At 39.2% G+C, this 115343-nt stretch carries 98 protein-coding genes, 9 tRNA genes and 2 rRNA genes; 77 read left to right on the top strand and 32 right to left on the bottom strand.

Translation table 11 applies throughout. The features are described 5' to 3' along the window. The 4 genes from GWI97_RS06965 to GWI97_RS06980 all read left to right on the top strand — a co-directional run. Nucleotides 1–1676 (top strand): 23S ribosomal RNA (locus GWI97_RS06965); the annotation flags it as partial. 116 nt (nucleotides 1677–1792) lie between these two features. Beyond that, nucleotides 1793–1908 (top strand): 5S ribosomal RNA (gene rrf, locus GWI97_RS06970). Nucleotides 1909–1959: 51 nt separating this feature from the next. Continuing rightward, nucleotides 1960–2036, top strand: a tRNA-Asp gene (locus GWI97_RS06975). A 7-nt stretch (nucleotides 2037–2043) separates the two neighbouring features. After that, nucleotides 2044–2119 (top strand) — tRNA-Trp (locus tag GWI97_RS06980). Between the two features lie 251 nt (nucleotides 2120–2370). On the opposite strand, the gene hdfR is transcribed toward GWI97_RS06980, so the two are convergent. Beyond that, nucleotides 2371–3192 carry an HTH-type transcriptional regulator HdfR gene (gene hdfR, locus GWI97_RS06985; RefSeq protein WP_036939636.1) on the bottom strand — a complete coding sequence of 274 codons (822 nt, stop codon included), beginning with the start codon at nucleotides 3190–3192 and terminating at the stop codon, nucleotides 2371–2373. A gap of 115 nt (nucleotides 3193–3307) precedes the next feature. Between hdfR and GWI97_RS06990 the strand changes: the two genes are divergently transcribed. Continuing rightward, on the top strand, nucleotides 3308–3646 hold the full coding sequence (locus tag GWI97_RS06990; RefSeq protein ID WP_036939631.1) for a DUF413 domain-containing protein: 339 nt from the start codon (nucleotides 3308–3310) through the stop codon (nucleotides 3644–3646). A gap of 46 nt (nucleotides 3647–3692) precedes the next feature. On the opposite strand, the gene GWI97_RS06995 is transcribed toward GWI97_RS06990, so the two are convergent. Next, entirely contained in the window at nucleotides 3693–5225 is a 1533-nt protein-coding gene (locus GWI97_RS06995; RefSeq protein ID WP_087803783.1) for a YifB family Mg chelatase-like AAA ATPase, read from the bottom strand. Nucleotides 5226–5674: 449 nt separating this feature from the next. Here GWI97_RS06995 and ilvL point away from each other — a divergent pair, with 449 nt between their 5' ends. The 6 genes from ilvL to ilvA all read left to right on the top strand — a co-directional run bounded on the left by ilvL (nucleotide 5675) and on the right by ilvA (nucleotide 12265). Further along, a complete protein-coding gene (ilvL, locus tag GWI97_RS07000; protein WP_071788577.1) occupies nucleotides 5675–5776 on the top strand; it encodes an ilv operon leader peptide in 102 nt (33 codons plus the stop codon). Nucleotides 5777–5906: 130 nt separating this feature from the next. After that, nucleotides 5907–7556, top strand: coding sequence for an acetolactate synthase 2 catalytic subunit (ilvG, locus tag GWI97_RS07005; RefSeq protein ID WP_036939626.1), 1650 nt, complete (start codon nucleotides 5907–5909; stop codon nucleotides 7554–7556). Next, nucleotides 7553–7828 (top strand): acetolactate synthase 2 small subunit, encoded by a 276-nt coding sequence (ilvM, locus tag GWI97_RS07010; RefSeq protein ID WP_036939623.1) that lies wholly within the window; start codon nucleotides 7553–7555, stop codon nucleotides 7826–7828. Before ilvG ends, ilvM begins: the two co-directional genes overlap by 4 nt. A gap of 10 nt (nucleotides 7829–7838) precedes the next feature. Next, complete coding sequence (locus tag GWI97_RS07015; protein WP_036939620.1) at nucleotides 7839–8765, top strand: branched-chain amino acid transaminase; 927 nt, start codon at nucleotides 7839–7841, stop codon at nucleotides 8763–8765. 71 nt (nucleotides 8766–8836) lie between these two features. Beyond that, nucleotides 8837–10687 carry a dihydroxy-acid dehydratase gene (ilvD, locus tag GWI97_RS07020; RefSeq protein ID WP_036939617.1) on the top strand — a complete coding sequence of 617 codons (1851 nt, stop codon included), beginning with the start codon at nucleotides 8837–8839 and terminating at the stop codon, nucleotides 10685–10687. 3 nt (nucleotides 10688–10690) lie between these two features. Beyond that, the gene (gene ilvA, locus GWI97_RS07025) at nucleotides 10691–12265 is read left to right on the top strand and encodes a threonine ammonia-lyase, biosynthetic (RefSeq protein ID WP_036939615.1); all 1575 of its coding nucleotides are present in this window, start codon (nucleotides 10691–10693) and stop codon (nucleotides 12263–12265) included. Here ilvA and ilvY read toward each other — a convergent pair. Beyond that, nucleotides 12251–13138, bottom strand: a complete 888-nt coding sequence (gene ilvY, locus GWI97_RS07030; protein ID WP_036939612.1) for an HTH-type transcriptional activator IlvY — start codon at nucleotides 13136–13138, stop codon at nucleotides 12251–12253. The two genes, ilvA and ilvY, sit on opposite strands and share 15 nt — an antisense overlap. Nucleotides 13139–13312: 174 nt before the next feature. Between ilvY and ilvC the strand changes: the two genes are divergently transcribed. Both ilvC and rep read left to right on the top strand, forming a co-directional pair. Continuing rightward, on the top strand, nucleotides 13313–14788 hold the full coding sequence (gene ilvC, locus GWI97_RS07035) for a ketol-acid reductoisomerase (RefSeq protein WP_036939610.1): 1476 nt from the start codon (nucleotides 13313–13315) through the stop codon (nucleotides 14786–14788). 239 nt (nucleotides 14789–15027) lie between these two features. Next, nucleotides 15028–17052, top strand: a complete 2025-nt coding sequence (gene rep, locus GWI97_RS07040) for a DNA helicase Rep (RefSeq protein ID WP_087803782.1) — start codon at nucleotides 15028–15030, stop codon at nucleotides 17050–17052. Nucleotides 17053–17126: 74 nt separating this feature from the next. Here the strand turns inward: rep and gppA are convergent, their stop codons facing one another. Next, complete coding sequence (gene gppA, locus GWI97_RS07045; RefSeq protein ID WP_036939604.1) at nucleotides 17127–18635, bottom strand: guanosine-5'-triphosphate,3'-diphosphate diphosphatase; 1509 nt, start codon at nucleotides 18633–18635, stop codon at nucleotides 17127–17129. A gap of 3 nt (nucleotides 18636–18638) precedes the next feature. Then, the gene (rhlB, locus tag GWI97_RS07050; protein WP_036939602.1) at nucleotides 18639–19940 is read right to left on the bottom strand and encodes an ATP-dependent RNA helicase RhlB; all 1302 of its coding nucleotides are present in this window, start codon (nucleotides 19938–19940) and stop codon (nucleotides 18639–18641) included. A gap of 119 nt (nucleotides 19941–20059) precedes the next feature. On the opposite strand from rhlB, the gene trxA reads away from it, so the two are divergent. The 19 genes from trxA to GWI97_RS07145 all read left to right on the top strand — a co-directional run bounded on the left by trxA (nucleotide 20060) and on the right by GWI97_RS07145 (nucleotide 37431). Further along, entirely contained in the window at nucleotides 20060–20386 is a 327-nt protein-coding gene (gene trxA / locus GWI97_RS07055; protein ID WP_036939599.1) for a thioredoxin TrxA, read from the top strand. Nucleotides 20387–20953: 567 nt separating this feature from the next. Continuing rightward, the gene (rho, locus tag GWI97_RS07060) at nucleotides 20954–22213 is read left to right on the top strand and encodes a transcription termination factor Rho (protein ID WP_036939597.1); all 1260 of its coding nucleotides are present in this window, start codon (nucleotides 20954–20956) and stop codon (nucleotides 22211–22213) included. Nucleotides 22214–22624: 411 nt separating this feature from the next. Continuing rightward, entirely contained in the window at nucleotides 22625–23713 is a 1089-nt protein-coding gene (gene wecA, locus GWI97_RS07065; protein WP_036939595.1) for a UDP-N-acetylglucosamine--undecaprenyl-phosphate N-acetylglucosaminephosphotransferase, read from the top strand. A 24-nt stretch (nucleotides 23714–23737) separates the two neighbouring features. Next, nucleotides 23738–24796, top strand: coding sequence for an ECA polysaccharide chain length modulation protein (gene wzzE / locus GWI97_RS07070; protein WP_082239503.1), 1059 nt, complete (start codon nucleotides 23738–23740; stop codon nucleotides 24794–24796). A gap of 129 nt (nucleotides 24797–24925) precedes the next feature. Next, the gene (wecB, locus tag GWI97_RS07075) at nucleotides 24926–26056 is read left to right on the top strand and encodes a non-hydrolyzing UDP-N-acetylglucosamine 2-epimerase (RefSeq protein ID WP_036939590.1); all 1131 of its coding nucleotides are present in this window, start codon (nucleotides 24926–24928) and stop codon (nucleotides 26054–26056) included. Continuing rightward, nucleotides 26053–27315, top strand: coding sequence for a UDP-N-acetyl-D-mannosamine dehydrogenase (wecC, locus tag GWI97_RS07080; protein ID WP_036939588.1), 1263 nt, complete (start codon nucleotides 26053–26055; stop codon nucleotides 27313–27315). The genes wecB and wecC overlap by 4 nt, the downstream gene beginning before the upstream one ends. Continuing rightward, entirely contained in the window at nucleotides 27312–28379 is a 1068-nt protein-coding gene (rffG, locus tag GWI97_RS07085) for a dTDP-glucose 4,6-dehydratase (RefSeq protein ID WP_036939843.1), read from the top strand. The genes wecC and rffG overlap by 4 nt, the downstream gene beginning before the upstream one ends. A gap of 19 nt (nucleotides 28380–28398) precedes the next feature. After that, nucleotides 28399–29280 carry a glucose-1-phosphate thymidylyltransferase RfbA gene (gene rfbA, locus GWI97_RS07090; RefSeq protein ID WP_036939585.1) on the top strand — a complete coding sequence of 294 codons (882 nt, stop codon included), beginning with the start codon at nucleotides 28399–28401 and terminating at the stop codon, nucleotides 29278–29280. Then, nucleotides 29258–29971 (top strand): dTDP-4-amino-4,6-dideoxy-D-galactose acyltransferase, encoded by a 714-nt coding sequence (gene rffC, locus GWI97_RS07095; protein ID WP_036939583.1) that lies wholly within the window; start codon nucleotides 29258–29260, stop codon nucleotides 29969–29971. Before rfbA ends, rffC begins: the two co-directional genes overlap by 23 nt. 1 nt (nucleotide 29972) lies before the next feature. After that, nucleotides 29973–31103 carry a dTDP-4-amino-4,6-dideoxygalactose transaminase gene (rffA, locus tag GWI97_RS07100; protein WP_036939580.1) on the top strand — a complete coding sequence of 377 codons (1131 nt, stop codon included), beginning with the start codon at nucleotides 29973–29975 and terminating at the stop codon, nucleotides 31101–31103. A 2-nt stretch (nucleotides 31104–31105) separates the two neighbouring features. Then, nucleotides 31106–32362 (top strand): lipid III flippase WzxE, encoded by a 1257-nt coding sequence (gene wzxE / locus GWI97_RS07105; RefSeq protein WP_036939578.1) that lies wholly within the window; start codon nucleotides 31106–31108, stop codon nucleotides 32360–32362. Further along, nucleotides 32359–33444, top strand: coding sequence for a TDP-N-acetylfucosamine:lipid II N-acetylfucosaminyltransferase (locus GWI97_RS07110; protein ID WP_161751892.1), 1086 nt, complete (start codon nucleotides 32359–32361; stop codon nucleotides 33442–33444). Before wzxE ends, GWI97_RS07110 begins: the two co-directional genes overlap by 4 nt. After that, the gene (wzyE, locus tag GWI97_RS07115; protein WP_161750058.1) at nucleotides 33441–34805 is read left to right on the top strand and encodes an ECA oligosaccharide polymerase; all 1365 of its coding nucleotides are present in this window, start codon (nucleotides 33441–33443) and stop codon (nucleotides 34803–34805) included. The genes GWI97_RS07110 and wzyE overlap by 4 nt, the downstream gene beginning before the upstream one ends. Further along, the gene (wecG, locus tag GWI97_RS07120) at nucleotides 34805–35542 is read left to right on the top strand and encodes a lipopolysaccharide N-acetylmannosaminouronosyltransferase (RefSeq protein WP_123822488.1); all 738 of its coding nucleotides are present in this window, start codon (nucleotides 34805–34807) and stop codon (nucleotides 35540–35542) included. The genes wzyE and wecG overlap by 1 nt, the downstream gene beginning before the upstream one ends. A gap of 226 nt (nucleotides 35543–35768) precedes the next feature. After that, nucleotides 35769–35845, top strand: a tRNA-Arg gene (locus tag GWI97_RS07125). Between the two features lie 64 nt (nucleotides 35846–35909). Further along, nucleotides 35910–35985: transfer RNA gene (locus GWI97_RS07130), tRNA-His, on the top strand. A 22-nt stretch (nucleotides 35986–36007) separates the two neighbouring features. After that, nucleotides 36008–36094, top strand: a tRNA-Leu gene (locus GWI97_RS07135). Nucleotides 36095–36122: 28 nt separating this feature from the next. After that, a tRNA-Pro gene (locus GWI97_RS07140) sits at nucleotides 36123–36199 on the top strand. Between the two features lie 914 nt (nucleotides 36200–37113). Continuing rightward, on the top strand, nucleotides 37114–37431 hold the full coding sequence (locus tag GWI97_RS07145; protein WP_036939567.1) for a hypothetical protein: 318 nt from the start codon (nucleotides 37114–37116) through the stop codon (nucleotides 37429–37431). Nucleotides 37432–37499: 68 nt separating this feature from the next. Here the strand turns inward: GWI97_RS07145 and hemY are convergent, their stop codons facing one another. The 4 genes from hemY to hemC are packed head-to-tail and all read right to left on the bottom strand — an operon-like array spanning nucleotide 37500 to nucleotide 41662. Continuing rightward, entirely contained in the window at nucleotides 37500–38720 is a 1221-nt protein-coding gene (hemY, locus tag GWI97_RS07150; protein ID WP_036939563.1) for a protoheme IX biogenesis protein HemY, read from the bottom strand. 4 nt (nucleotides 38721–38724) lie between these two features. Beyond that, a complete protein-coding gene (hemX, locus tag GWI97_RS07155; protein ID WP_036939560.1) occupies nucleotides 38725–39966 on the bottom strand; it encodes a uroporphyrinogen-III C-methyltransferase in 1242 nt (413 codons plus the stop codon). Between the two features lie 20 nt (nucleotides 39967–39986). After that, nucleotides 39987–40724 (bottom strand): uroporphyrinogen-III synthase, encoded by a 738-nt coding sequence (gene hemD / locus GWI97_RS07160; protein ID WP_036939557.1) that lies wholly within the window; start codon nucleotides 40722–40724, stop codon nucleotides 39987–39989. Further along, nucleotides 40721–41662 (bottom strand): hydroxymethylbilane synthase, encoded by a 942-nt coding sequence (gene hemC, locus GWI97_RS07165; RefSeq protein WP_036939554.1) that lies wholly within the window; start codon nucleotides 41660–41662, stop codon nucleotides 40721–40723. Before hemC ends, hemD begins: the two co-directional genes overlap by 4 nt. A gap of 996 nt (nucleotides 41663–42658) precedes the next feature. Between hemC and GWI97_RS07170 the strand changes: the two genes are divergently transcribed. Next, a complete protein-coding gene (locus tag GWI97_RS07170) occupies nucleotides 42659–45253 on the top strand; it encodes a class I adenylate cyclase (RefSeq protein WP_036939552.1) in 2595 nt (864 codons plus the stop codon). A gap of 70 nt (nucleotides 45254–45323) precedes the next feature. Here the strand turns inward: GWI97_RS07170 and cyaY are convergent, their stop codons facing one another. After that, nucleotides 45324–45641, bottom strand: coding sequence for an iron donor protein CyaY (gene cyaY, locus GWI97_RS07175; RefSeq protein ID WP_036939547.1), 318 nt, complete (start codon nucleotides 45639–45641; stop codon nucleotides 45324–45326). Nucleotides 45642–45720: 79 nt separating this feature from the next. On the opposite strand from cyaY, the gene lptM reads away from it, so the two are divergent. The 7 genes from lptM (at nucleotide 45721) to GWI97_RS07210 (ending at nucleotide 51968) form a co-directional block, all read left to right on the top strand. After that, entirely contained in the window at nucleotides 45721–45888 is a 168-nt protein-coding gene (gene lptM / locus GWI97_RS07180; protein WP_036939545.1) for an LPS translocon maturation chaperone LptM, read from the top strand. A 41-nt stretch (nucleotides 45889–45929) separates the two neighbouring features. Next, nucleotides 45930–46754, top strand: coding sequence for a diaminopimelate epimerase (dapF, locus tag GWI97_RS07185; protein WP_036939542.1), 825 nt, complete (start codon nucleotides 45930–45932; stop codon nucleotides 46752–46754). A 25-nt stretch (nucleotides 46755–46779) separates the two neighbouring features. Next, the gene (locus GWI97_RS07190) at nucleotides 46780–47490 is read left to right on the top strand and encodes a DUF484 domain-containing protein (protein ID WP_036939539.1); all 711 of its coding nucleotides are present in this window, start codon (nucleotides 46780–46782) and stop codon (nucleotides 47488–47490) included. Then, on the top strand, nucleotides 47487–48410 hold the full coding sequence (xerC, locus tag GWI97_RS07195) for a tyrosine recombinase XerC (protein WP_036939537.1): 924 nt from the start codon (nucleotides 47487–47489) through the stop codon (nucleotides 48408–48410). The genes GWI97_RS07190 and xerC overlap by 4 nt, the downstream gene beginning before the upstream one ends. Further along, nucleotides 48410–49126, top strand: coding sequence for a 5-amino-6-(5-phospho-D-ribitylamino)uracil phosphatase YigB (yigB, locus tag GWI97_RS07200; protein WP_087803780.1), 717 nt, complete (start codon nucleotides 48410–48412; stop codon nucleotides 49124–49126). Before xerC ends, yigB begins: the two co-directional genes overlap by 1 nt. A gap of 144 nt (nucleotides 49127–49270) precedes the next feature. Beyond that, nucleotides 49271–51427, top strand: coding sequence for a DNA helicase II (gene uvrD / locus GWI97_RS07205; protein ID WP_036939531.1), 2157 nt, complete (start codon nucleotides 49271–49273; stop codon nucleotides 51425–51427). A gap of 145 nt (nucleotides 51428–51572) precedes the next feature. Further along, complete coding sequence (locus tag GWI97_RS07210) at nucleotides 51573–51968, top strand: hypothetical protein (protein ID WP_036939528.1); 396 nt, start codon at nucleotides 51573–51575, stop codon at nucleotides 51966–51968. A gap of 11 nt (nucleotides 51969–51979) precedes the next feature. Here the strand turns inward: GWI97_RS07210 and rarD are convergent, their stop codons facing one another. Both rarD and GWI97_RS07220 read right to left on the bottom strand, forming a co-directional pair. Next, nucleotides 51980–52873, bottom strand: coding sequence for an EamA family transporter RarD (gene rarD, locus GWI97_RS07215; protein ID WP_036939525.1), 894 nt, complete (start codon nucleotides 52871–52873; stop codon nucleotides 51980–51982). 145 nt (nucleotides 52874–53018) lie between these two features. Beyond that, the gene (locus GWI97_RS07220; RefSeq protein ID WP_036939522.1) at nucleotides 53019–53486 is read right to left on the bottom strand and encodes a thioesterase family protein; all 468 of its coding nucleotides are present in this window, start codon (nucleotides 53484–53486) and stop codon (nucleotides 53019–53021) included. Between the two features lie 233 nt (nucleotides 53487–53719). Here GWI97_RS07220 and pldA point away from each other — a divergent pair, with 233 nt between their 5' ends. The 4 genes from pldA (at nucleotide 53720) to yigL (ending at nucleotide 58375) form a co-directional block, all read left to right on the top strand. Further along, complete coding sequence (gene pldA / locus GWI97_RS07225) at nucleotides 53720–54595, top strand: phospholipase A (protein ID WP_036939519.1); 876 nt, start codon at nucleotides 53720–53722, stop codon at nucleotides 54593–54595. A 114-nt stretch (nucleotides 54596–54709) separates the two neighbouring features. Then, nucleotides 54710–56539: an ATP-dependent DNA helicase RecQ gene (gene recQ / locus GWI97_RS07230; protein WP_103005243.1), complete on the top strand. Its 1830-nt coding sequence runs from the start codon at nucleotides 54710–54712 to the stop codon at nucleotides 56537–56539. 18 nt (nucleotides 56540–56557) lie between these two features. Next, complete coding sequence (pldB, locus tag GWI97_RS07235; protein WP_036939515.1) at nucleotides 56558–57562, top strand: lysophospholipase L2; 1005 nt, start codon at nucleotides 56558–56560, stop codon at nucleotides 57560–57562. 12 nt (nucleotides 57563–57574) lie between these two features. After that, nucleotides 57575–58375 (top strand): sugar/pyridoxal phosphate phosphatase YigL, encoded by an 801-nt coding sequence (gene yigL, locus GWI97_RS07240; protein WP_161751893.1) that lies wholly within the window; start codon nucleotides 57575–57577, stop codon nucleotides 58373–58375. A gap of 71 nt (nucleotides 58376–58446) precedes the next feature. Here the strand turns inward: yigL and GWI97_RS07245 are convergent, their stop codons facing one another. The 8 genes from GWI97_RS07245 to rsgA form a co-directional block, all read right to left on the bottom strand. Then, a complete protein-coding gene (locus GWI97_RS07245) occupies nucleotides 58447–59469 on the bottom strand; it encodes a fimbrial protein (RefSeq protein WP_036939509.1) in 1023 nt (340 codons plus the stop codon). 9 nt (nucleotides 59470–59478) lie between these two features. Further along, a complete protein-coding gene (locus GWI97_RS07250; RefSeq protein ID WP_036939840.1) occupies nucleotides 59479–62004 on the bottom strand; it encodes a fimbria/pilus outer membrane usher protein in 2526 nt (841 codons plus the stop codon). 12 nt (nucleotides 62005–62016) lie between these two features. Then, nucleotides 62017–62676, bottom strand: coding sequence for a fimbrial biogenesis chaperone (locus tag GWI97_RS07255; RefSeq protein ID WP_036939506.1), 660 nt, complete (start codon nucleotides 62674–62676; stop codon nucleotides 62017–62019). A gap of 59 nt (nucleotides 62677–62735) precedes the next feature. Continuing rightward, nucleotides 62736–63257: a fimbrial protein gene (locus GWI97_RS07260; RefSeq protein WP_036939503.1), complete on the bottom strand. Its 522-nt coding sequence runs from the start codon at nucleotides 63255–63257 to the stop codon at nucleotides 62736–62738. A gap of 204 nt (nucleotides 63258–63461) precedes the next feature. Continuing rightward, entirely contained in the window at nucleotides 63462–64337 is an 876-nt protein-coding gene (locus tag GWI97_RS07265) for a LysR family transcriptional regulator (protein ID WP_036939500.1), read from the bottom strand. Nucleotides 64338–65658: 1321 nt separating this feature from the next. Then, the gene (gene mscM, locus GWI97_RS07270) at nucleotides 65659–68994 is read right to left on the bottom strand and encodes a miniconductance mechanosensitive channel MscM (protein ID WP_161751894.1); all 3336 of its coding nucleotides are present in this window, start codon (nucleotides 68992–68994) and stop codon (nucleotides 65659–65661) included. Between the two features lie 22 nt (nucleotides 68995–69016). After that, entirely contained in the window at nucleotides 69017–69913 is an 897-nt protein-coding gene (asd, locus tag GWI97_RS07275) for an archaetidylserine decarboxylase (protein ID WP_087803778.1), read from the bottom strand. Between the two features lie 88 nt (nucleotides 69914–70001). Beyond that, nucleotides 70002–71060, bottom strand: a complete 1059-nt coding sequence (gene rsgA, locus GWI97_RS07280; protein ID WP_036939495.1) for a small ribosomal subunit biogenesis GTPase RsgA — start codon at nucleotides 71058–71060, stop codon at nucleotides 70002–70004. 116 nt (nucleotides 71061–71176) lie between these two features. On the opposite strand from rsgA, the gene orn reads away from it, so the two are divergent. From orn to GWI97_RS07300, 4 genes are all read left to right on the top strand, one after another. Next, nucleotides 71177–71722, top strand: a complete 546-nt coding sequence (gene orn / locus GWI97_RS07285; protein WP_036939493.1) for an oligoribonuclease — start codon at nucleotides 71177–71179, stop codon at nucleotides 71720–71722. 166 nt (nucleotides 71723–71888) lie between these two features. Continuing rightward, nucleotides 71889–71964, top strand: a tRNA-Gly gene (locus GWI97_RS07290). 35 nt (nucleotides 71965–71999) lie between these two features. Further along, nucleotides 72000–72075: transfer RNA gene (locus GWI97_RS07295), tRNA-Gly, on the top strand. Nucleotides 72076–72110: 35 nt separating this feature from the next. Further along, nucleotides 72111–72186, top strand: a tRNA-Gly gene (locus GWI97_RS07300). A gap of 716 nt (nucleotides 72187–72902) precedes the next feature. Here the strand turns inward: GWI97_RS07300 and queG are convergent. Then, nucleotides 72903–74057, bottom strand: a complete 1155-nt coding sequence (queG, locus tag GWI97_RS07305; RefSeq protein WP_087803777.1) for a tRNA epoxyqueuosine(34) reductase QueG — start codon at nucleotides 74055–74057, stop codon at nucleotides 72903–72905. Nucleotides 74058–74281: 224 nt separating this feature from the next. Here queG and tsaE point away from each other — a divergent pair, with 224 nt between their 5' ends. The 16 genes from tsaE to rplI all read left to right on the top strand — a co-directional run bounded on the left by tsaE (nucleotide 74282) and on the right by rplI (nucleotide 90764). Then, on the top strand, nucleotides 74282–74749 hold the full coding sequence (gene tsaE, locus GWI97_RS07310) for a tRNA (adenosine(37)-N6)-threonylcarbamoyltransferase complex ATPase subunit type 1 TsaE (protein ID WP_036939835.1): 468 nt from the start codon (nucleotides 74282–74284) through the stop codon (nucleotides 74747–74749). Nucleotides 74750–74762: 13 nt separating this feature from the next. Beyond that, nucleotides 74763–76085 carry an N-acetylmuramoyl-L-alanine amidase gene (locus tag GWI97_RS07315; protein ID WP_036939488.1) on the top strand — a complete coding sequence of 441 codons (1323 nt, stop codon included), beginning with the start codon at nucleotides 74763–74765 and terminating at the stop codon, nucleotides 76083–76085. A gap of 23 nt (nucleotides 76086–76108) precedes the next feature. Beyond that, the gene (gene mutL, locus GWI97_RS07320) at nucleotides 76109–78121 is read left to right on the top strand and encodes a DNA mismatch repair endonuclease MutL (protein WP_036939486.1); all 2013 of its coding nucleotides are present in this window, start codon (nucleotides 76109–76111) and stop codon (nucleotides 78119–78121) included. Then, nucleotides 78090–79031 carry a tRNA (adenosine(37)-N6)-dimethylallyltransferase MiaA gene (miaA, locus tag GWI97_RS07325; RefSeq protein WP_161709948.1) on the top strand — a complete coding sequence of 314 codons (942 nt, stop codon included), beginning with the start codon at nucleotides 78090–78092 and terminating at the stop codon, nucleotides 79029–79031. Before mutL ends, miaA begins: the two co-directional genes overlap by 32 nt. Nucleotides 79032–79140: 109 nt before the next feature. Then, nucleotides 79141–79428, top strand: a complete 288-nt coding sequence (gene hfq / locus GWI97_RS07330; RefSeq protein ID WP_036939480.1) for an RNA chaperone Hfq — start codon at nucleotides 79141–79143, stop codon at nucleotides 79426–79428. A gap of 94 nt (nucleotides 79429–79522) precedes the next feature. Further along, complete coding sequence (gene hflX, locus GWI97_RS07335; RefSeq protein WP_036939477.1) at nucleotides 79523–80806, top strand: ribosome rescue GTPase HflX; 1284 nt, start codon at nucleotides 79523–79525, stop codon at nucleotides 80804–80806. Between the two features lie 92 nt (nucleotides 80807–80898). Further along, nucleotides 80899–82173, top strand: a complete 1275-nt coding sequence (gene hflK / locus GWI97_RS07340; RefSeq protein WP_052038568.1) for an FtsH protease activity modulator HflK — start codon at nucleotides 80899–80901, stop codon at nucleotides 82171–82173. A 2-nt stretch (nucleotides 82174–82175) separates the two neighbouring features. Continuing rightward, nucleotides 82176–83180 (top strand): protease modulator HflC, encoded by a 1005-nt coding sequence (hflC, locus tag GWI97_RS07345; RefSeq protein WP_036939475.1) that lies wholly within the window; start codon nucleotides 82176–82178, stop codon nucleotides 83178–83180. Nucleotides 83181–83634: 454 nt separating this feature from the next. Further along, a complete protein-coding gene (locus GWI97_RS07350; protein ID WP_036939472.1) occupies nucleotides 83635–84933 on the top strand; it encodes an adenylosuccinate synthase in 1299 nt (432 codons plus the stop codon). A gap of 428 nt (nucleotides 84934–85361) precedes the next feature. Continuing rightward, entirely contained in the window at nucleotides 85362–85790 is a 429-nt protein-coding gene (gene nsrR, locus GWI97_RS07355; RefSeq protein WP_036939470.1) for a nitric oxide-sensing transcriptional repressor NsrR, read from the top strand. 39 nt (nucleotides 85791–85829) lie between these two features. Next, a complete protein-coding gene (gene rnr, locus GWI97_RS07360; RefSeq protein WP_036939467.1) occupies nucleotides 85830–88319 on the top strand; it encodes a ribonuclease R in 2490 nt (829 codons plus the stop codon). A gap of 88 nt (nucleotides 88320–88407) precedes the next feature. Next, nucleotides 88408–89151 carry a 23S rRNA (guanosine(2251)-2'-O)-methyltransferase RlmB gene (gene rlmB, locus GWI97_RS07365; protein ID WP_036939464.1) on the top strand — a complete coding sequence of 248 codons (744 nt, stop codon included), beginning with the start codon at nucleotides 88408–88410 and terminating at the stop codon, nucleotides 89149–89151. 163 nt (nucleotides 89152–89314) lie between these two features. Continuing rightward, nucleotides 89315–89713 (top strand): 30S ribosomal protein S6, encoded by a 399-nt coding sequence (gene rpsF, locus GWI97_RS07370; protein ID WP_036939461.1) that lies wholly within the window; start codon nucleotides 89315–89317, stop codon nucleotides 89711–89713. An 8-nt stretch (nucleotides 89714–89721) separates the two neighbouring features. Then, the gene (gene priB / locus GWI97_RS07375; RefSeq protein ID WP_036939458.1) at nucleotides 89722–90042 is read left to right on the top strand and encodes a primosomal replication protein N; all 321 of its coding nucleotides are present in this window, start codon (nucleotides 89722–89724) and stop codon (nucleotides 90040–90042) included. 4 nt (nucleotides 90043–90046) lie between these two features. After that, nucleotides 90047–90274, top strand: coding sequence for a 30S ribosomal protein S18 (gene rpsR, locus GWI97_RS07380; protein WP_000135199.1), 228 nt, complete (start codon nucleotides 90047–90049; stop codon nucleotides 90272–90274). A 40-nt stretch (nucleotides 90275–90314) separates the two neighbouring features. Continuing rightward, nucleotides 90315–90764, top strand: coding sequence for a 50S ribosomal protein L9 (gene rplI / locus GWI97_RS07385; RefSeq protein WP_023583606.1), 450 nt, complete (start codon nucleotides 90315–90317; stop codon nucleotides 90762–90764). Nucleotides 90765–90851: 87 nt separating this feature from the next. Here the strand turns inward: rplI and GWI97_RS07390 are convergent, their stop codons facing one another. Together GWI97_RS07390 and GWI97_RS07395 are read right to left on the bottom strand one after the other, a co-directional pair. Then, on the bottom strand, nucleotides 90852–91520 hold the full coding sequence (locus GWI97_RS07390; RefSeq protein ID WP_087803776.1) for a LysM-like peptidoglycan-binding domain-containing protein: 669 nt from the start codon (nucleotides 91518–91520) through the stop codon (nucleotides 90852–90854). A gap of 53 nt (nucleotides 91521–91573) precedes the next feature. Next, the gene (locus tag GWI97_RS07395) at nucleotides 91574–93268 is read right to left on the bottom strand and encodes a hypothetical protein (RefSeq protein WP_052038567.1); all 1695 of its coding nucleotides are present in this window, start codon (nucleotides 93266–93268) and stop codon (nucleotides 91574–91576) included. Between the two features lie 237 nt (nucleotides 93269–93505). Here GWI97_RS07395 and GWI97_RS07400 point away from each other — a divergent pair, with 237 nt between their 5' ends. Genes GWI97_RS07400 through zinT form a run of 3 tightly spaced genes read left to right on the top strand, consistent with a single transcriptional unit; the run spans nucleotide 93506 to nucleotide 94545 of the window. Further along, nucleotides 93506–93754: a type B 50S ribosomal protein L31 gene (locus tag GWI97_RS07400; protein ID WP_161751895.1), complete on the top strand. Its 249-nt coding sequence runs from the start codon at nucleotides 93506–93508 to the stop codon at nucleotides 93752–93754. Between the two features lie 13 nt (nucleotides 93755–93767). Beyond that, nucleotides 93768–93893, top strand: coding sequence for a type B 50S ribosomal protein L36 (gene ykgO / locus GWI97_RS07405; RefSeq protein ID WP_006535739.1), 126 nt, complete (start codon nucleotides 93768–93770; stop codon nucleotides 93891–93893). Between the two features lie 4 nt (nucleotides 93894–93897). Then, the gene (zinT, locus tag GWI97_RS07410; RefSeq protein WP_036939427.1) at nucleotides 93898–94545 is read left to right on the top strand and encodes a metal-binding protein ZinT; all 648 of its coding nucleotides are present in this window, start codon (nucleotides 93898–93900) and stop codon (nucleotides 94543–94545) included. A gap of 199 nt (nucleotides 94546–94744) precedes the next feature. Here zinT and GWI97_RS07415 read toward each other — a convergent pair whose 3' ends face one another. The 4 genes from GWI97_RS07415 to GWI97_RS07425 form a co-directional block, all read right to left on the bottom strand. Then, a complete protein-coding gene (locus GWI97_RS07415; RefSeq protein ID WP_082239502.1) occupies nucleotides 94745–95146 on the bottom strand; it encodes a DUF1240 domain-containing protein in 402 nt (133 codons plus the stop codon). Continuing rightward, nucleotides 95139–95693 carry a hypothetical protein gene (locus GWI97_RS07420; RefSeq protein ID WP_052038566.1) on the bottom strand — a complete coding sequence of 185 codons (555 nt, stop codon included), beginning with the start codon at nucleotides 95691–95693 and terminating at the stop codon, nucleotides 95139–95141. The genes GWI97_RS07415 and GWI97_RS07420 overlap by 8 nt, the downstream gene beginning before the upstream one ends. After that, nucleotides 95680–95934 carry a hypothetical protein gene (locus GWI97_RS18365; protein ID WP_052038565.1) on the bottom strand — a complete coding sequence of 85 codons (255 nt, stop codon included), beginning with the start codon at nucleotides 95932–95934 and terminating at the stop codon, nucleotides 95680–95682. The genes GWI97_RS07420 and GWI97_RS18365 overlap by 14 nt, the downstream gene beginning before the upstream one ends. 341 nt (nucleotides 95935–96275) lie before the next feature. Then, entirely contained in the window at nucleotides 96276–97724 is a 1449-nt protein-coding gene (locus tag GWI97_RS07425; RefSeq protein ID WP_087803775.1) for an NAD-dependent succinate-semialdehyde dehydrogenase, read from the bottom strand. 273 nt (nucleotides 97725–97997) lie between these two features. Here GWI97_RS07425 and GWI97_RS07430 point away from each other — a divergent pair, with 273 nt between their 5' ends. Together GWI97_RS07430 and cysQ are read left to right on the top strand one after the other, a co-directional pair. After that, nucleotides 97998–98618 carry a peptidylprolyl isomerase gene (locus GWI97_RS07430; protein WP_036939421.1) on the top strand — a complete coding sequence of 207 codons (621 nt, stop codon included), beginning with the start codon at nucleotides 97998–98000 and terminating at the stop codon, nucleotides 98616–98618. A gap of 142 nt (nucleotides 98619–98760) precedes the next feature. Next, nucleotides 98761–99501 (top strand): 3'(2'),5'-bisphosphate nucleotidase CysQ, encoded by a 741-nt coding sequence (cysQ, locus tag GWI97_RS07435; RefSeq protein WP_036939418.1) that lies wholly within the window; start codon nucleotides 98761–98763, stop codon nucleotides 99499–99501. 53 nt (nucleotides 99502–99554) lie between these two features. On the opposite strand, the gene GWI97_RS07440 is transcribed toward cysQ, so the two are convergent. Next, nucleotides 99555–100115, bottom strand: coding sequence for a YtfJ family protein (locus tag GWI97_RS07440; RefSeq protein WP_036939415.1), 561 nt, complete (start codon nucleotides 100113–100115; stop codon nucleotides 99555–99557). Nucleotides 100116–100397: 282 nt separating this feature from the next. On the opposite strand from GWI97_RS07440, the gene GWI97_RS07445 reads away from it, so the two are divergent. Next, the gene (locus GWI97_RS07445) at nucleotides 100398–100604 is read left to right on the top strand and encodes a DUF1107 domain-containing protein (RefSeq protein WP_036939412.1); all 207 of its coding nucleotides are present in this window, start codon (nucleotides 100398–100400) and stop codon (nucleotides 100602–100604) included. Nucleotides 100605–100683: 79 nt separating this feature from the next. Here the strand turns inward: GWI97_RS07445 and GWI97_RS07450 are convergent, their stop codons facing one another. Together GWI97_RS07450 and msrA are read right to left on the bottom strand one after the other, a co-directional pair. Next, nucleotides 100684–102066 carry a hemolysin family protein gene (locus tag GWI97_RS07450; RefSeq protein ID WP_036939410.1) on the bottom strand — a complete coding sequence of 461 codons (1383 nt, stop codon included), beginning with the start codon at nucleotides 102064–102066 and terminating at the stop codon, nucleotides 100684–100686. Between the two features lie 150 nt (nucleotides 102067–102216). Further along, nucleotides 102217–102855, bottom strand: coding sequence for a peptide-methionine (S)-S-oxide reductase MsrA (gene msrA / locus GWI97_RS07455; protein WP_036939407.1), 639 nt, complete (start codon nucleotides 102853–102855; stop codon nucleotides 102217–102219). A 126-nt stretch (nucleotides 102856–102981) separates the two neighbouring features. Here msrA and tamA point away from each other — a divergent pair, with 126 nt between their 5' ends. The 6 genes from tamA to GWI97_RS07485 all read left to right on the top strand — a co-directional run bounded on the left by tamA (nucleotide 102982) and on the right by GWI97_RS07485 (nucleotide 111999). Beyond that, nucleotides 102982–104724 carry an autotransporter assembly complex protein TamA gene (tamA, locus tag GWI97_RS07460; protein WP_036939405.1) on the top strand — a complete coding sequence of 581 codons (1743 nt, stop codon included), beginning with the start codon at nucleotides 102982–102984 and terminating at the stop codon, nucleotides 104722–104724. Next, a complete protein-coding gene (gene tamB, locus GWI97_RS07465; RefSeq protein ID WP_161751896.1) occupies nucleotides 104721–108542 on the top strand; it encodes an autotransporter assembly complex protein TamB in 3822 nt (1273 codons plus the stop codon). Before tamA ends, tamB begins: the two co-directional genes overlap by 4 nt. Before the next feature lie 5 nt (nucleotides 108543–108547). Beyond that, on the top strand, nucleotides 108548–108895 hold the full coding sequence (locus tag GWI97_RS07470) for a gamma-glutamylcyclotransferase family protein (RefSeq protein WP_036939401.1): 348 nt from the start codon (nucleotides 108548–108550) through the stop codon (nucleotides 108893–108895). Nucleotides 108896–109209: 314 nt separating this feature from the next. Continuing rightward, on the top strand, nucleotides 109210–109473 hold the full coding sequence (locus GWI97_RS07475) for an XRE family transcriptional regulator (protein WP_087803772.1): 264 nt from the start codon (nucleotides 109210–109212) through the stop codon (nucleotides 109471–109473). Between the two features lie 49 nt (nucleotides 109474–109522). After that, nucleotides 109523–110815 (top strand): dTDP-4-dehydrorhamnose 3,5-epimerase family protein, encoded by a 1293-nt coding sequence (locus GWI97_RS07480; protein ID WP_115370512.1) that lies wholly within the window; start codon nucleotides 109523–109525, stop codon nucleotides 110813–110815. Nucleotides 110816–110823: 8 nt separating this feature from the next. Next, nucleotides 110824–111999, top strand: a complete 1176-nt coding sequence (locus GWI97_RS07485) for an MFS transporter (RefSeq protein WP_161751897.1) — start codon at nucleotides 110824–110826, stop codon at nucleotides 111997–111999. Between the two features lie 62 nt (nucleotides 112000–112061). Here the strand turns inward: GWI97_RS07485 and ppa are convergent, their stop codons facing one another. Then, nucleotides 112062–112589 carry an inorganic diphosphatase gene (gene ppa, locus GWI97_RS07490; RefSeq protein WP_036939391.1) on the bottom strand — a complete coding sequence of 176 codons (528 nt, stop codon included), beginning with the start codon at nucleotides 112587–112589 and terminating at the stop codon, nucleotides 112062–112064. 199 nt (nucleotides 112590–112788) lie between these two features. Then, a complete protein-coding gene (gene fbp, locus GWI97_RS07495; RefSeq protein WP_036939388.1) occupies nucleotides 112789–113796 on the bottom strand; it encodes a class 1 fructose-bisphosphatase in 1008 nt (335 codons plus the stop codon). A 165-nt stretch (nucleotides 113797–113961) separates the two neighbouring features. On the opposite strand from fbp, the gene mpl reads away from it, so the two are divergent. Further along, a complete protein-coding gene (mpl, locus tag GWI97_RS07500; RefSeq protein WP_036939386.1) occupies nucleotides 113962–115341 on the top strand; it encodes a UDP-N-acetylmuramate:L-alanyl-gamma-D-glutamyl-meso-diaminopimelate ligase in 1380 nt (459 codons plus the stop codon). Nucleotides 115342–115343: the final 2 nt, after the last annotated feature.

Genomic DNA, 115343 nt, shown 5'->3' on the forward strand with positions numbered 1-115343 from the left:
ATGCTGGAGGTATCAGAAGTGCGAATGCTGACATAAGTAACGATAATGCGGGTGAAAAACCCGCACGCCGGAAGACCAAGGGTTCCTGTCCAACGTTAATCGGGGCAGGGTGAGTCGACCCCTAAGGCGAGGCTGAAAAGCGTAGTCGATGGGAAACGGGTTAATATTCCCGTACTGGTGGTAACTGCGATGGGGGAACGGAGAAGGCTAGGTTGTCCGGGCGACGGTCGTCCCGGTTCAAGCATGTAGGCAGAGTGATTAGGCAAATCCGGTCACTTAATGCTGAGGTGTGATGACGAGCCACTAAGGTGGTGAAGCAATTGATGCCCTGCTTCCAGGAAAAGCCTCTAAGCTTCAGGTTACCAACAATCGTACCCCAAACCGACACAGGTGGTCAGGTAGAGAATACTCAGGCGCTTGAGAGAACTCGGGTGAAGGAACTAGGCAAAATGGTGCCGTAACTTCGGGAGAAGGCACGCTGGCGGTAAGTGAAGTCCCTTGCGGACGGAGCCGAAGCCAGTCGAAGATACCAGCTGGCTGCAACTGTTTATTAAAAACACAGCACTGTGCAAACACGAAAGTGGACGTATACGGTGTGACGCCTGCCCGGTGCTGGAAGGTTAATTGATGGGGTTATCCTTAGGGAGAAGCTCTTGATCGAAGCCCCAGTAAACGGCGGCCGTAACTATAACGGTCCTAAGGTAGCGAAATTCCTTGTCGGGTAAGTTCCGACCTGCACGAATGGCGTAATGATGGCCAGGCTGTCTCCACCCGAGACTCAGTGAAATTGAACTCGCTGTGAAGATGCAGTGTACCCGCGGCAAGACGGAAAGACCCCGTGAACCTTTACTATAGCTTGACACTGAACATTGAGCCTTGATGTGTAGGATAGGTGGGAGACTATGAAGTGTGGACGCCAGTCTGCATGGAGTCAACCTTGAAATACCACCCTTTAACGTTTGATGTTCTAACCTAGGCCCGTAATCCGGGTCGGGGACCGTGTCTGGTGGGTAGTTTGACTGGGGCGGTCTCCTCCTAAAGAGTAACGGAGGAGCACGAAGGTTGGCTAAGCATGGTCGGACATCATGCGGTTAGTGCAAAGGCATAAGCCAGCTTGACTGTGAGAGTGACGGCTCGAGCAGGTACGAAAGTAGGTCTTAGTGATCCGGTGGTTCTGAATGGAAGGGCCATCGCTCAACGGATAAAAGGTACTCCGGGGATAACAGGCTGATACCGCCCAAGAGTTCATATCGACGGCGGTGTTTGGCACCTCGATGTCGGCTCATCACATCCTGGGGCTGAAGTAGGTCCCAAGGGTATGGCTGTTCGCCATTTAAAGTGGTACGCGAGCTGGGTTTAGAACGTCGTGAGACAGTTCGGTCCCTATCTGCCGTGGGCGTTGGAAGATTGAGAGGGGTTGCTCCTAGTACGAGAGGACCGGAGTGAACGCACCACTGGTGTTCGGGTTGTCATGCCAATGGCATTGCCCGGTAGCTAAGTGCGGAAGAGATAACCGCTGAAAGCATCTAAGCGGGAAACTTGCCTCGAGATGAGTCTTCCCTGTCACCTTGAGTGACCTAAAGGAACGTTTAAGACTAAGACGTTGATAGGCTGGGTGTGTAAGCGTAGCGATACGTTGAGCTAACCAGTACTAATGAACCGTGAGGCTTAACCTGACAACACCGAAGGTGTTTTGTCTGAGAGACGAAGAGTAGATAAAGTAGGCTTGTTTAAGATTGATATTACTGGCGACTGACCGAAAGGAAAGAAGCGGGTAATAAAACCGAATTTGCTTGGTGGCCATAGCGCAGCGGTCCCACCTGATCCCATGCCGAACTCAGAAGTGAAACGTTGTAGCGCCGATGGTAGTGTGGGGTCTCCCCATGTGAGAGTAGGGAACTGCCAGGCATTAAATTAAAGCATTAGTGTTGTAAAACATTAAGTGCGAAAAGAATACGCGGAGCGGTAGTTCAGTTGGTTAGAATACCTGCCTGTCACGCAGGGGGTCGCGGGTTCGAGTCCCGTCCGTTCCGCCAACTATTTAGGGGCGTAGTTCAATTGGTAGAGCACCGGTCTCCAAAACCGGGTGTTGGGAGTTCGAGCCTCTCCGCCCCTGCCAGTTACCAATTAAGTAATAACAAAATTTATACTTCTTTGTAGCCCAGTTAATTAACTGGGCTTTTTGTTATCTATCATTCTCTAAATCTTCCTTCCTAAGCATTGATTATGCTCTAGCCTAACAAATCGACAACATACATTTTCCTATACCAATATATCAGTATGATACTATTGTTATTTATTCTCATTAATGAAAAAAATAATGCTTAAGTTCTAGCGTTATTTATTGATAACCATAAAGAAATCTAAACTTTATTCATGGTTGATAGGCTGTTTTAATAGCTGTTGTATTAATGCTTGTTGATCACTGGTATTTAACCAAACAGCAAATAAAGGTTTTTGAATAATATCTGTTGAGGCTGGCGTAAGATCAGAATAAAGATCACGCCAATGTGTGGGGAGAAAAGCGACAGCATGTGTTGTTTTCATTAATTGATAGGCAATTATTGCTGAATTAGTGGTTAAAATAGGATCAATTTTCGGTTCTGTTCCATTAGGAAGAAAAGACTGAAAATCAGCACTCCACTCTATTTTGATAAATTGTGCTATTTCTTCTATTTTATCTGATTTTATTTTCATCAACTGAAAAGTAATATCACCAATAATTTTGCTTTCTAATTCATCCATCTTAGGTGCTTCAGTTGTAAAAAGAAGATCAAGTTCTCTTGCATGAAGTTGTTTTACAAGAGATTGCCTTGTAGAGACTCTAGATTCGATTCTGAGCTCTTTTCTTTCTAGATAAGATTCCTGTAACCAAGATGTTAGATAGGCTTCCCAGAGTGATGCTGTGGCGCCAATTGATAGTTCAGAATGTTGAGAAGCATGGCTAATTTCTTTTTTAGCTAAAAGCCATGTATTCATTAACGATTCAGCATAAGGAATAAGCCTTTCACCGGCGACTGTGAGGCGGATATTATTGCGATGGCGGGTAAACAGATTTGTGCCTAATTGTGTTTCTAATTGCCGTATTCTAAAACTAACCGCAGATTGCGTTAAATAAAGAGATTCAGCGGCTCGGCCAAAGTGTCTAGTCTTACTGACTTCCAAAAAGGTTTTCAGTAATTCGGTATCCACATCTATCTCCAAAAAAATTTGTCGTTACGATTTAAATATTTTGTTTTACAGAACCGCATGACTATCTAATACTCCGCGCCATAAGTATGACGATAGAGAATTAGGAGTGTGTCAGATGGCAGAAAGTTTTATCACGACTAATCGTTTTTTTGACAATAAACATTATCCGCGTGGTTTTTCTCGTCATGGCGATTTCACTATCAAGGAATCCCAGATATTGGAACGTCATGGTCAAGCCTTTAATGAACTTGATCTAGGTAAACGAGAACCTACAACTGAAGCGGAAAAATTATTTGTTGCCATGTGTCGTGGCGAACGAGAAGCAGCAACGGTTGAAGAAAAAATTTGGAAGAAATACACCAGTCGTATAAGTCGTCCAAAACGTTTTCATACATTATCGGGTGGAAAGCCACAGCTCGATCCATCTGATGACTATACCGACTCTGATGATTAATATCATTAGTTTTAGTAAAAAGGAGCGTTTTTTCGCTCCTTTTTATTTATCCATCTAATTGCTTTTGTAAGTAGATCATTAATCTATCCATTGCGCGAAAACTTAATGCTTCAATTAAATGATTTCTCTGTATTTTCTCTTCACCAGCAAGATCTGCAATTGTTCTCGATACTCTTAAAATTTTATGCCATGCTCGTATAGATAATCCTAATTTATTGAGTGTATCTTCAAGAAAAGTTGCATCACTGGTAGTTAATGCGCAATAGCATTCAATTTCTTTTCCTGTTAGATAAGTATTCACTTTTCCGCATCGCGCAAATTGTTGTTCTCTTGCTTTTAAAACTCGTGCTCTAATTGTCATGCTGTTTTCTGTCGCAAATGAGGGATGAATAAGTGCGCCTTGAGGAAGAAGGGGCATCTCGACAGATAAATCAAACCTATCTAAAAAAGGTCCAGAAACCTTGCTTAAATAGCGCAGGATCTGTTTTATTGGTGCTCGATTGTGATTACCTTGATAGTGCCCTGTTGGGCTTGGATTTAATGCACCGACCAATAATACGTTGGCTGGGTAGCTTATTTTGGCTTTTGCTCGTGAAATAGTAATTTCTCTAGCATCTAGAGGTTCTCGTAGTGCATCGAGTACACGGCGTTCGAATTCAGGCAGTTCATCTAAAAATAAAATACCGTGATGTGCTAATGTAATTTCTCCTGGTTTAGGAAGAGCCCCTCCTCCTGTTAAAGCAACAGCAGAGGAAGTATGATGTGGGGCTCTAAATGGTCTTGTAGGCCACTTTTTTTCATCAAATGTTATTCCTCTTAAACTACTAATGATTAATACATCAAGTGCTTCTTTAGCAGTTAAAGGTGGAAGAAGCGTACTTATCCTTTGCGCTAACATTGTTTTCCCTGTTCCCGGTGGGCCAAGAAATAAAATGTTGTGATTTCCTGCTGCTGTAATTTCTGCAGCTCTTTTGGCATTGCTTTGACCAATTATATCGCTCATATCTTTATTATCTTGACTTTCAATTGCGTCATTAATAATAAATTCTTCCGTTTCAATTAATGGCGTATTATTTTCTAGATGATGACAAATTTCTAAAAGATGAGAGGCTAATAACACAGATCTATTTGGTAATAATGCAACTTCAGTCTGATGTTCTGTTGATACAATGCATATTCGACGATCTTTTGAAGCACTAAGAATTGAAGGAATAATGGCGTTTACTCGTTGTAATTTTCCAGAAAGTGCAAGCTCTCCTATAAACTCATAACGTTCTAATTTATCTGAAATTAACTGTTCTGATGCAATTAATATTGCAAGTGCAATAGGTAAATCATAACGTGCCCCTTCTTTGGGTAAATCAGCGGGCGAAAGATTAATTGTTATTCTTTTGGCAGGATAAATATACCCACTATTAATTAATGCACTTCTTACTCTGTCTTTTGCTTCTTTTACGACAGTTTCAGGTAATCCAACTAATGTTAATCCGGGTAATCCCTGACTAATATGAGCCTCAATAGTAATAAGCGGAGCTGATATTCCTAAAGAGGCACGGGTATATATTATTGCTAATGCCATTTTTTATTCTCCATTATTTTTTTCTTTTTAAATTATTTTTCTTTTTGTGTTAAATAGAGAGGTAAATAAATGTGAGATATCTCGAAAATAACATAAGATATTGAAATTCAATAAATAAATAATTTAATAGGCAATTAATTAAATTAATATGAATATAATAAAAAGTATAATTGGTTTTTAACTTAAAATAATAAAATGCAATAGTAGAAAAAATAAAATAACCTGTTCTTTATTAGTATTAATAACTTTAAAATAAATATTTTTCAGTATAATATTCCGATGAATGTTTGTGATATAAAAAACATATAAAATTCATTGAGTTATAATTATTTTAAAAATAAACGTTGTCAATTCTAAAATATCATGATAACTCTAAAAGGACAGAGTGAAAGAAAACACAACACAACATAAAAACATACATTTTAAATAAGAAAAGAAGTTATAAAACTATGAATACTATCGTCCTAGTGATTAGCCTAATTATTGTCAGCGTGGTGGTGATTATTAACCCACCGTGCGGGGCTGCACTAGGACGAAGAAAGGCTAACTAAACTAGCCGGATCTCTTAAAAACCCCCGCACCGAAAGGCGCGGGGGTTTTTTTTGAGCCTGAGTTTGAAAAAGAGATTAAATTGAAAATAAATTTAAATTAAACAAGAAGTTAAGATAGCAGGGTGAGAGGATGAATGGAGCACAGTGGTTAGTACAGGCATTACGAAAACAGCAAGTTGAAACCGTCTTTGGTTATCCTGGTGGTGCGATCATGCCTGTTTATGACGCACTCTATGATGGTGGGGTTGAACATATTTTATGTCGTCATGAACAAGGTGCTGCCATTGCTGCTATTGGTTTTGCCCGTTCTACTGGCACAACGGGTGTTTGTATTGCGACATCAGGCCCAGGCGCTACTAATGTTATCACTGGACTTGCTGATGCATTGTTAGATTCTGTGCCTGTTGTTGCCATCACGGGGCAAGTTGCCTCTGATTTAATTGGGACTGATGCATTTCAAGAGATTGACGTTTTAGGTCTTTCGTTGGCATGTACTAAACACAGTTTTTTAGTCTCATCGGTGGATGAGTTACCAAGAGTATTATCAGAGGCATTCTCTATAGCCTCTCAAGGTCGCCCAGGACCTGTTTTAATTGATATTCCTAAAGATGTTCAATTGGCTGATGCTTCCCATTTATCAAGCTATGAATTACCTGAAGAACAAGAATTTCCTTACCCAACACAAGAGCTAGCACAAGCTAAGCAGATGTTATCACAAGCACAAAAACCTATTTTGTATGTCGGTGGTGGTGTTGCCATGAGCAATGCCGTGGAAACGTTAAGAGAGTTTGTGAAGCAAACAGAAATGCCAGTTGTTTCCACATTAAAAGGATTGGGTTGTGCTGATGCGTTAGATGCTAACTATTTAGGCATGTTAGGTATGCATGGCACTAAAGCGGCAAATTATGCTGTTCAGCGTAGTGATTTATTAATTGCTGTTGGTGCGCGTTTTGATGATCGCGTCACGGGGCGATTAAATACTTTTGCACCTAATGCCAAGGTTATCCATATCGATATCGATCATGCAGAATTAAATAAATTGAAACAGGCGCATGTTGCGTTATTGGGAGATGCTAAGGCGTTGTTGCCTGTTTTGTCTCAGTCATTATCTATCGCATCTTGGCAACAAGAAGTACAAGAATTAAAAACAGAGCACGCTTGGCGTTATGATCATCCGGGCTCTGCAATTTATGCACCATTATTATTAAAACAATTATCAGATGCGAAACCTAAAAATACCGTTGTGACAACAGATGTTGGCCAGCATCAAATGTGGTCGGCGCAACATATGACATTTGATGTACCTGAAAATTTTATCACCTCGAGTGGTTTAGGTACCATGGGATTTGGTATCCCAGCTGCTGTTGGTGCTCAAATAGCTAGACCAGATGCTTGTGTTATCTGCGTTTCAGGTGACGGCTCTTTTATGATGAATGTGCAGGAACTGGGCACAATCAAACGTAAACAATTACCAATCAAATTGGTGTTATTAGATAACCAACGCCTTGGCATGGTTCGCCAATGGCAAGAGCTATTTTTTGAACAACGTTATAGCGAAACCATTTTAACAGACAATCCAGACTTTGTTGCCTTAGCCAAAGCTTTTGATATCCCGGGGCAACGCATTACAGAAAAAGCACAAGTTGCTGATGCAATAAAATGTTTATTAGAGAGCGATGGCCCTTATTTACTACAGGTATCTATCGATGACGCTGAAAATGTCTGGCCTTTAGTTCCGCCGGGCGCAAGTAATGATGAGATGATGGAGAAATCAAAATGAACCAACACAATATCACAATTGAAGCCCGTTTTTGTCCAGAGATCTTAGAACGTATCCTGAGAGTTATCCGCCATCGTGGTTTTCATATATGCTCAATGAACATGAGTATCACGGAAAGTAATAATATCAATTTAAGTCTGACAGTAAGTAGCCAGCGCCCATTAGAACTTCTGTGCAGTCAGTTAACAAAATTAGCTGATGTTGCAGGTATTCAAGTATCACATCAACAGAAAGAAAAAATAAGATTCATTAGTGCACTCAGTGCCATGTAAGGATAAAAGAATGACAAAGCAAGCTGATTATATTTGGTTTAACGGTGAAATGGTTCCATGGGCTGAGGCAAAAGTACATGTTATGTCTCACGCATTACATTATGGAACTTCTGTGTTTGAAGGTGTGCGTTGTTATGATTCTCATAAGGGTCCTGTGGTCTTTCGCCATCGTGAACATATGCAACGTTTACATGATTCAGCAAAAATTTATCGTATGCCTGTTGAGCAAAGTGTTGACGAATTAATGGAAGCATGTCGCGCAACTTTACGTAAAAACAAATTGGTCAGTGCTTATATTCGTCCATTAGTTTTCATTGGTGATGTTGGTATGGGGGTGAATCCACCAGCGGGTTATAAGACAGATGTGATTATTGCTGCATTCCCTTGGGGAGCCTACCTTGGTGAAGAAGCCTTAGATAAAGGCATCGATGCGATGGTTTCTTCTTGGCATCGTGCAGCTCCAAATACGATCCCAACTGCAGCAAAAGCCGGTGGTAACTATTTATCTTCATTATTAGTGGGTAGTGAAGCGCGTCGTCATGGCTATCAAGAAGGGATAGCGTTAGATGTTCATGGCTATTTATCTGAAGGTGCGGGTGAAAACTTATTTGAGGTAAAAGATGGGGTTATCTTTACGCCTCCATTTACGTCGTCAGCTCTGCCAGGGATCACTCGTGATGCCATTATTAAACTGGCAAAAGCTCTGGGTTATGAAGTCCGTGAGCAAGTACTTTCTCGGGAATCACTTTATCTTGCAGATGAAGTCTTTATGTCCGGTACAGCAGCAGAAATTACACCGGTACGTAGCGTTGATGGTATCCAAGTAGGTATCGGACGTTGTGGCCCTGTGACCAAAGCGATTCAAAAAGCGTTCTTTGGTCTATTTACGGGGGAAACAGAAGATAAATACGGCTGGTTAGATCCAATCAATTCATAAACATAATCAAATAAATTTGTTTAGCGGGTAGATGTTCCCTACTCGCTTTCTTTATCGCAGGAGTGTGAAAAATGCCTAAATACCGTTCAGCAACAACGACACATGGCCGTAATATGGCTGGAGCCCGTGCCTTATGGCGTGCAACGGGTATGACTGATGCTGATTTTGGTAAACCCATTATCGCAGTTGTGAACTCATTTACGCAATTTGTACCTGGTCATGTGCACCTGCGGGATTTAGGAAAACTGGTTGCTGAGCAAATTGAAGCCGCGGGTGGTGTTGCTAAAGAATTTAATACCATTGCAGTTGATGACGGTATCGCAATGGGGCACGGTGGTATGCTCTATTCTTTACCATCGCGTGAACTTATTGCTGATTCTGTTGAGTATATGGTTAATGCGCACTGTGCTGATGCAATGGTGTGTATCTCAAACTGTGACAAGATCACCCCAGGTATGTTAATGGCGTCTTTACGCTTAAATATCCCTGTTATTTTTGTTTCAGGTGGCCCTATGGAAGCGGGGAAAACGAAGCTTTCAGATCAACTGATCAAGCTGGATCTGGTGGATGCCATGATCCAAGGCGCAAATCCAAATGTGAGTGATGCTGATAGTGAGCAAATCGAACGATCGGCTTGCCCAACGTGCGGATCGTGTTCAGGTATGTTTACTGCAAACTCCATGAACTGTTTAACAGAAGCACTAGGATTATCTCAACCCGGAAATGGTTCATTATTAGCGACACACGCTGATCGTGAAACACTGTTTATCAATGCTGGTAAGCGTATTGTTGAATTAACTAAGCGCTATTATGAAAAAGATGATGAATCTGCATTACCGCGCAATATCGCTAAAAAAGAAGCCTTTGAAAATGCGATGATCTTAGATATTGCAATGGGAGGCTCGACAAATACGGTTCTGCATTTATTAGCAGCCGCACAAGAAGGTGAGGTTGATTTCACTATGGAAGATATCGACAGACTTTCTCGCCAAGTTCCTCATTTATGTAAAGTGGCACCAAGTACGCAAAAATATCATATGGAAGATGTTCACCGTGCGGGGGGAGTTATGGGGATTTTAGGTGAATTAGACCGAGCCGGATTACTCAATCGCAATGTGGGTAATATCTTAGGGTTAAGCTTGCCAGAAACGTTAGCGAAATATGATGTGATGTTAACTCAAGATGAGCAAGTAAAATCCATGTTCCAAGCAGGTCCTGCAGGTATTCGTACAACAAAAGCTTTTTCTCAAAATTGTCGTTGGCCAACCTTAGATACCGATCGTGAAAATGGATGTATCCGCAGTAAAGAGCATGCTTATAGCCAAGATGGTGGATTAGCGGTGTTATCCGGTAATTTAGCGGAAGATGGTTGTATTGTTAAAACTGCCGGTGTTGATGAAGATAATTTAATCTTTAGTGGTCCTGCTAAAGTGTATGAAAGCCAAGATGATGCGGTAGAGGCTATTTTAGGTGGAAAAGTAGTGGCAGGCGATGTGGTAATTATTCGCTACGAAGGACCTAAAGGTGGTCCAGGTATGCAAGAGATGCTATATCCAACCTCTTATTTAAAATCAATGGGATTAGGAAAAGCTTGCGCACTTATCACCGATGGTCGTTTCTCTGGTGGAACATCAGGTTTATCTATTGGGCATGTTTCACCTGAAGCGGCAAATGGTGGCGTCATTGGTTTAGTGGAAGAAGGCGATATTGTCTCTATCAATATTCCAACCCGAGAGATCTCATTAAAGGTAGATGATAAAACGTTATCAACTCGTCGTGATGCACAAAATGCCCGTGGTGATAAAGCATGGACACCACAAAATAGACAGCGCCAAGTTTCGTTTGCCTTACGTGCTTATGCCTCTTTAGCCACCAGTGCCGATAAAGGTGCGGTGCGTGATAAATCTAAATTAGGGGGCTAAGAAATGGCTGCCTTTAGACCTTTAAATTCAGCGCCAAGTAGCGCTGAATATTTAAAAGCGGCGCTGAGCGCACCTGTTTATGAAGCCGCAATAGTAACTCCGCTTCAAGAGATGACAAAAATCTCTGAACGTTTAGAAAATACGATTTTAGTTAAGCGTGAAGACAGACAACCAGTTCATAGCTTTAAATTACGTGGTGCTTATACCATGATTGCTGGATTAACGCCTGAGCAAAAAGCGAAAGGTGTCGTGACGGCGTCAGCGGGGAACCACGCACAAGGTGTTGCGTTGTCAGCCAATCGAATGGGAGTAAAAGCACTCATTGTGATGCCAGTGGCAACAGCAGATATCAAAGTTGATGCTGTTCGCCAATTTGGTGGAGAAGCGTTGCTTTATGGTGCTAATTTTGATGAAGCCAAAGCAAAAGCTATCGCGCTATCTGAAGAGATGGGATACACCTTTGTCCCGCCTTTTGATCATCCTGCGGTAATTGCAGGACAAGCAACATTGGCAATGGAACTTTTACAACAAGATGTTCATCTTGACCGTATTTTTGTGCCTGTTGGTGGCGGTGGTTTAATTGCAGGTGTCGCGGTATTAATAAAACAACTTATGCCAGAGATTAAGGTGATTGGTGTGGAAGCTGAAGAAGCTGCATGTTTAAAAGCGGCTTTAGAGGCAGGACATCCCGTTGAATTAGCAAGAGTTGGATTATTTGCAGAGGGTGTTGCGGTTAAACGTATTGGCGATGAAACTTTCCGTTTATGCCAAAAATATGTTGATGATGTGATCACTGTTGATAGCGATGCTATTTGTGCCGCAGTAAAAGATTTATTTGAAGATGTGAGAGCAATTGCAGAGCCTTCAGGCGCATTGGCATTAGCAGGACTTAAAAAATACGTTGAAGAGCATCAAATAAAAGGGGAACGTTTAGCCCATGTACTTTCTGGTGCAAATGTGAATTTTCATGGTTTACGTTATGTTTCTGAGCGTTGTGAATTGGGTGAGAAACGTGAAGCCCTGTTTGCGGTGACTATTCCTGAACAAAAAGGCAGTTTTTTACGTTTTTGCCAAATTTTAGGTCAACGCGTTGTCACTGAATTTAATTATCGTTATAGCGATGCTGATCCTGAAAATGCACGTATTTTTGTCGGAGTGCGTTTAAGTCAAGGGCTACAAGAGCGTAAAGAAATCTTACGCGAGCTGACAGTCGCTGGTTATCAAGTTGCTGATTTATCTGATGATGAAATGGCAAAATTGCATGTGCGTTATATGGTGGGTGGTCGTCCTAATAAACCGCTTAAAGAGCGTCTTTTTAGTTTCGAGTTCCCTGAATCGCCAGGTGCTTTAATGAAGTTTTTAAAAACATTAGGGACTTACTGGAATATCACACTATTCCATTATCGTAGTCATGGTACTGATTATGGACGAGTGCTGGTGGCATTTGAATTACCTGAGACCGAAGGGCGCTTTGAACGGCATTTAGATGACTTGGGGTATGAATATCATGATGAGACAGGAAATCCCTCTTTTCAGTTGTTCCTGTCACCACAAACAAAAAGTTTAGTCGTGGAGTAATCGCCAAAACGCGCTGATCACAGGCTCTTTAAGGCGTTTGTTTAATCCACAAACGCCTAGCTCGAAAGGCTCTACCATTGAAATATTATCAAGCAACGAGATGCGATTACGAACGGGCTCTGGGCAGTTATCAACGACAACTTGTGGAATAAGCGCAATACCACAACCTAATGCGACCATTGAGACAATTGCTTCATGTCCTGAAACCGTCGCATAAATTAAAGGGTTATGGATACGATGTCGCTTAAACCATAACGCAATTCGTTGTCGTGATGGACCATGTTCAGGAATGATAAACGGAATATTGAGCCAGTCGGGTTTCTCTTGCGTGGCAAGATGGCGAACATTACAAGGTAGCGCTGGTGCAATTAGCACTAATGGGATTTCGCCTATTTTTTCGAAGCAAATATTTTCCGGTAGTTTTTCCGGTTTCCCTGCAATACCTAAATCCGCTTCGTCAGATTGCACTTTATCAACAGCATCAGCGGCATCACCTGTCGTGAGTTTTATTTCGACTAATGGGTTTTCAGCTCGAAAACGGTCAAGAATAGGGGGTAAATGACTGTAAGCGGCAGTAACAGAACAAAATAGGCGTAACTCACCAGAAAGGCTAGGGCTATTTTGATTTAGCGTGTGTTTAAGTTGCTTATATTGCAACAAGGTTTGTTGGGCATAGCGCTTTAATTGTTCGCCAGCATCAGTAAGAGTGACTTGTCGGTTGTCACGTAAAAAAAGTGGGTGGCCTAAGCTTTCTTCAAGACGTTGAATTTGACGAGATAGCGTAGAAGGGCTGACATGCATGGCATGTGCAGTCTTGGTGAAATGACAACTTTCCGCTAAATGCAAGAAAAGCTTGAGATCTCGAATATCCATTGTCAGCCACCTATTTGAAGTAAAGAAAAAGAACGTTGCATTTTTTGCAACATTATCTTGTAAATATATCAATTTAAGCAATGGCTTTCATCCCCTATAGTAAAGTCATGCAACACCTCACGGAGAGTGGGGATAATAATAGCAAACACATACACAACGATTTTGGAGTCTTCTATGGCAAATTATTTTAATACATTGAATCTGCGTCAGCAGTTATCGCAATTAGGTAAATGTCGTTTTATGTCGCGTGAAGAATTTGCTGATGAAGCAAATTATCTGAAAGGCAAAAAAGTCGTTATCATTGGTTGTGGCGCACAAGGTCTTAACCAAGGCTTAAATATGCGTGATTCTGGCTTGAATATCGCCTATGCATTACGCCAAGAAGCAATTAATGAAAAACGTGCATCATGGCGTCGAGCGACTGAAAACGGTTTTGAAGTCGGAACTTATGAAGCACTGATCCCACAAGCAGATTTAGTCGTTAACTTAACGCCAGACAAACAACACTCAGCGGTTGTTCAAGCGGTTCAACCGCTGATGAAATCAGGTGCTGCATTAGGCTATTCTCATGGTTTTAATATCGTTGAAGTGGGCGAAAAAATTCGTGATGACATCACCGTTGTGATGGTTGCACCGAAATGCCCTGGTACCGAAGTGCGCGAAGAATATAAGCGTGGTTTTGGTGTTCCGACACTGATTGCAGTTCACCCAGAGAACGATGCAAAAGGTGAAGGTATGGCTATTGCCAAAGCATGGGCTGCAGCAACTGGTGGACATCGTGCTGGCGTTTTAGAGTCATCATTCGTAGCCGAAGTAAAATCAGACTTAATGGGTGAGCAAACTATTCTGTGTGGTATGTTACAAGCAGGTTCACTGTTATGTTATGACAAAATGGTTGCTGATGGTGTAGAGCCAGGTTATGCAGGTAAGTTAATTCAGTTTGGCTGGGAGACCATTACAGAGGCATTGAAGCAAGGTGGTATCACCTTAATGATGGACAGATTATCTAATCCAGCGAAAATGCGTGCTTATGCGTTATCAGAGCAATTGAAAGAAATTATGGCGCCACTGTTTGCAAAGCATATGGATGATATTATTTCAGGTAAATTCTCTGAAACCATGATGGCAGACTGGGCAAATGATGATAAAAACTTGCTGACATGGCGTGAAGAGACTGGCGCAAGTGCTTTTGAAAACTACCCTGAATATGAGGGTAAAATCAGCGAACAAGAGTACTTTGATCACGGTGTATTAATGGTTGCGATGGTGAAAGCTGGTGTTGAATTAGCCTTTGATACGATGATTGAAGCGGGGATCTTTGCTGAATCAGCCTATTATGAATCACTGCATGAATTACCATTGATCGCAAATACTATTGCTCGTAAGCGTTTATATGAAATGAATGTGGTTATCTCAGATACCGCAGAATATGGTAACTATCTGTTTTCATTTGCCGTTGTGCCGATGTTGAAAGAGTTTATGGCAACACTGCAACCTGGCGATTTAGCGAAGAAAGTTCAAGATAATGGGACAGATAACGCACAGTTACGTGATATCAATGAAGCCATTCGTCAGCACCCCATTGAAGCCGTAGGTAAAACGTTGCGTGGGTATATGACGGATATGAAGAAGATTGCAGTTGGTAATTAATTTTTCGTCGCTATTTACGCGATAACCTCCGTTGTCGCCTTCTTCTCACGCAAATAGCTTAGAAAAATAAGCGAAGATTGAAGATTAAATTTTATTTTAAACCGCATTTCTTAATGGAATGCGGTTTTTTGTTTTTTATAGTATGAGGAAAATTGAAAGAGGGAATACTCAAGACTTTGAGCGCTTTCTGCTACAATTATCCCCCGTTATGTTCTTAGTTAATGAAGTTTGGAAAAAGTATGCGATTAAATCCCGGTCAGCAAAAAGCAGTAGAATATGTGTCAGGCCCTTGCTTGGTCTTGGCAGGAGCAGGGTCGGGTAAAACACGGGTTATTACTAATAAAATTGCGCACCTTATTCGTCAATGCCAATACCCAGCAAAACAAATTACAGCTGTTACGTTTACCAATAAAGCTGCGCGTGAAATGAAAGAGCGTGTTGCTCAAACTTTAGGTCGCCAAGAAGCGAAGGGATTAATGATCTCAACGTTCCATACATTGGGACTAGAAATTATTAAACGCGAATACAAAGTATTAGGGATTAAAGCTAAATTTTCATTATTTGATGATCAAGACCAATCTGCACTACTCAAAGAATTAACGGCAGATTTATTAGAAGAAGATAAAGATTTACTTTCTCAGTTAAAGAGCCAAATCTCTAACTGGAAAAACGATATGCTCACACCAGAGCAAGCAATCGGAATGGCGAGATCGCAACAAGACCATACATTTGCTGAATGCTTTCGACGTTATGAGCAACATCTGCGTAGTTGTAACGTGCTCGACTTTGATGACTTAATTTGCCGACCAACTTTATTACTGCGCACAAATGAAGAAGTCAGAGAACGCTGGCAAAGACGTATCCGTTATTTGCTGGTGGATGAATACCAAGATACTAATACAAGCCAATATGAATTGGTAAAATGGTTGGTGGGTGAAAGAGCCCGTTTTACCGTTGTAGGTGATGATGACCAATCTATTTATTCGTGGCGTGGCGCTCGTCCTCAAAATTTAGCGTTGTTACAAAAAGACTTTCCACAACTGAATGTGATCAAACTTGAGCAAAACTATCGATCTTCAGGGCGTATTTTAAAATCAGCGAATATCTTGATTGAAAATAATCCCCATGTTTTTGAAAAACGGTTATTTTCAGAATTAGGTTATGGTGATGAACTTCGCGTTTTAACCGCCAATAATGAAGAGCATGAAGCTGAACGTGTTGCGGGTGAATTAATTGCTCATCATTTTATTAATAAAACGAATTATAAAGATTACGCGATACTTTATCGTGGTAACCACCAGTCTCGTATTTTCGAAAAATACTTGATGCAAAATCGTATTCCCTATCGTATTTCGGGGGAAACCTCCTTTTTCTCGCGAGAGGAGATAAAAGATATTCTTGCCTATTTGCGAGTCATTACTAATCCTGATGATGACGCGGCATTTTTACGTATTGTGAATAAACCTCGTCGTGAAATTGGACCGATGACAATCCAAAAATTAGGCGAATGGGCAAAAGTTCGAGATAAAAGCTTATACAATGCCTGTTTTGATTTAGGATTAAGCCAAACGCTAACTGGGCGAGGTTTAAATTCATTGCATGCTTTTTCACAATGGATGTCGCGAATTGTACAAAAGGCAGAACGAGAACCTTTATTAGCGGTGCGTGATTTACTTCATGAAATGGATTATGAAAGCTGGTTATATGAAACCTCAAGTAGTGCAAAAGCGGCTGAAATGAGGATGAAGAATATTAATCAGCTATTTTCATGGATGAGTGAAATGCTAGAAGGTGATGAATTACATGAACCTATGACGCTTTCTCAAGTGGTTAACCGTTTTACTTTGCGCGATATGATGGAGCGAGGTGAAACAGAAGAAGAGCTAGATCAAGTTCAGTTAATGACTCTACATGCTTCTAAAGGCCTTGAATTTCCACACGTGTTTTTAGTGGGAATGGAAGAAGGGATTTTACCTCATCAAAGTAGTATTGACGAAGATAATGTAGAAGAAGAGCGACGCCTGGCTTATGTGGGTATTACTCGTGCACAAAAAACACTAACATTTACATTATGCAAAGAAAGACGCCAATATGGTGAATTAATTCGACCTGATCCGAGTCGTTTTCTGTACGAATTACCTCAAGATGATTTAAATTGGGATACGAATAAAAAGAAAGTGTTAAGTGCAGAAGAAAAGCAAGAAAAAGGGCAGCGGGGTGTGGCGGGGTTAAGAGCGATGCTGGCAAAGCATAAACCTGAATAAGTCTTATTATTAATTATTAACCCCTTGACACCTTAATGTTCAAGGGGTTTTTATTTTGCCTCAGTAAAATGTGGTTAACTTATACGAGAGCTATTTTGTTCTTCAACCATTAATGACCAATGCACATAACTCTGTAGCTGGATCTCTTCTTGGAGATTTTCAGCACGTAACGGATGTTCACTAAGCCATTGATAAGGTAGAGTAATAATGAGCGTTTCGTCCTCGGTACGTAATCGTAATGCGGGGAGTGTATCATCGCGACGACGGCTAGCGAAAATAATGGCTAATCGTAGTAAACGTACCAATCGATTAGCTTGATTCATCGGCAATGCATTTTGATGATTCAGAGGACCAAGATCGATAATACCTGTTTGATTTTTTAACAACGACGCTAATAAACGTCGTTGTGCAGGTGTATATCCTGGTAAATCAAGGTGAGAAAGCAGGTAGCTTGCATGCGATGATGCTTGGCGGAAATCAACACTCAGGCCAATTTCATGTAATGCACTGGCACTATTAAGTAATTCACGACAGCGATTATCTAACTGCCAACTTTTACTGACTTGAATAAAAAAGTGTTCAGCCAGTTGTTGTACGCGGTGTGCTTGCTCAATATCAATTTGAAAACGACGTTGGATATTACGTAGAGTACGTTGGCGAATATCTTGCTCAATAGGCAGATGTAACATACCGTAGACTAAACCTTCTCGTAATGCGCCTCCTGCGAGGATCATATTTTCAATGTGCAAGGTTTCAAATATAGCGATCAAGATAGCTAGCCCACTTGGAAACACTAAGGCTCGCTCGAAGGTGAGCCCATCAATTTCCAACTCTTCTAATTTTCCACATTCAATGGCTTTATGTTTAAGTCGTTCTAATTTAGGCAAGGTAATTAATTCATCCATTCCTTGCGCAATCATAATTTCTTGCAGGGCTTGAACAGTGCCTGATGCTCCCACACAGACTTGCCAGCCTTGTTCAATTAATTTCTCAGCAACAGGCGCGAGTATCGCTTTAGCTGCATCTTGAGCTTTGGCAAAATTTTCGTGAGTTAGACTGCGATCAGTAAAATAGCGCTCTAACCAAGTCACACACCCCATGCTGAGGCTCATTAATTGCGTTGTTTTAGCGCCAGTACCTGTAACTAGCTCTGTACTTCCACCGCCAATATCGACCACTAAACGTTGCTCTGCACCACCTGTAGTATGTGCAACACCACGGTAGATAAGGCGCGCTTCTTCCTCACCACTAATAACATGAACCGTATTACCAAGTATTTCAGACGCTTTAGCGACAAAAATATCTGCATTTTTGGCAATACGTAATGTGGCTGTTGCGACAATTCTGATTTGTTCAGCTGGAATATCACGTAGATATTCAGAAAAAAGTCGTAAACATTGCCAACCGCGTTCCATTGCCTGTTCTGACAATTCATTTTCACTGTTTAGGCCAGCAGCGAGTCGAACTTTACGTTTTACGCGAGAAAGTACTTGTATTGATCCCGCAATTTCTCGAACGACTAACATATGAAAACTGTTAGAACCTAAATCAATAGCAGCATAAAGTGATGAAGATTTCAGCATAATTTATGGATGACTCGGGCGTTTATTTCGGTTGTTACGTTGAGTATTATTTCCTCTGTTTCGCGACGGCGCATTATTGCGACGAGGTTGACCTTGGCGAGGACGGTGACGACGTTTAGGCTCAGGAAGATCTGTCAATAACGCATCACTATTATATTTACTCACAGGAATAGCATGTTGAATATACGTCTCAATCGCTGGTAAATTTAGCGCATATTCTTCACATGCAAGACTGATTGAATTACCACTATTACCTGCACGTCCTGTTCTACCAATGCGGTGAACATAATCTTCACAATCATCAGGTAAATCATAGTTAAAAACATGTGTTACTGATGGAATATGAAGACCTCTAGCTGCAACATCAGTAGCAACCAGAATATCAATATTACCTTGGGTAAAATCGTCTAAAATACGCAGACGTTTTTTCTGAGGAACATCACCTGTTAATAAACCAACACGATGTCCATCGGCAGCAAGATGCGCCCAGATATCATCACAACGATGTTTTGTATTGGCAAAAATGATACAGCGATCAGGCCATTCTTCTTCAATTAACGTTTGAAGAAGACGCATTTTTTCTTCGTTTGAAGGATAAAAAAGCTCTTCTTTTATACTAAAACCTGTTTTTTGTTCAGGTTCAACTTCAACGTATTCTGGATTATTCATTTGTTCAAAAGCAAGTTCTCTTACACGGTAAGAGAGTGTCGCAGAGAACAACATGTTCATACGTTCAGCTGCAACTGGCATACGGCGGAAGAGCCAACGAATATCTTTGATAAAGCCGAGATCGTACATTCTGTCAGCTTCATCAAGTACTACAACTTGGATTGCGTTAAGATTGATATGGCCTTGCTTAACGTAGTCAATTAATCGCCCAGTTGTGCCAATAACAATATCGACACCCTTACTTAATACTTTTAGTTGTTCATCATAGCCATCGCCACCATAAGCGAGACCCATTTTTATCCCTGTATTTTGCGCAATTTCTTTAGCATCAGAATAAATCTGTACGGCTAATTCGCGTGTGGGTGCCATAATAAGAGCACGAGGTTGATTAGTTTCATGCCCCTCTTTTGCAGGGTGAGTTAAAAGATAATGAAACGTTGAAGTTAAAAACGCCAACGTTTTTCCTGTTCCTGTTTGGGCTTGCCCGGCAATGTCTTGACCTTTCACAGTGATAGGTAACGTCAATGCCTGAATTTGTGTACAATTAGAGAACCCTTTTTTCTCAAGGGCTTCTATCACTTTTGGATGCAAGGCGAAGTCGGAAAACTTCTTTTCTGTCAAATATGTTTTGCTCATAATGTAATAGAATATCAGTTATGGGTTGCATTACAAAAGTTTATCCGCTGAAATGCAGACGGACTTTTGTTATTTAATGTTACACTGGTACGGTCAATATTATTCTTTGGAGTAGAACAATGAGCGATAAAATCCTTCACTTATCTGACAGCAAATTCGATGCTGATGTATTAAAAGCAACCGGCCCCGTGCTCGTTGATTTCTGGGCTGAATGGTGTGGCCCTTGTAAAATGATTGCTCCTATTCTAGATGAAGTTGCAACAGAATACGCTGGTAAATTAACAGTTGCGAAGCTAAACATCGATCAAAACCCGCTAACAGCACCAAAATTCGGTATTCGCGGTATTCCTACCCTCATTTTATTCAAAAACGGTGCAGTGGCTGCAACTAAAGTTGGTGCGTTGTCAAAAACTCAACTGAAAGAGTTTTTAGACGAAAATATCTAATTTGATTTAGATATCAAAAATAAAGTAGGACGTTTAGACCTTGTCAGTATTTCTGTTATTGACCGCTAGACGTCCGCTTCGAAGCATGATAAGTTAGCGCCACTTACTTACATAATATATCGGATCTTCTTGTCAATATGATTAGACACGATTAAATAAGTCTGAGATATTGAATATCAAGTGTACTAAGTAATAGAATTGAATAACATGATATGATATTCAATCTAATATGATATTTAATATAAGTAATCTGAATTCATCTAACCAGTCAAGTTGCCTTAGAATAATCTATAGTATTCAGGGAATATAAATTTTTCCAAATATGTTCCTAACCCATAAGTTGAAAGTACGCTCATAGCATCGCAATAATGAATGTCACTTCTTTGGGGATAAAGCAGGCTGGTCTAATAGTATTAATACTCTCTAACATTATCATTTTAGTTATACCCTTATGTTAGAAAGTTATAATCTGTAATTTTACACATGACGAAACTGACAGCGATTCGCTGTTATACTATTCACGTTCATAGTTCGAGAGTTACCCCGAGTTATTAAGAACCCACCATTATGAATCTTACCGAATTAAAAAATACGCCGGTATCAGAACTGATAGCACTTGGCGAAAATATGGGGCTAGAGAACCTGGCTCGAATGAGAAAACAAGACATTATTTTCTCTATCTTGAAGCAACACGCGAAAAGTGGAGAAGATATTTTCGGTGACGGTGTGCTGGAAATATTGCAGGATGGCTTCGGCTTCCTACGTTCCGCAGACAGTTCCTACCTTGCTGGTCCCGATGATATCTATGTTTCTCCAAGCCAAATTCGCCGTTTCAACCTTCGCACTGGTGACACCATTGCCGGGAAAATTCGTCCTCCTAAAGAAGGTGAACGCTATTTTGCCCTCCTAAAAGTTAATGAAGTTAACTTTGATAAACCAGAAAATGCCCGCAGTAAAATCCTCTTTGAAAACTTAACACCTTTACATGCTAATAATCGTTTACGCATGGAACGTGGTAATGGTTCAACAGAAGACTTAACTGCGCGAGTTCTTGACTTAGCGGCTCCAATTGGTCGTGGTCAGCGTGGTCTTATCGTTGCTCCACCAAAAGCGGGTAAAACAATGTTGTTGCAAAATATCGCAGCAAATATTGCTCATAATTACCCTGATTGCGTATTGATGGTACTTCTGATTGATGAACGTCCAGAAGAAGTAACCGAGATGCAACGATTGGTAAAAGGTGAAGTTATCGCATCGACCTTTGATGAACCGGCTTCTCGGCACGTACAAGTTGCAGAGATGGTCATTGAAAAAGCAAAACGCTTAGTTGAGCATAAAAAAGACGTTATCATCCTGTTAGACTCTATTACTCGTTTAGCGCGAGCTTATAACACTGTTGTACCTTCTTCAGGCAAAGTGTTAACGGGAGGGGTGGATGCAAACGCATTGCATCGTCCTAAACGTTTCTTTGGTGCAGCGCGGAATGTTGAAGAAGGTGGTAGCTTAACGATCATTGCTACAGCACTCGTTGATACGGGTTCTAAAATGGATGAAGTTATCTACGAAGAATTTAAAGGTACAGGTAATATGGAATTACACCTGTCTCGTAAAATTGCTGAAAAACGTGTTTTCCCAGCGATCGATTATAATCGTTCTGGTACACGTAAAGAAGAATTGCTAACAACGCAAGATGAGCTACAAAAAATGTGGATCTTGCGTAAGATTATTCACCCAATGGGTGAGATCGACGCAATGGAATTCCTCATTAATAAATTAGCGATGACGAAGACAAATGAAGAATTCTTCGACTTTATGAAACGCTCATAAAATTTGTTAATAACGTTCTTGGGCTGATAACAAAGTTAAAATATTAAAAGAGTGTGCTCTATTACAGAAGTAAGTAATATCACCTCAATTTATATGCTGTTAAGTCCATTTACTTTGTTGGAATGACGATATGATACAAAACGCCACACTCTTTGTGGCGTTTTTTGTTTTTATTTTTGATGGGTTAATTAAATTTTGAGTGCGATATCTTAATGAGAAGTTGGTATATATATTGCATGAGTTAATAATTGATAAAAATAGCGATGGCATCAATAAACATAGTTAAGGAAAACTTATAATTGATGAAGGGTGGTGGGTTTTCGAATGAACTCGTCGTGGTGAGCTGGAAAAAGAATAAAAACACAGGGAAGGGTAAAATAACCAGCTATATTTATTATAGAGAACAGTACTGTGGATATACTAAAAATGAGCACAAGCGTTTTTTATGTGTTCTTATTTTCTTTCGCATTTTTATTTTTGGCTCGTAAAATTGCAAAGAAAATAGGACTCGTGGATAAACCGAATTATCGTAAAAAACATCATGGATTGATCCCTCTTGTGGGCGGGATTTCAGTCTATTTTGGTATTGTTTTCGCATTTTATATTTCAGATATCTATATTCCTCATAAGGAATTGTATCTGGCATGTGCGGGACTTCTTGTTTTTATCGGTGCGTTAGATGATCGCTTCGATATTAGTGTCAAGATTAGAGCAACAATCCAAGCCTTTGTTGGGATTGTAATGATGGTGGGAGCTGGGTTAAAACTAGACACATTGGGCCATGCTTTTGGTCCTTGGGAAATGCATTTAGGGCCTTTTGGCTACATTGTTACACTATTTGCTGTTTGGGCCGCAATTAATGCCTTCAATATGGTTGATGGTATTGATGGGTTATTAGGTGGTCTTTCTTGTGTCTCTTTTGGTGCTCTTGGTATTTTATTATATCAAGGCGGTAATTCTGCACTCGCATTTTGGTGTTTCTCATTTATTGCGGCTATCTTACCTTATATCCTGTTAAATTTAGGAGTTTGCGGTAAAAAATTCAAAGTCTTTATGGGTGATGCGGGGAGTACACTCATCGGATTTACTATTATTTGGCTATTAGTTGCCTCAACACAAACTCAACCTCGTCCTGTAAAAGCAGTCACTGCATTATGGATCATTGCTATTCCGCTTATGGATATGGTGGCCATTATGTATCGTCGTTTACGTAAAGGCATGAGTCCTTTCTCACCAGATCGTCAACATATTCATCACTTGATTATGCGAGCGGGTTTCACCTCTCGCCAAGCCTTTATTTTAATTACTGTGGCAGCTGCACTATTAGCTGCAATTGGTATTATTGGCCAGAACCTGTCTTTTGTTCCTGAATGGTTCATGTTGGCATTATTCTTGCTTGCATTTGTTATGTATGGTTATTGCATTAAACGCGCGTGGCGAGTCGCTCGTTTTATTAAACGACATAAGCGTCGCTTACGTAGGGCAACACAACAGCATTAATATAAGCAGAGGTTTTTTAACGTGATGAACTCGGAAAATAACGCCTCCCGACAGGGTAATCAGCCAGATAATGAACTCGATATTAGAGGTCTTTGTTGTGCGCTTTGGTCAGGAAAAAGCTGGATTATAGGGTTCGCTCTGCTTTTTGCTGTGATTGCACTAGGGGCATCTTATTTGATGCAACCTAAATGGAGTGCAATCGCAATGACAGAGAAACCAACGATAAATAACTTAGGCAGTTATTATTCGCAATCTCAGTTTTTACGTAATCTTGATACACAAATTAATCCCTCAGCACAAACCCCAGGCTTAACTATTTCAGATGAAGCTTATCAAGAGTTTGTGACTCAAATTGCTGCGTTTGATACTCGTCGTGAGTTTTGGCTACAGACGGATTATTTCAAACAACGTAAAGAAAGTGATGAGCAAGCTAATGCTGCGTTATTGGATGAGTTAATTAACAATATTCAATTTACGCCTGCTGATGAAAAAAAGTTGGTTAATGATCAACTTAAACTCATTGCCGAATCCTCAAAAGAGGCGAGCCAGTTATTAAATGAGTATATTGCTTTTGCTAATAAAAGAGCATCTACCCATCTTAATGATGAGGTGATAACAGCATGGGCAACAAGAACACAGTCAATGAAAGCGTTAGTTAAACGCCAAGAAATGGCGGCTCAAGCGGCTTATCAACGTCAAATTAACTTATTAGAGCAATCAATAAAAGTCGCTGAGAAACAAGGTATTTCTCAAAAACAGACATCTATTGCGATTGATGAGTTACCAGACTCTAAATTGTTTTTACTAGGTGTTCCTTTATTGCAATCACAGCTAGAAACTTTAGTGGCGACAGGTGCTGATTTTGATAGCGATTATGATCAAAATACAGCAATGTTAGCGACCCTCGCTGTGGGGGCAAAATTGCAAGATAACTTCCAAACTTATCGTTTCTTACGAACTCCTGAAGATCCTGTAAAACGTGATAGCCCTCGCCGTGCCTTTATGATGGTGCTTTGGGGAGCAATTGGCGTGTTAGTCGGCGCAGGTGTTGCATTAGTAAGACGTAGCTCATTAAAAAAATAATAATTATTAAATGTTGTCATTGATGACAATAACGAAACATCAGGTGTTTCGACACCTGATGTAATGAGTATAAGGGCATATTGCTTTCCCAAAAATAAGCGATATAACAATGAAAAAAAGAGAGCCACTGTGAAAGTGTTGACTGTTTTTGGCACACGCCCTGAAGCGATAAAAATGGCACCTTTAGTGCACGCTTTAGCAAATGATGATTCGTTTGAAGCGAAGGTATGTGTTACGGCCCAACATCGAGAAATGCTTGATCAGGTATTAAATCTTTTTGAGATCAAACCAGATTATGATCTCAATATTATGAAACCAGGACAAGATTTAACGGATATTACCTGTCGTATTTTAGAAGGGTTAAAACCGGTATTAGCATCATTCCAACCTGATGTTGTTTTGGTGCATGGTGATACAACGACAACGATGGCAGCAAGTTTAGCTGCATTCTATCAACGAATTCCAGTTGGTCATGTGGAGGCTGGATTGCGTACTGGCAATCTTTATTCACCATGGCCTGAAGAAGCAAACCGTACTATAGCAGGGCATCTTGCTATGTACCATTTCGCCCCGACAGAAACGGCAAAATTAAACCTAGTGCGCGAGGCAGTTGCTGATAAAAATATTTTTGTCACAGGAAATACGGTGATTGATGCGTTGTTTTGGGTAAGTGATAGAGTCATGGGCAATCAAACACTCTTAAATGAACTCGCTGTAAACTATCCTTTTATTCAACCAGGCAAAAAAATGATCCTTGTGACGGGACATCGTCGCGAAAGTTTTGGGGGGGGGTTTGAGCGTATTTGCCAAGCATTAGCTGAAATCGCATTAGCGCACCCTGATGTTGAAGTTGTCTACCCTGTTCACTTAAACCCTAATGTGAGTGAACCTGTCCAACGTATTCTTCACGGTATCGATAATATTAAATTGATACAACCACAAGATTATCTCCCATTTGTTTATCTAATGAACCATGCTTACCTTATTTTGACTGATTCTGGTGGAATTCAAGAAGAAGCCCCTTCATTAGGCAAGCCCGTTCTTGTAATGCGAGACACGACAGAACGCCCAGAAGCGGTTGAAGCGGGGTCTGTTCGTTTGGTGGGAACAGACACTAAACGTATTGTTAGCGAAGTAACCTCTTTATTGACAGACGAAAACGCGTATCACCAAATGAGTAAGGCGATAAATCCTTATGGTGATGGACATGCCTGCCAACGTATTCTTGAAGCATTGAAAAAAAATCAGGTGACATTATGAGTTTTGAAACTATTTCTGTTATCGGCCTCGGCTACATTGGTTTACCTACAGCGGCAGCTTTTGCCTCTCGTAAAAAAAGCGTCATCGGTGTTGATGTTAATCAGCATGCAGTTGATACAATTAACAAAGGTCAAATTCACATTGTTGAGCCTGATCTCGATAAAGTTGTTAAACAAGCTGTTGAAGAAGGTCACTTAAAAGCCTACACCACGCCACAGCCAGCAGATGCTTACCTTATTGCAGTACCAACACCTTTTAAAGGCGAACATGAGCCTGACTTGGCTTATGTTGAATCAGCGGCGCGCTCTATTGCACCTGTACTGAAAAAAGGTGATCTAATTATTCTGGAATCAACCTCACCGGTTGGCTCTACAGAACAGATGGCCGAATGGTTAGCAGAATCTCGCCCAGATTTAACGTTCCCTCACCAACAAGGTGAAGATGCCGATATTGATATCGCTTATTGCCCTGAGCGTGTATTACCGGGTCAGGTCATGATTGAGCTTATTCGCAATGACCGTGTTGTGGGGGGAATGAACCGTAAATCGTCGGAGCGTGCGAGCGAATTATATAAAATTTTCCTTGAAGGTGAATGTGTTATCACTAATGCACGTACCGCAGAAATGTGTAAGCTGACAGAAAACAGCTTCCGCGATGTTAATATCGCATTTGCTAACGAATTATCGCTTATCTGTGCGGATCAAGGTATCAATGTTTGGGAGCTGATTAGCTTGGCGAATCGCCACCCTCGCGTCAATATTTTACAACCAGGTCCAGGTGTTGGGGGACATTGTATTGCGGTTGACCCTTGGTTTATCGTGTCTCAAAACCCGAAACAATCCCGCTTAATTCACACCGCGCGTTTAGTTAATGATGGCAAACCAGTATGGGTTATTGATCAAGTCAAAGCCGCGGTTGCAGATTGCCTGACAGAAACAGGTAAGCGTGCCAATGAAATTAAAATTGCTTGTTTTGGTTTATCTTTTAAACCGAATATCGATGATTTACGTGAAAGCCCAGCCATGAATATCACAAAGCAGGTGGCAGATTGGCACAGCGGAACGACATTAGCGGTTGAACCTAATATTCATGAGTTACCAACGAAACTAAAAGGGATCACTGAATTAGTATCAACAGAGCAAGCATTGAAAGACGCTGATATTGTCTTAATGCTCGTTGATCATCAACAGTTTAAAGCTATCCCAGGTAGTAAAGTCACTCAAAGATGGATTGTAGATACTAAAGGAGTATGGCGTTGAAACGCATTCTAGTGACAGGTGGAGCCGGTTTTATCGGCTCTGCTGTTGTTCGACATATTATTGAAAATACCAATGACAGCGTTGTTGTGGTGGATAAGCTGACTTATGCCGGTAATGTAGAGTCATTAGCGCCCGTTGCTAACAGTGAACGCTATGCCTTTGAGCAAGTTGATATCTGTGATAGGGCAGAACTTGACCGTTTATTTTTTCAATATCAGCCAGATATTGTGATGCATTTAGCGGCTGAAAGCCATGTTGACCGTTCTATTGATGGCCCTGCTGCGTTTATTGAAACCAATATTGTTGGTACTTACACTTTATTGGAAGCTGCTCGCCATTATTGGCAAGTTCTCCCAGAAGAGAAGAAAACGGCATTTCGTTTCCATCACATCTCCACAGATGAAGTGTATGGTGATTTGGAAGGTACAGATGATTTCTTTACTGAAACCACACCTTATGCGCCAAGTAGTCCTTATTCAGCGTCTAAAGCATCAAGTGACCATTTAGTACGTGCATGGTTACGGACTTATGGTTTACCCACGGTGATCACAAATTGTTCAAATAACTATGGGCCTTACCATTTTCCTGAAAAATTAATCCCTTTAATTATTTTAAATGCGATTTCAGGAAAACCATTACCTGTCTATGGTAAAGGCGAGCAAATTCGTGATTGGCTCTATGTTGAAGATCATGCTCGTGCACTCTATTTAGTCGCCACAACAGCAACACCGGGTAAAACCTACAATATTGGCGGTCATAATGAGCGCCGTAATATTGATGTTGTTAAAACAATTTGTGCGCTATTAGAAGAGTTGTATCCAGTAAAACCTGAAGGTGTTGCTCAATACGTTGACTTAATTACGTATGTAAAAGACAGACCGGGGCATGATCTGCGTTACGCCATTGATGCTGCGAAAATTGAAGCTGAATTAGGTTGGAAGCCCGAAGAGACATTTGAATCAGGTATTCGTAAAACTGTTTTGTGGTACTTAAATAACGAAACTTGGTGGAAACGCGTACTTGATGGCTCTTATGCAGGTGAACGTTTAGGGCTTGGAAACTGATTAAGTAAAAGGATAAATGATGAAAGGTATTATTCTAGCGGGTGGCTCTGGTACACGACTACATCCGATAACCAAAGGGGTATCGAAACAGTTGTTGCCTATCTACGATAAGCCCATGATCTATTATCCGCTTTCAGTTCTGATGCTTGCTGGTATTCGAGATATTTTGATCATCACAACACCTGATGATATGACCTCATTCCAACGTTTATTAGGTGATGGTTCTGCATTTGGTGTTCATCTTCAATATAAAATTCAGCCATCGCCAGATGGCTTAGCTCAAGCGTTTATTTTGGGTGAAGAATTTATTGGTGATGATCATTGCTGTTTAGTGTTAGGCGATAATATCTACTTTGGTCAAGGATTTAGTCCTAAACTAAAACAAGTTGCTCAACGTGAACGTGGAGCGACAATCTTTGGTTATCAAGTGATGGATCCTGAACGATTTGGTGTTGTTGAATTTGACGATAATTTCAAAGTCTTGTCGATTGAAGAAAAACCGGAACAACCAAAATCTAATTGGGCAGTAACAGGGCTTTATTTCTACGATAACCGTGTGGTTGATTTTGCTAAAAAAGTAAAACCGTCTATTCGTGGTGAATTAGAAATTACGTCGATTAATCAAATGTATCTTGAGTGTGGCGAGCTGAATGTTGAGCTGTTGGGGCGTGGTTTTGCATGGTTAGATACGGGTACTCATGACAGTTTAATTGAGGCCAGCACTTTCGTTCAAACAGTTGAAAAACGCCAAGGATTTAAGGTGGCATGCCTTGAAGAGATTGCTTGGCGTAATGGATGGCTCAATGATGACCAAGTAAGAGAAAGTGCAAAATCACTGTCTAAAACGGGTTATGGTCGCTATCTATTGGATTTATTACATGTCCGTCCTCGCCAATATTAATTATCTTGAGTGGGAAAGTGAATTTTTCTCACTCAAAACAGGGCGCCTTGAGTTTGACGCTCAAGCGCCTGTATTAACAGACAAACAGCTTGATGCATTTGCGCTAGTTCAAGCTAAAGTCGCATCTCATGAGCTTTCACTCATCGATAAACTCAGTCAATTAGGTTTTCAATTTGCGGAAGGTGAGATTGATTTTAAGCTTCCAATTGGCATAGAAAATGCTTGTAAGAAAGCGCCCGAACTATGTTTTAGAAAAGCCAATGATGCGGATATTCATTTACTGATGAAAACGGCATCAGAGGCTTTTGCACAAAGTCGTTTTCGAGCGCCATGGTATCAAGAAGACGATAGCAGTCGCTTTTATGCATTATGGGTGAAAAAAGCGGTATTAGGCACGTTCGATGATCTTTGTTTGTTGACTTATGATAATGAAAACAAGGTAAGTGGTTTTGTCACTTTACGTCGAATATCTGAAAGTGAAGCAAGAGTGGGATTACTTGCCGTAATGCCCAATAGAACAGGACAAGGCATTGGTAAACAACTGATGTCGGCCGCGAAGCTTTGGTGTCAACAGCAAGGTATTTCAACCCTATATGTTGCAACACAAATCAGCAATATTGCTGCTTCGCGTTTATACACACATAGTGGAGGCTTAATAGAGAGCACCACTTATTGGTTATACAGGGGATAATATGATTCCGTTTAATAAACCACCCGTTGTCGGCACCGAATTAGAATACATGAAACAGGCTATGGAAAGTGGCAAGCTTTGTGGTGATGGCAATTTCACAAAAAAATGTGAAAAGTGGTTAGAAGAACAATTTCATTGTCATAAAACGCTGTTAACGCCATCTTGTACAGCATCGCTTGAAATGGCAGCTATCTTATTAGATATCAAACCAGGCGATGAAGTCATTATGCCGAGTTTTACCTTTGTTTCGACCTCTAATGCGTTTGTATTACGTGGAGCAACCATTGTTTTTGTTGATATTCGTCCAGATACTATGAATATCGATGAAACAAAAATAGAAGCAGCAATTACAGATAAAACCCGTGCTATCGTGCCTGTTCATTATGCAGGTGTTGCGTGTGAAATGGACACGATAATGGCGATTGCAAAAAGGCATCATCTATTTGTGATTGAGGATGCTGCACAAGGTGTTATGTCAACTTATAAAGGTAAGGCATTAGGCACTATCGGTCATATTGGTTGCTATAGCTTCCATGAAACCAAAAACTATTCATCGGGTGGTGAAGGTGGTGCAACGCTCATTAACGATCCTGATTTAATCAATCGTGCAGAAGTTATCCGTGAAAAAGGCACTAATCGTAGTCAGTTTTTCCGTGGTCAGGTAGATAAATACACTTGGCGTGATATTGGATCTAGTTACTTAATGTCAGATTTACAAGCTGCTTATTTATGGGCACAGCTTGAAGAAGCTGAAAAGATTAATGAACGCCGCTTAGCATTTTGGCAGATTTACTATGATGCATTGACGCCATTAGCAGAGAAAGGCTTATTAGCGCTTCCAATCGTTCCTGAAGGATTAGAACACAATGCGCATATGTTCTATATCAAACTGAACAATATCGAGCAACGTACGGCGTTTAATGACTATATGAAAGCGCATGGAGTTTTAACTGTCTTCCACTATGTCTCATTGCATACCAGCCCAGCAGGTATGAAATTTGGTCGTTTTGATGGCGAAGACATTTTCACTACACAAGAAAGTGAGCGTTTAGTGCGTTTACCAATGTTCTACAATATGACAGAAGAAGAACAGCAAACCGTTATTAGCCATATTCGCGATTTCTTTGCTTAATTATGTCATTAGCTAAAGCATCAATTTGGACAGCAGGATCAACCCTGATAAAAATCGGGGCTGGTCTGCTTGTCGTTAAGTTACTCGCTGTCTCCTTTGGTCCTTCTGGCGTGGGATTAGCGGGTAATTTTCGCCAATTAATTACCGTACTCGGCGTATTATCTGGTGCGGGGATTTTTAATGGTGTAACGAAGTTAATCGCACAATATCAAGATGATGACAGCCAACGCAAAAATGTGTTGGGCACATCATCATCTATGATCCTGCTGTTTTCCACACTGTTAGCTATTGTCTTTCTTATTTTCTCAGCACCGATAAGCCAAGTGCTATTTGGTGATAATTATCAGCAATATCAAGATATTGTAAGAGCCGTCGCCTTTATTCAAATGGGAATAGCGTATAGCAATTATTTCCTGGCGATATTAAAGGGGTATCGTGATGCGGCTGGTAATGCATTATCAATTATTACCGGTAGTATCATTGGTGTTGTTGCTTATTATTTATGCTATTTATTTGCGGGCTATCACGGTGCGTTGATTGGGCTAGCATTAGTCCCTGCGCTGATCTTATTTCCTGCTACAGTAATAGTATTAAAACGTAAACGATTTGCGTTAAGTGAGCTTAAACCTCGTTGGGATAAGGTAATAGCAAGCCATCTTGGTAAATTTACGATTATGGCGATACTGACATCGATTACGTTGCCAGTCGCTTATATTATGATGCGTAATTTACTTGCTGAGCACTATAGCTGGGATGATGTTGGTATTTGGCAAGGTGTAACTAGCATTTCAGATGCTTACTTACAGTTTATTACAGCCTCTTTTTCTGTTTATTTGTTGCCAACACTTTCTCGATTAACGCAAAAGAGTGACATTACCAAAGAGATCGTGAAATCACTGAAGTTTGTACTTCCTGCGGTTGCCGTTGCCAGTTTTATGGTGTGGTTATTGCGTGATTTTGCGATTTGGTTACTGTTTTCAGATAAATTTGTCGCTATGCGTGATTTATTTGCATGGCAACTTGTCGGTGATGTTTTAAAAGTAGGCGCTTATGTCTTTGGCTATTTGGTCATTGCAAAAGCGGCGTTGCGTTTTTATATTCTCACCGAAGTCAGCCAGTTTGCTTTATTAACACTATTTTCCCGTTGGCTTATTCCTGAATATGGCGCATTGGGTGCTGCTCAAGCCTATATGGCAACCTATATTATTTACTTCCTTCTCTGTAGTTCTGTTTTCGTTATTTATTGCAGGCGCAAATGACAACTTTGATTTACGTACTAGGTTCAGACATTGTGCATCATAACAACACAATGTTACGGTTTTTTAACGACCATCTCGTCACTGAGGCGAGATTAACATATAAACCTCGTTTTATCGTTGCCAGTAAAGATACTTCACTGCAAGAAAGCTACTCTGCTTTAGACATCGAGTGTTTAGCAGATAAAAAGCAGGTTGCGCAGAGAGTGATTACATTGGCAAAAGCCGATATTCACCAACGATTCCTTTTTTTAGGCCAATTTAATGCGCCTATTTGGCTGGCATTACTGACAGGTAAAATTAAGCGTCATCAGTTTTGGTGGCACATTTGGGGGGCTGATCTGTATCAGGATGCTAAGCAACTCAAATTTAGACTATTTTATCTTCTTCGCAAGTTGGCACAAAAACGGGTAGGGCGAGTATTTGGCACACGAGGTGATCTTAACTATTTCGCGCAGTTTAACGTTAATATTCCAGCAAGTTTGCTTTATTTTCCAACAAGAATGGATCCTGCACTGACGGTGGCAGAAAAGTTACCTATTGATGCACAACAAATCACCATTATTGTGGGAAATTCAGGAGACAGATCAAATCGCCATATTGAAGCATTACAATCAATAGCAGAACAATATGGATCACGTGCAAAAGTGATTATCCCAATGGGATATCCTGAGAATAATCACAACTATATTGACGAAGTTTCTCACGCTGTTAATCAGTTACTTCCTGATAATCAGGTTGAAATTTTACGTGATAAACTGGCATTTGATGATTATTTGGCCTTATTAAAAACATGTGATTTAGGCTATTTTATTTTTCATCGTCAACAAGGTATTGGCACACTTTGCCTGCTTATCCAATTTGCTATTCCTTTTGTTATCAGCCGTCAAAACCCATTTTGGCAGGATTTAACTGAACAGAATGTTCCTGTTTTTTTCTCGGGTGATAAATTAGATATTGCGCTGATTGAAGAGGCTAAACGTCAATTATTGATGCTTGATCGTAAAAATATTGCCTTCTTTGCACCTAATTTTACTGAAGGTTGGAAGCAGTTGATTGAGATAAGTACAGGAGAACCCCAATGACATTGGCGGAACTGGGTGGCTTAACACTCGTTTATTTTATCTCCTTAAGTTTTATTTTATTACTGACTTATCAAGAGTTTCGTCGAGTTCGCTTTAATTTTAATGTTTTTTTCTCAATGCTCTATTTGCTGACATTCTATTTTGGTTTTCCATTGACCTGTATGTTGGTGTTCCAATTTGATGTCGCGGTTGTTTCTGTTGATTCATTATTATACGCATTATTAGCCTCTACCTGCTTCTATGCGATTTATTATGTGACTTATAAGGTTAGGTTGAGAAAGCCCGTTAGTGGCCCTTCTAGGTCGTTATTTACGATGAATAGGGTAGAAACCAATCTTACTTGGATCTTATTGGCATTAATTGCATTTGTGACAGTGGGGATTTTTTTCCTACAAAATGGTTTTTTACTCTTTAAGCTGAAAACATATAGCCAAATTTTTTCGAGCCAAGTATCAGGAGTGGCGCTTAAGCGCTTTTTCTATTTCTTTATTCCCGCCATGCTGGTGGTTTATTTTTTAAAACCGACACAACAGCGTTGGATTTTCTTCTTGTGTGCAACGGTCGGTTTCGGAATTTTAACTTATATCATTGTGGGTGGAACTCGCGCGAATATCATTATCGCTTTTGCTCTGTTTCTATTTATCGGCATTGTTCGTGGTTGGATAACGTTGTGGATGCTGGTTACTGCAGGGGTGATGAGTATTGTCGGCATGTTCTGGTTGGCATTAAAACGCTATGGACTTGATGTCAGTGGCGCTGAGGCTTTCTATACTTTCTTATACCTAACCCGTGATACGTTCTCCCCTTGGGAAAACTTAGCGTTATTAATTGATAATTATGACAAGATTGAGTTTCAAGGGCTTGCTCCAATTATTCGTGATTTTTATGTTTTTATTCCTTCGTGGGTTTGGCCTGAGCGTCCGGATGTTGTACTCAATTCTGCAAACTACTTTACATGGGAAGTCCTTAATTACCATGCAGGTCTTGCAATTTCACCAACCTTAATTGGTTCTTTGGTGGTGATGGGAGGGGTTGTATTTATCCCATTAGGTGCAATTGTGGTGGGATTAATTATTAAGTGGTTTGATTGGTTGTATCAGCAAGGGTTGAATGAAAGCAATCGTTATAAATCCGCTATTTTACAAGCATTCTGCTTTGGGGCAATTTTTAATATGATTGTTTTAGCACGAGAAGGGGTTGATTCCTTTGTCTCTCGTGTTGTGTTTTTCTGTTTGGTTTTTGGCTTATGTTTGGTTGTTGCAAAACTGCTTTATTGGTTATTTGAAAGTGCGGGATTAGTGCGTAATTACGTGACTCGTCAAATACAAAGTGAACCTCGTTTAGAGAAAAAGGAAAAGTAATGGGATCCAATTCAATTCCGAAGTATTCAATCCGTGGACATAATATCTGGGGATTTCGCGATATGGCTCATTTTCTGGATTATCTTTATGAAGGAACACAAATAAAAAGTGGATCTCTGATTGCCATAAATGCAGAAAAAATCCTTACCGCAGAAACCGATACGGCCTTGAATGAGTTGCTTAACGAAGCCGATTATCTTTATGCGGATGGGATCAGTGTTGTGCGCGGTATTCGCCGTAAATATCCAGATGCACATGTTTCTCGTATTGCCGGTGCTGATCTATGGGAAGCCCTGATGGAAAGAGCGGGTAAAGAAAAAACCCCCGTCTTTCTTGTGGGTGGCAAACCAGAAGTTCTTGCTCAAACAGAAGATAAGCTAAAAGCACAATGGAATGTGAATATTGTGGGGAGTCAAAATGGTTACTTCACTCCCCAAGATAGAGAGGGGTTATTTGAGCGTATAAAGGCCTCTGGTGCGAAGATAGTGACTATTGCTATGGGTTCACCTAAGCAAGAGCTATTTATCCGTGTATGTCGTGAGATTTACCCTGATGCATTATATATGGGCGTGGGGGGGACTTATGACGTATTTACAGGTCATGTTAAGAGAGCTCCTAAAGCATGGCAGAATCTTGGTTTAGAGTGGTTATACCGCCTGTTATCACAACCAAGCCGAATTAAGCGTCAATTTAAGCTGTTAAAGTTTGTTGGGTATTACTATTCCAATAAATTGTAATAAGAATAACATCTTTTTTGCTAGGCGTGGCTGAATCAAGAATTTATTCACGCTTTCACCTAGCATCTTTATTGTTTAATTATTATACTAGCGGGACGTTTAGTGCGTAAAAACGCTCCATTTATCGACGAAATGCACAAAGTATCGTCAAACAAACTTTTTTTTTCAAAAAGCACTAGACAGACAGTGTGTAAATCCGTACTATCCTCTCCCGCAACGGCGTGAAGCGCCCGTAGCTCAGCTGGATAGAGCGCTGCCCTCCGGAGGCAGAGGTCTCAGGTTCGAATCCTGTCGGGCGCGCCATTAAAGCGTGCTAAGAGTTACGGTGAAGAGCGTTGTTGTAAGAAGTAATAAGATAGCTGTTATGGTGGCTATAGCTCAGTTGGTAGAGCCCTGGATTGTGATTCCAGTTGTCGTGGGTTCGAGTCCCATTAGCCACCCCATCTTATCTTAGTTATTGTTTATGCGAGGGTGGCGGAATTGGTAGACGCGCTAGCTTCAGGTGTTAGTGTCTTAACGGACGTGGGGGTTCAAGTCCCCCCCTTCGCACCAATAAACAAGATAAGAGCAGTCATTCAGACGGCGAGTAGCGCAGCCTGGTAGCGCAACTGGTTTGGGACCAGTGGGTCGGAGGTTCGAATCCTCTCTCGCCGACCAATAAGAGAAAGCCCCGATTTTATCGGGGCTTTTTCGTATCTGCGATTTATAATCTTATATTTAAACTAAGTATATTTATTTTTCTATATCCATATCCAATTCTAGCTTCGGCTATCTTTTCTAGTGCTTATTCTTAATTGAGCGTAAACAAGAACGTCACTTTTTATAAGTGATATCTGGTCTTATCACTTAAGGTTTATTAATAATTTAATTTATTACCTTATTTTTATCTTCATAAAAAGAATAGGTAAATTAATAAAAAAATATATTTTAATTATATGAAATATAAGAATTTTATTTTTTGTGTCGGTAAATGCCAACACTTGGTATTTTTAATGTCGCCAATAGGTGACATTTAACATCTTGATTTATTGGTCTTAAATATGTTGTGTGTTTTTCTTGTCGTGAAAAAGAGACGTACGTTTGGCTTTATATTTTCTTTTCTATTTAGCAATCGCTGTGTGAAAGTACAGACAATGTACTTTTTATCATAAAAAAAGAGTGAAACAGAAAAGGGAAACGAAAATTCAATGAGTTATCTTATATTTTTGTAGCAGGTAATTCTTGTTATCAGAAAATAAAAATTGGCACGCTAAATGCATTATTTATATCGTAGATGCTCATTCCACTCCTTATGATAGCATTGGCTTCATAAACCTAGGAATGATGCAGAGCCGATTATTCGGTGCCTACGTCCAGGTTAACGATGAACATCATTCATCATCAACAGGACGAAACGTTGAGTGAGGCACCATCCGTCTGTAGACCTGATTGTATATTTATACGCCTGTATAGTTTTATACAGGCGTTTTTTTATGTGCTTTTTTACACGCTATATATAGCCTATCCGTTTTGTGTTCATCGCGTTATCACGTTATCATCCAGTGCGAGGGTAGATAGGAGATAGCCGTATCATGATAAATAAACAAAAAGCGTACCTTGCACAGGAGAGGCTCTTTCTTATTGAAAAGTTTGGCCCATTATTGTTTTTTTTGCTCCCCTTGATCATGCTGATTATTGGTGGAAAATCATGGGCTAAATATGTGGCTTTTCTTTGCCAGGGGATCGCACTGATTTATATTGTGGTATTTTACCAAGCAAGAAAATATTACTTATCGTTTGTTCAAGAAAACATGAAAGGAATACCCTGTCGTTTTTATCGTATCGCTTGGGTGTATCTGTTTTTAACTTTATGTGTAGAACTTGTGTTGTTATTTCAACATGACTTTTAAATTAAATAAAAAACCCTCACATAAAGAGGGTTTTTAACATTGTGGATCAAATGATATCTATTGTGAGTTTATTGGCTTTTTTTCGGCTCTTCAAAAATGACAGAATCTTTTTTCAGTGTCATTAACAAAGCATCTTTACGTACTTTGGCCGACTCCTCAGATTTTTTCTGTTTATCTAAGACATCAGCAAGCCAGGCAAAGTCATGAACATCAGGACGTTGTTTTAGCGCATTACGAAATGCCGTTTCTGCTTGTGCCCATTGCCCTTGTTGCATGGCAATTTGACCTAATGTGCTATTGAGTAATGGTGTTGGTCCATGTTGTTTAATCAATGTATTAAGCACTTTTAAAATCACGTTAGCGTCTGTATTTTTTAAGCGTGGCAACAGCAAGATCAAACGCTCATCATATTGACGTTTGATCCCTTCTAATATGATCGTTTGAGCCGTAATAGGATCGTTACACTCAATAAGATGTTCAGCCAAAACAACACGTAATGCATTATCATGATGTACTTTACGTGGTTGTGCTTTCCACCAATTTTTTAGCCCATCACAGCCACTTTCGGACATTTTTTGTCCCATAATGCCAATGTAGGCTTTTTGGCGTAATTGTTCTAATTCATCATCCGTATGCAACGCAATTTTTTGCATTGATGGAATGATATCAAGTAATGCTTGCCAAGCAGCGGTTCGGGTATAAGCCGTTTCAGCTAAACGTAAAACCTCAGGATGGCGAGGTGCTTGATTTAATAATTCATCAACCCCAGTACGCGCCGCATGATTTTCATTTTGCGCTAATAAAATACGCACTCGTGTAATATCAACTGGAAGCTGATTGGTATCGGCAAGTTCAGCTGCTCGTTCAAGGTGTTGCTGAACTCGGAATTCATCACCACGCTGTTGTGCTGCTTCTGCTGCTAATAGGTAGTTTACAACGGGTTGTTCCGCATAGTCTGCGTTGCGACTCATCAGTTTTTCAACTTCTTTAAAGTCGCCTTCTGCTAATTTCATTAACGCCATACTGGTTTGTTTACGAGCACGATTACGTTTACGGAAAGAAAACCAGCTGTAGGCTTTTGAGCCTGTGCCAATAAAACGGCGATAACTCCAACCAATTAGCAACAGCGCCAATTGCAGTAAAATAAACATAATGACGAGGCTGGTAACACTGGTTTCAATATCCCAATTATCTGTTTGTATAAGCACGTAGCCTTGATGCCCTGCCAATATTGGGCCAAAGATGATGCCCGCAATAAGCACCACAAAAAGGAGCAGTATTTTTAACATAAGCTTATTCTCCTTGTTGTGTTACTGGTGCATCAGCTGCTGCATCTTGTGCACTTTCTGATGTACTCTGTTCAGCTTCTACTACTGCTTGTGCATCTTGAGCTTCAACAGCTTGCGGTTGAGTATACTCATTTTGCGCCAGTAAATTACGGATCTGTTTTTCGACACGTTTTTCTAACAGTACCGGGCTTTTTAATTCAGCAGGCATTGTCAGTGTAATAGGTTGTTTCTCTAATTCAGAGACCGTATCTAAAAATGCCGTTGTACTAGGATCCGAGGTATCGAAATAAGCACGAACCCAAGTGGATACTGCTTCAAGTGATTGCTGATAAATCTCAGTTTGATGGCGAGGAACAGCTTGGGAAGCAATTAATAAACGTGAACGAATATTCTCACGTAAATAAATATCTTGGTTTGGTGCTAATAAAGGTACGGCTTCAGTATCTCGACGACGAATAGTAATAAAGTCGTCCATAAAGCTCTTCCAGCTTTTACTGAGGTTTTGCTTCCAATCTGACAGCGAACCAGAAATGGTTTCGTCATCTTTATCCATTGGTGAGCCATTACGCTCGAGATCTGCTAAGCGCAGATTATCAACCTGATTAGCTAATTGATTTATTTGTAAAATAGTACCGTCGTTATCAATTTTGGTTAGTGCGGCTAGATGACTGATATCTTCATTAATAGCACGGCGAATTTCAAGCAAGCTTGGATCATTCATTTCTGCCAAGCTACTATCAGCGCCTTTCAGTAAACTAACGGCTGTCACCACATCTTGGTCATTCCATAATTTACGACCCGCCATTTTCACCATAAAATCGGCTTGTGCCAATAGCCAACTTTTGACATCAGCACTGGAAATCGCAGCAAATCGAGTTTGCAGATCTTGAATTTGATTCTCTGTGGCTTGGCGCTCGTTTTGTAATTTTTCAATAGTTTGTTTTTGTGAGTTAAACAAGCTATCAATATTATCAAAACGTTGTTGATAGGTATTCTGTAACTGCTGTAATTGAGCAAGTTCTGATTTTAGTGATTGATTTTCTAAACTTAGTTTTGAGGCTTGCTGATTGGTGTAATAGTAAAGACCACCACCTATCGCTAAAATAACCAGGATAGCAACAGCACTTCCAATTAGACCTGAGCGCTTATTATTAACAGGTTTGACTTCCTGATAGCGGACAGTCTCATCAGCTTTAGCTGCCTCTTTTGGCAAGTTATTGTCATTCGTATTTTTCTGTTCCGTCATATCGGTGTCTCATTTAGGTTCTATATTAATGCACGAAATAAAGCATCATTATTGGCACTTTCAGCAACGGTGACGGTTTCCCACCCTAATGTTTTTGCTATTGTTGCTAATCGTTCACTCACCACAAGTAAATGGCAGTTTAATAGCCATGCTTTCTTAGGTTCAGCCACCAGATCAAAGAGCTGTTGTAACATTTCACCACTAGTGACAACAAGAGTATCAACCTGTGCTTTTTCCCACTGAAGCGCAAAAGCCTCAGGAGGATAATGAATAAATAGGCGTTGGTAACATTCGCATGTATCAACGATTGCCCCTCGTTGACGCAATGTTGTTGCGAGTAAGTCACGACCACCATTACCTCTAAGTAGTAATATTCGCTTGTTTTTCACCTGATGAAGAGCAGGAAGCTCAAGAAGATCTTCACTGGTTTCTCCTTGCTCAGGATAGCAAATAGGAAAACTACTTAAATGTTGGAAATCTTTCGCTGTGCTTTTACCTATCCCATAATAGGATAGCGTATCTGGCCATGATTGTTGTAATTGATTTAGTTGCCAGTTTGCGTACGACACCGCATTTTTAGAAAGTAAAAAGACACAATCACCCGCCCTTAAGCTTTTTAGTTTAGCATCTAATAAAGAGAGTTCTCGACCCGCAATAATCTCTATTAAGGGGGCCTGAAACGCTATTTTTCCAGCATCAATTAAACGCTGGGTTAATGCTTTTCCTGCGGGATCAGGGCGTGTGATTAAAATACTCATGCGGGTGCGTTGCCTTGATACACTGCTGTTAAAATGGCTCTGGCACCTTTATCTAAAAGCTCTTCAGCCAGTGAAATACCCGCAGTTTCAGCTTCTTGTGGGGAAACTAAACGCTCACCACGTAAAACAGTTTCGCCATCGGGTGAACCGACTAATGCCCGTAGCCAAATTTTGTCATCTTGCCAAATTGCATAGCTTCCAATCGGCACTTGGCAACCACCTTCAAGGCGCGTATTCATTGCTCGCTCCGCTTTAACACAAATGGCGGTACGAGAATGGTTGAGGGCTTCTAATAATTGGCGAGTTCCATTATCATTTAAACGACATTCAATTCCCACTGCACCTTGTCCAACGGCAGGTAATGACTGCTCTGCGGATAACGGTGTGCGGATACGTTCATTAAGACCAAGACGCTTTAAACCAGCAACAGCAAGAATAATGGCATCGTAATCGCCGTTATCTAATTTCCCTAAGCGAGTACCTACGTTACCTCGTAAATCGCGAATAATCAGATCAGGACGTTGTGCTTTTAACTGACATTGGCGACGTAAGCTCGATGTACCTACAATGCTACCTGCTGGAAGTTGCTCTAACGAATCATAATGATTAGAGACAAAGGCATCTCGAGGATCTTCGCGTTCACAAATTGTTACTAACCCTAGACCTTCAGGAAAATCAATGGGAACATCTTTCATGGAGTGAACGGCAATATCTGCACGAGATTCAAGTAGCGCAAGTTCTAACTCTTTGACAAAGAGTCCTTTACCACCCACTTTAGCCAAAGGTGTATCTAAAATGATGTCACCTTTAGTGACCATCGGTATTAATTCGACGACTAAACCTGGATGAGCAAGTTGTAGTTGTTCTTTCACATAAAGCGCCTGCCACATAGCAAGAGGGCTTTGGCGGGTAGCAATACGGATGGTACTTTTTGACATAATAGTATTATCTCTTCCGAGCGATTAGCGATATTTTTGTTTAGAAATAAGGCATTGTTTTAACACTTTAAAGCTCAATTTTCCAGTTAAGGCACTTTGAGTGGTGATAACAATGAAAGAAATTAGGTATTAATCGAAAAAGAAAAAAAGAAAAAGGAAATAAAAAATAAGCAAAATAGAGATCCATTGTAATGGCTTTATTTATTTTCTAAGATTTATTCTTTTTATATCTATATAAAGAGTGTGGTTATTTACAAATATAAAACATTAACATACGACTGTTAACATTTTTTTTGTCAGCAAGTAAGATAAGCATAATGCCTAATCTGAACATATTGATAAAACAACTATTATTTTAAATAATCTTTTTTAGCAATTATCTCCCGATATATAAAAACACGATAAATTTTAACAAAAATATTATTAAATAAAAGAAAGATGAATAATAAAAATAAAAAAACAAATTGAGTTTTAAATTAAATAATTAATTAATGAATATTGATTAATTATTTAAATATCATTTTTATTAATAATAAAAAATTTTTATTATTTTAAATATAAAAGTAAAAAAACAAAAAAAGATAGAAAAAATAAAACTTATCAATAAGTTATCTTTATTTTCCTTTTTTATCTATTTTTTAAGCTTTGTCAGAATTTATTTTGTGTTTCATCATCGAGTAAGCAGGGGTTTTTGTAGGCTAAATGATGGATTGGAATATTTTTCTTGTCATTTTTTGTACAAATAAAATGATTCATCTATATGATTATAAAGATATTAATCGTAAAGCTTTACACGATTAAGCTCTTAAATATCATTTTTAGATCTTGGTGCTATATTTTGAGTTCCTCTTTACGCCTTGCGCTCAAGGTGTTAAATTGATCACGTTTCCGAGATTTTGTTAGTAAAGTTTTATCTATTAATAATGGAATAACTCAAGCTCGGTCACTTATAAACTCAGATTCTACTATCTTCTTAGTATTGTTCAGGCGAAACTCTTGTATCTTTATATTGAAACACTGAAGCAACGGCTGGATGCGATTAATCAACTCAGACTGGAACGAGCATTTGCATCGATGTGTGATGTTTTTAAACAGGTTTATGGTTTAATTCCTGTTTTATTGCATTACCACCATCCTGAGTTACCCGGCTACCTACAAGGAAATGTTCCTCACGGTACATGTTTCTTTGAACCTGATGACATGCAACGTCAATGGGCCAATAAGCTGGTTAACGCATTATGTGATGAGCCAATGGAAGGGTATGCCAGCGGAGAGTTGCCAATTACGGGCATCTACTCGATGGGGAGTACTTCTTCTATTGGGCAAAGTCACTGCTCCGATATTGATATTTGGGTCTGCCATCAATCATGGCTGGATCAGGGTGAGCGTGCGCTTTTACAACGCAAATGCCAACTGATTGAACTGTGGGCTGGTGAGCTAGGTATTGATGTTACATTTTTTTTAATCGATGAAAATAGATTTCGCCACCATGCAAGCGGTAGCTTAGGTGGAGAAGATTGTGGTTCTACTCAACATATTCTTTTACTTGATGAATTTTACCGTACCGCGGTACGCCTTGCAGGTAAACGCTTGCTATGGACGATGGTGCCAGTAGAAGAAGAACATCATTATGATGAGTACGTTAACTCCCTTTATGCCCAAGGTGTATTAACACCTAATGAGTGGTTAGATTTAGGGGGATTAGGTGAACTTTCAGCCGAAGAGTATTTCGGTGCGAGTTTATGGCAACTTTATAAAAGTGTCGATTCACCTTATAAAGCAGTATTAAAAAGTATTTTATTAGAAGCTTATTCAGCGGATTATCCTAATGGAAAACTGCTAGCATTAGAGATGAAGCAACATCTTCACCGTGGCGAAATTGTCAATTATGGTTTAGATGCTTATTGTATGATGCTTGAGCGTGTTACTCGCTATTTATTATCTATCAATGATTTAACTCGTCTTGATCTTATTCGTCGCTGTTTCTACCTAAAAGTGTGTGAAAAATTATCTAACGAAAAAACACAAAATGAATCCGAAGGTTGGAGACGACAAGTCTTATCGCAATTAGTGACTCAGTGGCAATGGGATAACGAACGTTTAACGATACTCGATACCCGTGATAGTTGGAAAATCGAGCGGGTGCGTGATGCGCATAACGAACTGTTAGATACAATGATGCAAAGCTATCGCAATCTTATTCGCTTTGCGCGTCGTAATAACTTAAGTGTCAGTGCAAGTCCACAGGATATTGGTGTATTAACACGCAAACTTTACGCAGCATTTGAAGCATTGCCTGGTAAAGTCACCCTGGTTAACCCGCAAATATCACCTGATTTATCAGAATCACATTTAACCTTTATCTATGTGCCACAAGGCCGAGCGAATCGTAGTGGATGGTATTTATATAATCGTGCGCCTGATTTTGAAAATATCGTTGGACATCAACCATTAGAATATAACCGCTATTTAAATAAATTAGTCGCGTGGTCTTACTTTAATGGACTGTTAACGAAAGATTCTCGTGTTTATATTCATCAAGGGGGATCCTCTTGTGATGAAATTAAACTGAATGAATTAGTCAGGGATATGTCAAGCCATTTCCCAATTCGTTTACCTGCACCAACGCCAAAAGCATTGTATAGCCCTTGCGAAATCAGGCATCTAGCCATTATTGTCAATTTGGAAACAGATCCAACCGAGCGTTTTTCTGATCAAGTGGTTCACTTTGATTTTAGAAAACTTGATGTTTTTAGTTTTGGTGAAGAAGAGCAGTGTCTTATTGGTAGTATTGATTTGTTATACCGTAATTCATGGAATGAAGTCAGAACTCTTCATTTCAGCGGGACACAATCTATGTTGGAATCGTTAAAAACGATTTTAGGTAAAATGCACCAAGATGCAGCTCCTCCCGCTTCAGTTGAAGTGTTCTGCTATAGTCAACATCTACGAGGTTTAATTCGTACTCGTGTGCAACAGCTAGTATCGGAATGTATTGAACTGCGTTTATCAACGAATCGTTTAGAACCGGGTCGGTTTAAAGCGTTACGTATTGCGGGGCAAACGTGGGGATTGTTTTTTGAACGTCTCAATGTGTCGGTACAAAAATTAGAAAATGCCATCGAGTTTTATGGTGCAATCTCTTATAACAAGCTTCATGGATTGCCTGTTAAGCTGGACAAAGATGCTCGTTATTTACCTGCAGTCATTGATGGCTTTGCGTGTGAAGGGATTATCCAATTTTTCTTTGAAACAACAGAAGATAATAATGTCTTTAATATCTATATATTAGATGAAGCAAATCGCGTCGAAATTTATTCCCATTGTGAAGGAAGTAAAGAAGAGTTAGTGAAAGATGTTAGCCGTTTTTACTCTTCATCTCATGATCGATTCACATATGGTTCAAGCTTTATTAATTTTAACTTGCCACAGTTTTATCAAATTGTGAAAGTGGAAGGATCAACACAAGTGTTGCCTTTTGCAGGAGGATCTTTTGGTAAACTGACCGATCTGGGTAATAAAGAAGTACAACCTGAGATGAGTTTAGTTGCGCATGGATTTACAGATTATAAAGCTGTACAACATTCTTAATTAAGTACAAGCCAATAAACCCCAAATGGGAGCCATAAAAAGCTCCCATTATGATGATTAATCGTTTTTCTCAAAAAGAAAACGCATCACCACTTTGTTCTGTTATTGCTTGTGCCAGCATGGTTAAAAATTCACCGCTACTTCTATCACAAATCCATTGATCATCTTTCCAATCAAAGTGATAACCACCAGAGCGTGTCGCTAACCAAATTTGATGAAACGCTTCCTGACGATTAATAATAATTTTGCTATTATTTTCAAAGGTTAAGGTCATTACACCACCATTGATTTCACAATCAATATCTGCATCACCTTCATAATTATCAATAGATTGTTCAATTTCTGACAAGAGTTCATCAGCTAATTGGTGAAATTCACTGTCGTTCATCTTCATTTCCTATTTGCTTTTCGAGATCTAACTGCGATTATAGAGGATATTAACCAAATAATTGATAGGCAGATTTCGAATGAAAACGTATTTACGTTGCACTCTTGCTATAATAACACTGATTTCTCTTTCGGGTTGTGGCTTGAAAGGCCCTCTTTATTTCCCTCCTGAAGATACTCAGGCAAAAATGACCCAGTCATCCCAGCCAACCCAGCAAGTTGAGGGCGCCTCAACTCAGACCAATTAGTCAATCTTAGAAACGGTAATTTCGTTTCAGGCAGGGGCAAAATGCAATTTTCAAAAATGCATGGTCTTGGCAACGACTTTATGGTGGTCGATGCTGTGACCCAAAATGTTTATTTTTCACCAGAATTAATATGTCGATTAGCGAATCGCCACACTGGTGTTGGATTTGATCAATTATTGGTGGTTGAAGCACCTTATGATCCTGAACTTGATTTTCATTATCGCATTTTTAATGCGGATGGAAGTGAAGTTGCACAATGTGGGAATGGTGCGCGTTGTTTTGCTCGATTTGTGAGACTAAAAGGACTTACAAATAAAAGAGAGATAAAAGTCAGTACGCAGTCCGGCAGAATGACCTTACATGTTATGGATAATGACGATGTGTGTGTCAACATGGGCGAACCTGAATTTGATCCTCAAAAAATCCCTTTCCGTGCACAAAAAATGGAAAAGACCTATATTATCAGGACAATGGAACGGACTGTTTTATGCGGTGTAGTTTCAATGGGAAATCCTCATTGTGTTATTCAAGTTGAAGACATTCAAACAGCCGAAGTTGAATTATTAGGACCCGTGTTAGAGCAACATGAACGTTTCCCTGAACGTGCTAATATTGGTTTTATGCAAATCGTAGATAGAAATAACCTTCATTTGCGTGTGTTTGAGCGTGGAGCAGGTGAAACAAATGCCTGTGGTAGCGGGGCTTGTGCCGCTGTTGCGATCGGTATTGCTCAAGGTTTATTAGATAAACGAGTGAAAGTCACGTTACCAGGAGGATCGCTATTTATCGAATGGAAAGGAGCGGGTAACCCTCTTTATATGACAGGGCCTGCGACACATATTTATGATGGGATCATCCAGCTATAATTTTATTTTTTGAGAGGCTATCTGTATGACGGATAAAAATGAGCAGTTCTGTTGTCCTGAAACAAACGAACTTAATGATCAACAAGTGGTTCGTTACCTCACAGAGCATCCTGGTTTTTTTATCCGTAATGCAAGCTACATTGAGCAAATGAAAGTTCCTCATCCCATAAGAGGAACAGTCTCATTAGTTGAGTGGATAATGTCACGCCAACGTAATCGTATTCACTATCTTGAAGAAGATATGCGTTTACTGATAGAGCAAGCTTCAGAAAATGAATCGCTGTTTAGTCAGCTGTTATTATTAATTACTGAATTATCCCGTAGTGATTCCCTCAATGAAATGCTAGAGCGTTTAAACCTCTGGGCTAAAGGGTTAGGGTTGTATTCTGTTCAATTACGTCTATTTACTGATCGCTGGCAATTACAACCGCCTTTAGACGCCCAAGCACTTGCACTTTCTCGTCAAACCTTTGAACATTTCCGTATTCAGCGTATGGGTGATGATAATCACTACTTAGGCACGCTAAATGGGCAAGAGATCATGTTGTTGATGCCTAATGTACGACATTCAGGCTCTGTTGCACTCTCATTATTAGGCCATTACGGTGATTTAGGGGTGATTATTTTTAATAGCCGAGATAATCAACATTTTCAGGAAGGAATGGGAACCGTCATGTTGGATAAATTAGCCCATATCTTACCGGAATTATTAACACGTTGGGTGGCAAGACAATGAGCCAACCAAGTGATCTTCCAGAAACACTCACCACGGTTATCGAGCAATTTCTGCGTTACATTCAAGTTGAACGCAGATTAAGTCCTGTAACGGTAGAAAATTACCATCGCCAATTGATGGTCTTAGTGCGAATGATGGTCGAGATAAAAATAACGCAATGGCGATCACTTGAAAGCCAACATGTACGTATGTTATTGGCAAAAAGTCATCGAAGCGGGTTACAGCCGCCCAGCTTGGCTTTGCGCTTTTCTGCGTTACGTAGCTTTCTTGATTGGCAAGTAGCACAAGGTATGCTGGATGTTAATTCAGCGAAAGGTATTCGCACACCTAAATCAGGTCGTCATCTTCCTAAAAATATGGATGTAGATGAAGTAAACCAATTAATGAATATCGATTTAAACGATCCCCTTTCTGTCAGAGATAGAACCATGCTAGAGGTTATGTATGGTGCGGGTTTGCGTTTATCTGAGCTGACCAATCTCAATATTAACGATATTGATCTGAATGAAGGTGAAGTTCGTGTATTAGGTAAAGGAAGTAAAGAGCGTAAAGTTCCTCTAGGAAGAAAAGCGATAGAATGGCTACAAAATTGGTTTCCGATGCGAGAACTTTATGCACCAGAAGATAAGGCTGTTTTTATCTCAACTCAAAGTGGTAAGCGTTTATCCGTGCGCAGTGTACAAAAACGTTTTGAACTTTGGGGGGTAAAGCAAGGACTAAATAGCCATGTGAATCCTCATAAATTACGCCACTCGTTTGCTACGCATTTACTGGAATCCAGTGGTGATTTACGTGCCGTACAAGAGTTATTAGGGCACGCTAATTTATCGACTACCCAAGTCTATACCCACTTAGATTTTCAGCATTTAGCGAAAGTCTATGATGCTGCTCATCCGAGAGCTAAGAGAGAAAAATCATAATGCGCTTTTACAGAACTCTGACGCCAATTGCAGCGATGACTTTTGATTTAGATGACACGCTGTATGACAATGTGCCCGTGATGGACAGAACGGAAAAAGAGACACTGGCTTTTATTCGTCAATATGATCTGCGTTTTAATCATTTCACAAAAGAAGATGTGAATGCCTATAAAAAGCCACTTATAGAAAATAATCCAGAGATATTTCACGATATTACACAGTGGCGTTGGCTTGCTGCTAGAAATATGTTGTTAGATTACAACTACAGTGAAGCTAAAGCAAAGCAAGGTGCAGATGAAATTATGGCGCACTTTGCTTATTGGCGTAGTCGTATTAACGTGCCTCAAAATACACATCAAGTCCTCACTCAATTAGCAGAAAAAATTCCTTTAATCGCCATTACAAATGGTAATGCAAACCCGCTAAGTTGTGGTTTAGGGCAGTATTTCTCACATATTTTAAAAGCTGGCCCTGATGGTCGCTCTAAGCCTTATTCTGATATGTTTGATAAAGCGGCAACGCTTTTAAAAGTACCTCATAAACAAATTTTACATGTGGGTGATCATCTTGTGACGGATGTTGAGGGTGCTATTAATAGTGGATTACAAGCTTGCTGGATTAACCTTGATAACCGTAGTTTGTTTGAAGAAGGTGAAACTCGCGTGATGCCACATATTGAAATTACAGATTTAAGTAAACTGATAGAATTGGTTTAACGTAATATTAGGTCAAAATGGCAGAGATAAACGCAATTGAAAAAGGCTTTACTTTGCATCACGGATGAAATCCTGTTAGTTTGTTGCTTATTGACTATTTCTGTATATATCCACAGTATTTTCCTCACTAAATGATTGGTAATTATGGACGTCTCATATCTGCTAGAAGGCCTTAATGATAAACAGCGCGAAGCCGTGGCCGCACCTCGTATAAATATGTTGGTGCTTGCTGGCGCAGGTAGTGGTAAAACACGCGTATTGGTACATCGTATCGCTTGGTTATTATCTGTTGAGCAAGCGTCTCCTTTTTCTATTATGGCTGTGACGTTTACCAATAAAGCGGCTGCAGAAATGCGTCATCGTATTGAAGATTTAATTGGTACCAGTCAAGGCGGTATGTGGATTGGGACTTTCCATAGCTTGGCTCATCGTTTATTACGCGCACATTATCTTGATGCAAACCTACCACAAGATTTTCAAATTATTGATAGTGACGATCAATATCGCCTTATTCGTCGCATTGTTAAATCGATGAACCTTGATGATAAACAATGGCCTGCACGACAAGGAATGTGGTATATCAACGGTAAAAAAGATGAAGGATTACGTCCTCAGCATATTCAAACCTATGGTAATCCTGTAGAAACAACATGGTTAAAAGTGTACCAGGCATATCAAGAAGCATGTGATCGTGCGGGGCTGGTGGACTTTGCGGAGCTTTTATTACGAGCCCACGAACTTTGGCTTAATAAACCTCAAATTTTAGAACATTACCAAAATCGCTTTACTAATATCTTGGTTGATGAATTTCAAGATACTAACCGTATTCAATATGCATGGATAAGAATGCTGGCAGGTCAAACGGGTAAAGTGATGATTGTAGGCGATGACGACCAATCCATTTATGGTTGGCGTGGGGCGCAAGTTGAGAATATTCAAAACTTCTTAAATGAATTTCCTGGCGCAGAGACTATCCGATTAGAGCAGAATTATCGTTCTACAAGCAATATCCTAAAAGCTGCCAATGCGCTAATAGCAAACAACAGTGACAGATTAGGTAAAAATCTGTGGACAGAAGGTGCAGAAGGCGAACCTATCTCGCTTTATTGTGCTTTTAATGATTTAGATGAAGCGCGTTATGTTGTCGGCAGAATTAAGCGCTGGCAAGAAGAAGGGGGGGCATTGACAGACTGTGCCATTCTTTATCGTAGTAATGCTCAATCTCGTATAATGGAAGAGGCACTATTACAAGCGGCAATGCCATACCGTATTTACGGCGGGCAACGCTTCTTTGAACGCCAAGAAATTAAAGATGCGCTTTCTTATATGCGATTAACGGCTAATCGCCATGATGATGCTTCTTTCGAGCGTGTTGTGAATACACCAACACGGGGTATTGGTGATAGAACATTAGATATTGTTCGCCAAGTCGCGAGAGATAACCAAATTACCTTATGGGAAAGCGCATTACAGGTTATCGAACATAAAATGTTGGCAGGACGTGCAACTGCTGCAATTCAACGATTCTTAGAACTGATTGAAACACTCGCCTCTGAAACAGCAGATATGCCATTACATGTACAAACAGACCGAATTATTCGTGATTCAGGTTTAAAAGCGATGTATGAGCAAGAAAAGGGCGAAAAAGCCCAAGCCCGTATCGAAAACTTAGAGGAGTTGGTCACCGCGACCCGCCAATTTAGTTATCAAGATGAAGACGAAGATTTAATGCCTCTGCAAGCATTTCTTTCACATGCCGCATTAGAATCAGGTGAAAGCCAGGCTGATGCATATCAAGATGCGGTTCAATTAATGACGCTTCACTCCGCCAAGGGGCTTGAGTTTTCACAAGTCTTCATTGTGGGGGTTGAAGAAGGGATGTTCCCAAGCCAAATGTCATTAGATGAAGGTGGGCGTTTAGAAGAAGAGCGTCGTTTGGCCTATGTTGGTGTAACTCGCGCGATGAAAAAGTTAACACTTACTTACGCTGAAAACCGCCGTCTATATGGAAAAGAAGTGAGTCATCGACCATCTCGTTTTATTGGTGAATTACCTAAAGAGTGTGTCGAAGAAGTCCGTTTACGAGCAACAGTTTCACGTCCTGTTAATCATAGCCGTTTAGGTACCCCAATTATTAGCAATGACACCGGTTATTCGCTAGGGCAACGAGTGAAACATCCTAAGTTTGGTGATGGGACAATTATCAATATTGAAGGCAGTGGTGAGCACTGTCGATTACAAATTGCCTTTAATGGTGAAGGTATTAAATGGCTAGTCGCGGCATTTGCTCGACTAGAGTAAGGTCGCCATTTAAAGTAGGTAGTCACTATCTTATATAAAAAACATCCTTACTGATTGGATAGGCAAGTAGGGGTGTTTTTTTAAGGGAAATACGATTTGGTTACTTAATAATCTCGTTACCTATTCTTACTAATGAGATCTATTGATGAAACTTTCTAGCACCTTCTTTCATACCTATTTTTTTGTCTCTTCTGCTACGCAAATTTCTCTTATCTCTTTTTCTAATAATGATATTAGAGTCGAAAATGTCGAGGAAGTTCTTCGTGATCGTTATCACCCTAGTGAGCCGATTAATGAATTTGAAGAAGATCTGTATTGTAAATTATTGAGGCATCAGCGTGATTTTGTTCCTCGTATCAATCTCTATTACAGTATTGTGATTAACCATATTCAAGTGATTAATAACACAATATCAACGTTATTTAGGCGTTCACATCGTTATGTGGAAGAGATATCGAAGGGGACATCTTTGCTAAAGAAAAATAAGAAGAAAAAATTCTCTTCCGCTTTTACTCAAATTAGTAATTTAGCGGAAGAGTGAGCTTTAAATAACTAACTACGTCTTAAACGACGTTGAGTATAAAGTGCATCGAGAGTAAAGAGGATCAGTGCAACCCAGATAAAGCCAAAGGTGACTAATCGTTCAGCATCAATTTTTTCGTCATACACCATTGTGGCAAGGATAAACATCAAGGTTGGGCCAATATATTGGAAAAAACCCAATGTTGATAAACGCAGATGGTGTGCTGCTTCTGTAAAGAGTAATAACGGTACGGTTGTAATAATACCTGCTGCAATTAACAAGGTGTTTAATGACCAACTATTTTCAAGCATATTACTTGTTGGCGAATGGGTGAAAAATAAAATGTAAACTAATGCTACTGGGAATAACCATAAAGTCTCTACTAGCATCCCGGTTTGTGCATCGACCCCTAATTTTTTACGCAGTAGGCCATAAAGGCCAAAAGTAACCGCGAGACTGAGCCCAATGACGGGCACTGAACCAAAATGCCATAGTTGTATAAAGACACCAGTAAAAGCTAAACCTACGGCTACCCATTGCATACGACGGAAACGTTCGCTCAAGAAAAGCATGCCAAAAAGTACGTTAACAAGGGGGTTAATAAAGTAGCCAAGGCTAGCTTCTAGCATATAACCATGGTTAACGGCCCATATATAGGTAAGCCAGTTAGTTGCGATAATCACGGCTGTCAGTGCTAAGAGTAGAATTTTTTTAGGTTGACGTATTAATTGGCGTAAATAAGGCCAGTGACGACTGAGAGTCATTAAAATCAACATAAAAAAGAATGACCATAGAATACGGTGTGTGAGGATCTCTTCAGCGGGCACTTCTTGAATGCTTTTAAAATAGACAGGGGCAATACCCCAGATCAAATAGGCGCCTAAGGCACATAAAACGCCTTTCATCGTGTTTTTCTGGCTCATGCTATCTCTGGAATTGATGGAAAGGAAATGTGTGACGGGGTTATCATACCCAATGACATTATCTAATGTGTCATTAGGCATGTATTTTTACAAGTAATTAATAATATTCTAAGTATCATAGTGCGCAATGAATTTTAACAAAGATTTAACCCACAATATAAGTTGCTGTTCCACTTGCAATATGGACTTGCTTTTCATTATGTAATTCAACACGAGCAACAGAGACTTTATTGCCACTGCGTAAGATATGACTACTTGCAGTAAAACACTCCCCACGTCCAGGTCGTAAATAATCAACTCGTAAGTCAATTGTACCCATTTTAGCGAGTTTCTGTTCGAGTTGCTCTTGGGATATTGGTGCTAAACGTGTTAATGCGTTACCTACACAAACTAATCCTGCACTGACATCAAGTACCGACGCAATGAGCCCACCATGTAAAATGCGTTGAGCAATATTACCAACCAATTTATCTTGGTAGCGGAATTGAATTTCTGCATAATCTTGTTCAAAACGAACTAACTCTAAGCCAATCAATTGGTTAAATGGCATTTTATACACAAAAACATGACCAATTAATGTTTGAGCTTCTTCTAATGTTAGCTGTTTTTCCATTTTTAAAACCTCCGATATCACGTCATAAAGTTAATATTATGTTAATGATACATGACGAAACCGTAATTGCACATTCGTGCTATAAATATAATGGCGTGAAAATATACGAGATTTAATGGCAATTACGTGTAAAATATGGTCGCTTAAGTGTAATAAAGCACATTTATAAGAACTAATTCCAAAGTAAGTACTAACTTTATATATTATTCAATAATGAGACAGGATAATTAACTATGTGTTACATCCGTTCTTTACTCGCGGTGGCTTTATTCTATCCAGCATGGGGATTTGCATCCGAAGTACAAATATCGTCGTCTCCGGCACCGCTTGTTCAGGGCAGTATCATTTCTGGTTTATTACAAGAATATGATTCACCTTTTGTTCTTTATCCTTATGAATCCAATTACATTATTTATACTGATACCTCGGATATGAATAAAGAGGCTATTGAAAGTTATGATTGGGGCAATAAGGCTAGAAAAGATGAGGTGAAATTTCAACTTAGTCTTGCTTTCCCTTTATGGCGTGGTATAGCGGGTGAAAATTCCGTTTTAGCAGCTTCTTATACTCAGCGCTCTTGGTGGCAATTAAGTAATAAAAAAGAGTCAGCTCCGTTTCGGGAGACAAACTATGAGCCACAACTCTTTTTAGGGTGGGCTACTGACTATAAATTTGCGGGTTGGACACTTCGTGAAATTGAAACGGGTTTTAACCATGAATCCAATGGGCGTTCAGATCCCACATCTCGTAGCTGGAATCGAGTTTATGCACGCTTTATGGCACAAAAAGGTAATTTACAACTTGATTTAAAACCATGGTATCGCTTTAGTGAAAGTGCACAACGTGATGATAATCCAGATATTAATCGTTACATGGGCTATTATCGTTTAAAAGCAGGTTACCGATTAGGTGAAAGTGTGATCACGGTGACGGGTCGCTATAACTGGAACAGTGGCTATGGGGCGGCTGAATTAGGTTGGAGCTATCCAATTACTAAGCATGTCCGCTTTTATACCCAAGTATTTAGTGGTTATGGTGAATCGATGATTGACTATAATTTTCGCCAGACACGTGTTGGTGTGGGTGTGATGCTGAATGATATGCTGTAATTTTCCTCGTTCTGAGGTAGCATAACGCTATAAATGATGACGGCACCTTCATATTGGTGCCTTTTCTTTGGCTCCTCATCATAGTTTTTATCAGTAGCTTTTCAGAGGAACGGCGTGTCCACAGCAGAAGTTCTTAATTCAATGCCATCAGCACAGACTATTTTGCGAGAAACCTTTGGTTATCAGCAGTTTCGTCCTGGTCAGCAAGAAATCATCCATACCATTACAACAGGACGTGATTGCCTTGTTGTGATGCCGACAGGGGGTGGAAAATCCCTTTGCTATCAAATCCCCGCATTATTGTTAGATGGATTAACCGTTGTTGTGTCGCCTCTGATCTCCTTAATGAAAGATCAAGTCGATCAGCTTTGTCTTCATGGCATTGAAGCTAGTTATTTAAATTCCACACAAACACGTGAAGAGCAACTCGATGTTCAAATGCGTTGTCAAACGGGTGAAATAAAACTGCTGTATATTGCTCCTGAACGTTTGATGATGGAAAGTTTTTTGCACCAATTGGTACAGTGGAAACCCGTATTATTGGCCGTTGATGAAGCACACTGTATTTCACAGTGGGGGCATGACTTCCGCCCTGAATATCGAGGAATTGGATTATTAAGACAATATCTTCCCGATGTGCCTATTGTTGCACTGACAGCTACGGCAGATAACACAACGCGTTATGACATTATTAATCAGTTAGTGTTGCGTGATCCTTTAATACATATCAGCAGTTTCGATAGACCGAATATCCGCTACACTTTAGTCGAGAAATACAAACCTCTTGATCAGCTTTGGCTCTTTATTCGTGGCCAAAAAGGAAAGTCAGGCATTATTTACTGTAACAGTCGCAGTAAAGTAGAAGAAACTGCAGAGCGACTGAGTAAGCGTGGATTAAGTATTGCGGGCTATCATGCTGGAATGGAAATGACACAGCGAGCCAAAGTGCAAGAGGCGTTTCAGCGTGATGATTTGCAAATTGTGGTTGCAACCGTTGCGTTTGGAATGGGGATAAACAAACCTAATGTGCGTTTCGTGGTTCACTTCGATATACCTCGTAATATTGAGTCTTATTACCAAGAAACTGGGCGTGCAGGGCGAGATGGATTACCTGCAGAAGCGGTATTATTTTATGATCCCGCTGATATGGCGTGGTTGCGTCGTTGTTTAGATGAAAAACCTGAAAGCGACCAAAAAGCGATTGAAATGCATAAGCTCAACGCAATGGGTGCTTTTGCAGAAGCACAAACATGTCGACGACTCGTGCTTCTTAATTATTTCGACGAGCATCGACAAAATGCGTGTGGCAACTGTGATATTTGCCTTGACCCTCCTAAGCAATATGATGGATTGGTGGATGCACAAAAGGCTTTATCCTGTATTTATCGTACTGGTCAGCACTTTGGTATTGGTTATATTGTTGAAATTTTAAGAGGCGCGAATAATCAGCGTATTCGAGATTCGGGACACGATACGTTACCTGTTTATGGCATAGGAAAAGCACAAAGTCACGAACATTGGGTGAGTGTGATACGGCAACTTATTCATTTAGGTATGGTGACACAAAATATTGTACACCGTTCTGCATTACAGCTTACGGAAATGGCAAGGCCTATCCTTCGAGGTGAAGTCCCCTTACAATTAGCTGTGCCTAGATTATTAAGTCCAACAAAAAGCCGTAATCAACAAACAAAAAATGCGCACAGACAGTACGATAGAAAACTATTTGCGAAACTACGTAAATTACGTAAATCTATTGCTGATGAAGAGAATATTCCGCCTTTTGTGGTCTTTAATGATGTCACGTTGATAGAAATGGCCGAGCAATGTCCTGTTTATCCTGATGAGTTGTTATTAATAAACGGTGTCGGCCAACGAAAATTAGAACGATTTGGACCCGCTTTTATGACACTGATCCGTGACCATATTGAGGGCTTCGAATAACGCCAACAAGGAGAGCCAATGACAACCACTCTTTTTAAACATTCGTGGTTATCTCGTGAAAAGCAGTTTTCTGCTTTTACGAATGGCGCTTTATTGGATTTTTGGAACCAACGTGAAGAAGGTGAATTTACGGGTGTTGATGGAGCAAAGATTCGTTATGTTCATTGGCGTTCGCCATCGCACAATAAAGCACTAGTAATTGCTTCAGGCCGTAGTGAAAGCTATGTAAAGTATCCTGAAGTTGCATTTGATTTTTTCCATACTGGCTACGATGTTTTTTTGCTTGATCATCGAGGGCAAGGCCTGTCTGACCGACTATTAGAAGACTCACAAAAAGGTCATGTGGAAAAATTCAGTGATTATATTGATGACTTCTCAACATTCATTGATACGATAGTGTTGCCTTATCAATACCAACATTATTTTGCATTAGCCCATTCAATGGGCGGTGCTATCTTAGCGGGGTATCTTCTAAAACATCCTCATGTTTTTAAAGCAGCCGCATTAAGTGCGCCGATGTTTGGTATTAAATTACCGATACCTCGCTGGGTGGCTAATTTTTTAGTCAATCGAGCAGAACAAAGTCAATCTGAAAGAAATAACTACGCAGTATCAACAGGTAAATGGTTTCCATTACCTTTTATTCTAAATGTGTTAACACATAGCCATGAACGATACCGTCGTTATTTACGTTATTACGCTGATTTCCCTGAGCTACGATTAGGTGGCCCTACTTATCATTGGATGGGCGAAAGCCTACAAACAGGAGATTGGTTAATTGAACATGCGGGAGAGATTGATACCCCTTTATTAGTGCTTGAGGCTGAGCATGACAAGGTGGTAGATAATCAAGAGCTAAGGGCTTTCTGTGAACGTTATAGTCAGTCCAGAACAAGAGAAGAAAAGCAAAAATTGCCACTGGTGATTAAGGGTGCGCATCATGAAATCTTGTTCGAAATAGATAAGCTACGCTCACAAGCATTGAATGAAATCTGTGAGTTTTATGATAAGCATTTATTTTAATCAGGAATGTGTATGTATTCGATAGTCGCTTCAGATCTTGATGGCACGTTGTTATCACCTAATCATGTATTAACCCCCTATACGCAAGAAACACTACACCTACTTATTAATAAAGGGGTGCATTTTGTATTCGCAACAGGTCGTCATCATGTTGATGTTGCTCAAATTCGTGATGGATTAGGCATTAACGCTTATATGATAACCTCTAATGGTGCAAGAGTGCATAACACGCATGGGGATCTTATTTTTAGCCAAGATCTTGAACCTGAAATTGCTTATGACTTGTCCCTTATGGTTTTTGATCACCCTGAAATTGAAACGAATATTTATGCTGGCGACTATTGGTATGTTAATAAAGAGATGCCAGGGGCTTGTGAGTTTTTTAGAGAATCAGACTTTGGCTATGAACTATATTGTAAAACGGGATTCCCGACCACCAATGTGTGTAAGGTTTTCTTCACCTCTGATGATCATGAGCTCTTGTTGAAACTAGAAAGTGAAATTAATCAGCGCTGGGGTAATAAGGTTAATGTGAGTTTCTCACTGCGTAATTGCTTAGAAGTGATGGCAGGAGGCGTATCTAAAGGTGAAGCGTTAGATAAAGTGGCCGAACTGATGCAACATTCTGCGAAAGATGCGATCGCGTTTGGTGATGGTATGAATGACAAAGAGATGCTAAAGATAGCGGGTAAAGGTTGCATTATGAAAAATGCCCATCAAGCATTAAAAGATCTCCTCCCCAATATGGAAGTGATTGGAACTAACGCCGATGAAGCTGTGCCTCATTATTTACGTAAATTATATCAAGTGTGATCTTCTCTAAAGAAAAAAGGCGAGCAAGATAATATTGTTCGCCTTATCTTTTTAAATCAGCCTAAATTTCGTTAGTGATATTGCATTGTAAATTGCAATGTACCGTTTGCTTTTCCCGCACTTGTCGTATCGGATGTTTGAATATAACCCGCTTCCAAAGGAATAGAATAACTTCCGGAACTGCTGTTTTTTTCACTTACTGTAATTAATTGTCCCAGCTTTATTGGCTGGTTTTGATACTTAATCTGTATACCATAACCTTTGGCTGTATTACTGTCTGTTGGATTACTTAAGCCAATGGTGCCTGAGGTTTGTTGGCTATCGGCAACACCATCGAAGCGAATTTTAATCGGTGAAACAGGATCACAACTCAAATCAATATTGAAATCTTTAATACTCTCAGGACTTACAGATCCAACACCATTAAAACTGGATTTAGGGACAGCTCCAAGCGGTACATTAATATTGTTATTCATGACATCACAACCACTAGAAATAATGGTCAATGGTGAAAGATTAATTCGTGGCTCTGTTTTTCCTGTATAGTCACTGGTGATAAAACCATTGTTATAGACAATTAACATCGCAGCCCATATACCTGGAATGGTTTGTGATTTCACATTATCACGTAGCTTATACAGCTTCATTTCTAATGTAACGGAGTAATTACCACTGGTGGCGTTGGATGAACAAATAAGCCTGTTGCTATAGTTACCATCAATATTTTGCTGACCATCGACATAAGCAGACCCACTACAACTTCCGCTAATCGTGCCATGTAACGTATAGCCAATACCACTGTTGTTAAGTTCTTTGACATAAGCCCCATTCACTCTAGGACTGGAAGCATTAAACGAACCAGGTAAATAAATCCCTGGTCTAACTTCGCCTCCAGAAAGGTTCCACCATGTCCATGCATTCATTGTTCCTAACGGGATTGTGGCGACTTCCGTTAAAATTGGTGCTGAACGCGATACGTAAATAGGTGCTGAATAAGTTACTGTCTTAGTAGTGAGCTCTGCCCTAAATTCAGCCATAGTGGTTGATGTATACAAAAAAGCAGACAGACAACCTAGTGTTATATATTTATTCATTGTTATCACCTATCTGCAATCAAGTTGTAAAAACTGGATCTTTTCTAACGAGAGATCCGCATTTAAAGATGTTTTGCATTGTTCAACGGCGCTGTTACCCCATTTAGCACGTAACTGGCTCTGCTCAGGTACGCCATTTAAGAAAACTTCACCATCATTGGCAACAATCCCACTTGAAAGCACTTGTCCGTGTTGATAAATCTCAACTTGAGTACCAAATGGCAATGGTGTTCCATTGTAGTGTAAGTTTGCAAGCACACGAGCCCCTTTTCTTGCTTTGAAATCAGCTAAAACAATTGCTCCTTTGGTCGGTATAACCGTCGTTGATGTTAATTCAACATCGTTATTACCCGTTAAAGAGGCAGGATCGACGGTGACTTTATTGCGTTCATAACGTGAAACATTAGGAATAACCGCATAGCCTTGGTTATTGGTATAAAGGCTCTGCGCACTACTGACTTTTAAGTTACCAACATCTTCCGCTTTAATTAAAATTGCAGAATCATAGATTGTACGAGATGGCGTTATACCACCTTGATGAATTAAGAGCGCACCATTTACTCCCCAATTCATTGATTGATAACGTTTATCATAACTGTAACCTGCATTTACTTCGCCACCGGATGCACTGTAATTACCATTGACTGACCCACTATATTCTTGGCGAGTATGATTATAATTTTGTGATACATCATATTGCAGATTGTTGTCTTCTAGCTGTGTTCCACTGACACTCACTGAGCTAATCGAATCACCTTGTCGACTGGTGTTGTAGCGATAACTTAACCAATTATTATTTTGAGTAAAATTAAACGGTAGACTTAAATTAATGGATAAAATCTGATCGGTTAGCCCACTTTCCTGGCGCTTGTTATACGCATAAGAGACGCTATAACTTAAAGCACGGTAGTTAGAGTTAAAACTGAGATTGACATTACGATCGACTCTGTCTTGATACCAATAATATTGTTGATAACCATTTAATGAGAGATAACCTATATCTCCTAAAGATTGTGATACAGATAACTGAAACTGTTTTTTCTTACGGTAAAGATGAGAAAAACGCTCATTAGCTGCCGAGAAATCATAATAATTTTTTGTTGAATAGCGATAAGATGCCAGTGAAAAACCTGTTTGGGTGTCAGGTAAATATTTAGAATATTGAATACGATAAGATTGTCCTTGAACTTCATCATCATTTATTAAGGTTGTTTTCGCGTGAGTAATATCGGCAGAAACGGCACCTAAATAGCCAAGATTAACCCCAGTACCTAATGCATAAGCTTGGTAATCAGCAGAGATTAATGTGCCACCATAAATGGATAAATTATAAGGGAGCCCATAAATAGCAGAGGTTTGAAAAAAATTAGGCTTTCTCGCAGCTGTATCAGCATGATACTTACCGATATCTACACTGTATTTTAAGCTACCTGCACGTTGCATCATGGGAACAGCTGAAAAGGGTTGTGAAAAAGTACGAGTTGTTCCATCCGCTTCTTCAATCGTGACTTGTAAATCACCACTGTAAGAGGTGGGATATAAATCTGAAATAGCAAATTCACCTGGTGGAACGGATGTTTGGTAAATCACACTGTTATTTTGACGAACAGTAACCACGGCATTGCTTTGAGCAATTCCTCTCACAACGGGAGCAAATCCTCGTTGGCTTTGTGGCAACATACTTTCATCAGAAGCAAGTTTAATACCACGATATGGAATACTCTCTAATACATCATTATCAGAGGCAGTTTCGCCGAGGGTTAAACGGCTTTTTAAACTACGAATATCTCTCTCAACATAAGTTTGCAAACTCTTCCACTGTGAAGAGTTATCACTGTTTTTATTATAGTTACTGTGATTACGCAAACGCCAAGCACCGACATTAACACCACTGCGTAACCCTAAAAAAAGAGAGTCGCTATTATGTTGATCATGATACCAATACTTATTTTGTCGATAGGTGTAATTCACAAAAGCCGCATTAATGCCATCATTCCATTGTGTGGGGGGAATATAGCCTTGCCCATAATTATATAAAGCAATTTGTGGTATAGAAAATGACAGGCGTGCTCGTGAAAAATCATACTGATATGTTGCATTTGGAATAACTCGAGCAATATCAGTGATCGTTTCATTTTTAATTTGTTGATTAGATGGTGGTATTACAGACTCTTTGACACCCCAATTTAATAAGTCTTGTTTAGTTATCTCTGGTGTAAGTGTCTTTTTTTCTTCGTTAAAAATAAAACGTACTTGGCGGTTATCAATTAATTTATTATTGAGATAAATATCAACAGAATAGACGCCAGGAAGTTGACCTCCGGCATAAGAAAAATAATCAAGGCTATTAATATCCGCAACTTGATTTTCTATTCCTAAATTGAGTGCATCAGGGTTAAATTGCTCTTCAGCCGTTACCTGATAAGGATATAAAATAGTGGCGATCGCCATGGTCAGCAAACCGTGGCGATTGAGATTATTGGTAGAAAATACGAATAATCGTTTTGTTGATAACGCTATTATGGATAAAGTCATCGCCATACGCTCTTAGTTTAATACTTTATCTACAGTTGCACCGTAGTCATTAATAAACTGCACTGTAACTTTCTGAGAAGTAGGTGTTTCTTTTAGTAATACAACTTCTTGATGTGGCTGAATTAAAGGATCGTAAGGGTGGCGTTTATCATCAATAAAAATATGTTTAATGGTTAAGTGATAAGGTGTGTTGTTCTTAAGTACTAAGCCTTGATTTTGTTTTGATAGTTCGACGTTATTAAAATTAAGTGGCTCGATATCATGAGCACGTAAAAAGAGCTTAAATTGAGAATTAATCACCAACTGAAGTTGATTTTCAGGACTTTTTTCAACGGGAGGAATAGATTTTATATTAAGCCAATAGACAACTTCGGTATTTGAGTTTAAGGGGGCTCCTGTATAAGAAATACGTGCCGTACCAGTGCTATCTGGCTCAATACGAAAAAGAGGGGGAGTCGCAATAAAAGGTGTTTTGTCATTACCTTGAAAAGCTGAAACCCAACTTTGGATCAAATAAGGTTTTTCTTTATCGGTATTTAGAACTGGGATACTGATTTCACGAGCATTATCGTTATAAACAAACCGTGTTCCACCCACACTTATCCCTGCAGCATGGCATACCGTTATGAGAGAAAAGTAAAAAAATAATGTGAGAAAAATATTCTTTTTCATATTGGTGCCATAAAGTTAAGAAGAAATAAGAGGGTAATAAGTATTACCCTCATTTTTTATTATTTGTATTGGATGCTATAGACGGCTGAGCCGTTAGCTGGACCTGGTGTTGCTTGTGCTGTTGCTTTATAACGAGCAACATAATCTAAGTTAATTTCAGTACCATTAATTTCGACCTCTTTAGAGTCGTCATAGAGATTAATTTGAGATACGGCATCTTTCTCAAATAATGCAATACCGACATTTGTTGCACCACCAGAAACCTGGTCAATAGCTAGAATATCGCTATCAATTGCATCACGAGTACCGCCAAAGCGTACGGCAACAGTGGTATCAATAGGGCAATCAATTAGTTTAATTGTGAAATCTTTAAGGCCCGCGATTTCACCTTTAGTGGTTAAGCTTTTTGAAGATACTTTTCCTAAATCTACAGTCAGATTTTTAGAAGAGCTATCTACGGTGCAAGCTTGGTCTGTTATTTCTCCAGTAAAATTAATCGTGCCCGATGCAAAAGCTGCAGGTGCAGAAAGTAGAGAGAAACTCATCCCTAATAAATAGAGTGATTTATTTAATTTGCTCATGATCAGTCCTGTATAAAAAGTAATTATTTTTACTTTTTAATTTATTTATAAGTATAGATTTAAGTATAGATTTATCCGCATAGGAGATATGCCAATAAAATATAGCATTACAAAAAATTTAAGTTAATGAAGATTTACATGAGTTTTTTTGTCTTAATATCAAAATGTTTAATGTTTGTTTTTTTAATTAAGAATAATGTTTAATTAGTCATTAATTAAATCACGAGGCGAACTGTTTATTGCTAATAATAGTTTCTCTATATCCTCTATAGGGAATGAATTTTTATTCAAATAAAGATAAAAATTATATTCTTTATCGTTGTTGTGCGTATTTAATTGTTTAATCGAATTTTTATTCAATTCTTCCTGAATGACAGCTAAGGGGAGTCGAGAATAGCCAAGACCATGTTTAACAAGGCTTATTGCGGTTTCCACTGAGCCAACATGAATTACTTGGTTATTATGATCGATGTCAGTATTATTGCGAAATAATGAAATATATGTATGTTTTTGTAACTCCTTACATAAATCACTATTTGGGATCTGTTGTAATGCACTTTCAGGGTGTGTCACCAATACCGTTTTAATACTTTCTAAATCAATAGGTTGTAATGATTTTATATTGTGGTGCGTTATTACTAAATCCTGATTTTTTTGAGATAATACGTCCGATTGGCTGAGTGAAATTTTATGAATATTAATATCATAATGTTTATTCTCTTTAATAAATTGCGAGACTTTATCTAAAAACAAGTCTGAAATATATAAAGGATCAATCAGTATATTTATTTTTAACTTATTGTTAAGTATTAATTTTTTTGCTTCTTTCTCCAGTGAAATGGCTTTTTCAGTCAATTCTCTCGATAATTCGAGTAAGAGCTTACCTTCATGCGTAAGTACTGCTCGTCTTTTCTCTAAAGAGAGAATTTCAATGCCCAATGTTTGTTCTAATTTATTGATTGTATAGCTAATTGATGATTGTGTTCTATGTAAGGCATCTGCTGCCTGAGCAAAACCACCATAATCAACGACGGCTTGTAAGGTAATCCACTGATCGAGAGTCGTTCGGGATTTTTCCATAATGGAACCTTCTTATTATTGTTTATTTAATACTCATTTAAAATGAAGCTAGCAATATATCTTAGCATTGTTAATAGGTAGTAATACTCATTTTTTAAACAAGTTTAAAAAATATTAACATTATAAGCTGTAATGCTATTAATTAATAAGTAGTTCAGTCATTAGGGAAAATATTTATTAATTTTTATTTTTGTTATTCTCTGTATTTTATTTTATACGATTGCGATAAATCTTTTTTACTCTTTGTTATTGATTTAATTTATATAACATAAAATATGTTGGTTATTATAATAAGTGAAAACTTTATATTTATATTTTTATTTTTTTTATTTCTTTTTTTATTTCTTTTTTTGTTTTTATTGAATTATAAGATTTAAGTGATATTTTTCTAAAATTACTATTTTTATAATTATCTTGTTTTTATTTTTATCATTTTTTTGCTATTTATCTTTAATTTATTCTTATTCTTTTTTTAGTATAAAGTTAAAAAAATAAAATATTCCGTATTTAGATTAGATAATTATACTAAAATAAAAGAAACTGTTTTTGATGGTAAATACTACCTAGTAATCTAAATTAGACTGTGTGTAGTGTTAAATTTTGAAACGGGATTGGATCTTGCTATGTAAAACTATTGATATTTTAAATTATAATATTAAGTCCGGTGCTCTATAAATGACTTAGCATATTTTAATTTAAGGAAGAAGTAAGTGCTATTATAGACATCAAATTAAAATTTAAACGCCAATAGAACAGTCATCATCACTCATATAGAGAGTGAAGTTAAGTATAAAAACGTAAAAATATGATCTAATTAAATAATTGTAGGTCGATTTTGGTTAAGCATCCGCTACTCGTAATAGTGAAGCAAAGTAATAAAGGTAAGGCAAAATAGATTTTATCTTAAGGTGAATGAAACGCTTTATCCAAAATGGCATTTTTTTCTTTTGTTAAATAGGCATTTTGTTAGAAAAATATACTGCTTTAAAATTATTTATCCGAAAAATGGCAATCTTTTTATGATGCTCATTTTATTATCTTTATATTGTTATCGAGTGATAGATAGTTTCTATGTGTTATTATTTATCAGTTTTATTAATCAAAAAATCAAAAAATAATCTTCCTTTTTTCTAGAAATAAAAAATTAGGACGAAAATATGGATATATTTTATACAATCAACAAGCTATAAGAGAAAGAGATACATAGCGTAGGGAGGGATAAAAATGTGGAAAATAGAAAATAGAAAAAAGAATCAAGCCATTATCTTTCATTTTTTTTCGACAAAATAATGACTTTTCATCAAATTAATTGAAATGGTATTTATAATCCCCCCACCTCTCTTGGTGTCGCTCGCATTGAGCTACGAATTGTATTACCCATCATATCCACTCTTGCTTGAAATGGCGGGAACGGTAATGGAATACCGTGTTCTGCAAAGGCTAAGAGAATATTTTGATGGATTTCGTGTCTTGCCGGCATTCTATGCCCCATTTCTGCCGCATAAACACGCAATTCAAAAATTTGAATACCTTGTTGTAAATCGACTAAATAAACCTCTGGTGCTGGATTTTCTAAAATCATCGTAGAGCGTTTTGAGGCTTCTAATAACACATTTGTTACCTGTTCACTGTTGCAATCTGCTGGAGCAGGGATAGTCATCACAATACGGGTAACAGAGTCTGACAGTGACCAGTTAATAAATTGTTCTGTAATGAAGGCTTTATTGGGGACGATAATTTCTTTTCTATCCCAGTCGGTCAACGTGGTCGCTCGTGTGTTGATCTTAGAAATATTCCCCGTTAAATTACGAATTGTCACGGTATCGCCAATACGGATTGGTTTTTCAAATAAGATCATTAATCCTGAAATGATATTGGCAAAGATTTCTTGTAAACCAAAACCGAGCCCGACACCCATTGCCGCCACTAACCATTGTAATTTTGACCATTCAATTCCTAATAAAGAGAAGCCCACGATGCTACCAATTAACGTGATACTGTATTTAGTCATGGTAGTAATGGCATAACCTGTACCTGGTGTTAAATCGAGATGTTGTAAAATAGCCAGTTCAAGTAAAGCCGGTAAGTTTCTCACCAATTGTGTGGTGATAATAATTACAAGGATCGCTACTAAAATAGAGCCCATAGTGATGGGTTGTATAGTATTAACCCCATTCACTGATGACGTTACATCCCAAAGTCGAATATTATCGACAAAAGAGAATGCGGTGTTTAATTCAGACCACAGTAAGATCATCGACACTAATGCAATCATGGTCAGAATAGAGCGAACCAAACCAATAGATTGTGCACTGATTACATCAAGGTCTATTTCTTGGGCTTCAATCTCTAATCCTACTGTACTTTCACCACTACTCCCTACAATAGTATTTTCATCTTCACCTTTCGCTCGCTGAGCGAGAATTTCAGCTCGTTTTTGTTTCGCGCGTTCGAAGGCTAATTTACGGCGTTGAATAAGCATCCATCGCTGAATAATGTGATAGATAATCAGTAAAGCAAACCAAATTGCTACGGACATTTCTAAACGACCAAGCAAGACAATCGAGGTCGAAAGGTAACCTAAAATAGCGGCTAATCCAGCAATTACAGGGGCAAGCAGTAATAACCACCATAAAATGGTATTGATAATATTATCGCCAGAGCCGTGCTTATCAAGGTAAAGCGGGACATGTGCTTTTTTAAGGCTAGAAGTAATAAAGCTTAAGGCAACACAAAGTAATAAAAAGCAGAAGCGACCCACCGTTGGGGCAAATTCTCTATCACTATAATATTCGAAAGTGACTAATGACATCATTAGCGGAACGATGACAAAAATAGAAAGCTGATAAAAGCGCATTGCTTTTTTGACTCGGCTCTCTTTCCATTTAAATTGGGCGATAAACAAACCGTTATGGCGTGCAAAGGTGGCGCTGATCATAAATAACCATAACACGGGAGCAGCTGCGGTTACACCATAACCAATTGCACCCGCCATTGGATAACGCCATTCAACACTTTGTAAGCCATAACCGACAGCAGACCATAAAAGAGGTAACGGTAGCGCAATTAAAATAGACCAAAAAACGGTGCGAATTGTCAGTGAAAAGTGATCTTGTGTGACTTTTCCAATACGGTTACTGACTCTTTCAAGAAAGGCGTTGTAGTGTTTTCGAGTGCGAAGGCTAAAACCGACAATGGATAAGGTCACAAATAGGAATAAGAACGTATCTTGGTTTTTAAGCATGCTCACAGCGGCATGGCCTAATTGTGAGAAGGTATCTAGCGAAAGTAGTCGAGTAATATCTTTGACTAATAAAACTGGGTAATTGAACTTGATTGGGCTGATGTCTGCAACCCAGAACATATAACGGTTTGTCGCATCTTTTGTTTCTTTTAATGCATCCGCTAGTTGTGTCGTCGCAACTTTTAATTTTGTTAACTCAAGAATTTGAGAATCATAGCCTGATAGCAATGAATTTAGTAATTCATGACGTGCTTGAATTAGTGAATCAAAGATATATTGTTGAGCTTCTGGCAGTTTAGAGCCATCTGCCGTCTCTGGTGGCTGGATCTTACTTAAATTTTCCAGCATATCTTCATAACCTAAACGTTCGACACGTAATTGAATGATATCTCTATCAAGCTCTTGTGAACGAGGCATTTCAGGTAAACGGGACAGTTGTGTTCTTAACGCTTCCCCTAATGCGGTTGATCCACTTAACCATTGTGCCTGCTCTCGAATCGTTGTGAGTGTTTGACGGACTTGTTGGGTTTGTTGTGTGGTGATGCGCTGTTTTTCTGATAGCTCACTCATTTCCTGAGTTTGTTTATTCAGAATTTGAGAGAGTTCGCGGTTAGTTTGGATCTGTTTTGTCAGAAACTCGGGTAATTCGCCACCTTGCTCGGCCAACATTTCTGTTTTTTCTAACGCAAGATCGGCGACTTCTTGGCGCTTTATGTTTAATAAGCTACGTAATTGTTGTAGTTGTACATCAAGGCGCTGATAGCGTTTTTTAAATAACTCTAAGCGAAGGCGTGCAATTTCTTGGCGATTATTTGCTGATAGTTGTGCCATTTCTAGCTCATTGACCATCGCTTTACGTGCCGTGACTTCAGCTTGAGTTAGCTTATTTTGAGCTTCTGTTAAAGGGGTTGTTGAGGCACTGGCAGAGGCCAGTCGTGCTGTCGCGTCACTCAGTAAACGGCGCGCTTCAGAGAGTTGTTGGGGCAATAAATTTAAAGATTCACTAATTTCACGGCTTTTATCTTGTTCCTGTTGTTGAAGTCTTGCTTGTTCCATTAATTGGCTACTGACTTGAATAATTTTTTGTTCTAAATCAGGAATGCTAATTTTTTCAGGGATAGTCGGAACAGCATGACTTTCTGCAAGAAGCTTAGTTCTTAGCTCTTGTGTTATTTGTGGATAATCATCAATCGTTTTTTGATAATTATCCGCATTTACTTGTGCTTTCTCGCCATCATTAATCCAGTTAATCGTACCTTGTAGCGCCTGAACGGCCTCAATATCTTGAGGGTTAGTGCTTCCTTCAAGTTGTTTAATATCTTGACGTAATTTTTCCACATCCGCTGATATTGCAGATGTGCTTAATGAAAGCGTCAAAAAAAGCGAGAAGAAAAGACTGATTATCAGGCGCACAAAGGTTACTCCGAATTACGTGTTATTCACTGATGGCCATGTTGTCATTGCCCACGACATTGATGATGGAACCAAGTTGTTCCCCCATTAATGTAATGGAGCCATTCATAAGATCTTTATTCAACTGAACGGTATTTTCAGGGAAAAGATTGATGACCGTTGAGCCCAACTTAAATCGGCCCATTTCTTCCCCTTTTTTCAAGAATATCGCTCCTGCTTTGTCTGCTTGAGGATAAGTCCAACGCTTAATAATACCTTCACGAGGAGGTGTTACCATGCCACACCAGATCGTTTCAATACTACCCACAATGGTTGCACCGACCAGAATTTGTATCATTGGGCCAAATTGTGTTTCAAAAAGACAAATAATGCGTTCATTGCGTGCAAATAAGTTAGGCACATTAGCTGCTGTTAATGGATTAACCGAGAAGAGATCACCTGGAACATAAATCATCTCTTTTAATAAACCATCACAAGGCATGTGAACACGGTGGTAATCACGAGGTGAAAGATAAGTGGTGATAAATTGACCATTACGGAATTTATCTGCCAACATAAAATTACCCGCAAGTAACGCTTCAAGGGTATAATGATGCCCTTTAGCTTGCAGAATTTGATCGTCTTGAATAAGACCAAGTTGACTGACAGCGCCATCTGCGGGTAATGCAAGTTTATCATCACCTTCAACAATAGGGCGAACACCGTCTTTTAAAGCTCGAATAAAGAACTCATTGAAGGTTGAATAAGCATGAAACTGACTGTCTTTCGCTTCATTCATATCGACTTTGTAGGCTTTTGCAAAGGCTTTAATAACAAACTGGGTGATTGCACCCGCTTTTTTGTTTGCAAACCAACCTGCTAGCTGTGTGAGCCATAATTTAGGCAATAAATACTGTAGTTTAATTTTTAGCTTGTCCAAAATGGCAACCTCTGGGATTAAACGATAAAAAATAGACAAAAGGGGTCTATTGTACCCACCCTTAATAGGGTTGTCAGTGAATCAATTATTAAGAGTCTAAATTAATGTTCTTACGAACTTTCACCTGACTCATACTTTCTAAAATACGATGATAATTTTCAAAGCGTGTTTCTGATATTTCTCCGTTATTTACAGCCTCACTGATTAAGCAACCCGGATCGTCTAAGTGCTTACAATCGCGGAATTTGCATCCCCCAAGGTATGGCCTAAATTCAATAAACCCTTTTGTTACTTGGTCGGGTGTTAAATGCCATAAGCCAAATTCACGTACACCTGGAGAGTCAATGACATCTCCGCCTTGTGGGAAATGGTAAAGGCGCGATGCAGTTGTGGTATGTTGGCCTAAGCCAGAGTTATCAGAGACTTGATTAACAACAATACTTTCTTCCATTGGTGGTAAAAGAGTATTTAGTAAACTTGATTTTCCAACACCAGATTGCCCTGCAAAAATAGAAATACGTCCAATAAGTTCTTGAGTCAGTGCGTCTAATCCTTCTTTGCTATAGCTAGAGACTTCCAGAACACGATAACCAATATCTTTATAAGTTTGCATCCATTCACTGACTGTTTTACGACTTTCTTCATCTAACATATCAATTTTATTGAGCACAATCAGCGGTTCAACATTTAAAGTCTCACAAGCGACAAGGTAACGGTCAATAATATTTAAAGAAAGCTCAGGCAAAATAGCGGAAACAATAATAATTTGGTCAATATTAGCCGCAATAGGTTTAATGCCGTCATAATAGTCAGGGCGTGTTAGTACAGAGGTACGTTCATGTACTGCTTCAACAATACCATTTACGCGGACATTTTCTTGTGTTTGTAGCGCAGGACGCCAAACAACTTTATCACCTGTTACCAGTGATGAAATTGTGCGCCGGATATTGCATCGAGTAATCGTGCCGTCAGTCGCTTCGATGTCAGCATGTTGACCAAAACGGCTGATCACTAAACCTTCGGACGCTTCGCCTAATTGCGTATCGTCTAATTCAACGTGATTTTTTTTCTCTTTGCTCTGCAAACGCTTTTTATGATTTTCTTGTACTCGGCGTTGCTGGCCTTTAGATAATTTACGTTTTGTCACCGATCCTCACTTGTATTTATTCGGTTAGATGTTCTTCTGTCGTGCTTATTGAGTAAACGCGCTATGATAAACGCTAAAATATCATGTCTCACACTTAGAAACAGCTAGGATATATTATGTCAAAAAGCGAGAACAATCTGATCTGGATAGATCTGGAAATGACCGGTCTTGATCCTGAATGTGACCGTATCATCGAAATTGCCACCATTGTGACAGATCCTCAACTTAATATTTTAGCCGAAGGTCCCGTAATTGCTGTACACCAATCTGATGAACAACTGAGTTTAATGGATGAATGGAATACTCGCACTCATACAGGCAGTGGTTTGATTGAGCGAGTGAGAGCCAGTCAATATGATGATAATTCAGCACAAAAAGCGACAATTGAATTCCTAGAAAAATGGGTCCCAAAAGGGGTGTCACCTATTTGTGGTAATAGTGTGGGCCAAGACCGACGTTTTCTGTACCGTTATATGCCGGAGCTAGAGCAATATTTTCACTACCGTTATCTTGATGTCAGTACATTAAAAGAGTTAGCGCGTCGTTGGAAGCCTGAAATTTTAGACGGTTTTGAGAAAAAGAATACGCATCAAGCATTAGATGATATTCGTGAATCTATTGCAGAGCTAGACTATTACCGTAAGACCTTTATTAAAGAGTAAAAAATATGCACTCATGATTGATATTGCATCATTATGATGATTTTATCGGCATGCAATCAAAAAAACGTATTTTTTTGTTGATAAGGGCTTGCGGTTAAGCATTTTTCTCGTATAATGCGCTTCCCGTACCGATGAAGAATTTCGTTTGTACAGGTATAAGAAAGATGCGGGAATAGCTCAGTTGGTAGAGCACAACCTTGCCAAGGTTGGGGTCGCGAGTTCGAGTCTCGTTTCCCGCTCCAATCTTTCTTAACAATGGTGAGTAGTATTATGTGATGCGGGAATAGCTCAGTTGGTAGAGCACAACCTTGCCAAGGTTGGGGTCGCGAGTTCGAGTCTCGTTTCCCGCTCCAAATCTTTCACTCATCATTGTCAAAACTTACCAAATGCGGGAATAGCTCAGTTGGTAGAGCACAACCTTGCCAAGGTTGGGGTCGCGAGTTCGAGTCTCGTTTCCCGCTCCAAATTTTTCTCTTCTTCTTTACCAAATCTCATTTTTAATCCTCATAAAGAAATTTTAAGTTTTTTCTCTCGCTTTTTTAAATATCGACTACACTGTTTTAGGATGCAGATTAAGGCATTTTACTTAATACACGTAAAAGGAGTGTGGGGGATTTTTGCTCAAAAAAGAAAATACTGTTACTGCATGTAAGATCAAGCTATTTTTTTGTGATCTATCTTTGATCTTTGCTTGCTTTTCTATTTTGACAGCACTAGAATGTGCGCCTTTCCTCATTTAGAGGGGAGACTAGAGGCAAGTTCATTTTTTAGGTTTTAGACCTTTATACTGTTAAACATGTATTGAATAGTATTTTAGAAAAAGAAAAGTGTTTTTCAGGCTTTTCTCTAAAAAAAACTGATATATATTCTACTATTCTTAAAATCTTCCTGAATCACTTTATCCACAGTGAGATGCTAATAACCACCGCATCCGAGCGCTATTTATTTTTTTACTGCACAGAGTTATCCACAAGTACCTATCATTAAGTGATAAGGATATTGTTCTCTTTAATAAATCAATAGGATTTTATATCTATTTGATAAATAAGTTTATTTTAATTTTTTTAAATTTGGGTCTTAGTTCGCTTGAATTTTTTTTTCATGTTGATAGGCAAGGGATTTTTATTTTATTCACAGATGAAATTAAAGATTACTCGTTATATGTTTATTCTGTTAAAACTTAAGCATCTCTAGGTAAACCTTTAGTTATTGCTCTTACTAGACGTTTTTGTTGTGAAGTTTGTATTTTTACCTCTTTTTCATTTCGCTTCGCTGTCTGTTGTGCAATCGCCCAATTTAAATGTTCATCTAAAACATCACTCAATCCAAAGCGTTCTTGCAAAGCAAGTATAATTTTATCTTGGTAAGGTGCATTTCCTAACGCCACACTAATATTTCTAAGCCAACGTAAATAGCCAATACGACGGATCGGTGAACCCTCTGTGATACGCAGAAATTTATCTTCACTCCATTGAAAAAGATCGAGTAATTCAGGAGTGTGAAGTGCTCGACGGGGGGAAAAATCAGCTTCATCTGTCAATGATGAGAAACGATTCCAAGGGCAGATAAGCTGGCAATCATCACAACCATAGATACGATTACCCATTAATGGACGAAATTCTTCAGGAATAGCGCCATCAAGCTCAATAGTGAGATAAGAAATACATCGCCGTGCATCGATAGTATAAGGAGCAACAATCGCGCCAGTCGGGCACGTTGTCATGCAGGCGACACATTTACCGCATTGCTCTTCGACAGGGCTATCTGTGGGTAAAGGTAAATCAATCAGTAATTCGCCCAGAAAGAACCAAGAGCCAGCTTGATTATTGATAACAAGTGAGTGTTTACCAACCCAACCAAGCCCAGCTTTAACTGCTAAAGGGCGTTCCATTATAGGCGCTGAATCAACGAAAGGGCGGAAATTGACGACCCCTTGATATTCATATTGTTGGCAATATTGTGTAATTTTCTCACCGAGTTTTTTAAGACGTTGCCTTAATACTTTGTGATAATCTCGACCAAGTGCATAACGGCTGATATAGCCTTGTTCTGGGTTATTTAATGTCCGCGCAAAAGCGGCGTCTGTAGGGAGGTAATTCATCCTCACGCTAATAACACGTAATGTACCAGGAACCAGTTCATGGGGTCTTGCGCGTGTCATGCCATATTTAGCCATCCATGCCATTTCGCCATGATATTGCTTATCTAACCAAGCTTGTAAGCGAGGCTCTTCAAGTGATAAGTCAGTATCACATATCCCAGTTTGTTGAAAACCTAGCTCAGAACCCCATAATTTAATGTTTTGAGCAAGAAGATTAAGATCGAGTGATGACATGAATAAACCGAATCAATAGGTAAGAGGTGAGTCCTAAGAGCGCGCAGTGTATCATAGTGAGGCTATAGGAAAAATCCTCGCAATAAATAGATTTATGGTATGGTTATTTGATAGTGATTTCGATAACTATTTGCCTTAGGAAAATATAAAAAGCTTAGTATTTGATGTTTTCCAACGATCTTACTTTACTAAGCTGTTATAAATTAACAATAGATTATATAAATATGAAAGAATGGGTTGTTACATTAGAAGATGAAGCGGCAACAGTTGAACTTGGGCGCACTGTTGCCACGGCGACTAACCAGAGTGGATTGATCATTTATTTATATGGCGATCTGGGCGCTGGAAAAACAACCTTTAGTCGAGGGTTCTTGCAAGCTCTTGGACATAAAGGCCATGTTAAAAGTCCAACATATACATTAGTTGAGCCTTATATGCTCTCGCCAAACCCTGTTTATCATTTTGATCTCTATCGTTTAGCATCCGCTGAAGAGTTAGAATTTATGGGAATACGGGATTATTTTGAGCAAGATGCATTATGCCTTATTGAATGGCCATCTCAAGGTGAAGGTTTTTTGCCTAACGCAGATTTAGAACTTCATTTAAGCTACGAAGATGAAGGTCGAAAAGCGCGTTTTGTTGCCCTTTCACAGAGAGGGAATACTGTTTTATCCCGTATTCAGTCCGCATAAAGGAATATTGATTATGTCGAGCCTCATCACCATTGTGAGTCAAAGTCAGCGCTATTTGGTTGCCTTTCTGTTGGTTGTTTTTTCTTTGTTTTTTGTGCAAGTGGCACAAGCTTCCACTGTGACAGAAGTAAAAGCAGAAAATGGTCGTTCAGTAACAACCCTTACATTCTCTTTTAGTGATGGGAAGCCTCGTTATCGATATTATTCATTAAAAAGCCCTGATCGTTTAGTGATGGATTTTAAGCAGAGTACAAAAATCACTGGTTTACCTGCAACATTAGGGAGTGAGCAATTAGTTCATAAGATTCGCTCAACGCAATCTAAAGATAACCAATACCAAAGTATAGTGCTGGAGCTCGCTCAACCTGTTATGGTCACGGAGAGCTTGAAGAATACAAGTGGTAATTATAAGTTAGTACTTACTATCAAGGCGATGAGTGCTCGACAAAATAGTCATGCTCAACCAACTGTAAGTGTAATTGCCTTATCACCGCCAACAACAGTGACCGCATCAAATTCCAATAGGGAAATGGCACCATTAGTTACCAAGCCAAAAACAGATGAGACGCCAATTGTCCCTATTGCAAAACCACGCTCTACACCATCAAAACCACAAACGGGCTCTCGCCAAATTATTATTGCGATAGATGCTGGCCATGGTGGACAAGATCCTGGCGCGATTGGTCAAAAAGGTAATCGTGAGAAAGACGTAACGCTGAGTGTGGCAAGAAAATTAGAAGCTCGTTTACATAATGATCCTATGTTTAAACCTGTTTTAACGCGTAACGGTGATTATTTTATTTCGGTTGCGGGGCGTTCTGAAGTTGCACGCAAGCAAAGTGCAAATATGCTCGTGTCTATTCATGCAGATTCGGCGCCAAATCGTAGTGCAAGAGGGGCTTCCGTGTGGGTACTTTCTAATCGCCGTGCAAATAGTGAATTAGGTAAGTGGCTTGAACAAAGTGAAAAACAATCAGAATTACTCGGTGGTGCAGGTGATGCGTTATCCGAGGGGGCTGATCCTTATTTAAGTCAAACAGTACTTGATTTGCAGTTTGGTAATTCACAGCGAGTAGGTTATGACGTCGCGGTTGCAGTATTATCTGAACTTAGGAAAGTCGGTTCACTACATAAAAAGACACCAGAACATGCGAGTTTAGGCGTGTTACGTTCACCGGATATCCCTTCGATTTTAGTTGAAACGGGGTTTATTAGTCATGCTTCTGAAGAGCAGTTACTAATTTCTGATGCTTATCAAGAGAAACTGGCCACTTCTATTCATGCAGGGTTAAGAAATTATTTTCTGGCCCACCCTTTACAAAATGCGCCTAAGTGATTGAGTAAAATGGAATAAAGGTAATGGCGATAAATTTATTACCTCCTCAGCTTGCAAACCAAATTGCCGCAGGGGAAGTTGTTGAAAGACCAGCCTCTGTCGTCAAAGAGTTGCTGGAAAACAGTTTAGATGCAGGTGCGACCACAATTGATATTGATATTGATAAAGGTGGTGCCAAGCTTATCCGTATACGTGATAATGGGTGCGGTATCAATCGCGATGATTTGAAGTTAGCACTTGCTCGCCATGCAACAAGCAAGATATCGAGTCTTGATGATCTCGAAGCCATAATGAGTATGGGGTTCCGCGGAGAAGCATTAGCCAGTATCAGCTCTGTTTCTCGTTTAACACTGACATCACGTACCCAATCTCAAGATGAAGCGTGGCAAGCTTATGCTGAAGGCCGAGAGATGGCGGTTACCATTAAACCTGCCGCTCATCCTGTAGGAAGCACGGTTGAAGTGCTTGATCTATTTTATAACACGCCAGCAAGACGTAAATTTTTACGCACTGAAAAAACAGAATTTGCACATATTGATGAAGTGGTTCGCCGAATTGCGTTATCACGTTTTGATGTCTCTATTAATCTTACTCATAATGGCAAACGTGTTCGTCAATACCGAGCAGTAAAAGATGAAAGTCAGCAAAATCGGCGTTTGAGTGCAATTTGTGGTAATAACTTTGTTAACCAATCAATGCATTTAACGTGGGAACATGGTGATTTGGCAATAAAAGGTTGGGTGGAACACCCTTTATCTCCAGTGCAAAGTAGTGAAATTCAATATTGCTATGTTAATGGGCGAATGATGCGTGATAGGTTGATTAACCATGCTATTCGCCAAGCTTACGAAGGGTATTTACAAGGAGAGCAACAACCTTCATATGTTCTCTATCTCAGCGTTAACCCTCACCAAGTTGATGTTAACGTCCATCCCGCTAAACATGAAGTTCGTTTTCATGAGTCCCGCCTAGTGCACGATTTTATCTATCAAGGTGTATTGAGTGTTTTAAGACAAGTGACACAAGAACCTTTATCACTGATATCAGATAACGAAGAAGAAAACGAAATTGCGTTAAACTTTCCTGAAAACCGTCAAGTTGCAGGCGAAAACGTATTTTCTCAGCCATATCAAACGCCCGACGTTCAACCTAGCTCAAATAAGTCATCTTCATACCAACACCGTGCACGAGAGTGTAATAGCAATCATCATCAAAAACAGACCTCTCAAGTTGGAGAGCGTCGTCAGTTTGGTGAAAGTTATCAACGCACACAAGGCGCTCTTTATCAAAAAATGATGCAAGAAAGTGCATCCTTATCAAAGAATAAAGAGAAAATACCGTTATTTCCTGAACGCGCCCCATTGAATTTAGGTGAAATCGTTCATACAACTAATCTTATTGAAAAAGATGTGATGTCGGTGATGCCTTATTCTGTCAATACGAAAGAGGGGCAAACTGATTATACTTTTGGGCGAGTATTGGCAATTTATCAGCAGAAATATGCGTTAATAGAGTCTTCACAAGGTCTTGGGCTATTATCATTGGAAGAAGCTGATTTTCTGCTAAAATGTGCGCAATTACTGCCTAAAGATGAAACATTGAAACCTCAACCTTTGTTAGTGCCGTTAAAATTAGCATTGAGCAAAGAAGAAATAAGAATATTCAATCAGTTTCAATCGCTAATCAGTCATTTCGGGATCGTTATCGAAATTTCTCACGGTAAAGCAACAATACATGCAGTGTCGTTGCCTTTGCGCCAGCAAAATTTACCTGTGTTACTGACAGCATTATTAGGCTATTTGTCAGTTGAACAATCTTGTACCGAGCAACAACTCGGACAATGGTTTGCAAAACAAATAGGTGCAGAGCAGACGCAATGGTCGCAAGCTCAAGCAGTAGGATTATTGGCTGATATTGAAAGGCTTTGTCCTCAATATGTCAGACAGCCAGCAAAAAACTTATTACAATTAATCGAATTACAACCGGTGGTAGCGGCACTAAATAATGAGCGAAGTAAACACGCAAATAAAACCTAAAGCAATTTTTCTAATGGGACCTACAGCATCAGGTAAAACAGCATTAGCAATTGCACTAAGACAAAAACTGCCTGTAGATATTATTAGCGTGGATTCAGCTCTTATCTATCGTGGTATGGATATTGGCACAGCAAAGCCAGATGTGGCAGAGCAATCGCTGGCGCCACATCGATTAATTGATATTCTAGACCCGGCATTACCCTACTCAGCAGCAGATTTTCGCCGAGATGCATTAAATGCAATGGAAGAAATTACGGCCGCTGGGCGAATTCCACTATTAGTGGGTGGGACTATGCTATATTTTAAAGCGTTACTTGAAGGCCTATCGCCTTTACCCAGCGCTAATCCAGATGTTCGTGCTGAAATAGAGAAAAAAGCAACGGAGCAAGGATGGGAAGCAATACATAAAGAGTTATCATTAGTGGATCCCGTAGCAGCACAACGGATACATCCTAATGACCCTCAACGGCTTTCGCGTGCATTAGAAGTTTACCTGATTTCAGGTAAGACAATGACAGAGTTGACTAAAATATCAGGTGAATCTTTACCTTATGATGTTTATCAATTTGCGATTGCTCCGAAAGATAGAAATGTTCTTCACCAACGCATTGAAGCACGTTTTAAACAGATGTTAACGTGTGGATTTGAAGATGAAGTAAGATCATTATATGAACGGGGCGATCTGCATGAAGATCTACCTTCTGTACGTTGTGTCGGCTATCGCCAGATGTGGTCATATTTATCTGGTGAAATAGATTATGATGAGATGGTTTATCGAGGGATCTGTGCTACCCGGCAATTAGCAAAGCGACAAATCACCTGGTTAAGAGGCTGGAATAATATTCACTGGCTTGATAGTGAAGATCAGAAACAATCTCTTGACATTGTTTTGCAGGTAGTTAGTGCATAGATGGTAGGTTTGTGTAAAATTGATAGTTGCCAAAGCGCAATTTTTGAGTAGTTCATTTTTCGAACCAATTGGGTTCTAATATAAAACAACAAAATAAGGAAAACATAGAATGGCTAAGGGGCAATCTTTGCAAGATCCTTTCCTGAACGCATTACGTCGTGAAAGGGTTCCCGTTTCTATCTATTTGGTAAACGGTATTAAATTGCAGGGTCAGATCGAATCTTTTGACCAATTTGTTATTTTGCTGAAAAACACAGTAAGTCAGATGGTATACAAACATGCTATCTCTACCGTGGTGCCTTCGCGTCCTGTTTCTCATCATAGTAATACAGGTACTAACCAAGCAGGCACAAATTACACTGGTAGTGCTACTCAGCAGGATGATGTTGCGGAATAATTATCTAATATTATTCTTGATATAAGAAAAACATAGGTAGGGAGACTTTACCTATGTTTTTTCCTGTTTTTATAAAGTCCAAGAGGTTTCGCCTTTGTTTGATCGTTATGAAGGTGGCGAATTAGCCGTTTTAGTGCACGTATTCTTTTCTCAAGAAAAGGACATTGATGATTTGCAAGAATTTGAATCTTTGGTGACATCTGCGGGTGTTAAGCCAGTTCAAATTATTACAGGAAATCGTAAAGCGCCTCATCCTAAATATTATGTGGGTGAAGGTAAGGCAGAAGAAATTGCCGAAGCTGTAAAAGCAAGTGGTGCAGATGTTGTTTTATTTAATCATGCACTGACACCTGCACAAGAACGAAATCTGGAAAGACTTTGTGAATGCCGTGTGGTTGATCGTACGGGAGTTATCCTGGATATTTTTGCACAAAGAGCAAGAACCCATGAAGGAAAACTACAGGTAGAACTCGCCCAGTTACGTCACTTATCAACTCGTTTAGTCAGAGGGTGGACTCACCTTGAAAGACAAAAAGGGGGGATTGGGTTACGAGGACCAGGTGAAACTCAGCTAGAAACAGACCGTCGCTTACTCCGAGGTAAAATTAGTCAAATTCTAATGCGATTGGGTAGGGTTGAGCGTCAGCGTGAACAAGGACGACAAGCGCGAAGTAAAGCTGATATTCCAACATTATCCCTTGTTGGCTACACGAATGCAGGGAAATCGAGTTTATTTAATCATATTACCTGTTCAGATGTGTATGCGGCAGATCAGCTCTTTGCAACATTGGATCCGACACTAAGACGTATTCAAGTCGATGATGTGGGTACGGTTGTATTAGCGGATACTGTTGGTTTTATTCGACATTTACCTCATGATCTTGTTGCTGCTTTTAAAGCTACTTTACAAGAAACACGAGAAGCTACTTTACTTCTTCATGTTATTGATGCAGCTGATAGTCGTTTTGAGGATAATATTCATGCAGTTGAGCGTGTATTAGAAGAGATAGATGCTCAAGAAATACCGACACTGCATGTCATGAACAAAATTGATCTTCTTGAAAACTTCACCCCAAGAATTGATCGAAATGAAGAAAACTTACCCGTTAGGGTTTGGGTTTCAGCACAAACAGGCGAAGGTATTCCTCTGTTATATCAGGCGTTGACAGAACGTCTTTCAGGTGAGATCGCACACTTTGAATTACGTTTACCGCCAGAAGAGACAGGGCGCTTGCGTAGTCGTTTTTATCAATTACAGTCCATAGAACGCGAATGGATTGAAAAAGACGGTAAAGTTGGGCTAATCATACGTATGCCTATGGTAGACTGGCATCGCCTTTGCAAGCAGGAACCCAATTTATTGGATTACGTGGTCTGATATTCGGCCATAAAAAAGAACATTAACTGAGAGCTGGCGACGAAATCGGCTCTTAAGCCTGATAAATCTAATCATAATAATGGAGCTAGAACATGGCGTGGAATCAGCCCGGTAACAACGGACAAGACCGCGACCCGTGGGGTAACCGAAACAGCGGCAATAATAATGGCGATGGTAACGGTAACTCCAACGGCAATCAAGGAGGTCGGAATCGTGGAGCATCAGATCTCGATGATATGTTCCGTAAACTGAGTGAAAAACTCGGTGGTTTCGGCGGTAAAAAAGGTGGGAACTCCTCTTCTGGGCAAAATGGCGGACCTCGTGGTAATGCTGGAAATCTTCTGATTTCTCTTGCATTAGGTGCGGTTGTCGTAGTTTGGGCTGCAAGTGGTTTTTATACCATTAAAGAAGCAGAACAGGGTGTAGTAACTCGTTTTGGTAAATTTTACCAAATCGTTGAACCTGGCCTGAACTGGAAGCCGACTTTTGTTGATGAAGTTCAGCCTGTTAACGTGAAAACTATCCGTGATTTAACGACGGGTGGCATGATGTTAACGTCAGATGAAAATATGGTTCAAGTTGAGATAAACGTGCAGTACGTTGTCTCTGATCCAGAAACATTTCTGTTTAACCTCACTACACCTATTAACAGCTTAGGTCAAGCAACTGACAGTGCTGTACGTGGAGTGATTGGTCGTTCAGAAATGGAAAAAATTCTGACTTCAAACCGTTCAGAAATTCGTGACCAGACGCGTCAAGAATTAGAAGAGACTATCCGCCCTTATAACATGGGTATCTCGATTGTGGACGTCAACTTCCAAGTTGCTCGCCCACCAGAAGCTGTAAAAGCGGCATTTGATGACGTAATTGCCGCTCGTGAAGAAGAACAAAAAACAATTCGTCAAGCTGAAGCTTATAAAAACGAAGTGTTACCGCTCGCTAAAGGTAACGCTCAACGTATGATTGAAGAAGCAACAGCATATAAAACCAGTGTGGTGATGAGAGCTGAAGGTGAGGTGGCGAGTTTCGCTAAAATCTTACCTGAATATCGTGCAGCTCCCGATATTACTCGCGAGCGTCTGTACATTGAAACAATGGAAAAAGTGCTATCGAAAACACGTAAGGTCATTGCTAATGATAAAGGTAACAGCATGTTAGTGTTGCCCTTAGAGCAAATGTTACGTCAGCCATCTCAATCGGGAGTATCAAATACCCATGAGGCGCCAACTCGTATGCCTGCACCTGCTCCAACTGTAAATCCAGCACCAACACAAAAACCTGCAACAACGACTTATGGTAATGGTGGATATGGTAGTAATAATGGCGGTTATGGTCAGCCTTATGGCAATAATCAAGGGGGACAATAATCATGCGTAAAGTTATCGCTGTTGTTGCAGTTATTATTTTAGCGTTGTTGTACTCCTCTGTGTTTGTCGTCCAACAATATGAGCGTGGTATCATCTTACGCTTTGCCAAAGTTGTACGTGATGCTGAAAATAAACCTGTTGTTTATGAGCCAGGTCTTCATTTTAAAATCCCATTCATTGAGAATGTGAAAAAACTGGATGCGCGTATTCAAACTATGAATATCCAGCAAGACCGCTTCTTATCAGGTGAGAATAAAGACTTATTAGTCGATTCTTATCTAAAATGGCGTATCAGTGATTTCAGTACTTACTATCTGGCAACGGGGGGTGGTAATACAACACAAGCTGAAACTTTACTGCGTCGTAAATTCAGTGACCGTTTACGTTCTGAGATTGGTCGTATGAGCGTAAACCAAATTATTACGGATTCTCGAGGTCGTTTAACTATTGATGTTCGTAATGCACTGAATGAAGGTACACCTTCTCGCGACACAAGTGCTGCTGATGATGCGATTGCCATTGCTGCGAAGAAAGTGGCTGAAGAAACTAAAGGTCAAGCTCCTGCTATCAATATGAACAGTATGGCGGCATTAGGTATTGAAGTCATTGATGTTCGAATTAAGCAAATCAACCTGCCTATGGAAGTTTCTGAGGCGATTTACCAACGTATGCGTGCAGAACGTGAAGCTGTCGCTCGTCGCCACCGCTCACAAGGTCAAGAGCAAGCAGTGAAAATTCGCGCAGCGGCTGATAAGACCGTTACAGAAACGTTAGCTGAGTCTGAGCGTGAATCGTTACGCCTTCGCGGTGAAGGTGATGCTCAAGCAACAAAACTGTTTGCTGATGCGTTCAGTCAAGATCCTGACTTCTATGCCTTTATTCGTAGCTTACGTGCTTATGAGAAGAGCTTTAACCAAGACGGTAATGACGTCTTAGTGCTAAGCCCAGATAGCGATTTCTTACGCTATATGAAAGCTCCAACAAAAGCGAGAGCGCTTGAAGAGTAAGCTAAATACGTTAAACCGTTTAGATAAATAATAAAATCCTCCACCTTAAAAAGTGGGGGATTTTTTTTGAAATCAATAAGATAAAACTAATAAATTGTTTAAGAAATAAAAAACTGTACATAAAAAGATGAAAATTTATGCTTAATGGTTTCCAAAATGGTTTTAGCTGGGATAGTATAAAGTGAAAATTGCATTTCAAGATAAACCTTCGGCAATTCCGAAGCGTCTTCTTCGCCATTTTCACTTTTATGTCACTCTGCTTCCTATTTTTGCGATCAAAATCGTTGATAAAAGTCACAATACGTTTGTGGTGCAGATTTTTCGGGCAAAAATATTGACAATGGCAAGATAACCTATTGCTTAAAAGCGGGGATGACATAATTAGATAAAATCTACTGTAACTCTTGATTTGAGATGGTAGAATCCTTTTTTAAGCAACCGAGTGTATTTTGAAATGAGTAATAACGTTGTCGTATTGGGCACCCAGTGGGGTGACGAAGGCAAAGGCAAGATAGTCGATTTGCTGACAGAACGCGCTAAATATGTTGTTCGCTACCAAGGTGGCCATAACGCAGGTCACACTCTAGTCATCGACGGTGAAAAAACCGTTCTTCATTTAATCCCATCAGGCATTCTCCGTGAAAATGTTGTTAGCATCATAGCAAACGGTGTCGTTTTATCACCAGAAGCGCTGATGAAGGAAATGACTCAACTTGAAGAACGTGGCATTCCTGTTCGTTCACGTTTACTTCTGTCTGAAGCTTGCCCATTAATCCTTCCTTATCATATCGCATTAGATAATGCGCGTGAGAAAGCGCGTGGCGAGAAAGCTATTGGTACAACAGGTCGTGGTATTGGTCCTGCTTACGAAGATAAAGTGGCTCGTCGTGGTTTACGTGTAGGCGATCTGTTTGATAAAAAAGCGTTTGCACAAAAACTCAAAGAAATCATCGAATATCATAACTTCCAACTGGTGAACTACTATAAAGTTGAACCTGTTGATTACCAAAAAACCTTAGATGATATCATGGCAATTGCTGATATTCTGACAGGTATGGTTGTTGATGTTTCTGACTTACTGTACAAAGCAACGCAAAACGGTGAGTTAGTGATGTTTGAAGGGGCACAAGGTACTTTATTAGACATCGACCACGGTACTTATCCGTATGTAACCTCTTCAAACACAACAGCAGGTGGTGTGGCAACGGGATCCGGTTTAGGCCCTCGCTATGTGGGTTATGTATTAGGGATCATCAAGGCTTACTCTACTCGTGTTGGTGCAGGTCCATTCCCAACTGAATTATTTGATGAAGTGGGTGACTTCCTACGTGAGAAAGGCCAAGAATTTGGTGCTACAACAGGTCGTAGCCGTCGTACTGGTTGGTTAGATATCATCGCCATCCGTCGCGCTGTTCAAATCAACTCACTGTCTGGTTTCTGCATGACTAAACTGGATGTGTTAGATGGTTTAAAAGAAGTGAAACTGTGCGTAGGTTACCGCTTACCCAATGGTGAAGTGATCGATACAACACCTTTAGCAGCTGATGATTGGGAAGGGATCGAGCCTATCTATGAATCCATGCCGGGTTGGAACGAAAGCACTTTTGGTGTGAAAGATCACGCTCAACTGCCACAAGCTGCGCTGAACTACATCAAACGTGTAGAAGAGTTAACAGGTGTTCCTGTTGATATCGTTTCTACGGGCCCAGATCGCTCAGAAACTATCATTCTCCGTCATCCATTTGATGCATAATCTGTATTAAATTGGTTTGATGTGAAAATCGTCCCTGAAAATGACAGGGGCGATTTTTTCGTATCTATTCGTTAGTGAATTGAAGATAAAAATACGTGTTACATACATTAAGATAAGACAGCTTTACACTCGGTTTTGCTTCTGTTTTATTGGTAACGAGTAAAAACAATAAGACAATATTATTGTTGAAATGCTAAAAATAAAAAAGCGATCTGTTGAAAACCGACAGTATCGCTTTTTCTTTGTTTGTGATGTCGCTATTATTTTGTGAATAGTCAAGTGAGAGACGGAAATAACTCGCTTTTGAGTATATCTTTGCTAAATGTCCAAAAATTAAACATAATATTGCTTAATAAAATGATATTCTCATTAATAATTACTTATCCCTTAATGAACTTAATAGGGAAAACCACTTTTCAGAGGTCATTGTGCAATTAACCAGTTTTACAGATTATGGATTGCGAGCATTGATATATATGGCTTCACTGCCAGAAGGCAAAATGACAAGTATCACAGAAGTGACGCAAGTCTATGGTGTCTCACGTAACCATATGGTGAAAATTATCAATCAACTTAGCCATTTAGGTTTTGTTGAGGCTATTCGTGGTAAAAATGGAGGGATCCGTTTAGGAAAGCCTGCAACAGACATCATTGTTGGTGATGTTGTCCGTGCTTTAGAGCCACTTTCATTAGTAAACTGTAGCGCTGAGTTTTGTCACATTACCCCAGCTTGTCGATTAAAACTGGTGTTAAATCAGGCGATTGAGCAGTTTTTGAAAGAGTTAGACCGTCACACACTCGCAGAGCTAGTTGAAAACAATAGCTCCTTATATAAATTGTTATTAGAAGATGTTTGAGTCTACTATTTCATCAAATCTGATAGCTTGGAGGTCATAATGTCAAAAGATCCTTTTCAGGATAGAGAAGCAGAAAAATACGCCTCTCCAATTGCTAGTCGCGAATATATTTTAGAAGAAATGAAAAAGCGCACGGCACCAATGAGCCGTGAAGATTTAGCACAGGCGTTAAAAATTTCGAGTGAAGAAGATCTAGAAGCGTTACGTCGTCGTTTACGAGCGATGGAGCGTGATGGTCAATTAGTTTTTACTCGTCGCCAGTGCTATGCATTACCTGAACGTCTTGATTTATGGAAAGGCAAAGTAATTGGTCACCGTGACGGTTATGGTTTTTTACGCGCAGAAGGTCAAAAAGATGATCTTTATCTTTCTCAAGATGAAATGAAAAAAACCATGCACGGCGATGTTATTCTGGCCCAACCTTTAGGGATGGATAGAAAAGGTCGTCGTGAAGGTCGCGTAGTACGTGTTATTGAACCAAGAAATAACCAAATTGTTGGTCGCTATTTTATTGAATCTGGTATGGGATTTGTTGTACCGGATGACAGTCGTTTAAGTTTTGATATTCTTATTCCTAAAGAAGATATCATGGGTGCGCGTATGGGGAATGTGGTAGTGGTTGAAGTCACTACAAGACCAACGCGACGGACTCAAGCCGTAGGTCGTATTGTCGAAATTTTAGGCGAGGCGATGGGAACAGGTATTGCAGTAGAAATCGCATTACGTACTCATGAAATTCCGTATACATGGCCAGCAAAAGTCACAAAAGAAGTTGCTGATTTAAAAGAAGAAGTGCCTGAATCAGCCAAAGAAGGCCGTGTTGATTTACGTGGCTTGCCTTTAATTACCATTGACGGTGAAGATGCACGAGATTTCGATGACGCGGTGTACTGCCAACGTAAAAAAGGCGGTGGTTGGCGTTTATGGGTCGCAATTGCTGATGTTAGTTACTATGTACGTCCACAAACGGCATTAGATACAGAAGCGCGTAGTCGAGGAAACTCTGTTTATTTCCCTTCTCAAGTTGTCCCCATGTTGCCAGAAGTCCTGTCCAATGGACTGTGTTCACTAAACCCACAAGTTGACCGTTTATGTATGGTTTGTGAGATGACCGTTTCTGAGCAAGGTCGTCTGTCTTCTTATAGATTCTATGAAGCAGTGATGAGCTCTCATGCACGAATGACATACACCAAAGTATGGAAAATTATTCAAGGTGATGAAGAGCTACGTGAACACTATAAGCCTATTGTTCAAGATATTGAGCATCTTTATGAATTATATCAAGCGCTTGATAAGGCACGTCAACAGCGTGGTGCGATTGGATTTGAATCAGAAGAAGCGAAATTTATCTTTAATGCAGAGCGCCGTATTGAGCGTATTGAGCCTGTTATTCGTAATGATGCACATAAATTAATTGAAGAGTGCATGATCTTAGCGAATATCGCGGCTGCTCGATTTGTTGAGAAAAACGAAGAACCTGCGTTATACCGTATTCATGATAAACCAAAAGAAGAGAGCGTATTGAATCTACGTTCAGTCTTTAATGAATTAGGTTTAACATTGCCGGGTGGATTAACACCAGAGCCTGCAGATTATGCGCGTGTCATGAAAGAGGTTGAAGACAGACCTGACCGTGAAATGCTACAAACGATGATCTTACGCTCTATGAAACAGGCGATTTACGATCCTGAAAATCGCGGGCACTTCGGCTTAGCGCTAAAATCTTATGCACATTTTACCTCACCAATTCGTCGTTATCCTGATTTAGCTTTGCACCGAGCAATTAAATATCAAATTGCAAAACAAGAAGGTCATGGATCACAGCGTTGGACGCCAACAGGGGGTTACCATAGCGATATGGACACCATGTTGCAATTAGGTGAGCACTGTTCTTTAACAGAACGCCGTGCTGATGAGGCCACACGAGATGTGGCTGATTGGCTGAAATGTGATTTTATGCTGGATCAAATAGGTCAACAATTTACGGGTATTATCACCAGCGTAACGGGCTTTGGTTTCTTTGTTCGTTTAAATGACCTGTTTATCGATGGTTTAGTGCATGTTTCTACATTAAATAATGATTATTATCAGTATGATAATGTAGGGCAACGCTTGATTGGTGAGTCTTCAGGACAAGTCTATCGTCTTGGTGATGAAGTTGAAGTTAAAGTTGAAGCTGTAAGCATGGATGAACGTACTATCGACTTCTCCTTAATTTCAACAACACGCACCGCACGTAACCCAGGTAAAACAGCACGAGTTCGTGGGTTAAAAGGCGAAAAAGACAAGAAAAACGCAAGTTCTAGCAAGTCTCGACGTCGTGATGCAAGTAAAGATAAAAACTTTGAGCCTGATAGCGCCTTTAAAAAAGGCAAATCAGCTCGAAGTCATGCGAGCAAAGACAAAGCTGTAAAAGACCAAGTTGCGAAAGATAAAGCGAGTAGCAAACGTAAGAAAGCATCATCACAAACCAAAAAGATAGAGGCAAAACTTAAAGCTAAGCGCGCAGCCAAACGCGATAAAGCATAAGATTTGTTTTTCTGGTTCTTGTTAAAAGGCGGAAACTCCGCCTTTTATCTGTTTTGTGCCTTTTATTTTTTAATGAGTAAGCACCGCTATGAGCGAAGAAATTATTTATGGTATTCACGCAGTAAAAGCATTGCTTGAGCGTGATCCTGCACGATTCAAAGAAGTTTATGTATTAAAAGGGCGTGAAGATCGCCGTTTAACCCCCGTTATTCATGAATTGGAAGCCCAAGGGGTTTTAGTTCAAGTCGCTAATCGTCAGTGGTTAGATAGCCAAACAGAGGGGGCTGTTCACCAAGGAATTATTGCTAAAGTAAAACCAGGTCGTCAGTATCAAGAACAAGATTTACCAGACTTATTAGCTACAGTTGGTACACCTTTCTTATTAGTGCTAGATGGTGTTACTGATCCCCATAATTTAGGTGCTTGTTTACGTAGCGCAGATGCGGCTGGTGTGCATGCTGTTATCGTTCCGAAAGATCGCTCAGCACAGTTAAATGCAACGGCTAAAAAAGTGGCTTGTGGTGCGGCAGAAAGTGTTCCTTTAATTAAAGTGACTAACCTAGCCCGTACATTGCGTTTTCTGCAAGAAGAGAACATTTGGATTGTTGGCACAGCAGGGGAAGCAGATCACACCTTATATCAAAGCAAACTCACAGGCCCTATGGCTCTGGTGATGGGCGCAGAAGGTGAAGGCATGCGCCGTTTAACACGTGAACATTGTGATGAGTTGATTAGTATTCCAATGGCTGGAACGGTGTCCTCGCTCAACGTTTCTGTCGCAACGGGTGTGTGCTTATTTGAAGCAATGCGTCAGCGTATTTCTGTGAAATAACTGCTTAATTTATTTTATTGTCTATACTCCCTTGAGTTTTATTGACCGCGGGGGTATAGTTACGCGTCAATTTTTTCAGTCACAACTTAAACAAGTTCCTTGCCTCCATGGGTGGTGACTGACCCTGACAGGAGGCTGATAAATCCGTAAGGAGCAATATCAAATGCGTCATTACGAAATCGTTTTTATGGTTCATCCTGACCAGAGCGAACAAGTTCCGGGCATGATCGAGCGTTATAAAACCGCTATCACTAATGCAAATGGTCAGATCCACCGTCTAGAAGACTGGGGTCGTCGTCAATTAGCTTATCCAATCAACAAACTGCACAAAGCACACTATGTTCTGATGAACGTTGAAGCTCCGCAGGAAGTGATTGATGAACTGGAAACTACTTTCCGTTTCAACGATGCCGTTCTCCGCAACATGATCATGCGTACTAAACACGCAGTAACTGAAGCTTCTCCAATGGTTAAAGCAAAAGACGAACGCCGTCGTGATATCGCTGATGACCTTGATGATGAAGATGAAGTTGATGATGTAGCAGAGGATTCTGCAGAGTAATTAGTGCTGTGACGGCTAATAATCATTTGGTGCTAACTGGCACAGTGTGCAAAGCATTAATACGAAAAGTTAGCCCCGCAGGGATCCCGCACTGTCAATTTGTTATTGAACATCGTTCAATGCAAGAAGAGGCGGGATTAAAGAGACAATCATGGTGTCGAATGCCCATTATTGCTAGCGGGAAAGCGTTACAAGCAGTTACTCACAGTATAACGGTCGGCAGCCAAATCACCGTTTCAGGATTCATTAGTAGCCATCAGGCGCGAAATGGACTGTTTAAATTGGTGCTTCATGCCGAGCAGATTGAATTGATAGATTCTGGAGACTAGCCATATGGCACGTTATTTCCGTCGTCGTAAGTTCTGCCGTTTCACAGCAGAAGGCGTACAAGAGATCGATTATAAAGATATCGCTACGCTGAAAAACTATATCACTGAAAGTGGTAAAATTGTACCAAGTCGTATCACCGGTACTCGTGCAAAATACCAGCGTCAGCTGGCTCGTGCTATCAAGCGCGCACGCTACCTGTCTTTATTACCTTATACTGATCGTCATCAGTAATAGGTATATAGTCCATTAATGACTTGTAGAGGATAAGGTAATGCAAATTATTCTGCTTGATAAAGTAGCGAATCTGGGTAGCCTGGGTGATCAGGTTAACGTAAAATCGGGCTATGCTCGTAACTATTTAATCCCACAGGGTAAAGCTGTTTCTGCGACTAAGAAAAACATTGAGTTTTTCGAAGCGCGTCGTGCTGAGTTAGAAGCTAAATTAGCTGAAACTTTAGCAGCAGCTGAAGCTCGTGCAGCGAAAATCAATGCACTGGGTTCTGTCACTATCAGCTCTAAAGCGGGTGACGAAGGTAAACTGTTTGGTTCAATCGGTACTCGTGACATCGCTGATGCAGTAACTGCAGCTGGCGTTGAAATGTGCAAAAGCGAAGTTCGCCTGCCAAATGGCGTTCTGCGTACTACTGGTGACCACGAAGTTCACTTCCAAGTTCACAGTGACGTATTCGCTGAACTGAATGTTATCATCGTTGCTGAATAATCTTTGATTAAACAGTGAATGTTGATAAGGAAAACGCCAGCTTAGCTGGCGTTTTTTTTGAATAAATTTAAGTTTTTTTACCATAGTCTATGGCGTGCGATAATAACTTCCATCGCTTAAGCGTGTATAAGTAATGACGGTACCTGCGCTGTTTGTCACTTCTAGCATACTGACATCACCTTGTGGACTACGCTGTAATCGAATCGCCTGCCCTGAACGTAATTGGCTTAATGATTTCTGTTGATCTTCTGATTTTGCCATAGAGAAAGCATCATTTACTGGAAGTTGATTATCTCTAAAGAGCTGCGCTAAGGTTTGCCCTTCTTTAATGGTATATGTTTGCCATTTTTGTGTGGATGTTGAAGCAGACTTTTGTGGTTGCGCTGTTTGATCAACGTTTTCATCTATATTGTTTGCCGTTGAGTGTTCACTGGGGCTCTCTGTTCCTTGATCGGCATCTAAGCTATCTTGAGCTTGAGGGATCGGTGCCTGATAAATTGGCGTTTCGTTAGTGACTGAGGGTGCAATTGGCACAGGAAGATCTTGTGTTGATGATGACGGTTGAGGTGGCTCACCATTATTTTCACTTGTCGGCCAAAAAAACACGACCAACAAAACTACGGCAATAACCAGTATTGCTCGACGATGTAAGCCAGGGAATTTGCCCATATTCACCTCATTATTGATCTGTGAATCAGTATTATGAATTGCTGTAACATCTTTTTTATTCCTTGTAGCCATACTAGCACGAACCATGATCCTAACCTGCTCCCTGAATTCTTTTCAGAATTATCTATTTTCTCTAACCATTAATGTTCTTCATTTCCTTGATGATTAACTAAAAATAACTTTATACGTTGATAAGCATTTTTATCGGTTTCTATGGTTAAGGCTTGTGTTAATTCACCATAAAGATCATGAGGCAATAATGTATCAGACCAAGTTGAAAGAACATTCAGCGCCATATTTCTATCACGTAATATCGGGCTACGTAATTGCCGTTTGATGAGTGACCAGCCGATACCGGGAAAACCACCAAGATCTTGCATAATATATTCAACGGCATGATGGGGCTGATATTCAGAGTAGGTAGTTATTAATGGATCATCTGTGCTACCTAATTGTGTTAATTCAATTTGTTGTTCTGCAAGTTTGACTACTCTTTCTATTTTATGAGAAGCATCTGTTTGCATTAATTGATACCACCAGTCTGCATTTGGATTATCTTTTTGTAGTGAAAAGAGTAATTCCCAAATATCAAGGCGAAGAGACTTTGCTACCAGACTTGCTTGGTAATTTTTTGAGCGAGAGGGATGTTGTAATGCTTCAATAATGAGTGTTGACCACTCTGGTTTTTGAATAATATTTTGTGAAACAGACATAATTTGCTGTTGGCCATGGTCATCCCACCCTAATGTTTCGAGTAATAACCAATCTTCACCACTATTTTGTACAAAATCAGTGATTTCACAAACGCAATAAAGTAATTTTAGCTCTTTTGGTGGCAGTGCATCGACTTGTGAAATAAACGCTTTGCAAACTTGAGCACCCTCACTGTAATCATAAATATCTTTTGCTGGGCCACCATTAAGCAATGCACGTAATAAATCACTACAACCCAGTAGCAGTGTGTTATCTAAAGGATGCGTATGGAGTATCTCTAATAGTTTGCCTTTCGTTACACAGTCATAGGCGACATATTCTGTCATTACATTATTTTTATACCCTTCAGTGAGTAACCAATAACGATTATTTACCGAAAGCGTTGATGGCAGATGTTCAATAAACTGAATTCGTCCCCAGCCTTTAGTTCGTTGACCGAGGGCGTGTAAAAAAGGCTCAAACTCTTCACAAGAAAGGCGCTGTTTTAGCGAACGAATCGCATAAAGTGTAAATTCAGGGTGGAGGGCGAACAATAAAAGTAAACGTTGAGAAGTATTATCACGAAATGATCTTAACAACCCTAAAGCGATTTTAACGGGATTCTTATCAGGGCTCAGTTTTAAGATCCATAAGATCAACTGAAAATAGATCTTATTTTTAAACAATGCTTCATCTTGTTCTATTTGGTCGATCAACTGGGAAAGATAAGTTATTGGGGCGAGTTTATCCTGACAGACTATTGCATAAAAAGAAGTGATATGATCTTTATCGGGTAAAAGCACAACATTTTTGATTGCGTTATAGAGTGATAGGATAAATTCCTCACATGATTGCTGTGAAGGTTGCTGTTCGATCGCGCGACCTATCCGTTGATGCAGAATAATACCTTCGCGAGCGCCTGCTGACCAACTGAAAGGAATAGATTCATTATTTGATTTTTCTTTTAAGTGGTTTTCTGACAATAGATTTAATTCATCAGGTAAAGGCTCATCGCCTATTTCATAAGGAATTAACAGTGAAAAAAGCGAAGGAGTAGAAGTAGGAAAAACATTAGGAAAGTCTATATTAAGATCAATAGACAGAGGTGACTTACTGAAAAGCTTATCGCGCCAATGAGTCATAATATGTCCTATTTGTTTTGCCGTCTTAGTATAACTTTAGCGGAAAATAGATAAACTGGATAAAAAAAGGTCAGAAAATCCACTTATATCACTTAAAAAGTCACGCCTAAAACAGCCTCCTTTTTTCTAAGATTGAAAACAGATTAAAAAAAACTGGTCAAGGAAATTAAAAAGCGCTACATTACTGTAATTCAATATTGTTATATTATAACATTACAAGTATGATTGGAGTTTTATATGAAACCAGGTATTCATCCACAATATCGAATTGTCATTTTTCATGACACTAGTGCAGATGCTTACTTTAAAGTTGGTTCAACCATTAAGACGGAAAAAACGATAGAGTATGAAGGGGCAATTTACCCTTATGTCACGTTAGATGTCTCTTCTCAATCTCATCCATTTTATACCGGTAAGCAAAAAACACATTCTCAAGAAGGTAATGTGGCGCGCTTTAATAAACGTTTTGGCCGTTTTGTTAAGTAAGAAGGAAAGAAAAATGCAGGTATTAAGCTCATTAAAAAGTGCAAAACAGCGCCATCCTGATTGTAAGGTTGTGCGTCGCCGTGGTCGTCTTTATGTAATTTGTAAGTCAAATCCACGTTTTAAAGCAGTTCAGGGGTAAGATCATGCAAAGACCGATATTTTCTTGTTTTTTGATTATGGGTTTGTTGAGTAGTGCGATGTCTGTTTTGGCTCATGGGCATCATCATGAAAAAGTACAAACACAAGCACAACGAGATGCTGCTAATGGTATTTTTGAGGACAAGGACGTTCTCAATCGCCAGCTTAGTGATTGGGATGGCGTATGGCAATCTGTAGAGCCTTATCTGGTTAGTGGCGAGCTAGATGAGGTTTTACAAAAGAAAGCAGAAACGAAAAAAGATAAAACGGTTGAAGAGTACCGAGCCTATTATGCACAAGGCTATAAAACTGATGTGGATATGGTTGGCATTGAAAACAATATTATTGAGTTCCATAGAGGCGAGAACGTCGATAGCTGTGAATATCATTATGATGGTTATCGTATTCTACATTATGAGTCTGGTAAAAAAGGCGTACGTTATCTTTTCCGTTGCGATGATGCTAAAAGCCAAGCACCTAAATTTATTCAATTTAGCGACCATATTATTGCGCCAGAGAAAGCAGGGCACTTCCATTTATATATGGGCAATATATCGCAAGATGAATTACTTAAAGAACTAAGTAACTGGCCAACGTATTACCCTTATTCCATGAAAGCAGATGATATTGTTCATGAAATGCTTTATCACTGATTTAAGTAAAATAAATAGAAAATAAAATAATAAAAAAATCTTTAGCAAAGGAATGCTAGATTTTTTTAATTAATTATGTGATATCAAAAGAACAATAAAATAATTCATGTGAAAGTTATTTGATTGGTAATACATCAAGTTATAGTATTAACAGTGGTATGATTACATAGGCTTTATCACATCATATAAAATATATATGCTATTTACACATATCTTTTAATATAACATATTCGCTTGGTGCAAAGATTGATTGTTTATAGCAAATATAATATCCCTTAGAGACTAAATCATATCTGACATAAAATGAAAAAAAGAAACTAAAAACAATTCCAGCTATTGCAATAATAGCAAGATAACCGGCGATTTTATTATTCATTTTTTTTATTTTTTTCTTATATGCACAAATAAAAATTAAATAAGAAAAATATATTAGTAAGGGTGAGCCAAAACATAATAATGCAGTCTGGAAAGAGAATAATATACGCTCTTTCATTGAAAAATATTCAATGTAATATGATATTGAAAAATAAAAACAAAAAATAGATAATAAAAAAATAAATAAAGAAGTTAAAAATAATTTCAGTGGGCTTATTTTATCCACGGCTAAGTCTCCCCCATTGTGTGAAAAATTGATCAGGGTGATAAGGCGTTTCAGGTTTCTTTTCCCGATAAGATTTTAGATTTTTAATAATGGTTTCACTGATCTTAAATTCATCATCTAACTTATAGAGAAAATATGAAATTGCAAGACTCAGTAAAAATATTCCTACAGATACAACAATGACACTTCCTCCTGAAATTATCCCTAATGTTGTTATAACACCGACTATAGTTGTAATTACTTGTGTTGCAATAGCCAATTTTGCCATATCCATAGTTATATTTATGAAAAAACTAGTGAGCTCATATTCATCTCTAAATATGAGCTCTACAATTCTATAAGTTGCTGAAAATACAATTGCAAAACGTACTCCTCCAGCTGAAACGGAATTCATTCCTTGAGTTCCTACTCCCATATATATAATACGAGGATTATTTGCTAGATATCGAGTCGCATTTAAATAAGCTCTAACGCCCGCATGACTTGAAATTCTTATATAAATATTTCTAAATTCATTAATAATCCTTTCGACTCTATATGATATCATAGATATTTCCAGAATATGATGAAGCGATATCACCAATACTAAATAAAGTGTCTTTCGATGATTTGTAAGGTGTTGGAGTAGATAAGTTTTTTAGAACATCATCAGCTTCTTCAATGGTGATAAGTGCCGCAACATTTTCATCATCTTCCGTATCATTAAGGATCCGCTCAATTCTTTTCTTATTGTTGTATTGTTCTTCTCTGTCCCAATCAATAACAGTGGTATCGTATATATAGCCCATATAAAAAGATCCTTTTTTTATAAATTTAAATTAGATTAATAAAATTTATGATTTTATGCAATTAAAAATATCCACTGTTAGATTAATTAATTGAAAGTTAGCTTAACAACAAGGGTGATTTTATTTTTTATTATGTAATATTCTATTTTTATTATTTACTTTAAGTGGATAGTATCCTTCGCTATACAAGAAGTTATTTTTATTTTTTTTATATAATTAATAAATAAACTGAAGATATATAAATATAATTTTTAATATTTTTCGATAATAAGAGAAAATAGTAAAGGAAAAAGCAGTAGCATCCATGCTGACTTACTTTTATAAGTTGAGTTAACGATTATTTATAATCCCTGGCAGAGATACTTCATCTCCATATAATCTTCAATACCGTGTTCAGAGCCTTCACGACCTAAACCTGATTGTTTAATTCCTCCAAATGGTGCAACTTCATTAGAAATTAAACCCGTATTAATGCCCACCATGCCGTATTCTAAATTTTCAGCAACACGCCAAATACGTTGTGGATTTTCACTATAAAAATAAGCCGCTAAGCCATAAATGGTATTATTAGCTAAATGCACCACTTCATCTTCATTTTCAAAAATAACTAAAGGTGCTACAGGGCCAAAGATCTCTTCTTCAAGGATATGGCTATCAGCAGGAACATTGCCGACAACGGTAGGTTGGAAGAAGTTTTCACCAGCTTTATCACCGTCTCCACCACAAAGCAGTGTTGCACCGCGTTTTAGTGTGTCAGCAAGCAATGATTGTGATTTCTCAACAGCTTTACGGTTAATGAGAGGCCCAATAGTAACACCTTCTTCAAAACCATTTCCTACTTTGAGCTTTTTAACAGCAGCAACAAAGCGTTCACTAAATTGTTGATAAACATCCTTATGAATATAGAAACGGTTAGCGCAAACACAGGTTTGTCCTGCATTACGGAATTTTGCTCCCATAGCACCTTCAACTGCTTTATTAATATCAGCATCATTAAACACGATAAATGGTGCGTTACCGCCTAATTCTAAAGAGACTTTTTTTACGCTATCTGAGCACTGGCGCATTAATAAACGTCCAACACCTGTAGAGCCTGTAAAACTTAATTTGCGAACACGGTTATCGGAGGTAAAGACTTCGCCAATTTTAATGGCATCACCTGTCACAATATTAATAACACCAGCTGGAATACCGGCTTGAGTCGCTAATTCAGCTAAGGCCAATGCGGTATAAGGTGTTTCATTGGCAGGTTTAATCACCATAGTACAACCCGCCGCTAATGCAGGTGCGGCTTTACGGGTGATCATAGCTGCCGGGAAGTTCCAAGGTGTGATAGCAGCACAGACACCAATACCTTGTTTGATCACCATCAAGCGTTTATCAGCAGAAGGTGAGGGAATAATTTCACCGTTAGTTCTCTTACCTTGCTCGGCAAACCACTCAATAAAAGAGGCTGCATAAGTAATTTCACCTTCAGCTTCAGCAACGGGTTTACCTTGCTCAAATGTCATTAATTCAGCAAGTTTTCTTTTATTTTCAGTGATTAATCTAAACCAATTTTGCAATAATGCTCCGCGCTGATGTGCTGTGAATGCACGCCATTGCGGTAAGGCTTTTTGTGCGGCATCAACCGCCATTATGGCTTCTTGTGTTCCCATATTAGGAACTGTACCTAGTTGTGTGCCAGTTGCGGGATCAATGACATCAATCGTGTCGTTATTTTTAGCATTACACCAAAGACCATCAATATAGCCTTGTTCGCGGAAATAGGGATTTGTCGTTATCTTCACTTAATACCTCTCTGAACATATCTGTATATTGATATTTAGCGCTGAATTAACAGGGCTAGGCTGTTTTATGCCTACTGATAATTATATGCCTGTGTTGCGGAGTTGTGAAAATAAGTATGACAAATCACACTAAAAAAGTGCTAAAAACAGGATAAATAGCGTCAATTGCTTCTATTTTTAATGAATAACCCCATTACTCAAGACAGAAGGTTTACGCTGTACCTTACCACTGTTATTCTTGGGATCAACTTTCATAAAAAACAGGTATTTTTCATGTCAAAACCATCATTTGATTCTATCGAATCACAGGCAAGTTACGGTATTGGTCTGCAAGTCGGTCAACAACTGACAGAATCAGGTCTTCAAGGATTAGAGCCCGCAGCACTGTTAGCTGGCTTGACCGATGCATTAGAAGGTAATGCGCCTTCTGTACCTGTTGAAACATTACACAATGCCTTACGTACTATGCATGAGCGTGCTGAAGCTGTTCGTCAAGAACGCCAAGCTGAGCTGGCTGATGCGGGTAAAATTTTCTTAGAAGAGAATGTGAAAAATGAAGGCGTTCAAGTTACAGAGTCAGGTTTACAGTATAAAGTACTGACAGCGGGTGAAGGTGCGATCCCTGCACGTACTGATCATGTTCGTGTTCATTACACGGGTCGTTTAATTGACGGCACTGTATTTGACAGTTCTGTTCAACGCGGTCAGCCAGCGGAATTCCCTGTAAATGGTGTTATCGCAGGTTGGATTGAAGCATTAACATTAATGCCAGTAGGCTCTAAGTGGGAATTATATATCCCTTATCAATTAGCCTATGGTGAACGTGGAGCAGGTGCGGCTATTCCTCCATTCGCAACATTAGTATTTGAAGTAGAATTATTAGAAATTTTATAATTTCTTATTCTGCGGCAAATCAGAGTAAAAAATAGCCGGTTTTGCCGGCTATTGTTGTCTCTATACTAAAATAAAGAGATAGTAGGGTAATTGATTTTTATAAGAGAAGTGATCATGCTTATAGAAATAAGAGAGGTGCATTATGTTAGAACAAGTCAGCAAATTAGCTCGCCAAGCCGGTATGGCGATAATGCAGATTTATCAGCAATCCGAGCCGATTCAAGTGCAGGAGAAAAGTGATCATTCACCTGTGACGGAAGCAGATTTAGCAGCTCATCAAATTATCAAACAAGGACTTGCTTCTATTGCTCCTGACATCCCACAATTATCTGAAGAAGATCCACCTGAATGGGAAGTTCGCCGTCATTGGGATCGGTATTGGCTAATTGATCCACTAGATGGTACAAAAGAATTTATCAGTAAAAATGGTGAGTTTACGGTGAATATCGCCTTAATCGAAAAGGGCATTCCTGTTTTAGGTGTAGTTTATGCACCAGTGCAAAATGTGTTATATGCGGCTGCCAATAAAAAAGCGTGGAAAGAGGAGTGTGGTCAGCGATTACCTATCCATGCAAGCCGAGCAGACCCTCCTGTGATTGTAATTAGTCGATCTCATCAAGATGATGAATTAAAAGAGTATTTATCACAATTAGGTGAACATCAAACGGTCGCCGTCGGCTCATCTCTAAAATTTTGTCTTGTTGCGGAAGGTAAAGCGCAGCTTTATCCCCGCTTTGGACCTACACATACATGGGATACCGCAGCTGGTCATGCTATCGCTATTGCAGCAGGTGCGCATGTTACCGATTGGAAAGGGGTAACTCTAGATTATTCTCCTAAAGCATCATTGATAAATCCAGGATTTAGAGTCTCTATATTTTAGTATCATATTATAGGATCAGAGCCCTTTATTTAATAAGGGCTTTGATATAGAGATTATTCTTTAATGAGATCATTGATAAGATTGATGGCTGTTGTGATTTCCGAGCCACTTAACACACCTTCTTTGACAAAACGGACTTTGCCTTGTTTATCAAGTACAACAATCGCTGAACTCTCTTTTTCTAACCCCCAGCCTTTTAATGCTACGCCATCGGCATCAACAATAAATTGTGACCAAGGAAACTCTTTTTTACTGTCTTCGACACTGCCACGTACAAAGGGACCTGTACCAAATACTGCATCATCTGTATTAATAATGGTTGTTGTTTGATAACTCGCTTGCGGGAATTTGGCTAATTTAACTGCTTCAATAAATGGCGCATTCATCTCCTTTGCTTTACTCCGTCCTGCTATATGCTGAACAGTACGTACTTTCCCACTCAGCAGACCACTGTTCCAATTTTGGTAGCTAAACTTATCTTTGGCTGTGTCATAAAGTAGCTCACCTTTGTCATTGATGGTGACCGCTGGGAGAACCGTATTTTCAGTGATGTTATGGGCCAATACCCACGTTGAAGTGCTAAGTAAAAGTGTCGCTAAGGTGAGTTTGTGCATAGCTATTGTCCTATTATTGAGGTCACGTTAGGTTCTATTTAAGCATAGAAGCTAGTGAAGAATAATACCTCATTATTGATACATTTATTTAACATTGAGAGGGTGAGATATTGCTTACGTTATCTTGATTTACATTCTTTACTGTCAATAAATGTAAAAATAGATAAGAAATTTAAATAAGTTGAACCTAGTACTTATAATTAGGTCTTTAAATTTGATATATAAAGATAAGTCTTTATGACTTATTAAACTCAACAACGAGCATGGGAGACTAACTGAAAGATGAAAATCTTCAATCGCTATAACCCTGAAAAAATTGCTCTCTACGTTAAGACGTTATTTCGTGGACGGTTTTATATCAAAGGAATGGGTGCATTTGAATTCGATTACGGTAAAATTCTATTACCTAAAATAAAAGATAAGCTACATTTTAATGTAATGAGTGAAGTAAACCAGCAGGTTATTTTACTTAAGGCTGAAATGGGTTAACTTTTATCTGATAGATAACTGAGTCTTTCTCTTCGAGTTTTCAGATAAGACTCAGTTATTAATTTCATTTAGTTACTAACTAATCAGCAATTTTATTTTCATCTTTTTTGATTTCGACTTCCGTTGTTGTTGTCTGTGTAACAGGAACATGCTCCTGTAAGACGGGTTTAACGGGAGGAATATCATCAACTTTTGTCACAAGTAATTGATCAATTTTATAATTATCAATATCGACAACTTCAAACTTATACCCCGAGAACTTCACGTAATCAGTGCGTTTTGGAATTTTACGCAAGCGGTACATCATAAAACCTGCAATAGTTTCATAGTTACTAGAATCAGGGAAATCATCAATATCAAGTGCACGCATCACATCATCAATTGGTGTACCACCTTCAACTAACCATGAGTGTTCATCACGACTGACAATTTGCTCTTCTTGCCCTGGTCCAATTAAATCGCCCATCAATGTTGTCATCACATCATTTAGTGTAATAACGCCCATTACCATGGCATATTCATTGAGGATGATGGCAAAATCTTCACCTGATGTTTTAAAACTTTCTAACATATCTGAGAGTGTCAATGTATCAGGAATAATGAGAGCTTTGCGGATATGAACGCCTTCATTAAGATTTAGGCTTTGTCCATTGATAACTCGATTAAGAAGCTCTTTAGAATCTACATAACCAATAATATGGTCGATATCACCTTCACACACTAAAAATTTAGAGTGAGGCTGGGTGGCAATTTTTTCTTTAATGTCGTTTTCAGTTTCTTCGCGATCAAAATAAACCACATCTTCCCTAGGCGTCATTGCAGAAGGAACGGTGCGTGATTCTAATTCAAAGACATTTTCAATGAGTTCATGTTCTTGTTTACGTAAAACCCCAGCAACAGCCCCGGCTTCTACAATGGCGAAGATATCATCAGAAGTAATATCTTCATTTCTGACCATCGGGATTTTAAATAGCTTGAAGATGAGATCCGCCATACCATTAAATAACCACACCAGAGGGCGGAAAAAGGCAAGACAGAGGCGCATTGGATTGACAATTCGTAATGCGATAGCTTCTGGCTTAATCATACCAATACGTTTGGGGGTTAAATCAGCCAGTAAAATAAACATTGATGTGACAATAATAAAAGAACAAATAGACCCAAGTTGCTGAGCTAATGGTTCTTCAAAAAACTGTAGATAAAAGCTTTTAAGTGAAGGAGAAAATGCGGATTCACCGACAATACCCGCTAAGATAGCAACGGCATTTAATCCAATTTGTACGACTGTAAAAAACATGCCTGGCATTTCTTGCATTTTTAATACACGAGCGGCGTTAATATTGCCCTCATCGACTAGTTGTTTGAGTTTAATTCGACGAGAAGCAGCAAGCGAGATTTCAGACAGTGAAAAAAAGGCGCTGATAGCACAAAGCAAAAGCACAATGAGTAAACTATTAAGCATATAAGGCTCACATCACCCCGAGTATTTAATCCAAAGGGCAATACTAGAGTGTTAAAAATAGAAGATAAATCAATATATTGTGATGGAATTATTCACAAAGATAGATAAGAGGGCGTAATTATATCATCGCCCTACTATTTTCTGCTAGTGTTACTTTTCTGGGGGATAGCAGATACCAATTCCTCCTAACCCACAATAACCTTGTGGGTTTTTATGTAAATATTGCTGGTGGTAGTCTTCAGCAAAATAGAATGGGCCCGCTGGCTGAATTTCAGTGGTGATCTTTTCAGTAGTACCTTGGGCATTCATCGCTTGTTGATAACGTTTCTTTGACTCAACAGCTTGTGCATATTGTTCAGTGTTGACGGTGTAAATAGCAGAACGGTATTGACTCCCAATATCATTACCTTGGCGCATACCTTGTGATGGATTATGATTTTCCCAAAAAAGAGCCAGAAGTTGTTGGTAGCTAATTATTGCGGGGTCAAAAATAATTCTCACCACTTCACTATGGCCAGTTAAACCTTGGCAAACTTGTTGGTAGGTTGGATTTTCTGTTACACCACCGCTATAACCTGCACTTGTTGAGTAAACGCCAGGCTGTTGCCAAAATAGACGTTCAGCACCCCAAAAACAGCCCATGGCAAAATAAGCGATACTCATCTTTTCCGGGATCTCATTAATGGAATGCCCATTTACCGCATGATTAGCAGATATTTCTAATGGCGTCGAAGTGCCCCTTAAGGCATTCTCAGGTTGGTAAGCTTGATGTTGCAAGGTAGACTCCATTTTTTATATTTGTAAACGCTTTACTATGGTAAAGGTTTAATATTGTTATAAACTAAATCTACAATAAAGCTTAAAACAGTTTGTCGTCAATTTATCACATGAATTAAATCATATTGAGGAGAAAACGTGCCGAGATACTCCGTTATCTACGTTCTCTGTCTGTCTTTTATCGCACCCGTTGCTTATGGGGCAAATTTGCGTTTAAAAGTGGAAGGTTTAGAAGGGCAACTCGAAAAAAATGCGCGAGTCCAGCTATCAAACATTACAACAGAAGAAGTTGCACCTGACGGGCGTTTTCGTGCGCGTGTTGAAAAGGCAATTCAAGAAGGACTTCGCCCTTTAGGCTATTATCAGCCAACAGTGACATTCTCTTATCAAGAAAACACACCACCTGCGCGTTCTGTATTAACGGCTAAAGTTGAACCCGGTATTCCTATTTTACTCAAAGGGGTCGATATTGTTCTTGAAGGCGGTGCTAAAACTGACGAACAATATGCAAAGGTCATTAAAGAGAATACCCCTCCTCTTGATAGTGTTTTAAATCATGGTGATTATGAAAAGCTCAAAGGTTCATTAACAGGACTTGCTATCCGTCGTGGTTACTTTGATGCTGAAATGGATAAAAGCCAGCTAGGTGTCTCTTTAGATAACCATGCCTCGTATTGGGATTTTGTCTTTAATAGTGGTGAACGTTATCGCTTTGGCAAAGTGAATTATACAGGCTCCCAAATTCGGGAAGATTACTTACAAAATATTGTTCCTTTTAAAGAAGGGCAATATTACGCCTCTGAAGATCTAGCCGAATTTAATCGCCGTTTAGCGGCAACAGGTTGGTTTAACTCTGCCGTTGTGACCCCTGATATTGCTAAAGCACGCGCTGAAGGTTCTCATCTTTTACCGATGAGTGCGGTTGTCACTCCGCGTTCTCGTAACTATGTAGAGCTTGGTGGTGGTTATGCCACCGATGTTGGTCCTCGCCTTAATATGCAGTGGGATAAACCATGGATGAATTCGCGTGGTCATAGTTTAACTTCCAACATTAGCGTTTCTCAACCTGAACAATCTATTGGTGCAAACTATAAAATTCCACTTAAGGTAAACCCATTAGAGCAATATTATGGTGTTCAAGGTGGTTTTAAACGGACCGATTTAAATGACACTCGTTCTGATACCACAACGTTAAATGTGTCTCGAAACTGGGATATGTCCACTGGCTGGCAATACAGTGTGAATACACGTTGGAGCCTCAGCCACTTTACTCAGGGGGATGTCACAAATACCACGATGTTGCTTTATCCAGGCGTGACAGCAAGTCGCGTACGCCAACGAGGGGGCATGATGCCTTCTTGGGGGGATAGTCAACGTTACACATTAGACTACTCCAATAAAATATGGGGCTCAGATGTAGAATTTGTTGCGTTCCAAGCACAACATGTCTGGATACGCACGCCTTGGGATGGGCATCGATTTGTTGTAAGAGGTAATTTCGGCTGGATTGAAACTAATGCCTTTGAACAAGTTCCCCCTGAGTTACGTTTCTTTGCGGGGGGAGATAGAAGTGTCCGTGGCTTTAAATACCAAAGTATCTCACCAGAAGATAGCAAAGGTAATTTAACCGGTGCATCAAGGATGTTAGTCGGATCACTAGAATATCAATATAATGTCACGGGTAATTGGTGGAGCGCTGTCTTTATTGATAGTGGTGAAGCCGTTAATGATTTTACTCGCAGTGATTTTAAAACAGGTGCTGGCGCGGGTGTGCGCTGGGCATCACCAGTTGGTCCGATTAAATTTGATTTAGCATTACCTGTGAGCGACGTTGATAAACGTAGACTTCAGTTTTATATCGGGTTAGGAGCAGAATTATGATCAAGTGGTTGAAATGGATTGCACTAACACTTCTTATCATTATTTTGCTTACGTTCAGTGCCGTAGCTTGGATCTTAGGAACACAATCAGGTTTGCATTTTGCCATTAATAGTGCTGCTCGCTGGGTTCCTGGCTTAGTTATCAAAGATGTTAATGGTGACTGGAAAGATCTGCGTTTAACGGGAGTTGAATATCAAATGCCCGGAGTTGATGTGAACGTGGGTGAGTTATCATTAGGACTACGTTTAGCATGCCTGACGGATAAACAAGTTTGCGTTGATACACTGGCGACACGCGATGTGGTTGTTAATGTTGATACTAATGCTTTCCCTCCCTCTGAAGAAACCCCACCATCAGAGCCTTTAACTGAGCTCAATGCGCCGTTACCTCTCTATTTAAACTCGCTTTCATTAGAAAATACGCATGTGAAGATTGACGATATAGCAATCTCGCTCGGTAAGTTTAAAACCGGTGCGCAGTGGGAAGGGCATCAAGTTACATTAAACCCAACAGTTATTAATGATTTGCTGGTGGCGTTACCCAAAACACCAGAAGAAGGCAGTGTTCAAGCAGTTGCCCAAGATGTAAAAGAAGTCGTAACTGCAAAACCTAAAACTGAACCTACAACACCAGAAGAAAAAGAACAGGCGCTAGCAGACACGATTAAAACGATTTTTGCTAAGCCACTATTGGCTGAATTACCTGAAATTATTATTCCTGTTGATATCAATATTGAAGGTATTGAAGGTAAGCAATTACAAGTGAGTGGGGATACGCCCGTTACCATTAATCAACTCTCTTTTGAGGCAAAGACTCAAGGTAAGCAGGTTAATCTCACTAAATTAAATATTGATGCACCAGAAGGTGAAGTGAGTTTAAATGGGGGAATTACCCTAGATAAACAGTGGCCTGTTAATTTAGATGTGAATGCGACTGTCCGTGATGTCGCAGGGCTTGAAGATTTTAAAGATCAAAAAGCGACGCTTTCTTTGCAAGGAGCATTACTGGAAGAGCTTAAATTAGCACTTTCTTTAACTGGTGCAGTAACAGCCACGCTTGATGCACAAGCAGAGCTCGCCAAACCGCATCTTCCGTTAAAACTTACTCTAGAGAGCCAAAAAGTTCGTTGGCCATTAACTGGGGATGTACAGTATCAACTTAATGACACCCGATTACGTCTCAATGGTCAGACTGATAATTATGATCTTTCATTGCGTTCTGATATCCAAGGTCAGGAAATTCCGCCTGCTAAATTAATGTTGGATGCAAAAGGTAATGAAGAAAAAATTGAGTTAACACGACTGCGTTTAGCCACATTACAGGGTCATGCTGATATCACTGGTGTTGCTGATTGGAGTAAGGCGATTAGTTGGAATGCATTGCTCACTATTTCGGGAATTAATACGGCAAAACAGTATCCTGATATGCCCGCTAAATTAGATGGACGTATTGCTACAACGGGGAGCCTGTATGGCGGGAGTTGGCAATTACGTGTTCCTGAAATCACTTTAGATGGTGATCTCAAAAATAATCTTATCAAGGCGAGAGGGAATGCTTATGGTAATGATTCAGGACAATGGAATATTCCCCAATTAAATCTGATATTGGGGAAAAATAAGCTCGATATCGAAGGGCACCTAGGCGATAAATGGGCATTAGATGCCAATATTAATGCACCAGGATTAAATGGTTTAGTGCCAGGGCTCACTGGCTTTGTAAAAGGTAAGGTGAATATTCGAGGTGATATTAATACACCAAAGATTATTGCTGATATCAACGCCCAGGGCATTAAATGGCAAGATCAAGTGAGTATTGGATCTATTACGATTAAAGGCGATGTTCAGTCTGATAAAGACATTGGTGGCAAACTGGTTATTACAGCACGCCAGTTAAAACAAGCCGATTTAATTATTCGTAATTTAACGTTAGATGCAGCTGGTACAGAAAAACAACATAAACTCACCTTGAAAGTAGATGGTGAGCCAGTGTCTGGTGGACTGACATTAGCGGGTTCATTCGATAAAGAAAAACAGCAGTGGAAAGGGACGTTAAATAATACGGCTTTTGATACCCCAGTGGGTGAATGGCGTTTAAATAAAGCAATGACGCTGAATTTATTGGCAGAAAAGCAAGAGATTACGATCGGTGCTCATTGCTGGGTGAATCCTGATGCACAAGTCTGTGTTCCTAAAGCAATAACCGTTGGTGAAAGTGGAACTGCTGGAATTACGTTAACTCGTTTTGATTTAGCAATGATAAAGCCTTTTTTACCACCTGAAACGTCTGTTCGTGGTGTGTTTACAGGGGATGCTACTGCAACATGGAGTTCAAAAGGCGGATTACCGAAAGCATCTGTCAATTTAAAAGGGCAAGGTGTTGCAGTAAAACAGAATATCGAAGGCACTATTTTACCTATTGATTTCGATACCATTACGTTAAATGCGGGCATGAATAATGGTAAAGCAACATTACAATGGCTGATTAGTATTGCAGGTAATGGTAATTTTAAAGGCAATGTGCATGTTGCCGATCTTGAGAAAAAACGCCAATTATCAGGTACGGTGGATATTGATAATCTGACATTAGATTTAATCAAACCGTTCTTAGGTAAAGGTGAAATAGCTGAAGGTCGTGTTGGTGCACAATTACGTTTAGGCGGAAATGCACAATCGCCACTGCTATTTGGTCAATTTGGTATCAATCAATTAAAAGTGGTTGGGCACTGGATCCCGTTTGATATTACGAAAGGGAATGTTGATGTTCAATTCAATGGTGCGACGTCCGATTTAAGCGGTAGAATCGAAACGCCAGAAGGTTACTTAAATCTTACTGGTAATGCCGATTGGCGTAAGTTAGATGAATGGCGCGCAGTGGTGGCCGCTAATGGTAATAAACTAAGGGTGTCGTTACCGCCAATGGTGCGTATTGATGTTAATCCTGACCTTGTTTTTGAGGCTAGCCCTCATTTACTGAAATTAGATGGCCGTATTGATATCCCTTGGGCTCGTATTGTGGTTCAAGAGTTGCCGGAGTCGGCGGTATCGGCATCTTCAGATGAAGTGATGCTGGATAAAAACTTACAGCCTATAGCGCCAAAAGAGACATCGATTCCAATTCAAAGCAATTTAGCGATTAATATTGGTGATGATGTGACACTGGACGCATTTGGTCTTAAAGCCAGATTGACGGGAGCACTTAAAGTCAATCAGAATAAACAAGGACTGGGTTTAAATGGGCAAGTTGATATTCCACGTGGGCAATTCAAAGCTTATGGGCAAGATTTACAAGTGCGTAAGGGACAAATCTTGTTCTCTGGGCCCGTTGATCAACCTTATTTAAATATCGAGGCTATTCGTAACCCTGATAATACCGCAGACAATGTTATTGCTGGTGTTAAGGTAACGGGGCTTGCTGATCAGCCTAAAGTAGAAATTTTCTCTGAGCCAGCTAAAACACAACAAGAAGCGTTATCTTACTTGTTAAGAGGTGAAGGTCTAGACAGTGGTGATGCTGATTCATCACAAATGACAGCAATGCTGATAGGATTAGGCGTTGGTCAAAGTGGTCAGCTTGTAGGGCGCATAGGCGAAACCTTTGGTGTTTCGGATCTAGCGCTTGATACACAAGGTGTGGGGGATAATTCACAAGTTGTGGTCAGCGGTAAGATAACGAACGACCTACAAGTGAAGTATGGAGTGGGTATATTTGATTCGCTAGCGACGTTAACCTTACGTTATCGCTTGATGCCCAGGTTGTATTTACAAGCAGTGTCTGGTATGAATCAGGCAATAGATCTGCTTTATCAATTTGAGTTTTAAATTATATGCGAATTATTGTTTATGGTAGTTTACGGCGAAACCAAGGTAACCATCACTGGATGACTTATGCTCAGCTTCTCGGTGAGCATAAATTAGTGGGATATAAACTCTATGATTTAGGATTTTACCCTGCGGTTATTGAAGGTGAAGGAGAGATAGAGTGTGAAGTCTATCGGATAACACCTTCTATCTTGACAGAGCTTGATGAATTGAAAAAGAACGATCAGGATTACAAGCGACAACTGATTTCAACGCCTTATGGCAGTGCTTGGATCTACCTTTATCAAAAGCCTGTTGATGGTTTGCGTGAAATAAAATGTGGTGATTGGTTAAAGCGTCATGAAGAAGAGTAATTGAGTATTTCCCTTTTACTCAATATGATACAAAAACGGCTTGATAGGAATATCGAGCCGTTTTTATTTTTATATAAATAGATAATAGTTTATTTATATTATTAATGACTCTTTAATTTATTTAAATGTTATTATTTTTATTTAATTTAATAGCTAATATTTATTTTATTTCTTATGATTATAGATATGAATTTTATTAATGCTTAGCTTATTGACAATAAAATTAAATTAATGCTAAAAAGATAAGTGACTACTTAAGTTAATCAATGAAATTAGATTTTATTATTTTTTAATATGAATTTTAAAGGTGGTTTATGAACAATTCTAATAACATCTCATTGCTTTATAAAAATAAACCTGTAGAAGTTGAACAAAATATAGCAAGTAATTCTTTTACTGATATGATATTCCAAACAAAAACAACAGCAACAGAGACAGTTGATAAATTGGCTTATCTTGCTGGTATTAAAAATGCACCTGCTGATGATAAATATCAAAAATTGAATACATCTAATTTAACGTCACTCCTCGAAAGTGCAAAGTTATTAGGTTATGACATTGAAGTTGTCGGTATCTAATTAATTTAAAAGCAGCTTGTTAGCTGCTTTTAAACGTAAGGATAAAATAATGAATAAGGATATTATTAATTTAAATAAAGATATTAATATCGTTGGATTACATTGGATTTCTCGTTGGCGAGTAAACAATGGAAGAAAGGATTCTTATGTTATTCCTTTTGCAACGACATATCCGATTAATATTATTTATCATGGTAGTGATGAGTTTAAATATGGACAATATGGTATTCATCTCGGGCAACAAGATACATTGACTTTTTTAGGTGATGAAAATCGAAAAGTATTGGCTAAATTTATTGATTGTCGTAAATATTCTCCGACGTTTAAGTCAGTATTAAGCTTTTATATTACACCTTCTTCAGCGAGAACATTAATTATTCCTCCAGGTGTTGCTCATACCTTTCATCATTTAGAGAATATATTTACTTTAAATAGTTATACTTTATTTTTACCTACACTAGAGAAGTTATTCTGTAAGGATCTTACATGGTCACCGAATAATGATGTTATTAATCTCCCTGAAGATATTAACATTGATGATATTGAAGGTTATGAACCTATGACAGAAGAAGCCTCCGATTTAGTTTATCATCGCATTGCCGATATCCAGTCTGAACTTCTCAATAAACATGAATTTTTGCATTCAGAAACACGAAAAATTCGTTTAGATAATGGTGATACTGTTAATTTAAGATTTAGAGAAAGAATAGCCAAAAATCAAAGAATGAAATTACCACTCTCGACAATTATGGGTGTGGCGTTTCGTGAGATGCCGACAATGCAAACGGGTAAAGAGAGTGGGATTGTTCCGTTAACACGAAAATCACCGATGTATCTTGTTGACCATGGCCCCGAAGATTATGATTTTGACTCTTATGGCTTACATTTAGGGCAAGAAGATCACTTGATTTTTTTAGGGGAAACTTCTTGTGATATAACATTAAAGCTTGTTGATATGAGAAAGAACTCGCCTACTTTATTTTATGAAGATGAGATAACGTTTAACCCTACACCTAACCTTGAACTTGTTATCCCTTGTGGGGTTGCTCATGCTTTATTTAATATGGCGAATGTGATTACGGTTAATCGCCCTGTTATTTATTTAGATAAAGAAAAAGAATATATTCCTGGTCATGATGTTATTGATTGGAAAATTGCGAATAAAAACTATCAATCTTATTCTATTAATAAAATAGAGGCAGATTTAAACTATTATCAATTTATTGTTTCTAAACAAGAGGAAATCATTAAACAGCAGCCTACACATCATACACCCAAATCTATTATTGTTTATGATGAAAATAATAATCCAATTAAAGTGTTAATTAAAGAAAAGGTCTGATATTTATTATGCATACTGTCTTTTTTTATATGCTTTTTTTTGTATTAACGGCTGATGGATTAATGGTATTTCTTACGCCTGTTATTGTCTATCAGTTAACAACAAGTATTGAATATGCGGGATTGACATACGCACTATGGTGGTTACCTCGGGTTTTCTTGATCCCTATTATTGGAAAATATATAGATGGCTTAGGTGTTCGTCTTATATCGATTATTTCTGATGTTTTTAAAATAACAGGGTGTTTATTTTTATTATATGCTGATTTTACGTCTGAGATGATGATAGCAGTCAGTTTTGGATTAGTTGGCAGTTTAATTTCTATTGGAAATTCTCAAACGCTTATTTCGTATGAAAAAATGATTGCATCTATAAGTAATAATAAAGAACATCATATTAATATGATATCTAGAATGGATTTCTCAGGGATGATCATCGGTCCTCTCATTGGCATTTTTTTTATTGATTATGGATATAAATATTTACTTATTATACCTGTTATATTTTATTTTATTAATGCTCTTTTCTTTTTATTTTTTTATAAGGAAAAAAAGAGAATTCATGAAAATAATTCGCAAGAAATAATTAGTTCTAATAAGATGATTCTTTACATTTTATCATCACCGATAATTCTATTTTCTATTTTTATTGCTATTGGTAACAATATGTTTGATGGTTTAATTGAATCTAGTGGTACGGCGTTAATTGATCGCTCTATGAAATTACCCATAAAATATTATGGTTTTATTGATATTGCAGCGGGGATCTGCGGTGTATTAGGCACATACTTATATAGCTATTTAAGTCAATGTATAAGGAGAAGGCCACTCACTATTATTTCAATTTCGATTATTGTTATCAGTTCCTCTTTCCTAGTATTTTTTCAAGGTTCCATGATCTTGTTTTTTATCAGCTATGCAATTTCAATTATTGGAAAAGTTTTTTCGGGAAATATTTTAAGAATGCTTAGAATTGAGATTATCCCTTTCAATCAATTAGCAAGTGTGTCATCTCTGATTATCCTATTGAATCAACTGATCTTACCGATTGTGGGCGGGCTTTTGTTTTTTTCGACTGGAGACGTTTCAGTAGTTTATATGTTAATGATAGTTGCCATTGCTATCACATTGATAAGTGGTGGATTGCTTGTAATGCGTTTGAAACAAAGAGTGATATCATCATAAAAAAAGCCCCTCAATAAAATGAAGAGCTTTTTTATCAGTAAGTTATTCTGATAGCATTAAAATTATTTTTTCGCGCGTTCGAAAGAAGACAGAATTTCAGCTTTAGCGGCTTCTACACCTTCCCAACCGTCAACTTTAACCCATTTGCCAGTTTCTAAATCTTTGTAGTGTTCAAAGAAATGTTTGATCTGTGCTTTTAACAGTTCTGGTAGGTCAGTCACATCTTTAATGTGATCGTATTCTTTGCTCAGTTTAGTGTGTGGCACTGCAACTAGTTTTGCATCTTCACCTGATTCGTCAGTCATTTTTAGTACGCCAACAGGACGACAACGAATAACGGAACCTGGTTGTAATGGGTATGGCGTTGGAACCAGAACGTCTACTGGATCACCATCTAAAGATAATGTGTTGTTAATGTAACCGTAGTTGCATGGGTAGAACATGGCAGTTGACATAAAACGGTCAACAAACAGTGCGCCACTTTCTTTGTCAACTTCGTATTTGATAGGATCAGCATTTGCTGGGATTTCAATAACAACATAGATATCTTCTGGTAGTTCTTTACCAGCAGGAACATGATTCAGGCTCATAAAAAATTTCCTATAAAAAAATTAATTTTACGTGGCCTGTAGTATAGCGAAAAGTTTTTAACAATACCCGTTTTTTGCCGAACATGTTGCGTTATGACGTAAGAATAAGCAGTAAATAAAAAGAAGCCCTATTTTCAAAGATGAAAAAACCGGACGAAAAAGAAGCCCGGTTTATCTATATTGATGCTAGACCAATGAATTATTCTTCGTCTGGATATTGCGCCATAAAACTTTCAGCTTGCTCAACCATCGATTTAGTACCGACAAAGAAAGGCATACGTTGGTGAAGCTCTTTGGGTTCAATATCTAGAATGCGTTCTTTACCATTACTTGCTTTACCACCAGCTTGTTCTGCTAAAAACGCCATTGGGTTACATTCATAGAGTAAACGCAATTTACCAGTAGGATGGCTCGCAGTGCTTGGATAGATATAAATTCCCCCTTTTAGTAAATTACGGTGAAAATCAGCGACTAAAGAACCAATATAACGCGTGGTATAAGGGCGATTAGTTGCAGCATCTTGTTCTTGGCAATACTTGATGTATTTTTTGACACCTAATGGGAATTTGATGTAGTTGCCTTCATTGATCGAGTACATATTTCCTGTTGGTGGGAAATGTACACTTTCATGAGATAGGCAGAAGACACCTAAAGATGGATCATAAGTAAAGGCATGAACACCACAACCTGTTGTATAAACTAACATGGTTGATGAGCCATAAACGACATAACCCGCAGCAACTTGACGATGACCCGGTTGTAAGAAGTCATCTAACGTTACAGGTTGGCCAATAGGCGTAATACGGTGGTAAATAGAGAAAATTGTGCCGACGGAAACGTTTACATCAATATTCGACGAACCATCTAAAGGGTCCATTAGTACAACATACTTAGCATTTTCAGCGCGATCACCTTCAAAGATAACAATATCGTCTTCTTCTTCTGATCCGATACCCGCAACTTCACCACGTGCTTTTAATGCTGCTTTGAGTTTCTCATTCGCGTAAAGATCCAGTTTCATCTGGGCTTCACCTTGAACATTAGAAACCCCGTTAGTACCCAGAATATCGACTAACCCTGCTTTATTAATATCACGGTGGATAATTTTAGCCCCAAGCTTAATAGCCGAAAGTAATGCCGTAAGTTCGCCAGTTGCATGGGGAAAATCTTGTTGTTTCTCGACGATAAATTCGCCTAATGTTTTCATGACGCAGGTCCTGAATGTGAGTGGGTAAAGTAAAAAAAGGAGGAAAATCTCCTTGGTGGTGGCAAGTTTAGCCAAAGAATCGAATGATTCAAAGGTTAATCCGTTCCTTATCTGCTTTTTGATCGTTAGAATAGTGACCAACTTCATGCTATTGGACAGAAATTCATGCACATTCATATTCTTGGTATTTGTGGCACCTTTATGGGAAGTCTTGCCATCTTAGCTCGAGCAAAGGGACATAAAGTCACAGGCTCTGATGCTAATGTCTATCCACCGATGAGTACCTTATTAGAAAATCAGGGAATTGAACTGATTGAGGGATATGACCCTAAACAATTAGAACCTGCTCCTGACATGGTCATTATTGGTAATGCCATGACACGAGGAAACCCTTGTGTTGAAGCTGTACTTGAAAAAGGTCTACCTTATACTTCAGGTCCTCAATGGTTACACGATTATATTTTACCTGAGCGTTGGGTATTAGCGGTCGCAGGAACCCATGGCAAAACAACAACGGCGGGTATGTTAGCTTGGGTTTTAGAAGATTGTGGCTATAAACCCGGTTTTTTAATTGGTGGTGTACCTGGTAATTTCCAAGTTTCAGCACAATTAGGTGAAAGCCCTTTCTTTGTGATTGAAGCTGATGAGTATGATAGCGCTTTCTTTGATAAGCGTTCTAAATTTGTACATTATTCTCCTCGAACACTGATTTTAAATAACCTTGAATTTGATCATGCCGATATTTTTGATGATTTAGCGGCAATTCAAAAACAATTCCATCATTTAGTTCGTATCGTTCCGGGTAGTGGAAAAATCATCATGCCTGATAACGACATGAATTTAAAACAGACCATTGGAATGGGATGTTGGAGTGAACAAGAATTCACGGGTGAAACAGGCGATTGGCAGGCCAAAAAACTCACTAATGATAGTCGCCATTTTGAGGTATTTCATAAAGGTGAAAGCGTTGGAGAAGTGTGTTGGGGGCTTTCTGGTGAACACAACATGCAAAATGGCTTAATGGCAATAGTTGCTGCGCATCATGTTGGTGTTTTACCCTCAGATGCGTGTGAAGCATTAGATAAGTTTGTTAATGCGCGTCGTCGTTTAGAATTACGTGGTGAAGTTAACCAAGTGAGTGTTTATGACGACTTTGCACATCATCCTACGGCGATTTTGGCAACGCTTGAAGCATTGCGCAGTAAAGTTGGTGGAACTGCACGTATTATTGCGGTGTTAGAGCCCCGTTCAAATACGATGAAAATGGGTATTAGTAAGGATGATATCGCTCCCGCATTAGGTCGAGCTGATGAGGTGTTTTTATTCCAGCCACCGAATATTCAATGGTTAGTAAGTGATATCGCGGAGCATTGTGTGCAACCAGCGCGCTGGAGTACCGATCTTGATACATTAGTGGATATGATTGCGAAAGAAGCGCAAGCGGGTGATCATATTTTAATTATGAGTAATGGCGGTTTTGGTGGGATACATGAAAAACTGCTTAAAAAATTAGCGCAGCCTAAAGGCTCAGAGAATCAGTATTAATA

Source organism: Proteus sp. G2300, from assembly GCF_009915965.1.
Classification (GTDB): domain Bacteria; phylum Pseudomonadota; class Gammaproteobacteria; order Enterobacterales; family Enterobacteriaceae; genus Proteus; species Proteus vulgaris.

What these genes read in the sequence shown, in the direction of transcription:
- GWI97_RS06995 (WP_087803783.1), bottom strand. Translation starts at nt 5,225, where the DNA reads ATGGCATTAGCAATAATATATACCCGTGCCTCTTTAGGAATATCAGCT.
- GWI97_RS18365 (WP_052038565.1), bottom strand. Translation starts at nt 95,934, where the DNA reads ATGGGCTATATATACGATACCACTGTTATTGATTGGGACAGAGAAGAA.
- mpl (WP_036939386.1), top strand. Translation starts at nt 113,962, where the DNA reads ATGCACATTCATATTCTTGGTATTTGTGGCACCTTTATGGGAAGTCTT.
- rho (WP_036939597.1), top strand. Translation starts at nt 20,954, where the DNA reads ATGAATCTTACCGAATTAAAAAATACGCCGGTATCAGAACTGATAGCA.
- wzzE (WP_082239503.1), top strand. Translation starts at nt 23,738, where the DNA reads ATGAACTCGGAAAATAACGCCTCCCGACAGGGTAATCAGCCAGATAAT.
- fbp (WP_036939388.1), bottom strand. Translation starts at nt 113,796, where the DNA reads ATGAAAACATTAGGCGAATTTATCGTCGAGAAACAACAAGATTTTCCC.
- GWI97_RS07255 (WP_036939506.1), bottom strand. Translation starts at nt 62,676, where the DNA reads ATGAAAAAGAATATTTTTCTCACATTATTTTTTTACTTTTCTCTCATA.
- rarD (WP_036939525.1), bottom strand. Translation starts at nt 52,873, where the DNA reads ATGAGCCAGAAAAACACGATGAAAGGCGTTTTATGTGCCTTAGGCGCC.
- rplI (WP_023583606.1), top strand. Translation starts at nt 90,315, where the DNA reads ATGCAAATTATTCTGCTTGATAAAGTAGCGAATCTGGGTAGCCTGGGT.
- GWI97_RS07390 (WP_087803776.1), bottom strand. Translation starts at nt 91,520, where the DNA reads ATGGTTCGTGCTAGTATGGCTACAAGGAATAAAAAAGATGTTACAGCA.
- xerC (WP_036939537.1), top strand. Translation starts at nt 47,487, where the DNA reads ATGAGCCAACCAAGTGATCTTCCAGAAACACTCACCACGGTTATCGAG.
- ilvA (WP_036939615.1), top strand. Translation starts at nt 10,691, where the DNA reads ATGGCTGCCTTTAGACCTTTAAATTCAGCGCCAAGTAGCGCTGAATAT.
- queG (WP_087803777.1), bottom strand. Translation starts at nt 74,057, where the DNA reads ATGTCATCACTCGATCTTAATCTTCTTGCTCAAAACATTAAATTATGG.
- GWI97_RS07220 (WP_036939522.1), bottom strand. Translation starts at nt 53,486, where the DNA reads ATGGAAAAACAGCTAACATTAGAAGAAGCTCAAACATTAATTGGTCAT.
- GWI97_RS07350 (WP_036939472.1), top strand. Translation starts at nt 83,635, where the DNA reads ATGAGTAATAACGTTGTCGTATTGGGCACCCAGTGGGGTGACGAAGGC.
- GWI97_RS07450 (WP_036939410.1), bottom strand. Translation starts at nt 102,066, where the DNA reads ATGCTTAATAGTTTACTCATTGTGCTTTTGCTTTGTGCTATCAGCGCC.
- rpsF (WP_036939461.1), top strand. Translation starts at nt 89,315, where the DNA reads ATGCGTCATTACGAAATCGTTTTTATGGTTCATCCTGACCAGAGCGAA.
- wzyE (WP_161750058.1), top strand. Translation starts at nt 33,441, where the DNA reads ATGACATTGGCGGAACTGGGTGGCTTAACACTCGTTTATTTTATCTCC.
- hfq (WP_036939480.1), top strand. Translation starts at nt 79,141, where the DNA reads ATGGCTAAGGGGCAATCTTTGCAAGATCCTTTCCTGAACGCATTACGT.
- wecG (WP_123822488.1), top strand. Translation starts at nt 34,805, where the DNA reads ATGGGATCCAATTCAATTCCGAAGTATTCAATCCGTGGACATAATATC.
- rpsR (WP_000135199.1), top strand. Translation starts at nt 90,047, where the DNA reads ATGGCACGTTATTTCCGTCGTCGTAAGTTCTGCCGTTTCACAGCAGAA.
- wzxE (WP_036939578.1), top strand. Translation starts at nt 31,106, where the DNA reads ATGTCATTAGCTAAAGCATCAATTTGGACAGCAGGATCAACCCTGATA.
- cysQ (WP_036939418.1), top strand. Translation starts at nt 98,761, where the DNA reads ATGTTAGAACAAGTCAGCAAATTAGCTCGCCAAGCCGGTATGGCGATA.
- rlmB (WP_036939464.1), top strand. Translation starts at nt 88,408, where the DNA reads ATGAGCGAAGAAATTATTTATGGTATTCACGCAGTAAAAGCATTGCTT.
- GWI97_RS07210 (WP_036939528.1), top strand. Translation starts at nt 51,573, where the DNA reads ATGAAACTTTCTAGCACCTTCTTTCATACCTATTTTTTTGTCTCTTCT.
- mutL (WP_036939486.1), top strand. Translation starts at nt 76,109, where the DNA reads ATGGCGATAAATTTATTACCTCCTCAGCTTGCAAACCAAATTGCCGCA.
- GWI97_RS07475 (WP_087803772.1), top strand. Translation starts at nt 109,210, where the DNA reads ATGAACAATTCTAATAACATCTCATTGCTTTATAAAAATAAACCTGTA.
- hflK (WP_052038568.1), top strand. Translation starts at nt 80,899, where the DNA reads ATGGCGTGGAATCAGCCCGGTAACAACGGACAAGACCGCGACCCGTGG.
- GWI97_RS07395 (WP_052038567.1), bottom strand. Translation starts at nt 93,268, where the DNA reads ATGACTCATTGGCGCGATAAGCTTTTCAGTAAGTCACCTCTGTCTATT.
- dapF (WP_036939542.1), top strand. Translation starts at nt 45,930, where the DNA reads ATGCAATTTTCAAAAATGCATGGTCTTGGCAACGACTTTATGGTGGTC.
- gppA (WP_036939604.1), bottom strand. Translation starts at nt 18,635, where the DNA reads ATGCTGAAATCTTCATCACTTTATGCTGCTATTGATTTAGGTTCTAAC.
- ilvY (WP_036939612.1), bottom strand. Translation starts at nt 13,138, where the DNA reads ATGGATATTCGAGATCTCAAGCTTTTCTTGCATTTAGCGGAAAGTTGT.
- hflC (WP_036939475.1), top strand. Translation starts at nt 82,176, where the DNA reads ATGCGTAAAGTTATCGCTGTTGTTGCAGTTATTATTTTAGCGTTGTTG.
- GWI97_RS07110 (WP_161751892.1), top strand. Translation starts at nt 32,359, where the DNA reads ATGACAACTTTGATTTACGTACTAGGTTCAGACATTGTGCATCATAAC.
- GWI97_RS07250 (WP_036939840.1), bottom strand. Translation starts at nt 62,004, where the DNA reads ATGACTTTATCCATAATAGCGTTATCAACAAAACGATTATTCGTATTT.
- uvrD (WP_036939531.1), top strand. Translation starts at nt 49,271, where the DNA reads ATGGACGTCTCATATCTGCTAGAAGGCCTTAATGATAAACAGCGCGAA.
- GWI97_RS07470 (WP_036939401.1), top strand. Translation starts at nt 108,548, where the DNA reads ATGCGAATTATTGTTTATGGTAGTTTACGGCGAAACCAAGGTAACCAT.
- GWI97_RS07400 (WP_161751895.1), top strand. Translation starts at nt 93,506, where the DNA reads ATGAAACCAGGTATTCATCCACAATATCGAATTGTCATTTTTCATGAC.
- pldB (WP_036939515.1), top strand. Translation starts at nt 56,558, where the DNA reads ATGACAACCACTCTTTTTAAACATTCGTGGTTATCTCGTGAAAAGCAG.
- ilvD (WP_036939617.1), top strand. Translation starts at nt 8,837, where the DNA reads ATGCCTAAATACCGTTCAGCAACAACGACACATGGCCGTAATATGGCT.
- rffA (WP_036939580.1), top strand. Translation starts at nt 29,973, where the DNA reads ATGATTCCGTTTAATAAACCACCCGTTGTCGGCACCGAATTAGAATAC.
- GWI97_RS07445 (WP_036939412.1), top strand. Translation starts at nt 100,398, where the DNA reads ATGAAAATCTTCAATCGCTATAACCCTGAAAAAATTGCTCTCTACGTT.
- ilvL (WP_071788577.1), top strand. Translation starts at nt 5,675, where the DNA reads ATGAATACTATCGTCCTAGTGATTAGCCTAATTATTGTCAGCGTGGTG.
- ilvM (WP_036939623.1), top strand. Translation starts at nt 7,553, where the DNA reads ATGAACCAACACAATATCACAATTGAAGCCCGTTTTTGTCCAGAGATC.
- hemC (WP_036939554.1), bottom strand. Translation starts at nt 41,662, where the DNA reads ATGTCAAAAAGTACCATCCGTATTGCTACCCGCCAAAGCCCTCTTGCT.
- GWI97_RS07265 (WP_036939500.1), bottom strand. Translation starts at nt 64,337, where the DNA reads ATGGAAAAATCCCGAACGACTCTCGATCAGTGGATTACCTTACAAGCC.
- ykgO (WP_006535739.1), top strand. Translation starts at nt 93,768, where the DNA reads ATGCAGGTATTAAGCTCATTAAAAAGTGCAAAACAGCGCCATCCTGAT.
- wecC (WP_036939588.1), top strand. Translation starts at nt 26,053, where the DNA reads ATGAGTTTTGAAACTATTTCTGTTATCGGCCTCGGCTACATTGGTTTA.
- GWI97_RS07485 (WP_161751897.1), top strand. Translation starts at nt 110,824, where the DNA reads ATGCATACTGTCTTTTTTTATATGCTTTTTTTTGTATTAACGGCTGAT.
- yigB (WP_087803780.1), top strand. Translation starts at nt 48,410, where the DNA reads ATGCGCTTTTACAGAACTCTGACGCCAATTGCAGCGATGACTTTTGAT.
- GWI97_RS07145 (WP_036939567.1), top strand. Translation starts at nt 37,114, where the DNA reads ATGATAAATAAACAAAAAGCGTACCTTGCACAGGAGAGGCTCTTTCTT.
- tamB (WP_161751896.1), top strand. Translation starts at nt 104,721, where the DNA reads ATGATCAAGTGGTTGAAATGGATTGCACTAACACTTCTTATCATTATT.
- GWI97_RS07440 (WP_036939415.1), bottom strand. Translation starts at nt 100,115, where the DNA reads ATGCACAAACTCACCTTAGCGACACTTTTACTTAGCACTTCAACGTGG.
- lptM (WP_036939545.1), top strand. Translation starts at nt 45,721, where the DNA reads ATGAAAACGTATTTACGTTGCACTCTTGCTATAATAACACTGATTTCT.
- hemX (WP_036939560.1), bottom strand. Translation starts at nt 39,966, where the DNA reads ATGACGGAACAGAAAAATACGAATGACAATAACTTGCCAAAAGAGGCA.
- zinT (WP_036939427.1), top strand. Translation starts at nt 93,898, where the DNA reads ATGCAAAGACCGATATTTTCTTGTTTTTTGATTATGGGTTTGTTGAGT.
- ilvC (WP_036939610.1), top strand. Translation starts at nt 13,313, where the DNA reads ATGGCAAATTATTTTAATACATTGAATCTGCGTCAGCAGTTATCGCAA.
- miaA (WP_161709948.1), top strand. Translation starts at nt 78,090, where the DNA reads ATGAGCGAAGTAAACACGCAAATAAAACCTAAAGCAATTTTTCTAATG.
- ilvG (WP_036939626.1), top strand. Translation starts at nt 5,907, where the DNA reads ATGAATGGAGCACAGTGGTTAGTACAGGCATTACGAAAACAGCAAGTT.
- hemD (WP_036939557.1), bottom strand. Translation starts at nt 40,724, where the DNA reads ATGAGTATTTTAATCACACGCCCTGATCCCGCAGGAAAAGCATTAACC.
- ppa (WP_036939391.1), bottom strand. Translation starts at nt 112,589, where the DNA reads ATGAGCCTGAATCATGTTCCTGCTGGTAAAGAACTACCAGAAGATATC.
- pldA (WP_036939519.1), top strand. Translation starts at nt 53,720, where the DNA reads ATGTGTTACATCCGTTCTTTACTCGCGGTGGCTTTATTCTATCCAGCA.
- GWI97_RS07260 (WP_036939503.1), bottom strand. Translation starts at nt 63,257, where the DNA reads ATGAGCAAATTAAATAAATCACTCTATTTATTAGGGATGAGTTTCTCT.
- GWI97_RS07015 (WP_036939620.1), top strand. Translation starts at nt 7,839, where the DNA reads ATGACAAAGCAAGCTGATTATATTTGGTTTAACGGTGAAATGGTTCCA.
- GWI97_RS07420 (WP_052038566.1), bottom strand. Translation starts at nt 95,693, where the DNA reads ATGATATCATATAGAGTCGAAAGGATTATTAATGAATTTAGAAATATT.
- tsaE (WP_036939835.1), top strand. Translation starts at nt 74,282, where the DNA reads ATGAAAGAATGGGTTGTTACATTAGAAGATGAAGCGGCAACAGTTGAA.
- rffC (WP_036939583.1), top strand. Translation starts at nt 29,258, where the DNA reads ATGTCCGTCCTCGCCAATATTAATTATCTTGAGTGGGAAAGTGAATTT.
- GWI97_RS07190 (WP_036939539.1), top strand. Translation starts at nt 46,780, where the DNA reads ATGACGGATAAAAATGAGCAGTTCTGTTGTCCTGAAACAAACGAACTT.
- rnr (WP_036939467.1), top strand. Translation starts at nt 85,830, where the DNA reads ATGTCAAAAGATCCTTTTCAGGATAGAGAAGCAGAAAAATACGCCTCT.
- trxA (WP_036939599.1), top strand. Translation starts at nt 20,060, where the DNA reads ATGAGCGATAAAATCCTTCACTTATCTGACAGCAAATTCGATGCTGAT.
- hemY (WP_036939563.1), bottom strand. Translation starts at nt 38,720, where the DNA reads ATGTTAAAAATACTGCTCCTTTTTGTGGTGCTTATTGCGGGCATCATC.
- GWI97_RS06990 (WP_036939631.1), top strand. Translation starts at nt 3,308, where the DNA reads ATGGCAGAAAGTTTTATCACGACTAATCGTTTTTTTGACAATAAACAT.
- GWI97_RS07430 (WP_036939421.1), top strand. Translation starts at nt 97,998, where the DNA reads ATGTCAAAACCATCATTTGATTCTATCGAATCACAGGCAAGTTACGGT.
- GWI97_RS07480 (WP_115370512.1), top strand. Translation starts at nt 109,523, where the DNA reads ATGAATAAGGATATTATTAATTTAAATAAAGATATTAATATCGTTGGA.
- rfbA (WP_036939585.1), top strand. Translation starts at nt 28,399, where the DNA reads ATGAAAGGTATTATTCTAGCGGGTGGCTCTGGTACACGACTACATCCG.
- yigL (WP_161751893.1), top strand. Translation starts at nt 57,575, where the DNA reads ATGTATTCGATAGTCGCTTCAGATCTTGATGGCACGTTGTTATCACCT.
- cyaY (WP_036939547.1), bottom strand. Translation starts at nt 45,641, where the DNA reads ATGAACGACAGTGAATTTCACCAATTAGCTGATGAACTCTTGTCAGAA.
- rhlB (WP_036939602.1), bottom strand. Translation starts at nt 19,940, where the DNA reads ATGAGCAAAACATATTTGACAGAAAAGAAGTTTTCCGACTTCGCCTTG.
- msrA (WP_036939407.1), bottom strand. Translation starts at nt 102,855, where the DNA reads ATGGAGTCTACCTTGCAACATCAAGCTTACCAACCTGAGAATGCCTTA.
- GWI97_RS07245 (WP_036939509.1), bottom strand. Translation starts at nt 59,469, where the DNA reads ATGAATAAATATATAACACTAGGTTGTCTGTCTGCTTTTTTGTATACA.
- GWI97_RS07315 (WP_036939488.1), top strand. Translation starts at nt 74,763, where the DNA reads ATGTCGAGCCTCATCACCATTGTGAGTCAAAGTCAGCGCTATTTGGTT.
- orn (WP_036939493.1), top strand. Translation starts at nt 71,177, where the DNA reads ATGTCAAAAAGCGAGAACAATCTGATCTGGATAGATCTGGAAATGACC.
- rep (WP_087803782.1), top strand. Translation starts at nt 15,028, where the DNA reads ATGCGATTAAATCCCGGTCAGCAAAAAGCAGTAGAATATGTGTCAGGC.